96 protein-coding genes, 1 pseudogene and 1 riboswitch (2 of these 98 only partly in view) are annotated in these 115,343 nt (G+C 65.5%); of the genes and pseudogenes, 42 read left to right on the top strand and 55 right to left on the bottom strand.

Annotated elements, in window-relative coordinates; genetic code table 11:
• The 3 genes in view from NLM25_RS16560 to NLM25_RS16550 are tightly spaced (at most 28 nt apart) and all read right to left on the bottom strand, a layout consistent with a single transcriptional unit that may run on beyond the window.
• Positions 1–527, bottom strand: partial view of an N-acyl homoserine lactonase family protein gene (locus NLM25_RS16560; protein ID WP_254137666.1) — the 5' portion only. It extends 283 nt beyond the left edge of the window; only the first 527 of its 810 coding nucleotides appear in the window; it begins with the start codon at positions 525–527; its stop codon lies beyond the left edge, outside the window.
• 13 nt (positions 528–540) lie between these two features.
• Positions 541–930 carry a carboxymuconolactone decarboxylase family protein gene (locus NLM25_RS16555; RefSeq protein ID WP_008557256.1) on the bottom strand — a complete coding sequence of 130 codons (390 nt, stop codon included), beginning with the start codon at positions 928–930 and terminating at the stop codon, positions 541–543.
• A 28-nt stretch (positions 931–958) separates the two neighbouring features.
• Positions 959–2,353: an MmgE/PrpD family protein gene (locus tag NLM25_RS16550; protein ID WP_254137665.1), complete on the bottom strand. Its 1,395-nt coding sequence runs from the start codon at positions 2,351–2,353 to the stop codon at positions 959–961.
• 209 nt (positions 2,354–2,562) lie between these two features.
• Between NLM25_RS16550 and NLM25_RS16545 the strand changes: the two genes are divergently transcribed.
• The 11 genes from NLM25_RS16545 to NLM25_RS16495 all read left to right on the top strand — a co-directional run bounded on the left by NLM25_RS16545 (position 2,563) and on the right by NLM25_RS16495 (position 13,353).
• Positions 2,563–3,456: an NAD(P)-dependent oxidoreductase gene (locus NLM25_RS16545; protein ID WP_254137664.1), complete on the top strand. Its 894-nt coding sequence runs from the start codon at positions 2,563–2,565 to the stop codon at positions 3,454–3,456.
• A 30-nt stretch (positions 3,457–3,486) separates the two neighbouring features.
• Entirely contained in the window at positions 3,487–4,881 is a 1,395-nt protein-coding gene (locus tag NLM25_RS16540) for an MmgE/PrpD family protein (RefSeq protein ID WP_254137663.1), read from the top strand.
• 106 nt (positions 4,882–4,987) lie between these two features.
• Complete coding sequence (locus NLM25_RS16535) at positions 4,988–5,923, top strand: branched-chain amino acid ABC transporter permease (RefSeq protein WP_254117970.1); 936 nt, start codon at positions 4,988–4,990, stop codon at positions 5,921–5,923.
• 2 nt (positions 5,924–5,925) lie between these two features.
• Positions 5,926–7,698, top strand: coding sequence for an ATP-binding cassette domain-containing protein (locus NLM25_RS16530; RefSeq protein WP_254137662.1), 1,773 nt, complete (start codon positions 5,926–5,928; stop codon positions 7,696–7,698).
• Positions 7,685–8,392 carry an ABC transporter ATP-binding protein gene (locus tag NLM25_RS16525; protein WP_254137661.1) on the top strand — a complete coding sequence of 236 codons (708 nt, stop codon included), beginning with the start codon at positions 7,685–7,687 and terminating at the stop codon, positions 8,390–8,392. Before NLM25_RS16530 ends, NLM25_RS16525 begins: the two co-directional genes overlap by 14 nt.
• A gap of 35 nt (positions 8,393–8,427) precedes the next feature.
• Positions 8,428–9,660 carry an ABC transporter substrate-binding protein gene (locus tag NLM25_RS16520; protein WP_254137660.1) on the top strand — a complete coding sequence of 411 codons (1,233 nt, stop codon included), beginning with the start codon at positions 8,428–8,430 and terminating at the stop codon, positions 9,658–9,660.
• A 24-nt stretch (positions 9,661–9,684) separates the two neighbouring features.
• Positions 9,685–10,065 carry a carboxymuconolactone decarboxylase family protein gene (locus tag NLM25_RS16515; RefSeq protein WP_097658866.1) on the top strand — a complete coding sequence of 127 codons (381 nt, stop codon included), beginning with the start codon at positions 9,685–9,687 and terminating at the stop codon, positions 10,063–10,065.
• Between the two features lie 14 nt (positions 10,066–10,079).
• Complete coding sequence (locus NLM25_RS16510; RefSeq protein ID WP_254137659.1) at positions 10,080–10,850, top strand: SDR family oxidoreductase; 771 nt, start codon at positions 10,080–10,082, stop codon at positions 10,848–10,850.
• A 24-nt stretch (positions 10,851–10,874) separates the two neighbouring features.
• Complete coding sequence (locus NLM25_RS16505; RefSeq protein WP_254137658.1) at positions 10,875–11,615, top strand: SDR family oxidoreductase; 741 nt, start codon at positions 10,875–10,877, stop codon at positions 11,613–11,615.
• A gap of 23 nt (positions 11,616–11,638) precedes the next feature.
• Positions 11,639–12,352 (top strand): GntR family transcriptional regulator, encoded by a 714-nt coding sequence (locus NLM25_RS16500; protein ID WP_254117963.1) that lies wholly within the window; start codon positions 11,639–11,641, stop codon positions 12,350–12,352.
• Between the two features lie 26 nt (positions 12,353–12,378).
• The gene (locus NLM25_RS16495; protein ID WP_254137657.1) at positions 12,379–13,353 is read left to right on the top strand and encodes a tripartite tricarboxylate transporter substrate-binding protein; all 975 of its coding nucleotides are present in this window, start codon (positions 12,379–12,381) and stop codon (positions 13,351–13,353) included.
• Positions 13,354–13,385: 32 nt separating this feature from the next.
• Here NLM25_RS16495 and NLM25_RS16490 read toward each other — a convergent pair whose 3' ends face one another.
• Complete coding sequence (locus NLM25_RS16490; protein ID WP_254137656.1) at positions 13,386–16,490, bottom strand: DEAD/DEAH box helicase; 3,105 nt, start codon at positions 16,488–16,490, stop codon at positions 13,386–13,388.
• Here NLM25_RS16490 and NLM25_RS16485 point away from each other — a divergent pair.
• Positions 16,489–16,647, top strand: a complete 159-nt coding sequence (locus NLM25_RS16485) for a hypothetical protein (protein ID WP_254137655.1) — start codon at positions 16,489–16,491, stop codon at positions 16,645–16,647. The two genes, NLM25_RS16490 and NLM25_RS16485, sit on opposite strands and share 2 nt — an antisense overlap.
• Positions 16,648–16,794: 147 nt before the next feature.
• Here the strand turns inward: NLM25_RS16485 and NLM25_RS16480 are convergent, their stop codons facing one another.
• Positions 16,795–17,055: a hypothetical protein gene (locus NLM25_RS16480; RefSeq protein ID WP_254124248.1), complete on the bottom strand. Its 261-nt coding sequence runs from the start codon at positions 17,053–17,055 to the stop codon at positions 16,795–16,797.
• Positions 17,056–17,175: 120 nt separating this feature from the next.
• Here NLM25_RS16480 and NLM25_RS16475 point away from each other — a divergent pair, with 120 nt between their 5' ends.
• Positions 17,176–17,907, top strand: coding sequence for a DUF3750 domain-containing protein (locus tag NLM25_RS16475; protein ID WP_254141196.1), 732 nt, complete (start codon positions 17,176–17,178; stop codon positions 17,905–17,907).
• Between the two features lie 302 nt (positions 17,908–18,209).
• On the opposite strand, the gene NLM25_RS16470 is transcribed toward NLM25_RS16475, so the two are convergent.
• Positions 18,210–19,265: a LacI family DNA-binding transcriptional regulator gene (locus NLM25_RS16470; RefSeq protein ID WP_254117958.1), complete on the bottom strand. Its 1,056-nt coding sequence runs from the start codon at positions 19,263–19,265 to the stop codon at positions 18,210–18,212.
• Between the two features lie 136 nt (positions 19,266–19,401).
• On the opposite strand from NLM25_RS16470, the gene NLM25_RS16465 reads away from it, so the two are divergent.
• The 6 genes from NLM25_RS16465 (at position 19,402) to NLM25_RS16440 (ending at position 26,906) form a co-directional block, all read left to right on the top strand.
• Positions 19,402–20,418, top strand: a complete 1,017-nt coding sequence (locus NLM25_RS16465) for a TRAP transporter substrate-binding protein (protein ID WP_254137654.1) — start codon at positions 19,402–19,404, stop codon at positions 20,416–20,418.
• A gap of 26 nt (positions 20,419–20,444) precedes the next feature.
• Complete coding sequence (locus NLM25_RS16460) at positions 20,445–22,334, top strand: TRAP transporter large permease subunit (RefSeq protein WP_254137653.1); 1,890 nt, start codon at positions 20,445–20,447, stop codon at positions 22,332–22,334.
• Positions 22,335–22,353: 19 nt separating this feature from the next.
• Positions 22,354–22,893, top strand: a complete 540-nt coding sequence (locus NLM25_RS16455; RefSeq protein ID WP_254117955.1) for a VOC family protein — start codon at positions 22,354–22,356, stop codon at positions 22,891–22,893.
• A 15-nt stretch (positions 22,894–22,908) separates the two neighbouring features.
• The gene (locus NLM25_RS16450; protein ID WP_254137652.1) at positions 22,909–24,114 is read left to right on the top strand and encodes a ribulose-bisphosphate carboxylase large subunit family protein; all 1,206 of its coding nucleotides are present in this window, start codon (positions 22,909–22,911) and stop codon (positions 24,112–24,114) included.
• Positions 24,111–25,475 carry a four-carbon acid sugar kinase family protein gene (locus NLM25_RS16445; protein ID WP_254137651.1) on the top strand — a complete coding sequence of 455 codons (1,365 nt, stop codon included), beginning with the start codon at positions 24,111–24,113 and terminating at the stop codon, positions 25,473–25,475. The genes NLM25_RS16450 and NLM25_RS16445 overlap by 4 nt, the downstream gene beginning before the upstream one ends.
• Before the next feature lie 294 nt (positions 25,476–25,769).
• The gene (locus NLM25_RS16440; RefSeq protein ID WP_254137650.1) at positions 25,770–26,906 is read left to right on the top strand and encodes a GNAT family N-acetyltransferase; all 1,137 of its coding nucleotides are present in this window, start codon (positions 25,770–25,772) and stop codon (positions 26,904–26,906) included.
• 28 nt (positions 26,907–26,934) lie between these two features.
• Here NLM25_RS16440 and NLM25_RS16435 read toward each other — a convergent pair whose 3' ends face one another.
• Entirely contained in the window at positions 26,935–28,152 is a 1,218-nt protein-coding gene (locus NLM25_RS16435) for an NAD(P)/FAD-dependent oxidoreductase (RefSeq protein ID WP_254137649.1), read from the bottom strand.
• A gap of 484 nt (positions 28,153–28,636) precedes the next feature.
• On the opposite strand from NLM25_RS16435, the gene NLM25_RS16430 reads away from it, so the two are divergent.
• The 3 genes from NLM25_RS16430 (at position 28,637) to NLM25_RS16420 (ending at position 32,949) form a co-directional block, all read left to right on the top strand.
• A complete protein-coding gene (locus NLM25_RS16430) occupies positions 28,637–29,983 on the top strand; it encodes a lipopolysaccharide biosynthesis protein (protein ID WP_254137648.1) in 1,347 nt (448 codons plus the stop codon).
• Between the two features lie 231 nt (positions 29,984–30,214).
• Positions 30,215–31,390, top strand: a complete 1,176-nt coding sequence (locus NLM25_RS16425) for a glycosyltransferase family 4 protein (protein WP_254137647.1) — start codon at positions 30,215–30,217, stop codon at positions 31,388–31,390.
• Positions 31,391–31,419: 29 nt separating this feature from the next.
• Entirely contained in the window at positions 31,420–32,949 is a 1,530-nt protein-coding gene (locus tag NLM25_RS16420; protein WP_254137646.1) for a hypothetical protein, read from the top strand.
• Here NLM25_RS16420 and mdlC read toward each other — a convergent pair.
• The 10 genes from mdlC to NLM25_RS16370 all read right to left on the bottom strand — a co-directional run bounded on the left by mdlC (position 32,946) and on the right by NLM25_RS16370 (position 45,934).
• A complete protein-coding gene (gene mdlC / locus NLM25_RS16415; protein WP_254117947.1) occupies positions 32,946–34,553 on the bottom strand; it encodes a benzoylformate decarboxylase in 1,608 nt (535 codons plus the stop codon). The genes NLM25_RS16420 and mdlC overlap by 4 nt on opposite strands.
• 36 nt (positions 34,554–34,589) lie before the next feature.
• A complete protein-coding gene (locus NLM25_RS16410) occupies positions 34,590–36,038 on the bottom strand; it encodes an aldehyde dehydrogenase (RefSeq protein ID WP_254117946.1) in 1,449 nt (482 codons plus the stop codon).
• Between the two features lie 28 nt (positions 36,039–36,066).
• Positions 36,067–37,392 carry an MFS transporter gene (locus NLM25_RS16405; protein ID WP_254117945.1) on the bottom strand — a complete coding sequence of 442 codons (1,326 nt, stop codon included), beginning with the start codon at positions 37,390–37,392 and terminating at the stop codon, positions 36,067–36,069.
• Between the two features lie 71 nt (positions 37,393–37,463).
• Positions 37,464–39,173 carry an FAD-dependent oxidoreductase gene (locus NLM25_RS16400; RefSeq protein WP_254137645.1) on the bottom strand — a complete coding sequence of 570 codons (1,710 nt, stop codon included), beginning with the start codon at positions 39,171–39,173 and terminating at the stop codon, positions 37,464–37,466.
• A gap of 46 nt (positions 39,174–39,219) precedes the next feature.
• Positions 39,220–39,687 (bottom strand): MarR family winged helix-turn-helix transcriptional regulator, encoded by a 468-nt coding sequence (locus tag NLM25_RS16395; RefSeq protein WP_254137644.1) that lies wholly within the window; start codon positions 39,685–39,687, stop codon positions 39,220–39,222.
• Between the two features lie 129 nt (positions 39,688–39,816).
• Positions 39,817–40,764, bottom strand: a complete 948-nt coding sequence (locus NLM25_RS16390; RefSeq protein WP_254117942.1) for an ABC transporter substrate-binding protein — start codon at positions 40,762–40,764, stop codon at positions 39,817–39,819.
• A gap of 103 nt (positions 40,765–40,867) precedes the next feature.
• A complete protein-coding gene (locus NLM25_RS16385) occupies positions 40,868–41,905 on the bottom strand; it encodes a ribose ABC transporter permease (RefSeq protein WP_254137643.1) in 1,038 nt (345 codons plus the stop codon).
• Positions 41,898–43,421 carry a sugar ABC transporter ATP-binding protein gene (locus NLM25_RS16380; protein ID WP_254137642.1) on the bottom strand — a complete coding sequence of 508 codons (1,524 nt, stop codon included), beginning with the start codon at positions 43,419–43,421 and terminating at the stop codon, positions 41,898–41,900. Before NLM25_RS16380 ends, NLM25_RS16385 begins: the two co-directional genes overlap by 8 nt.
• Positions 43,422–43,551: 130 nt before the next feature.
• A complete protein-coding gene (gene xylB, locus NLM25_RS16375; protein WP_254137641.1) occupies positions 43,552–44,997 on the bottom strand; it encodes a xylulokinase in 1,446 nt (481 codons plus the stop codon).
• Between the two features lie 13 nt (positions 44,998–45,010).
• Positions 45,011–45,934, bottom strand: coding sequence for a LysR family transcriptional regulator (locus tag NLM25_RS16370; protein ID WP_254137640.1), 924 nt, complete (start codon positions 45,932–45,934; stop codon positions 45,011–45,013).
• Positions 45,935–46,042: 108 nt separating this feature from the next.
• Between NLM25_RS16370 and NLM25_RS16365 the strand changes: the two genes are divergently transcribed.
• From NLM25_RS16365 to NLM25_RS16305, 13 genes are all read left to right on the top strand, one after another.
• Positions 46,043–46,366 (top strand): Dabb family protein, encoded by a 324-nt coding sequence (locus NLM25_RS16365; RefSeq protein ID WP_254117937.1) that lies wholly within the window; start codon positions 46,043–46,045, stop codon positions 46,364–46,366.
• Positions 46,363–47,442 carry a maleylacetate reductase gene (locus NLM25_RS16360; RefSeq protein ID WP_254137639.1) on the top strand — a complete coding sequence of 360 codons (1,080 nt, stop codon included), beginning with the start codon at positions 46,363–46,365 and terminating at the stop codon, positions 47,440–47,442. Before NLM25_RS16365 ends, NLM25_RS16360 begins: the two co-directional genes overlap by 4 nt.
• A 4-nt stretch (positions 47,443–47,446) precedes the next feature.
• Positions 47,447–48,820, top strand: a complete 1,374-nt coding sequence (locus NLM25_RS16355; RefSeq protein WP_254137638.1) for an amidohydrolase family protein — start codon at positions 47,447–47,449, stop codon at positions 48,818–48,820.
• Between the two features lie 20 nt (positions 48,821–48,840).
• Entirely contained in the window at positions 48,841–49,743 is a 903-nt protein-coding gene (locus NLM25_RS16350; RefSeq protein ID WP_254137637.1) for an NAD(P)-dependent oxidoreductase, read from the top strand.
• Positions 49,744–49,758: 15 nt separating this feature from the next.
• On the top strand, positions 49,759–50,643 hold the full coding sequence (locus NLM25_RS16345) for an intradiol ring-cleavage dioxygenase (protein ID WP_254137636.1): 885 nt from the start codon (positions 49,759–49,761) through the stop codon (positions 50,641–50,643).
• 58 nt (positions 50,644–50,701) lie between these two features.
• Positions 50,702–52,096 (top strand): FAD-linked oxidase C-terminal domain-containing protein, encoded by a 1,395-nt coding sequence (locus tag NLM25_RS16340; protein WP_254137635.1) that lies wholly within the window; start codon positions 50,702–50,704, stop codon positions 52,094–52,096.
• A complete protein-coding gene (locus tag NLM25_RS16335) occupies positions 52,093–53,619 on the top strand; it encodes a sugar ABC transporter ATP-binding protein (RefSeq protein WP_254117931.1) in 1,527 nt (508 codons plus the stop codon). The genes NLM25_RS16340 and NLM25_RS16335 overlap by 4 nt, the downstream gene beginning before the upstream one ends.
• Positions 53,612–54,562, top strand: a complete 951-nt coding sequence (locus tag NLM25_RS16330; protein ID WP_254117930.1) for an ABC transporter permease — start codon at positions 53,612–53,614, stop codon at positions 54,560–54,562. Before NLM25_RS16335 ends, NLM25_RS16330 begins: the two co-directional genes overlap by 8 nt.
• Positions 54,559–55,536 carry an ABC transporter permease gene (locus NLM25_RS16325; RefSeq protein ID WP_254137634.1) on the top strand — a complete coding sequence of 326 codons (978 nt, stop codon included), beginning with the start codon at positions 54,559–54,561 and terminating at the stop codon, positions 55,534–55,536. Before NLM25_RS16330 ends, NLM25_RS16325 begins: the two co-directional genes overlap by 4 nt.
• 42 nt (positions 55,537–55,578) lie before the next feature.
• The gene (locus NLM25_RS16320; protein WP_254117928.1) at positions 55,579–56,553 is read left to right on the top strand and encodes a sugar ABC transporter substrate-binding protein; all 975 of its coding nucleotides are present in this window, start codon (positions 55,579–55,581) and stop codon (positions 56,551–56,553) included.
• Positions 56,554–56,629: 76 nt separating this feature from the next.
• On the top strand, positions 56,630–56,917 hold the full coding sequence (locus tag NLM25_RS16315) for a YciI family protein (RefSeq protein WP_254137633.1): 288 nt from the start codon (positions 56,630–56,632) through the stop codon (positions 56,915–56,917).
• 437 nt (positions 56,918–57,354) lie between these two features.
• On the top strand, positions 57,355–59,094 hold the full coding sequence (locus tag NLM25_RS16310) for a class I adenylate-forming enzyme family protein (RefSeq protein WP_254137632.1): 1,740 nt from the start codon (positions 57,355–57,357) through the stop codon (positions 59,092–59,094).
• A 33-nt stretch (positions 59,095–59,127) separates the two neighbouring features.
• The gene (locus tag NLM25_RS16305; protein ID WP_254137631.1) at positions 59,128–60,336 is read left to right on the top strand and encodes an ABC transporter substrate-binding protein; all 1,209 of its coding nucleotides are present in this window, start codon (positions 59,128–59,130) and stop codon (positions 60,334–60,336) included.
• Positions 60,337–60,363: 27 nt separating this feature from the next.
• Here NLM25_RS16305 and NLM25_RS16300 read toward each other — a convergent pair whose 3' ends face one another.
• The 13 genes from NLM25_RS16300 to hydA (NLM25_RS16240) all read right to left on the bottom strand — a co-directional run bounded on the left by NLM25_RS16300 (position 60,364) and on the right by hydA (NLM25_RS16240) (position 75,928).
• Positions 60,364–61,353, bottom strand: coding sequence for an ABC transporter ATP-binding protein (locus NLM25_RS16300; protein ID WP_254137630.1), 990 nt, complete (start codon positions 61,351–61,353; stop codon positions 60,364–60,366).
• A complete protein-coding gene (locus NLM25_RS16295) occupies positions 61,350–62,339 on the bottom strand; it encodes an ABC transporter ATP-binding protein (protein ID WP_254137629.1) in 990 nt (329 codons plus the stop codon). Before NLM25_RS16295 ends, NLM25_RS16300 begins: the two co-directional genes overlap by 4 nt.
• Positions 62,340–62,358: 19 nt before the next feature.
• Positions 62,359–63,282, bottom strand: coding sequence for an ABC transporter permease (locus NLM25_RS16290; protein WP_254137628.1), 924 nt, complete (start codon positions 63,280–63,282; stop codon positions 62,359–62,361).
• Complete coding sequence (locus tag NLM25_RS16285) at positions 63,279–64,220, bottom strand: ABC transporter permease (protein WP_254117921.1); 942 nt, start codon at positions 64,218–64,220, stop codon at positions 63,279–63,281. Before NLM25_RS16285 ends, NLM25_RS16290 begins: the two co-directional genes overlap by 4 nt.
• A gap of 17 nt (positions 64,221–64,237) precedes the next feature.
• Positions 64,238–65,839: an ABC transporter substrate-binding protein gene (locus NLM25_RS16280; protein WP_254137627.1), complete on the bottom strand. Its 1,602-nt coding sequence runs from the start codon at positions 65,837–65,839 to the stop codon at positions 64,238–64,240.
• A gap of 141 nt (positions 65,840–65,980) precedes the next feature.
• Positions 65,981–67,651 carry an ABC transporter ATP-binding protein gene (nikE, locus tag NLM25_RS16275; protein WP_254137626.1) on the bottom strand — a complete coding sequence of 557 codons (1,671 nt, stop codon included), beginning with the start codon at positions 67,649–67,651 and terminating at the stop codon, positions 65,981–65,983.
• Positions 67,648–68,496: an ABC transporter permease gene (locus NLM25_RS16270; protein ID WP_254137625.1), complete on the bottom strand. Its 849-nt coding sequence runs from the start codon at positions 68,494–68,496 to the stop codon at positions 67,648–67,650. The genes nikE and NLM25_RS16270 overlap by 4 nt, the downstream gene beginning before the upstream one ends.
• Positions 68,493–69,527 carry an ABC transporter permease gene (locus tag NLM25_RS16265; protein WP_254137624.1) on the bottom strand — a complete coding sequence of 345 codons (1,035 nt, stop codon included), beginning with the start codon at positions 69,525–69,527 and terminating at the stop codon, positions 68,493–68,495. The genes NLM25_RS16270 and NLM25_RS16265 overlap by 4 nt, the downstream gene beginning before the upstream one ends.
• A 28-nt stretch (positions 69,528–69,555) precedes the next feature.
• Positions 69,556–71,175 carry an ABC transporter substrate-binding protein gene (locus NLM25_RS16260; RefSeq protein ID WP_254137623.1) on the bottom strand — a complete coding sequence of 540 codons (1,620 nt, stop codon included), beginning with the start codon at positions 71,173–71,175 and terminating at the stop codon, positions 69,556–69,558.
• Between the two features lie 108 nt (positions 71,176–71,283).
• Positions 71,284–72,720, bottom strand: a complete 1,437-nt coding sequence (locus NLM25_RS16255) for an NAD(P)-binding domain-containing protein (protein ID WP_254137622.1) — start codon at positions 72,718–72,720, stop codon at positions 71,284–71,286.
• The gene (locus tag NLM25_RS16250) at positions 72,717–73,466 is read right to left on the bottom strand and encodes an SDR family oxidoreductase (protein ID WP_254137621.1); all 750 of its coding nucleotides are present in this window, start codon (positions 73,464–73,466) and stop codon (positions 72,717–72,719) included. Before NLM25_RS16250 ends, NLM25_RS16255 begins: the two co-directional genes overlap by 4 nt.
• A 1-nt stretch (position 73,467) precedes the next feature.
• Positions 73,468–74,442: an NAD(P)-dependent oxidoreductase gene (locus NLM25_RS16245; protein ID WP_254137620.1), complete on the bottom strand. Its 975-nt coding sequence runs from the start codon at positions 74,440–74,442 to the stop codon at positions 73,468–73,470.
• 16 nt (positions 74,443–74,458) lie between these two features.
• The gene (hydA, locus tag NLM25_RS16240; protein WP_254137619.1) at positions 74,459–75,928 is read right to left on the bottom strand and encodes a dihydropyrimidinase; all 1,470 of its coding nucleotides are present in this window, start codon (positions 75,926–75,928) and stop codon (positions 74,459–74,461) included.
• Positions 75,929–75,984: 56 nt separating this feature from the next.
• Here hydA (NLM25_RS16240) and NLM25_RS16235 point away from each other — a divergent pair, with 56 nt between their 5' ends.
• On the top strand, positions 75,985–76,647 hold the full coding sequence (locus tag NLM25_RS16235; RefSeq protein ID WP_254137618.1) for an aspartate/glutamate racemase family protein: 663 nt from the start codon (positions 75,985–75,987) through the stop codon (positions 76,645–76,647).
• Here the strand turns inward: NLM25_RS16235 and NLM25_RS16230 are convergent.
• The 19 genes and pseudogenes from NLM25_RS16230 to NLM25_RS16140 all read right to left on the bottom strand — a co-directional run bounded on the left by NLM25_RS16230 (position 76,644) and on the right by NLM25_RS16140 (position 101,620).
• Positions 76,644–77,297, bottom strand: coding sequence for a flavin reductase family protein (locus NLM25_RS16230; RefSeq protein WP_254117911.1), 654 nt, complete (start codon positions 77,295–77,297; stop codon positions 76,644–76,646). The genes NLM25_RS16235 and NLM25_RS16230 overlap by 4 nt on opposite strands.
• Positions 77,298–77,302: 5 nt before the next feature.
• Entirely contained in the window at positions 77,303–78,235 is a 933-nt protein-coding gene (locus NLM25_RS16225; protein WP_254137617.1) for an N-carbamoyl-D-amino-acid hydrolase, read from the bottom strand.
• 106 nt (positions 78,236–78,341) lie between these two features.
• Positions 78,342–78,659 carry a hypothetical protein gene (locus NLM25_RS16220; protein WP_256570949.1) on the bottom strand — a complete coding sequence of 106 codons (318 nt, stop codon included), beginning with the start codon at positions 78,657–78,659 and terminating at the stop codon, positions 78,342–78,344.
• Positions 78,660–78,794: 135 nt separating this feature from the next.
• Positions 78,795–80,024, bottom strand: a pseudogene (locus tag NLM25_RS16215) (AMP-binding protein); the annotation flags it as partial.
• Positions 80,021–81,316, bottom strand: coding sequence for an aminotransferase class III-fold pyridoxal phosphate-dependent enzyme (locus NLM25_RS16210; RefSeq protein ID WP_254137616.1), 1,296 nt, complete (start codon positions 81,314–81,316; stop codon positions 80,021–80,023). The pseudogene NLM25_RS16215 and the gene NLM25_RS16210, both read right to left, overlap by 4 nt.
• A gap of 11 nt (positions 81,317–81,327) precedes the next feature.
• A complete protein-coding gene (locus NLM25_RS16205) occupies positions 81,328–82,908 on the bottom strand; it encodes a hydantoinase B/oxoprolinase family protein (RefSeq protein ID WP_254137615.1) in 1,581 nt (526 codons plus the stop codon).
• Positions 82,905–84,914 (bottom strand): hydantoinase/oxoprolinase family protein, encoded by a 2,010-nt coding sequence (locus tag NLM25_RS16200; protein WP_254137614.1) that lies wholly within the window; start codon positions 84,912–84,914, stop codon positions 82,905–82,907. Before NLM25_RS16200 ends, NLM25_RS16205 begins: the two co-directional genes overlap by 4 nt.
• A 426-nt stretch (positions 84,915–85,340) precedes the next feature.
• The gene (locus NLM25_RS16195) at positions 85,341–86,819 is read right to left on the bottom strand and encodes a PLP-dependent aminotransferase family protein (protein WP_254137613.1); all 1,479 of its coding nucleotides are present in this window, start codon (positions 86,817–86,819) and stop codon (positions 85,341–85,343) included.
• A 217-nt stretch (positions 86,820–87,036) separates the two neighbouring features.
• Entirely contained in the window at positions 87,037–88,470 is a 1,434-nt protein-coding gene (locus NLM25_RS16190; RefSeq protein ID WP_254137612.1) for an NAD-dependent succinate-semialdehyde dehydrogenase, read from the bottom strand.
• A 98-nt stretch (positions 88,471–88,568) separates the two neighbouring features.
• On the bottom strand, positions 88,569–90,266 hold the full coding sequence (locus NLM25_RS16185; protein ID WP_254137611.1) for a GMC family oxidoreductase: 1,698 nt from the start codon (positions 90,264–90,266) through the stop codon (positions 88,569–88,571).
• 60 nt (positions 90,267–90,326) lie between these two features.
• Positions 90,327–91,658 (bottom strand): MFS transporter, encoded by a 1,332-nt coding sequence (locus NLM25_RS16180; RefSeq protein ID WP_254137610.1) that lies wholly within the window; start codon positions 91,656–91,658, stop codon positions 90,327–90,329.
• 72 nt (positions 91,659–91,730) lie between these two features.
• The gene (locus tag NLM25_RS16175; protein WP_254117901.1) at positions 91,731–92,537 is read right to left on the bottom strand and encodes an enoyl-CoA hydratase/isomerase family protein; all 807 of its coding nucleotides are present in this window, start codon (positions 92,535–92,537) and stop codon (positions 91,731–91,733) included.
• Positions 92,538–92,575: 38 nt separating this feature from the next.
• Positions 92,576–94,120 (bottom strand): AMP-binding protein, encoded by a 1,545-nt coding sequence (locus NLM25_RS16170; RefSeq protein ID WP_254137609.1) that lies wholly within the window; start codon positions 94,118–94,120, stop codon positions 92,576–92,578.
• Complete coding sequence (locus NLM25_RS16165) at positions 94,113–94,631, bottom strand: (2Fe-2S)-binding protein (protein WP_254137608.1); 519 nt, start codon at positions 94,629–94,631, stop codon at positions 94,113–94,115. The genes NLM25_RS16170 and NLM25_RS16165 overlap by 8 nt, the downstream gene beginning before the upstream one ends.
• Positions 94,628–95,443, bottom strand: a complete 816-nt coding sequence (locus tag NLM25_RS16160; protein WP_254137607.1) for a xanthine dehydrogenase family protein subunit M — start codon at positions 95,441–95,443, stop codon at positions 94,628–94,630. The genes NLM25_RS16165 and NLM25_RS16160 overlap by 4 nt, the downstream gene beginning before the upstream one ends.
• Positions 95,440–98,442 carry a molybdopterin cofactor-binding domain-containing protein gene (locus NLM25_RS16155; RefSeq protein WP_254137606.1) on the bottom strand — a complete coding sequence of 1,001 codons (3,003 nt, stop codon included), beginning with the start codon at positions 98,440–98,442 and terminating at the stop codon, positions 95,440–95,442. Before NLM25_RS16155 ends, NLM25_RS16160 begins: the two co-directional genes overlap by 4 nt.
• Before the next feature lie 143 nt (positions 98,443–98,585).
• On the bottom strand, positions 98,586–99,425 hold the full coding sequence (locus tag NLM25_RS16150; RefSeq protein WP_254117896.1) for a helix-turn-helix transcriptional regulator: 840 nt from the start codon (positions 99,423–99,425) through the stop codon (positions 98,586–98,588).
• A 124-nt stretch (positions 99,426–99,549) separates the two neighbouring features.
• Positions 99,550–100,971: a UbiD family decarboxylase gene (locus tag NLM25_RS16145; protein WP_254137605.1), complete on the bottom strand. Its 1,422-nt coding sequence runs from the start codon at positions 100,969–100,971 to the stop codon at positions 99,550–99,552.
• A gap of 28 nt (positions 100,972–100,999) precedes the next feature.
• Positions 101,000–101,620: a UbiX family flavin prenyltransferase gene (locus tag NLM25_RS16140; protein WP_254137604.1), complete on the bottom strand. Its 621-nt coding sequence runs from the start codon at positions 101,618–101,620 to the stop codon at positions 101,000–101,002.
• Positions 101,621–101,783: 163 nt separating this feature from the next.
• Here NLM25_RS16140 and NLM25_RS16135 point away from each other — a divergent pair, with 163 nt between their 5' ends.
• From NLM25_RS16135 to NLM25_RS16115, 5 genes are all read left to right on the top strand, one after another.
• Positions 101,784–102,752 (top strand): LysR family transcriptional regulator, encoded by a 969-nt coding sequence (locus NLM25_RS16135; protein WP_254137603.1) that lies wholly within the window; start codon positions 101,784–101,786, stop codon positions 102,750–102,752.
• 98 nt (positions 102,753–102,850) lie between these two features.
• Positions 102,851–103,669, top strand: a complete 819-nt coding sequence (locus NLM25_RS16130; protein ID WP_254137602.1) for a helix-turn-helix domain-containing protein — start codon at positions 102,851–102,853, stop codon at positions 103,667–103,669.
• A 105-nt stretch (positions 103,670–103,774) separates the two neighbouring features.
• Positions 103,775–104,464, top strand: a complete 690-nt coding sequence (locus NLM25_RS16125; RefSeq protein WP_254141194.1) for an O-methyltransferase — start codon at positions 103,775–103,777, stop codon at positions 104,462–104,464.
• A gap of 39 nt (positions 104,465–104,503) precedes the next feature.
• A complete protein-coding gene (locus tag NLM25_RS16120) occupies positions 104,504–105,259 on the top strand; it encodes a siderophore-interacting protein (protein ID WP_254137601.1) in 756 nt (251 codons plus the stop codon).
• 209 nt (positions 105,260–105,468) lie between these two features.
• Positions 105,469–106,509, top strand: a complete 1,041-nt coding sequence (locus NLM25_RS16115) for a tripartite tricarboxylate transporter substrate binding protein (protein WP_254137600.1) — start codon at positions 105,469–105,471, stop codon at positions 106,507–106,509.
• A gap of 26 nt (positions 106,510–106,535) precedes the next feature.
• Here the strand turns inward: NLM25_RS16115 and hydA (NLM25_RS16110) are convergent, their stop codons facing one another.
• The 4 genes from hydA (NLM25_RS16110) to NLM25_RS16095 all read right to left on the bottom strand — a co-directional run bounded on the left by hydA (NLM25_RS16110) (position 106,536) and on the right by NLM25_RS16095 (position 112,621).
• Positions 106,536–107,945, bottom strand: coding sequence for a dihydropyrimidinase (gene hydA, locus NLM25_RS16110; protein ID WP_254137599.1), 1,410 nt, complete (start codon positions 107,943–107,945; stop codon positions 106,536–106,538).
• An 11-nt stretch (positions 107,946–107,956) separates the two neighbouring features.
• Positions 107,957–108,697 carry an aspartate/glutamate racemase family protein gene (locus NLM25_RS16105; protein WP_254137598.1) on the bottom strand — a complete coding sequence of 247 codons (741 nt, stop codon included), beginning with the start codon at positions 108,695–108,697 and terminating at the stop codon, positions 107,957–107,959.
• 120 nt (positions 108,698–108,817) lie between these two features.
• On the bottom strand, positions 108,818–110,251 hold the full coding sequence (locus NLM25_RS16100) for a PepSY domain-containing protein (RefSeq protein ID WP_254137597.1): 1,434 nt from the start codon (positions 110,249–110,251) through the stop codon (positions 108,818–108,820).
• Positions 110,252–110,263: 12 nt separating this feature from the next.
• On the bottom strand, positions 110,264–112,621 hold the full coding sequence (locus NLM25_RS16095) for a TonB-dependent receptor domain-containing protein (protein ID WP_254137596.1): 2,358 nt from the start codon (positions 112,619–112,621) through the stop codon (positions 110,264–110,266).
• Between the two features lie 116 nt (positions 112,622–112,737).
• A riboswitch (cobalamin riboswitch) is annotated at positions 112,738–112,940 on the bottom strand.
• A 72-nt stretch (positions 112,941–113,012) separates the two neighbouring features.
• On the opposite strand from NLM25_RS16095, the gene NLM25_RS16090 reads away from it, so the two are divergent.
• A complete protein-coding gene (locus NLM25_RS16090) occupies positions 113,013–113,585 on the top strand; it encodes a histidine phosphatase family protein (protein ID WP_254137595.1) in 573 nt (190 codons plus the stop codon).
• Positions 113,586–113,591: 6 nt separating this feature from the next.
• Here the strand turns inward: NLM25_RS16090 and cobT are convergent, their stop codons facing one another.
• On the bottom strand, positions 113,592–114,644 hold the full coding sequence (gene cobT / locus NLM25_RS16085) for a nicotinate-nucleotide--dimethylbenzimidazole phosphoribosyltransferase (RefSeq protein ID WP_254137594.1): 1,053 nt from the start codon (positions 114,642–114,644) through the stop codon (positions 113,592–113,594).
• A gap of 10 nt (positions 114,645–114,654) precedes the next feature.
• Positions 114,655–115,343, bottom strand: partial view of a precorrin-6A synthase (deacetylating) gene (gene cobF / locus NLM25_RS16080; RefSeq protein WP_254137593.1) — the 3' portion only. The gene runs 61 nt beyond the window's last position; the window shows 689 of its 750 coding nt (coding positions 62–750); its start codon lies beyond the right edge, outside the window; its stop codon occupies positions 114,655–114,657.

The following is a 115,343-nucleotide window of genomic DNA, read 5'->3' as shown; positions in this document are numbered from 1 at the left end:
AGACCGGCGGAATGCCCACCTGCCGCATGCACCGTCAGTCCGGGCGCAATCTCGGCGTCGCCGTCGTAGAACAGCACCCGGCGCGCATAGTTCAGCCGCACGATCCCGCAGACGTCCTCGACTTCGAACGAATGCGACAGTCTCGGATATTGCATGTAGCGCCCGGTGGCGTAGGCGAGCTCGCGCTCCTGGAGATGAAACCGCGCATTCGGAAACCGGTCGAAATTGCCGGCGTGGTCGTAGTGCAGATGCGTGAGGATCACATCCTTGATATCAGCGACGTCGACATCGAACGCGCGGAGCGTCTCCACCGGGCAGCGCAGGAATGTCCGCCTGCGCTGCTTTGCGATGTCGGCATTGAACCCGGTGTCGATGACAAAGGTGCGCCCGCCTCCCCTCGCCAGCCACATGAAATAATCCATCGGCATCGGCCCGTCATGCGGGTCGCCGCCGATGAAGTGCTCGCTCCGCTGCGCATCCCGCGTGGCGTAGCGGATGGCAAAGAGCTCGTATTCCGGGGCAGCCATCGGACACTCGCGCTCAAGAACCGGCCGCATCGACCTCGTTGAAAGCCTCGCGCGCATTGCGGAAGGCGTCGATGCCGGCGGGAACGCCGCAATAGACGGCGACCTGAAGCAGGATCTCCTTGATCTCCTCCTTGGTCAGCCCGTTCTTCAGGGCGCCCTTCACGTGCAGCTTCAGCTCGTGCGGCCGATTCAGCGCGCCGAGCATCGCCAGATTGACGATCGAGCGCGTGCGCCGGTCGACGCCGGGCCGCGTCCACAAGGCACCCCAGCAGAACTCCGTGGACCACTCCGCCATCGTGCGCGTGAACTCGTCGGCGCCGGCAATCGACTTGTTGACGTAATCCTCGCCGAGCACCTCCTTGCGAACCTTGAGGCCCTTTTCGAACAGTTCGGTCTTGCTCATGATCGTCCCTTTCCGGTCTTGAGAGATTCTAGTTGGAAGTTGTTCGGTGCGATGTCAGCGGGGGCCGCAGCGATTGCAGGAGACGGCCGACGTCATCCGCCGCATCGATGCGCCAGACTGTGTCGATGACACGGTCCGCATCCCAGTCGCTTCGACCGGTCCGCACGCCCTCGCGCAGCTTTTCCTCGAGGTCGCGGTCTCCGAGCGGCGCAGCCTGGCTGCCGCGCGGAGACATCACGGTCTCGGTGAGGACCTCGCCGGACGACAGGCGCAAGGTGACGCGCGCAGCACCATCCGGCATCTGGGCATCAAGCTCTGCTCTCACCTTCTGCCGCACCTTCGCGATATCGGGCCGGACCACGGTCTCTTGCGCGAACTCGGTCACGCCGGCCGCACCGAGCAGCAGCCCGCAGGCCACGCAATGATGGATGCTGACGCGCGCATCGCGCTCGTTGTTGACGGGGCGATCGCCGCGCGCAAGCAGCAGCGCCGAGCCCTGCACGGTCACCGACTCGATCTGATCGGTTCGCCGGCCAATCCGTTCGCGCAACAGCAGGCAGGCATCGATGACCGAATGGAACACGATGCCGGCGGGATAGGGCTTGTAGGTGTTCTTCGCGATCTCCCAGCTCTTGCCGAGACCGACGAACAGACGGGTAAGATCGGGCTCGTCGCCCATGGTGCGCGCCCAGCCGAGCGGCCCCTCGATGGCGCCCGGCGCCGCCTCGTAGCCCTGTTGCGCAAGCAGCGCGGCGAACAAGCCGTTGCGCGCCGCGTTGCCCACGCTGACATTCTTGGCGGCGCTCGGCAGGTTCTCGACATTGCCGGCCGACTGGCTCGCCGCGATCCCGATGGCGTTCGCTATCCCTTCCGCCGGCAGCTCCAATAGCTTCGCGCACGCCGCTGCCGCGCCAAAGATTCCGCAGGTCGAGGTGACGTGCCAGCCACGCGCGTAATGGCGCGGCGAGACCGCGTTGCCGATCCGGCATTCGACATCGACGCCGAGGATGAATGCCGTCAGCACCTCCCGCCCCGACAGCTTGCGCGCCTCCGCGAGCGCCAATATCGACGCAGCGACCGGCGCTGCGGGATGAATGATCGTCTCGGGATGCGTATCGTCGAAGTCGAGCAGATTGGCCGAGATCGCATTGAGAAACGAGGCGCACAGCGCATCCATCGGCTCCGCATGGCCGATGATTGTCGATGTCGCGGCGCCGCTGAACGGCGACAAGGTGCGCATCGCAGCCATGACCACTGGATCGCGTGCGGAGCCGAGCGCGGTCGCGAAGAAATTGAGGATCGATCGCCGCGCCTCGTGGCTCTGCGCCTCCACGTCCGCCCATGACGAGGACGCGACGAAATCAGCGAGCGTCTTGCTCACACTCGGAATTGGGGCTTGCGGCACGCGGGGCGTCTTCCTCATTTTCCCGGACCATATGACGATCCGCGGCAAACTGTCGACCCTAAATGTTATGCTTGACAGCTTGTCTGACAATCATAACAATCCCGGCCGTTGGCGCGGGATCCCGCTGCCACGACGACGGCGGCCGACGTGGCCGGCCGGCGAAAGCGTTTGACCAACGAGATCAAGAAGGCGCGCCCGTCACGGGATCGCGCGACAGGGAGTAGACGATGGCGGGAGAGATCCTCGGCGTAATCGGCACGGGCCGCATGGGCGGCCCCATGGCGGGGCGATTGATCGACGCGGGCTATTCGCTCGTCGTCTATGACACGCAGGCGGAGGCCACACAGCCGCTGGTCAAGCGCGGCGCGGAAGCCGGCAAATCGCCGGCCGACGTCGCCTCGCGCGCCGACATCGTGCTCGCGAGCCTGCCGACGCCCGACATCGTCAAGGCCGTCGCGCTCGGCCAGGACGGCATCAGCAGCGGCAACCGCGCCAAGATCGTGATTGATCTGTCGACCTCAGGCCCCGGCGCGGCGAAGCTCGTTGCGGAAGGCCTGAAGGCCAAGGGCATGACGCTGGTCGATGCGCCCGTCAGCGGCGGCATCAAGGGCGCCGTCAACGGCACGCTGGCGGTGATGGTGTCCTGTCCGCAGGCGACCTACGAGACCGTCCAGCCGATCCTGAAGAACTTCGGCAAGCTGTTTTACACCGGCGACAAGCCCGGCGTGGCGCAGACCGCCAAGCTCGCCAACAATCTGATGGCGGCAGCAGCGCTTGTCATCACCTCGGAAGCCGTCGCGATGGGCGTCAAGGGCGGCGTCAACGCAAAAGTGCTGATCGACATCATCAACGCCAGCAGCGGCCGCAACAGCGCCTCCGAAGACAAATTCCCCCGCGCGGTGCTGCCCGGCACGTTCGATTTCGGCTTCGCCACCGGCCTCTCCTACAAGGACGTCCGCCTCTGCGTGGACGAAGCCGAAGCGATGGGCGTGCCGATGGTCTGCGGCGCCGTGGTGCGGCAGATGCTCGCAATCACCAACGCCAAATACGGCGCAGCGTCCGACTTCACCTCGATCGCCAAAGTGCTCGAGGAGTGGGCCGGGGTCGAGATGCGCGGCTGATCGCGCACACCTTCAGGGAGAGCGATTGCGATGACGATCGGCCCGACCGGATCCGGCAAGCTATCGCTCGCGCGCCAGATGGCGCGGAGCGTGCTTGCGCTGGATCTCGGAGACTTCGGGCCCGACGTCGTCGCCAAGGCAAAACTCTGCCTGCTCGACTTCCTCTCCTGCGCGTTCGAGGCCGGTCATCATCCCTGGAGCCGCCAGGCGGTTGCGATCGCGCAAACCGGCGGCAGCACGACGATCATCGGGACATCGCAGCTCTCCTCGCCGGCCGATGCCGCCTTTGCGAATGCCGTGATGGGGCACGGCCTCGTCCGCGAAGACATGCATGCGGCCAGCATCGCACACCATGGCGTCGTGATCTGGCCCACTCTCCTCGCGCTATCGGAGCAGACGCCGCTGCACGGCGCGAGGCTGCTCACTTCTGCCGTCATTGGCTACGAGACCGGCGCGCGGATCGGCCGCGCGCTGCTGACCTCCGACCTTGCGCGGCTCTACCGCCCGACGGGTCTGGTGGCGCCGCCAGGCGCAGCGCTCGCGGGAAGCTTCGCGCTCGGCCTGTCCGAAGATGCCGCGACCAGTGCCATCGCGATCGCGGCCAATACGTCCAGCGGCCTCAACGAGTGGCCGCATGCCGGCGGCTCCGACATGTATTTCCATCCGGGCTTCGCCGCCAGCAACGCCATCAAGGCCATCGGTCTTGCGGCGGCCGGCGCCTTCGGCTCCGAAACGATCCTCGAGGGCGAAGCCGGCCTGTTCGCCGCCTATCGGCGCCAGGCTGCGCCCGACAGCATCGCGCTGTTCCCCGATGGCGAATGCGAGATCATGGCGGTCTACAACAAGCCGGTCCCCGCCTGCAATTTCGCGCAGACCGCGGTACAGGCCGCGCTCCGAGTCTCGCACGAGCTCGCCGGTGCCGACGACATCGAGCGCGTCGTCATTCGCGCGCCGGATGCCGCTGTTCGCTATCCGGGTTGCGATTCAGCAGGGCCCTATCGCAACGCCCTCCAGGCCAAGATGAGCATCCCGTTCAGTGTCGCGGCCACCCTGGTGTGCGGCGAGATCGAGGAAGAGAATTATGCCGAGCTCGATGATGCCGACATTATCCGCCTGGTTTCGGTGACGGACCTTCAAGCCGATGCCGGCTTTACCGCCGCCTTCCCGGCTAAGCAGGGCGCGGATGTGACCGTGCATCTGCGGGGCGGACGGACGATCCGGCACGCTTTGCCCGACGTCATCGCCGCGACGCCCTCAGACGTTCGCACGCGCTTCCGCGCCGCCGCCGGCCGCGTCCTCGGCGAGGACCGCGCGCGTCGGCTCGAGCAACTCATCGACGATTGCGAACAGCACGGCGATGCCGCTGTCATCGCAGCACAATGCCGTCTGGACGCGCCGGAACGAGCTTTACGATCGGCATCATAAGAAATGCCAAAGTGTACGGGGGAAACATGGTCGACCGGGAGACCAGCCTAGCAGCGCCACCGGCGCATGATCGTCGGCAAGCCAGCGCCATGCGGAGGCAGGGCTGATGGAAGGATTCTTTCAAGCGCTCGCCGCGGGCCTGCTGATCGGCGCCGTCTACGGCCTGATGTGCGTCGGGCTCGGCCTGATCTTCGGCGTCATGCGCGTCATCAACTTCGCCCATGGCGATTTCATGATGCTCGGCATGTACACCGCCTTCTATCTCTTCACCGCCGCCGGCATCCAGGCGCTGTTCGGCAATACAGTCGGGCCATTCGTCGCCATCCTGCTGGCCGGGCCCGTGCTCGCCGTGTTCGGCTATTTCGTCCATCTCGCGCTGATCTCGCACGTATCAGGGACGCGCACCGCCTCGCTCGAGGGCGAAGGCCATTACGCCCAGCTCATCCTCACGCTCGGCATCGCGCTGATCCTGCAGAACGGCGGCCTCATCGTGTTCGGCTCGGTGCTGGCCTCGATCCGCACGCCGCTGTCGAGCTCGGCCTGGGAGCTGGGTCCCTTCTTCGACATGAGCGTGTTCCTCAACAAGGCGCGCAGCATCGATGCGGTCGTTTCGCTGGCGATCATGATTCTCCTCGCGCTGCTGATCACGCGGACGCGGATCGGCAAGTCGCTGCGCGCCGCCGCCGACAATCCGACCGCGGCAACCTATATGGGCATCGACGTCGACCGCGCGCACCGCACCGCCTTCGCGCTCGGCTGCGGCATCACCGCGATCGCCGGCGGCCTGCTCGCCACCAATTATCCGTTCCATCCGTTCGTCGGCCTCGAATACGTCATCGTCATGTATGCCGGCGTCGTGCTCGGCGGCATGGGCAGCATCATCGGCGCGTTCTGGGGCGGCATGACGATCGGCCTCGTCCAGCAGATGTCGACGCTGATCCTGCCGACGCAGTTGCAGAACGCCGCGATCTTCGCGGTCTTCCTCCTCATCATCTTCTTCCGCCCGCAAGGCTTCTTCGGGCGCATGGTCGAGAGGACGTGACCATGCTCCGGATGCGATCCTTTCTTCCTCCCCTGCTCTTCACGCTCGCCTACGCCGGGATCTCGCTCGGCGTCACCAACTCCTACTACCAGCTGATCCTGACGCTGGTGCCGGTGTGGGCGGTGTTCGGCCTGTCCTGGAATCTGCTCAGCGGCTACACTGGCCTGATCTCGTTCGGCCACGCCGCTTTCTTCGGCATCGGCGCCTATGCGACCGCGCTCGGGCAGATCTATTTCAACATTTCGCCCTGGCTGTTGATCCCGGTCGCCGCCCTGCTCGGCGGTATCGCCGGCCTCTTGATCGGATTTCCGACCTTTCGCCTGCAGGGCCACTACTTTGCCCTCGCGATGCTCGCCTACCCGCTCGCCATTCTCTACGTGTTCGAGTGGCTCGGCTTTCAGGAGGTGACGCTCCCGATCAAGCGCGACGCGCCGATCGCCTTCATGCAGTTCTCCGATCCCCACATCTATACGCTGCTGGGGCTCGCCATCATGCTGGCCACCATCGTGCTGACGCAATTGATCGAGCGCTCGCGCTTCGGCATGGCGCTGCTCGCGATCAAGCAGAACGAGGCCGCGGCTGAAGCGGCCGGGATCAACACGCTGGCCTGGAAGCTGCGCGCGATCACGCTGAGCGGGGCAATCGCCGCCGCCATCGGCGGGTTCTACGCGCAGGTGCTGCTGGTCGTGACCCCGGCATCGGTGTTCGGCATGCTGGTCTCGGCGCAGGCGCTGACGGTTGCGATGTTCGGCGGCGTCGGCACCGTCTGGGGCCCGGTCATCGGCTCGGTGATCCTGATTCCGCTCGCCGAGATCCTGCACGCCGAAGCCGGCGCGCGCATCCCCGGCATCCAGGGCGTCATCTTCGGCCTTGCCATCGTCTGCGTCATCCTGTTGGCGCCCGAAGGTCTGTTCTGGAAATTGCGCGATCTTATGCGCAAACGGCTCGCGCCGAAGTCGGTCGACGGCGGCGTCCCCGAAGCATCGACCGCCAACGTCACGGCGCTGAAGCCCGCCGCGCGACAACGTGCAGCCACCGGCGACGTCGTGCTCGAGGTCCGCAACCTCTCGCGCTCCTTCGGCGGCCTCAAGGCCGTGCAGGACGTCAGCTTCAAGCTGCACAAGAACGAGATCCTCGGCATCATCGGCCCCAACGGCGCGGGCAAGACCACGCTGTTCAACCTGCTCAACGGCTTCCTGAAGCCGAGCCAGGGCGAGGTTCTGATCGACGGCCGCAACATGTCCGGGCAGCGGCCGCACGTGATCTGCGAGGCCGGCATTGGCCGCACCTTCCAGGTCATGCGTCCGTTCCTGCGCATGTCGATCCTCGACAACGTCGTGGTCGGCGCCTATGTCCGCGCCCGCTCCGACGAGGAGGCGCGCAAGCTGGCCGCCGACGCGGTCGCTCGTGTCGGGCTCTCCGCGGTGGCGGATCGTGTCGCCGGCGAGCTCTCGACCAAGGAATTGCGCCTGATGGAGCTGGCGCGCGCGATCGCCGGCCAACCGCGCATCCTGCTGCTTGACGAGACGCTCGCGGGCCTCGGCCACGGAGAGGCCGACGAGGTCGTCGCCGTGATCCAGCAGCTCGCACGCGACGGCATGACCATCGCCATCATCGAGCACACCATGCAGGCGATGGTCCGGCTGGTCGACAGCTTCCTCGTGCTCGACCACGGCGCCGTCATCACCGAGGGCCTGCCGGAGGTCGTGACGCGCGACAGCCGTGTGATCGAGGCCTATCTCGGCAAGAAGTGGGTGGGCCATGCTGCGAATTGAGGGATTGAGCGCGGGCTATTCGGCCAAGCCCGTCCTGAACGACGTGTCGATCAATGTAGGCGCGGGCCAGTTCGTTGCGATCGTCGGGCCCAATGGCGCCGGCAAGACCACGCTGTTCAAGACGATCTCCGGCATCGTGAAGCCGAGCGGCGGAGGAATTACGTTCGACGGCGTCGATCTCCTCGCGGTGCCGCCGCCACAGCGCGCGCATCTGGGCATCGCCCACGTCCCCGAGGGCCGCCAGGTCTTCCCGTCGCTGACCGTGATGGAGAATCTGGAAATGGGCGCGATGACCGAAAGCGGCCGGCGCGACTGGCAGGCCAATATCGAGCGCATCTTCGAATGGCTGCCGGTGCTGAAGGAGCGCCGCAATCAATTCGCCGGCACGATGTCCGGCGGCCAGCAACAGATGCTCGCGATCGGCCGCGGCCTCGCCTCCTCGCCCAAACTGCTGATGCTGGACGAGCCATCGATGGGGCTCGCGCCCTCGACCGCGGATTTCATCTTCGAGCGCCTGATCGAGATCCGCCGCCAGTCCGGCCTGACCATGCTGCTGGTCGAGCAGCGCGTCGCGGAAGCGCTGGAATCCGCCGACCACGGCTACGTCCTCGAAGCCGGACACGTCGTGCTCGAAGGCAACAACGACACGCTGCGCGCCGACGACCGCGTGCGCAAGGCCTATCTCGGCATGTGACGAACAGAAAAAACAAAGACCAGGGAGAGAACAAAATGAACAAGACATCGAAGGGGCTGACGCGCCGGACCGTGCTGTCCGGCGCCGCCGCCGTGGGCCTTGCCGGCGTGGCCCGCGCACAGGCCCCGGCCGAGATCAAGGTCGGGCTGATCGTCCCGCTGTCGGGCATCTACACGCGTCCGGGCCAGGTGATGAAGATGGGCGCCGAGATGGGCATCGAGCATATCAACGCGCAAGGCGGCATCAAGGCGCTCGGCGGCGCCAAGCTGAAGCTGGTCGTGATCGACTGCGGCGATACCACTGAGAAGGCCAAGAACGCGGCGCAGCGCATGGTGGCGCAGGAGCCCGATTTGGTCGCCGCCACCGGCTCCTATCTCTCCTCCTTCACCCTCGCCGTTACCGAGGTGACCGAGCGCGCCAACCTGCCCATGCTCACCCTCTCCTACTCCGACCTCATCACCGAGCGCGGATTCAAGTACGTGTTCCAGACCGCGGCCACCGCGGGCTCGCAGGCGAAGCAGGCGTTGCCCCAACTCATCAAGCTGGCGGAGACGGCCTCCGGCAAGCGGCCGAAGACGGTCGCGATCCTGACCGATAACACGGGTGCCTCGATCGCTTCCGCAAAAGCGATGCGCGAGGGCCTGCTGGCGGAGAACCAGCTGCAGCTGATCGTCGACGAAACGTTCACGCCGCCGCTGGCGGACGCGACATCGCTGGTGCAGAAGATCCGTTCGGCAAAGCCCGACCTGCTCTTCTTCCTGCCGACGGTGATCTCGGACGCAAAACTGCTGCTCGAGAAGATGAACGAGTTCGGCCTCGGCCAGGGCAAGGTCCCGACCATCTCGTTCGGCATCGCGATCGCCGAGCCGGACATGCTGCAGACCGTCAGCCCCGAGCTGCTCCAGGGCGTGCTGACCTGCGTCGCAAGCTGGGGCGCCAAGGGACACGAGGCCCTGATCGCCGAATTGAAGACCCGCTACAAGGAGCCGTGGATGACGCAGAACGCGATCTCCACCTATGGGGACATGTGGGTGATCAAGGACGCGCTGGAGAAGGCCGGCAAGGCCGACCGTGTCGCCGTGGGCGAAGCGCTGCGCACCATGGATGCCGGCCCCTCGAAATACTATCCGCTGGGCGAGATCAAGTTCGACGAGAAAGGCCGCCGCGTCGGCGCCGGCATGACCATCGTGCAATGGCAATCCGGCGTGCCGGTGACGGTGTTCCCACCGCAGCTCGCGCTGGCACAGCCGTTCTGGCCGAAGAATTGACGCCCGCAAATAAAGGAAGACAGCATGGACAAGGCAACCTACGATCGCGGTCTCGAAATCCGCAAAAGCGTGCTCGGCAACGAGTTCGTGGACAAGGCGATCGCATCCGCGGACGAATTCAATCGCCCGATGCAGGACCTCACGACGGAATATTGCTGGGGCTACGTCTGGGGCCGCGAAGGCCTGACACGCAAGACCCGCAGCTTCCTCAATCTGGCGATGCTCTGCGCACTCAACCGGCCGCACGAATTGAAGACGCATGTCCGCGGCGCGCTCGCCAACGGCGCGACCCGCGAGGAGATCCGCGAGGTCTTCATGCAAGTCGCGATCTATTGCGGCGTGCCGGCGGGCGTCGATGCCTTCCGGAATGCGAAGGAAGTCTTCGCCGAGCTCGACAAGACATAGCGGAGCGCCTGGCGATGAAGGGCAAATGGGCACTCGTGACCGGCGCGACCGCAGGCCTTGGCTTTGCCGTCGCGGAAGGGCTCGCCGGCGCGGGCGCCAACATTGTCCTTCACGATCTCGTCGCGCCGAAGCAGGCCGCGGATGATCTTCGCGCCCGCTTCGGCGTGGAGGTTATCGCGGCCGGTACCGATCTCGCCCAGCGCGAGGCGATCGAGACCATGATCGCCGACCTGCTCGACCGCTGCGGTGCCATCGACATTCTCGTCAACAACGCCGTTGTCCGGCATTTTTCGCCGATCGAGCAGTTTCCGCCCGATCGCTGGGAGGAGGCGCTGGCCATCAATCTTTCCGCGCCGTTCCACCTGATCCGCCTGGCGCTGCCGGCCATGAAGCAGAGCGGCTGGGGCCGCATCATCAACATGGGCTCGATCTATTCGAGCCGCGCCGTCGAGGACCGCATCGACTACGTCACCACAAAGACGGCAATCCTCGGGATCACTCGTGCGGTGGCCATCGAGACGGCACGCAGCGGCATTACCTGCAACACGCTTTGCCCCGGTACTCTGCCGACGCCCGCCATCCTGAACAAGATCGCGACGATCGCATCGAACAGCGGCCGTCCGGCCGATGACGTGACCCGCGAGTATCTCGGCGAGCGCCAGCCGACGCAGCGCTTCGTCGAAATGGATGCCGTCGCCGCCCTGGTCGTCTTTCTCTGTGGCCCCGCCGCGAACGACATCACCGGAGCCAGCCTGCCGATCGACGGCGGCTGGTCGGTCGCATGAGAGCAATGGAATGGGAGTGCTGCGATGACTGAACAATCGGGCCAGACCGTCGTGCTGACGGGCGCCGCCGGCGGCATGGGACGCGCCATCACCAAGGCGTTGCTGGAGAGCGGCCGCCGCGTCGTGCTGGTCGATCGCGACGCCAAAGCCCTCCAGGAGTTGGCCGCAACGGCGGGCGCCGCAGTGTTTCCGATTCAGCTCGACATCAGCGACGCCTCGGCTGTGGATGGTCTGCCGGATGCAATTCCAGGTCATTTCAAACCGGTCGACATTCTCATCAACAATGCCGGACACGATATTGGCGGACGGACCCGCTTCGACCTTGGTTCCGCGGACGACTGGTCCAACATCATCCAGACCAATCTGATCGGCCTGATGCGCGTCACCCGCGCGATCCTGCCCGGCATGGTCCAGCGCAACTCCGGCCATGTCGTCAACATCAGCTCCATCAACGCGGTCCGTATTGTCCCGGATATGGCGGCCTACAGCACCAGCAAGGCGGGCGTGCACATGTTCACGGAGACCCTCCGCGGTGAGCTCGCGGACACCGCGATCCGGGTGACCGAGCTCCAGCCCGGCCTGACCCGGACCAACATCATCCTGACCCGCTACCGCGGCGATACGCAGAAGGAAAAGGACTATTTCGACCAGTTCAGGATGGCGCTCGAGCCGGCCGATATCGCTCGCTCGATCGTCTTCGCCCTTGACCAGCCCCCGCACGTTCAAATTGCCGAAATGATGATTCTGCCTGTAAACCGGTACTGACTTTTCCCAACCAGGGCCCGGACATGGAAAGACGTAGCGAATTGCAGTCGACACTCCGCATCGAGGACGTCCCGACCGTCCGGGCGATGGTCGCGCAAAAGCTGCGCGAGGCTATCATGTCCGGAACGCTGAAGCCGGGCCAACGCCTCGTCGAGCGCGAGCTCTGCGAGATGATGGGCGTCAGCCGCCCCTCGATCCGTGAAGCACTGCGTGCCCTCGAAGCCGACGGCCTCGTCAACATCGTCCCGCACCGCGGCCCGGTGGTCTCCACGATCAGCCTGGAGGAAGCCCGGCAGCTCTATGCGGCACGCGCGGTCCTCGAAGGCTTCGCTGGCCGCGAGTGCGCCAGGCTCCACGACCCGGAAGTGGCCCGGCGGATCGGGGAAGCCCTGACGCGGCTGAAGGCGGCCGCGGCCAAGCAGGATCTCGTCGGCAGCCTCGAAGCCAAGACCGACTTCTACGCCGCGCTGATCGGCGGCTGCCGCAACGCCTTCATCGAGCGCATGCTCAAGCCGCTGCACGACCGCATTCAGCTGCTGCGGATCACGTCGATGTCGCAGCCGAAACGGATCAACAAGAGCCTGCGCGAGGTCACCGCGATCTGGCGTGCGATCCAGAACGGCGATCCAGACCTCGCCGAGCGCTGCTGCGTCGATCACATCAACGCGGCTGCGGTGGCCGCGCTCGACATGATTGAACGAAACGCCGCCAAGGAGGCGACGCCCTCCGACGACTAGAAAAACAAGAATTCAGGGAGTGTTCGATGTTGTCTCTCGTACGATCGCTGATCCTGTGTCTCCTGCTCTCGCCCTGTGGCGCGGCTCTCGCAGACGACTACCCTGCCCGCCCGGTCACGCTGATCGTGCCCTTCTCCGCCGGCGGTCCCGGCGACGTCATCGCGCGTATTCTCGGCAACGCCATGAGCGCGACGCTGAAGCAGTCCATCGTCATCGAGAATGTGGTCGGTGCCGGCGGCACGCTCGGTACCAACCGCGTCGCCAAGGCCGCGCCTGATGGCTACACTCTCCTCCTGATGCATGTCGGCCAGGCCACGGCGCCCGCGCTCTACGCCAAGCTGCCGTTCGACCCCGTCGGCGACTTCGCCATGATCGGGCTCGTGACGGACGTTCCGATGATCCTCGTGGCGCGGCCGAATTTTCCGGCCAGGGATCTCGGCGAGATGATCGCGCGCATCCGCAGCGAGGGCGACAAGATGACTTTTGGCAACGTCGGTCTCGGCTCGGCCTCGCAGCTCTGCGGCCTGATGTTCATGAGCGCGACCGACACCAAGCTCACGCCGATCTACTACAAGGGCGGCGGGCCGGCGCTGAACGACGTCATCGCCGGCCATATCGACGTCTACTGCGATCCCGCGACCGGGCCGACGCCCTACATCCAGTCCAACACGATCAAGGGCTACGCGATCACCAGCAAGAAGCGCGTGGCGACGCTACCCAATGTGCCGACCTCGGCCGAGGCCGGCGTTCCCGCATTCGATGTCACGACCTGGTACGGCCTCTACGCGCCGCGCGGCACGCCGAAGCCGGTGGTCGACCAGCTCGTCGGTGCGCTGCAGACAGCCCTGAAGGATCCCGCCCTGATCAGCCGCTTCGCCGAGCTCAGCATGGCTCCGGTCGAAGCCGAGCGCGCGACCCCGGAAGCCCTCGAAGCCTTCCTGAAGGCTGAGATCGGCAAGTGGGGGCGGATTATCAAAGCGGCTGGAATCGAGCCGCAATAGAGGTCGGCGCCAGGGCGCAGCGAGCTTGGCTGTCATTCGTCCAGCAGCTCAAAAAACTCCTCGATCCGGTCAAACGGGTCATCGTGGCCGCGGGCGGCGTAGACGACGCGATCGCCGTCGCGTTGCAGTGATCGCGCCTTGGATTTCCGCAAGCGACCGGGGAGGAATGTCGCGGCGGCAGCCTCCGGCCCGACATCGAGCCTGACGATGCCGCGCCGCTTGCAATCGATCCTGAGTCTGGCGGCTGCGAAGAAATCGCGCGCCTCCGGCGGGAGCTTGCCGAAACGCCGCGAGGTCTCCTCCTCCAGATCTTCCAGATCGTCGTCGCTCCGGCATCTGGCGGCGCGGCCATAGATCTCGAGCCGCACCGCGTCCGATTGCACGTAGCCTTCGGGCAGCATATCGCCGACCGGCAGGTTCAGATCGGGCACCCACAGGAAGGCGCCGGAATCGTTGATCCGTTCCGAGGCGAGCTTCAGCAGATGACTGTAGAGCACCGGGCCGAACACCTGCACGTGCCCCGACTGCTGCTCGGAGAACAGATCGCCAGCGCCCCTAAGATCCAGGTCGCGCTCGCTGATGGCGAAGCCGGCGCCGGGCTTGCTGAACTCCTCGAGCACGGCCAGACGTTTCTCGGACTGCGCCGAGGCCGACTCCGTCAGCAGATAGGCGAAGGCGCGCGTTCCGCCGCGTCCTACCCGCCCCCTGAGCTGATGGAGCTGAGCGAGACCGAATTTTTCGGGCCAGCACACAACGATGGTGTTCGCGCGCGGAATGTCGAGACCGCTTTCCACGATGTTGGTCGCCAGCAGCACGTCCGCCTCGCCGTCGACGAAGCTCATCATGCGGTCGTCGAGCTCGTCGACAGGCATCTTGCCGTGAAGACAGACGATACGGAGATCGGGAGCGAGCGCCTGCACGCGCGCCAGCATCGGCTCCAGATCCTGGATGCGCGGGCAGATCAGAAAACTCTGGCCGTGCCGCCGCCGCTCGCGCAGCAATGCGCCGGCAATGGCCGCATCCGAAAGCGGCGCGATCTTGGTCACGATCGGAAGCCGGTGAACCGGCGGCGTTGCGATCACGCTGAGATCGCGGAAGCCCGCAAGCCCCGCCGCGAGCGTCCGCGGGATCGGCGTCGCGCTCATCCAGAGCGTATGGGCATTCTTTGCCAAGCCTGAAAGCTTCGCTTTCTCTGCCGCTCCAAAATGCTGTTCCTCGTCGATGATGACGAGGCCGAGATCGGCGAACTTCACGTCCTTTGCAGAAAGCGCCTGCGTGCCGACCACGACTTTCATCCGGCCGCTTCGCAAGCCCTCTTTGGTCTCTCGCGTCTCCGGACCCGAGGTGGCCCGCGACAGGCTTCCGACTTCGATCCCGAGAGGTCCGAAGCGTTTGCGGAAGGTTTCGACATGCTGCCGCGCCAGCACGGTTGTCGGCACCGCAATCGCCACCTGTTTTCCAGATAGCGCCACGGCCGCCGCCGCACGCAACGCCACCTCGGTCTTGCCAAACCCCACATCGCCGCAGACGACTCTATCCATGGGATGACCTGCCCCGAGATCATCGAGCACGTCCTGAATGGCCTTGGCCTGGTCGACCGTCGTGAAATAGGGGAAGCGCGCGACGAACCTTTCATAGAGCGGACCTGGCGCGACCAGCTTGGGTGCGCGGCGGCGGTGGCGCTGGCTGATGTGTTTTGCGAGCGCCTTGGCGGCGGTTTGAATTTCAGCCTCGGCCTCGGTTCGCCGCGCCCACCACGTGCTGCCATCCGCCTTGTCGCGCGCCAGCTTGCCGGGCTCGGCCGCATACGGCCATATCAAGGCAAGATCGGCCGGAGGCACGAGAACGGCGTTGTCGCCGGCGAATGCCAGCCTGACCATCTCGCGCCGCACCCCCTTCCCCATGGCGAAGGTCTGCAAGCCGTCGAGCAAAGCGAGCCCGCGCTGCAAATGAACCACCGCAGCGCCACGCTCCGGCACGTCAGGATGATCGAACGCAGCGGTCCAGCTCCGCGCCATCGGCTGCGGATGATGGGCCCTGCTGCCGAGCACGTCGGACGCGGTCACGATGACCAGAGGCTTGCGGCCCGTTCCGACGAAGCCGGCATCGAAGTCGGCCAGGAACGCCGTCTCGCGATCCCGTCCCTCCGTTGCCTCGCTCCAATCGGCGCAGCGCTCCGCCTTGATCCCGCTCATCCGCTCCATCGCGCGTAGGTCGTCCTCGATGGCCGCGACGAACAAAAGCCGCGATCCGGCGCGTTGCATATCGTCAATAAATGCGCGCAGGATCTTTCTTGGCGAAGCGGCCTTGGAGAAATCCGGTGTCTGCGTAAAGGCCGATTTCTGCGGCAACACGGTCATGCGCTTCTTCAGCCGCTTCCACTCGTCCCGGCCGAGATACTCGCGCTCTGCATCCCTGCGGCCGGCCGCCTCCTCGATGGTGCCCAGCCAGCTATCGGCATGGCCGAGCACGCCGGCATCCACAATCCACCGCGCGCGATCGCAATAGTCCGGCAGGGTCGCCCGCTGCCCGCGTTTGCCCCCGAGCGCAATCTGTTCGGACATCGGATCGATCAGCAGCTCCTTCGTCTCGAACACGACCTCATGCTCGATCGGATCGACGGCGACGATTTTGCGGATAGTCCCATCGGAATGCTCGATCCTGAACGGACTGAGTGCGCCGGCGGGAAACACCTCGAACGTCTTGCCGTGGAACAGGACGCCGCCGGGATATTCCGCCTCTTCGTCGAGGTCGTAGCCGAGCGCTTCCAGACGGCCCTCCAGTTCGGCTTCCGAAAAGGCTCCGCCCACCTTCAGGCTGAGGCTGGTCTTCGACCAGCTCGCCGGCAGCGGCAGCCGCTCCATGATGGCTTCTGCTGTCGACACGAGGAAGACCGGCTTCTTCGTCCTGGCAAGCCGCCGGAGCACCGAGCTGCGTCGCCCAGCGATCTCGCGCGACGGCTCAAGCCCATCGAACGGCAGATTGTTCAGCCGCGGGAACACCAGCACGTCGACCGACGGGTCGAGCGCGTGGATCACGCCGCCCAGCCGCTCCGCCCTGTTCTCGTCGTCGCAGAGGAAGACAAGGCCGTCGCGGCCAGACTTCTCCCACTGCTCGCGCAGATGCAGCGCAAGCATGCCGAGCGGCGATGCGGACGAGACCGTGGAACGCGATGAGCTCTTGCTTTTTACGCTCTTGCTTTTCGAGCTCTTGCTCTTTGTCTTTTTCGCGCCGGTCGTGGCCCGGGCTTTCCTGGTGGGCGCCAATGTGTATCCAACTTTGTTTCGCAAATAGAGGCGCGCGTCGACGAGCCCTCCCGTAGAGCTCGGTCGATAACGCAAATCGGGCCTAGGCGCCCAAGGACGTCATTACAATTTTGCGATTGCGTTGAAAAGCAGGGACACGGGCCCAAACGACCGGCGTGCACGCCCAAATTAAGGCCTATTGCAGGACCTTCGGCAGCACCACGACCACGTCGACGCTCTGCCCGAGGACCTGCGTCGCAACCACTGCGAGGTGATGCGAGAACTCATCCTCGATCTCGGCCGCGCAATCTTCATCCCTGGCAATCGCGAACAGCAGATTGCCGTCGACTTCGTCGAATCGGATGCCGGCGAAGATGCGATCGAACGTCTCGGCGCCCGCGATGAACGCGATTCGCGCCTGGATGGCCTGGTCTTCGATGAGGGAGAGCTTCATCATAAACGGGAACATGGGGGTGCCCCCGCCAAATACAAGAGCGGACGCGCGCTGGCGCGGCCTGCGGGGCGAACTATATTCACAGTATCCTCCCGCCTGACACGCACGCCCTTGAGGAAGTTTTTGTATCTCTTTCTGCTGCTGATCCTCGTGCCGATCGGGCTGTCGGCCGGGCGCTATTATGTGTTTGGCGACGGCCGCGGCAATTGGCAGACGGCGGATCGCTCGAGCGCCGGCCTGCTGCCGCCGGCGTCCGCCAATCCGGAGGCGCTGATCCGGGTCTTTGCCGCGCGCACGGTGCGGTGGCGCAGCATTTTCGCGGTCCACACCTGGATCGTCGTCAAGGAGAAAGGTGCCGACACCTATAGCCGATACGACTACACGGCGTGGGGCGACCCGATCCGCAGCAACGGATTTGCGCCCGACGGCCGCTGGTTCGGCGCCATGCCCGAGACCGTCGTGGCGGTCGACGGCGCCACGGCTGAAGAGCTGATCCCAAAAATCCGCCGCGTCATCGAGACCTACAAGTTCCGCGCCTATGGCGATTACAGCGCCTGGCCCGGACCGAATTCCAACACCTTCGTGCAGGCGACGCTGGACGCCGTTCCCGAGCTTCGCGCCGTTCTGCCACCCACAGCGGTCGGCAAGGACTATCCGTACAGCGGTCGCTGGGCCGGCATCACGCCTTCGGGCACCGGCCTCTACGCCTCGCTGTCGGGATACCTCGGCATGACGGTGGGCTGGGTCGAAGGGATCGAGATCAATTTCCTCGGCGCCGTGCTCGGCGTCGACATCCGTCGGCCGGCGCTCAAGCTCCCCGGCATCGGCCGCCTCGGCGTTGCGGCAGGCCTATAGAGCGGCCGGCAAGAACCTCGCCAAACAAAAATCTGGAAAACAACCCCATGCACAGTAGAACCGCTCCTCGCCGGTTGCTGGCGGTGGCGCGGCTTAAGTCGATCTGAGGTTTAGCTAAATCGTTCGGCAGGCGCAGAGCGCGAGTCCCCTCCCCCGGCGACGCAATTTCGGCCGTCCAACGCGGCTGATTTGCTCAGGCTCCGGCCGGTTTGACCTGTCGGGCAAAACACTGGCAGAATTGCATCATAGCGGTCATGCCAGCCAACCTGATCCCGGAGCGATCATGACTGGCTGACGCGCGCCTAGCTCCCCAGCGCCGGAATGTTCTCGCGAAAGATGATCTCGCTGCGCGGTGCCTCGATGCCGTGCATGGCGCTGCGGCCCGCGCGCAGGTTGTCGAAGATCCCGACACAGCTCATCATCGTGTTGAGCTGACTTTGGGTGATGACGGCATCCATGGTGCCATCGAGCAGAAAGCTGCGCGTGTCCGAGGTCAGGCCATGACCGATGAAGACCACGTCGCGCTCCCGGTTCGCTTCCTTCAGGGCCCGGGCGACACCGTCGGCGGCGCCGCCGATGTTGTAGATTCCGGCAAGATCGGGATGCTGGCTGAGCAGCATGCGTGTCTGGCGATAGTTGCGGTCGGCATCATCGTGGCCTTCGCGCAGGCCCACGACCTTGATCGAAGGGAACAGTTCTTCGAAGACGTGCAGGAAGCCCATTTCGCGCTCTTCATGCGCGCGATAGCTGCGGCTGCCCGCGATCATCGCGACCTTGGCCGCACGCTCGCCCAGAAAGCGCGCGATCAGATAGCCCGCGGTGCGCCCGATCGAGCGATTGTCCAGTCCGATATAGGCCGCGCGGCGCGCGTTCAGGATATCCGAGATCAGCGTCACCGTCGGCACGCCATGCTCCGCCAGCCTGTCGACGGTTTCCCTCACGACCGGATGTTCGAGCGCCATGAAGGCGATGCCGTCGGCCTTGTCGCGGGAGCGCCAGAGCTGGCGTGCCAGCAGATCGGGATTGAAGCTCTTGATGGTGTCGACCTGGCAATGGACGTTGAAGGGAGCGAGCCGGCCGTCGGAATGCGCGATCAACTGCCCCAGCGTGGACAGGAAGCGGTTGGTGCCCGCAGGCAGCAGGAACAGCAGCCGCATCGGCTTGGGCCGCATCGCCGCCAGCAGATTCTCGGCCGGCATGTAGTCGAGCTCGGACGCCGCGGCGAGCACGCGCTGCTGCGTCATCGCCCGCACACCGGGCCTGCGATTCAGAACGCGGTCAACCGTCGCCGTGGAGACGCCGGCACGGCGCGCCACGTCGACGATGCGGCTCAGCGAAGGGGTGACCGGTTTGTCCATCTCAGCGACCAAACGTCAGATACATCAAAAACCATCATCATTATCGTTTGACACCGTAGCGCGAAGCCGCAATTTTCGCACCAACATTGTCTCAGAAACATCAAATAACATCAAATCGTCATTGGAGGAGAAGCCCATGCCCCTGACCCGCCGGCGCGCCCTGCAAGCCCTGTCCGCCCTTTCCGCGGCGGGTCTTATCGGCGGCCTCTCCCGCCCGGCCCGGGCGGCCGAGTTTTCGCTGAAATACGGCAACAACCTGCCGCTGACGCATCCCCTCAACATCCGCGCCCAGGAAGCCGCCGACCGCATCGCCAAGGAAAGCAATGGCCGGGTCGAGATCGTCATCTTCCCCAACAACCAGCTCGGCGGCGACACCGACATGCTCGCCCAGGTGCGCAGCGGCGCGCTGAACTTCTTCACGCCCTCCGCGCTCGTGGTCGCGACCCTGGTGCCCGTCGCCGCGATCAACGCGGTCGGCTTTGCATTTGCCGATTACGATCAGGTCTGGAAAGCGTTGGACGGCGGGCTTGGCGCGCATGTCCGTGCCGCCATGGCCAAGGTCGGCCTCCATACGTTCGAGAAGATGTGGGACAACGGCTTCCGCCAGATCACCAGCGGCGCCAAGCCGATCGAGAGCGCCAAGGACATGGACGGGCTCAAGATCCGCGTGCCCGTGAGCCCGCTCAGCATCTCCATGTTCAAGGCGCTGTCGTCCTCGCCGACCAGCCTGCAATTCAGCGAGGTCTATTCGTCGCTCCAGACCCGTATTGTGGACGCGCAGGAAAATCCGCTGCCGATCATCCAGGTGGCGAAGCTCTACGAGGTGCAGAAATACTGCGCCATCAGTAACCACATCTGGGACGGCTTCTGGTTCATCGCCAACGCCCGCGCCTTCAACGCCCTTCCCGCCGATCTCAGGACCATCGTCAGCAACGCCATCAACGACGCCGGCGTGAAGCAGCGCGAGGACATCAAGGCGTTCAATGCGACGGTGCAAGCCGATCTCCAGAGCAAGGGAATGAACTTCACAAAGCCTTCGCCCGACTCGTTCCGCGCAAAGCTGCGCGACGGCGGCTTCTACGGCGAATGGAAGGGCCGCTTCGGCGACGAGACCTGGGCGCTGCTCGAAGGCGCCGTCGGCAAGCTGGCCTGAGCGCGATGACAATCGCCGAACATCAGATGACGGACTATCTGGAGGCGGCCGCGCACCCTGCCTCCAATGCGGGCTCCCGTAGGTCAGCGAGCGCCTTCGGCACCGTCGACCGCTGGCTCGGTGCGGTGGTCGAGACCGTCGCGGCCGGCCTCGTGCTGGCCGAAATCGGCATCATGCTCGCCGGCGTCGTCATGCGCTACGTCTTCCACAACCCGCTGATCTGGTCGGACGAGCTGGCCTCGATCCTGTTTCTCTGGCTCTCGATGCTGGGCGCGGTGATCGCGCTGCGCCGGGGCGAGCATATGCGCATGACCGGGCTCGTCAGCCATGTCGGCCCGGGCGTGCGCGCCTTTCTCGACGCGATCGCAGCCGTGGCGCCGCTGGCCTTGCTGGCGCTGATCCTGCATCCCGCCTTCGACTATGCGAGCGAGGAGCAAATCATCGTCACCCCGGCGCTGGAGATCAGCAATGCCTGGCGCGCAGCCGCAATTCCCGTCGGGATGACGCTGATGACCGTCGTCGCCGCGATCCGGCTCGCGACGCATCACCGCCCCGCGCTGATCGCCGCGGCTTTCATCACCGCCGCGATCCTGATTGCCGCATTCTGGCTTGCCGGACCGCTTCTCGCCCCGCTCGGACGCTACAACCTCATCATCTTCTTCGTCGGCGTCGTCGCAGCCAACGTGTTCGCCGGCGTGCCGATCGCCTTCTCCTTTGCGCTCGCGACCTTCGGCTACCTGGCGCTGACCACGAGCGTTCCGATGATGGTGATGGTCGGCCGTCTCGATGAAGGGATGTCGCATTTGATCCTGCTCGCGGTGCCGCTGTTCATTTTCCTCGGCGCACTGATCGAGATGACCGGCATGGCGCGGGCCATGATCCAGTTCCTGGCGAGCCTGCTCGGGCATGTCAGGGGCGGGCTGTCCTATGTGCTGATCGGCGCCATGTACCTGGTCTCCGGTATCTCCGGCTCGAAGATCGCCGACATGGCTGCGATCGCCCCGGTGCTGCTGCCGGAGATGCAGCGACGCGGCGCCAAGCCCGGCGACCTCGTCGCGCTGCTGTCGGCCACCGGCGCGCAGACCGAGACCATTCCGCCGAGCATCGTGCTGATCACCATCGGCTCCGTGACAGGTGTCTCGATTGCCGCGCTGTTCACGGGCGGGCTGCTGCCGGCCCTGGTCGTCGGCACGGCGCTCTGCGTGGTCGTCTGGCATCGCTACCGGCACGAGGATCTGAGCCACGTGCGGCGCGCCTCGAAGCGCGAGATCGCAAAACTCATGATGGTCGCCCTGCCCGCCATCCTGCTGCCCTTCGTGATCCGCACGGCGGTGGTCGAAGGTGTTGCCACCGCCACGGAGGTTTCGACCATCGGCATCGCCTACGCGGTGCTGATGGGCCTTCTGGTCTACCGCCAGTTTCCCTGGCGGCGGCTGAAAGCCATGCTGGTCGAGACGGCGTCCCTGACGGGCGCGATCATCTTCATCATCGGCTGCGCCACGGCGATGGCCTGGGGCCTGACGCAATCCGGCTTCTCGCAGCAACTGGCGAAGGCGATGGCAGCGATCCCGGGCGGCTCCTACGGCTTCCTCGCGATTTCCATCGTTGCTTTCGTCGTGCTCGGCAGCGTGCTCGAAGGCATTCCGGCCATCGTGTTGTTCGGCCCATTGCTGTTTCCGATCGCCAAGCAGGCCGGCGTGCATGAAGTGCACTATGCGATGGTCGTGATCCTGGCGATGGGCATCGGCCTGTTCGCGCCGCCCTTCGGCGTCGGCTATTACGGCGCCTGCGCCATCAGCAAGATATCACCGGACGAAGGCCTCAAGCACATCTGGGGCTATGTCGCCGCGCTCTTTATCGGCCTCGCCATCGTCGCAGCCGTTCCGTGGCTGTCGATCGGCTTCCTCAAATTCTGAAGACAATGGGAATCATGCAATGAGCCGTTTTTTTGGCGAGATCCGGCAAGCCGGTTACGTCGTTGACGACATCGAAAAGGCCATGGACTATTGGAGCCGCGAACTCGGCATCGGGCCGTGGTTCTACAATCCGCGCGTTCCGATCGTGAACTACCATTACCGCGGCAAGGCCTACGAGCCGCACAATTCGGTGGCATTGGCGAATTCGGGACCGCTGCAAATGGAGCTGATCCAGATCCGCAACGACGTGCCGTCGATGTACGCCGATTTCCTGAAAGCGGGAAACAAGGGCTTGCAACACGTCGCTTACTGGACCGAAGATTACGACGCCGATCTCTCCCGCCTCGAGGCCGAGGGTTTCAAGCCGGTCATGAGCGGCGAAGTCGGCGCGCGCGGGCGTTTCGTCTATTTCGATACGGAATATCATCCGGGAACGGTGATCGAATTGTCTGAAGTCGCGGGGCCCAAGGGCAAGATGTTCGACCTGATCCGCGCAGCCGCCAAGGACTGGGACGGGCGCGACCCCGTGCGGCCCTTCCCCGATCTCACCAAGCTCTAGATTGTCGGCGATCCCGTGACGGCAAATCCTGTTCGCATCGAAGCCGACTATCTGATCGAAACGCCTGATGATCCGCGGCATGCCGCGGAAACCATGGCGGGCGAGCAGTCGAGCGGAACGTTCGTCGCCGTGCCCGGCGAGACGCCGGAGCTGAAGGCGCGTGCGGCTGCCCGCGTCGAGAGCCTCGAGCTGCTCGACCCAGTAACGGTGCAGTCACTCCCGGTCGCTCGTCCGATCAACCCTGACGGTCCGTGGCAGCGCGCGCGCGTCACCCTGTCGTGGCCGCTCGACAATATCGGCGCATCGCTGCCCAATCTCGTCACGGCGATCGCCGGCAATCTCTGGGAATTGCGCCAGCTGACCGGCCTGCGGCTGCTCGACCTGCGGCTGCCGCTCGCATACGCAGCCGCCTATCCCGGACCGAAATTCGGCGTTGCCGGGACGCGCGAGCTCACCAGTGTCACCGGACGTCCGCTGATCGGCACCATCATCAAGCCGAGCATCGGGCTCAGCCCGGCCGAGACGGCCAATCTGGTCGCCACGCTGTGCGAGGCCGGCATCGACTTCATCAAGGATGACGAGCTGCAATCGGACGGCGCCTATTGTCCGTTCGACGAGCGCGTGCGCGCGGTGATGCGCGTCGTCAACGACCACGCCGACCGAACCGGCAAGAAAGTCATGATCGCCTTCAACCTGACCGGCGAGATCGACCAGATGCGCCGACGCCACGATCTGGTGCTCAGCGAGGGCGGCACCTGCGTGATGGCGAGCATCAACTCGGTCGGACTCACCGGCATGGTCGAGCTCGGCCGCCACACGCAACTCCCCATTCATGCGCATCGCAACGGCTGGGGCGCGCTCAACCGTCATCCCGCGCTCGGCTGGGACTACACGGCGTGGCACAAGATCTGGCGGCTGGCCGGCGCCGACCACATGCATGTCAACGGCATCGGCAACAAGTTCAGCGAGACCGATGACAGCGTGGTCGCGTCCGCCAAGGCCGCTCTGACGCCGATGTTCGCGCACAAGCCTTGCATCGCGATGCCGGTGTTCTCGTCGGGCCAGACGCCGGCACAGGCCCTACCTACCTGGCGGGCGCTCGGCTCGACCGATCTCATCTTCGCAGCCGGCGGCGGCATTCTCGCCCATCCCGATGGACCTGCCGCAGGCGTCGCCGATTTGCGCGCAGCGTGGGACGCCGCGATCGCAGGCACGCCATGAGCGGCGCCTCCGTCCTGCCTGACGGTCCACTCGTTGCCTTCTACGGCGACGATTACACCGGCTCGTCCGCGGCGATGGAGGCCCTCACCTTCGCGGGCCTGCCGACCATCCTGTTCCTCGAGCCTCCGACGCCCGAACGCCTCGCGTCCGCCAGCCACTTCCGTGGCATCGGCATTGCCGGAACGGCACGCGCGAAGGATCCTGCCTGGATGGAGCAACACCTTCCGCCGGCCTTCGACGTGCTCGCCGGCATCGGCGCGCCGATCGCGCATTACAAGGTGTGCTCGACCTTCGACTCCGCGCCGCATGTCGGCTCGATCGGGCGTGCGATCGATCTCGCGGTGCCGCGGCTCGGTGGCAGCTGGCATCCGCTCCTCGTGGGATCGCCGGCCATGGGCCGCTACCAGATGTTCGGCCATTTGTTCGCGACCGTGAACGGCGTCGGCCGTCGCCTCGACCGGCACCCGACCATGTCGCGTCATCCGGTGACGCCGATGGACGAATCCGATCTCGGCCGGCATCTCGCAAAGCAGACCGCACGATCGATCGGGCTGATCGACTTCGTCACCATGGGCAATGGCGGTGCAGATCAGGCGCTCGCGCGCGCGAAGGCCGCCGGCACCGAGATCATCTCGCTCGACGTGCTCGACCAGCCTTCGCTGATCGAAGCCGGCCGCCTGATCTGGGAACATCGCGGCGAACGGCTGTTTGTCGCGGGCTCTCAAGGAGTCGAGCAGGCCCTGGTCGCCTATTGGCGTTCAACAGGCCTGATCCCCGACAGCAAGTGCGATCTACGTCTTGCAGGCGTCGAACGGATTGCTTGCGTCTCTGGCTCCTGCTCACCCGTCACCGCCGCGCAGATCGCTTATGCCGCGAACAACGGCTTCGATGTCGAGCGGCTCGATGCGACGCGCGCCGTCGACGCGGCGGAATGGGCTCAGGAAATCGGCCGTGCCGTCGAGCGTGCGCTCGCCGCGCTTTCGTCGGGACGCGATGCATTGCTGGTCACCGCAAGCGGCCCCGACGATCCCGCGATCGATGCCCTCAACGCGGCCATCAAGGCGAGCGGCGCAACCGCAGGCGAAGTGAACGAGCGCATCGGCGCCGGGCTCGGCCAGGCACTGGACGCCATTCTGGACACCGCGCGGCTCCCGCGCGCCGTGGTCGCGGGCGGCGACACATCCGGCCATGCGTTGCAGGCGATGGGCATCTACGCGCTGACGGCGATAGCTCCCCTCGCGGAAGGCGCGCCGCTCAACCGCGCGTCCTCGGATCGCGCGCATGCGAACATCGAGATCGCGCTGAAGGGCGGACAGGTGGGCGGCGTTGATCTATTCTGCCGTGCGCGAGACGGCGGATAACACAGGCAGCCTCGCAAAGGCCAACGGCCGGTCTCGCGCCCGCAGGCTCAATCCGGATCAAGCTTGCGTTATCGTCCCCGAGCCCCATCCGCGTTAATCATTTGAAAGCGCGGATTGGGGCCCCGGGACCGAACGATCGCCGCGTTTAACAATTCGGTAACGATACAAATCTGCTTCAATCGCGTTAATGCAAATTGCACCCAGCCGGTGCGTTGGCCGTCACGACCCTGCTATAAAAGCGCGAGATCCGGCTCGACCGACTTTTTCCGGGTTATCTGGTTTCCCTGGTCACGCATGAACAAGCCAAGCGACACATTCGATATCGCCATCGAGCAGGATTTCGACTTTCTGTCTCCGGAGTACGCGGAGCTGTTCGACAGCTCTGCCGCGACTGCGTTTCAGCACCCGCTCTGGCTGGATAGTCTCTACGCCAAGCTCGCCTCCCATGCCGGCGCCAGGCCGCTGGTCGTCGTGGTCCGGCACCGCGCGAGCGGTGCGCTGGCGATGGTGCTGCCCCTGCTCCGGATCCGGCGCGGCCCGATCCGCACCATCGAATTCGCCGATCTGCGTGTATCCGACTATCTTGCGCCGATCTGTAGCCCCGAGGTGTTTTCCAGCCTGCTGGAGGACGAACGCGCCTGCGGCGAGATCCGGCGCCTCGTCCGTCCGTTCGATCTGCTCCGCATGACCAAGCTGCCCGACGGACGGCTTCCGATCGAAAGCCTCCTGGGCGCGCCGCGCCGGGTGTCGATGGATACGAACGCCTACGCGACCGTTCTCGTCGCCCCGTTCGAGCAATGGCGTGCCAGCGCGCTGGATCGCTCCTATCAGAAGGAGCTCGCCAAGAAATCTCGTCAGCTCCAGAAGAAGGGAGCATTGAGCTTCTTCTGCTGCGACGACAGCGCCTCCATCTCCGAGGCGATGGACGCGATGAAGCAATATCGCGGCCCGCGGTTTCAGGCCCAGGGCGATGGCGATCTGCTCCAGCGCCCCGAGTATTACGGCTTCTATTCCGACGTGGCGATGCGCGGTCTCGGGTCGTTTGTCCGGCTCTATGCCATGAAGATGGACGGCAACGTGATCGCGGCCGTGCTGGGCCTCAGCCATCGCGGCAGCTTCCTCGTCATCATGAGCGCCTTCGACATTGCCGGGTACAAGAGCCAGTCCCTGGGCTCGCTGATGTTCGAGCAGGTCGCAAAGGACTGCATCGAGCGCGGCGATCGCATGCTCGACTTCACCATTGGCGACGAACCGTACAAGAAACTGTTCGGCGGACAGCCGTCGCCGATGTGGATGGTGACGCAGGCCGGCAGCACTGCGGGCGCCGTCAGCCTGTTCGCACTGAAGCAGGCCCCCTGGCTCAAGCAGGCGGTCAAGCGGCTCTCGGATTTCAGGCTGCTGCCCGCGCGCACTCCGACGCCTACGCGCTGATCGATGCGCAGGCGATGGGACGCAGAATTCAGGCGCGCAGCGCGCCGCGGACGCGCCCGAGCCAGCCTGGATGCATCTGATCGAGGCGATGCGTGAGACTGCGCCGCAGGAAGTGCAGGCGGCGCCGCACGTCCCATCCGATATCGTTGCGCGAGGTCAGGGCCTGACGGAAGCGCGCCATTTTCAGCGAGCGCTGGTCTGCCGCGAGCTTTTCGGGATCGGAATAGAACTGCGCTATCTTCTCGGTGCCCATGCCCGCAGTCGCAAGCCAGCGCGGCGCGTGCTCGGTGCAGAGACGATCGACGTCCACCAGCAGGCGGGCGACGCCCGTGCCGGCCGCAGGACAGTTGGTCTGGAACGCATCGCCGATCAGCACGATTCCGGGTTGCAGATGTCCTTCCACCACGGTCAGGTCCATCACCCAGTTCTGCACCTTGTCGGTGACGTGGAAGTCGCCGAGGTAGGGCCGCAATCCCGGCAGCAGGCGCAACACCGTCGCCTCCGGTTCGCGGCGCAGTTCGCGCATGATCGGATCGGTCGGGTCGCGGAACATGAAGAGGTTTGCCCGCATGCCTGCATGCACGGGAAACAGGCTGAGATAGTCGATACCGTCAGCCGTGCGCTCGCCGTAGCAGGTCAACGCCTCGAAATCGAACGGTGCGCCGTCCTTGCGGGCGATCGTGAAGCCGAACGACACCGAGTGGCGTTCGGCCAACACGCGCCGCTTGATGCCGAGCTTGTAGCTGAGAGCGCCCGCCATGCCGGTGGCGAGAACGACGAGGCGCGCGTCGAGGCGCCGTCCGGAGGCAAGCTCGATATGCTGGATATCGTCGCTGGGGCTGATTGCCGTGACTTCGTCGACGATCAGATTGGAGGGGTCTGGCAGCTGGCCGCGCGCCATGGCAACGAGATTGGCGTAGGAAAATCCGTAAGACTGGCCGACGCTGACATCGACCACCTTGCCTTCCCGGATATTGAGCACCCGATCATACCGGCAGGCGACGTTCTCGAGCGCGTTGAGAAAGCCCAGCTTGCGGAACATCTCGAGCTGCTGGCCGCCGAGTTTCTCGACACGGAATTCGTCCGGATGCACCGCGCGTTTGTCGACAAGCGCGACGCGATGCCCTGCCCGCGCAAGCACGGCTGCAGCAAGCGATCCCGCAAGGCCTCCGCCGACGATCGCGATGTCTACAGCCGCAGTCCCGGCGGTATCGATCGGCTCGGTCACGGTGCTATCCGTCGTCATGGTTTCTGGGCTCCCACGGTTAACGGTGGTTCCATCTGCAATTCCCTCGCCTGATGTCGTATCGCAGGGCCAAACGCGATCGATTCCGGCGATTGAGGTTAATGACGGGAGCCTTGATTGGCCGGACGACATCCCGGCACGCGCCTTGCTCTGGAATGAGCTCGAAATTCAGCTCTCTCGTCAGATCGACAGTTCAAATTCATTCCTGAGAAGCCATTCCGATGCTCGAACAGCCGCCAGCCGGCTGGCTCCGCCTCTTATCGCGTGCCAGCGCGACATCACGCCGCTTTTCGACCGAGCCGACGTTTGCTCAATCCGGGACACCGGGGACGCAGCTGTTCCGCCGTGAAGCAGCGGCGTACGACCTTCGTCGACCATGGACGGCGGAATCCCGAGACCGCGCATTAACACTCGCGATTTTCCGGCATGCTAGGCTCCCGCCGCCATTGCAACGCGTATCTTCGGGGAACGCCCCGTATCGTCGATGATCGATTCCATTGTTCAGCTTCTGCGGCGTGACGTCACGCGCGGCGTCGTCGGGACCATCCTCCTCAAGGTTGGCAGCGGCGCGCTCGCGTTTGCGTTGTTCTCGCTGGCGGCTCGGACGATGTCGCCCGATGGATTCGGCATCTTCGCGACCTGGCTTTCGGTTGCCCAGATCGCAGCAGTCGTGGGACTGGTCGGCCAGGAAGCGCTGCTGGTGCGATTCCTGAACGAGTATCAGGTCGACGACAGGCCGGACCTCACCAAGGGTGTCCTTCTCTCGAGCTTCAAGATCAGCTCCGTCGCGATGCTGATCGCGATCGCAGCGGTCGCGCTGGTCGCTCACTTCAGGGGCGATTGGTGGCTGCTGATCCTCGCGGTCTCGGCCTACACGGCCGTGAGCGCCGGACTGATGCTCGGCAGCCAGATCGCACGCTCGCTGGTCAGCATTCTCATGGGCGAAGGCAATCGCGAGTTCTTCTGGCGGGTCATCGTCGTCCTGTTTCTGCTCGCCATGTTGTTCGGTCACAGGCAGCTCGACCCAGCCGAGTTGATCGCCGCGATGACGATCGCGATGTCGGTGGGCCTGATCGCGCAGGTCATTGCGATTGCGCGGGCGCTGCCGGATTTGCGCGCGACGGCGGCGCGCTCCGAAACGTCACGCTGGCGATCCAGCGCGCTTCATTTCTGGCTCGCATCCATCCTCGAAGTCGCGAACCAGTATTTCGACGTCATTCTGGTCTACTGGATGCTGGATCCGACGACCGCCGGAATCTACTTTGCCGCCTCGCGCCTCGCCAACATCTTCGCCATGCTGTCCGCCGCGCTGTACACGTTCGCGGCGCGGCGGCTTCCTGCGCTGTACTTCAGCAAGAACCACCGGGAATTCGAGCGGACATTGCAGCTCATGGCGGAAGTGACCGCGCTGAGCGTGGTCGCCGGGCTCGCCCTGATCTGGATTGGCGGCCCCTATCTTCTCAACCTGTTCGGACCTCATTTCACCGCGCAGCACTCGGTCCTGATCGTGCTGGCGATCGGAACGGCCATCCAGGCCGCGGGCGGTCCATCGGCGGCGATCCTCCAGCTGACCGGCCATGAACGCATCTATGTCCCCGTCGTTGCCGCGAACGTCGCGCTGCGGCTGGTCGGCTTCCTCGTCCTGATCCCCTGGCTCGGCGTGCTTGGTGCTGCGATTGCGGCCACCGTGTCGCTGGCGCTCACGACCATCGCGCTCAATATTTTGTGCCGCCGGCGAACTGGGGTCGATCCTTCGGTTCTCGTGCTCTTGCGTTTCTCGGCGTGGAAGCGCGGCAGCTATGCGGTCCGCGGCGCTGACTCGGCCGAATAGACGTCCATCGCGTCGTCCGCCTGGTCTCATCCGCGTCTTTTGCGCGTGTGCCTGTTGGTTAACGCGCTCGCTGCGCACCCTCCAGGAACCCGCGGAATTCGGTGCGAACGATGCTGATCCGCGGGTCTCGCATTAACTCCGTTTGTTTCTAGTCGATGTCTGCCCGACGCCTGCATGATAGGTACGGGATCAAGAAGGTGAAGATTTCGTTTCTTTAGCGGGTCGGGATCCGTGCTGCACTACCAGCCGAACAGGGAATTGGGCGAGACCACCGCGGCAGCACTCGTGCGCCCGGACGGCAGCGGACGAAAGCTGCACGTGCTTCTCGTCCAAACCCAGGCCGAGAACGCGGGCGCGCAGGAAATATCCAGGCTGCTCGGCACCGGCCTGACCGCCCGCGGCCATCGCGTCTCCAACCTGTTCTTCTTCCGCAAATCCGACTCGTTCGACGAGCCGCCTGAGACGTTCTACTGCGCCTCCAGCCGGCCGGGAAATCCAGTGGCGCTGCTGCGGATGCTGTGGACGCTCGGCGGTCATATCAGGACCACCAGGCCCGATGCGGTCCTGACATTCCAGCATTTCGGCAACGTCATCGGCGCGGGCGTATCGCGCCTCGTCACCCGCGCGCCCGTCGTCGCCAATCAGGTGTCATCCGCGCTGTCGATGAGCTGGCCGGTTCGCACGGCCGACATCGTCATGGGCAGCCTCGGCTTCTTCGACCGCATCACGCTCAACTCGCAGGACATGGAGCGCGAGTATTCGGGCTACCCCCGGGCCTATCGATCGCGCATGGTGCATGTCCCGCACGGCTTCGAAGACAAGGCACTCATCCTGCCGAAGAGCGCCGCACGACAGAAGTTCGACCTGCCGCCGGACCGCGTCCTGCTCGGCTGCGCGGCGCGGCTGCACCCGCACAAGCGGCTCGATGCGGCGATACGCCTCCTGCCGGATGAGCCATCCTGGCACCTTGCACTCGCCGGCCAGGGCGCCGACGAGGCGCGGCTGAGGCTGCTCGCCGACGAGCTGAAGGTTTCGGACCGATTGCATCTGCTCGGCGAAATCGCCCCGCGGCAGATCGCGGACTTTCTCGCCTGTCTCGATATTTTCGTGTTTCCGACGCAGGCCGAAACCTTTGGCCTCGCCGCCGTCGAAGCCGCCAACGCCGGCGTCCCCTCCGTCGTCACGGATCTTCCCGTGCTGCGCGAGGTGCTGTCCTTCGAAGGAAAGCCCACCGCCCTCTTTGTCGATGCTTCGGACCAGGCGAAGCTGTCGGCGGCCGTCTCCAGGCTCCTGACCGACCAGACACTGAGCGACGAACTGCAACGGAACGCCAAAGGCCTGAGGTTGCGCTATTCGGTCGATGCGATGGTTGAGGAATACGTTCAAATCCTCAACCAGGTCATCTGACCCGATGCGCCGGAATAGGGTGGCTCGACATGATCATCGAGTTTCGCTGCGAACGTGACTATGCGCGGCGGTGGATGCACCGCCAGACGCTGTCGATCGACGGCCGCGACGTTCCGGTCCAAATCGCATGGACCGCAGCGACGGAGCCGCGGCCCGCAGGTCTCGACGCGCTGTTCGGGCTCGAGCACGTGGTGCTGCACAAGGGCAAACCCAGCGGCGCCGACAGGCTGAAGATCATCCCGGAATCGGCGCACATCGGGACCGCCGACGTGATCGTCGATTTTACCGGCGCCGCGCGCGATCCGAACTGTTCGGCCCAGCTGTATCTCCGCCCGTTGTTCAACGGTGTCGCAGGGGAAAACGCCGTACTCGCCGCAGTTCTCGCCGGCGACCTGCCCGTGATCGAGATCGTCAACGAGGTCGACGGCACAGTGCTCGATCGCGGCCACCCCTCAAGCGAAATCGCAGCCGGCTTGAGCGGCGGGCTCGATACGGTCATGGCGCGAACCCTGACCATGGTGGCGGCCATCCTGTCGGGACGGCCGCGCATCGTGCCGCAGCTGGCGCGTCCCGCCCGCACCGGCAACGGCAAGCAGCCGGCGGCCTATGCCGTGCGCGGCCTCGCGGTGTCGATAGCCAAGGAGATCTACCGCCTCTGCTGCTATGCCCCGCATTGGCATGTCGGATGGCGCTTCAATGATGGCGCGGGCGTGTGGCAGACCGGCGATCTCTCCGGGCCCAACTGGAACGTCCTCGGCGATCCCGGAAACCACTTCTATGCCGACCCTTTCCCGATCACATGGCGGGGACGCACATTCCTCTTCTTCGAAGATCTCGATCACCGGGTTGGAAAAGGCATCATCTCGGCGGTCGAGTTCGGCGACGCCGGCCCGGTCGGCGACGTCGTGCCCGTGCTGGAGGAGCCCTGGCACCTGTCCTATCCGTTCCTGATCGAGGACGATGGCGAGCTGTGGATGATCCCGGAGAGCTCACTCAATGGAGACGTCGCCCTCTACAAATGCGTTCGCTTTCCGGACAAATGGGAGCGGCACGCGACGCTGCTGTCAGGCCTCGAGCTCGCCGATGCGACGATCACGCGGCACAACGGTCTGAACTATCTGTTCGGAGCCTGGCGAGACGGAACCGGCGGCTATTCGGATTCGCTGGCGATCTATTACGCCGAGCACCTGCTCGGCCCCTGGTTACCTCATGCCAGCAACCCGGTGCTGATCGATCGCGCGAGCACGCGACCGGCGGGGAATTTCGTCACCATCAATGGCAAATTGTGGCGGCCGGTGCAGGATTGCGCCAACGGATATGGCGCTGCGCTCGGCCTCGCTGAGGTGGTCGAACTGTCTCCGACGACGTTCAAGCAGGTCGTCCGCCACTCCCTGAAGCCCGGACCGGCATGGTCCGGCAGGAAGCTGCACACCTTGAACCGCTGTGGCCGGCTCGAGGTGATTGACGGATCGCGTGTTCAACCCAAGACCAGCGTCTTCGCAAGCAGGCTGCCATCAGTCGTCTTGTCCCCGCGAACCAGTCCCCGCACCGCGTGCTAACGCGGATGACTGAACAGGTCCGTCGTGGCGTCGTCGACTGCGATATCGACCAGCGCAGGACCGCGTGAATCCAACGCTTCGCTCAGGATGCGGTCGACATCGCCGGCGTCGGTGACCCGCCGCCCCGGGCACCCCATCCCCCTGGCGAGCGCGACGAAGTCGAGCCCGGGCAGATCGATTCCGGGCGGGCGGTGCGCCTGCATGAGCTGGCTGAAGGCGCGCATCGCGCCGTAGCCCGAATTGTTCATGATCACGAAGGTGATCGGCAGACCGCGTTGCGCCGCGGTCCAGATCGCCTGGATGCAGTACATCGCCGATCCGTCCCCGATCAGCGCGACGATACGGCGGCCGGGCCGTGCCAGGGCCACGCCGATTGCGGCTGGCAGGCTGTAACCAAGCCCGCCACTCGCCATCGTGTAGAAACTGTCGGCGCCCGGCCGCGGCAGGAATTGCTGAATGGCCGGACGATGCGACGGCGCCTCCTCGACCACGATCGCATCGCGCGGCATCAGCGCCGACAACCGGCTCAGTGCAAACGCCGGCGGAATCGGATTTTGCGCGGCAGGAGCCGCAGGCCGGGCGCGCGCGGCCGGCACCTCGCGCTCCGCGACGTCAGGCAGCGCCGACTGCAGCGCAGCCAGCGCTTTGGGGAGCGTGCCGATGATGGTGTCGCCGACAGAAGCGGAGGCGGCTTCGGTCGGATCGTCGGTGATCTGCCAGACCGGCGTTCCGTCGTCGAGCAACTCGCATTGTCCTTCGACATGGAAGGTGAACACGGGCGCGCCGACCACGACGATCAGGTCGGCGCCGCGCAGCGCGCGGGCGAGCCCTGCCGGCGCGGCCGGAAGGAAGCCTGAGAATTGCGGATGCAATTCGGGAAAGCTCGAACGGCTCGACATCGGGCTTGCCCAGACGGCTGCCCTCACCCGTTCAGCCACCGCGACCATGGCGTCGACGCTGCCGTTGCGATCAACCTCGGGCCCGACAACGAAAACAGGTCTTTTGGCCGCTCCAATCGCCGCGCCGAGTCGAACGATTGCCGCCGGATCCGGTGCAAACTCGGTCGCGATGTGGCGGACCGGCGCAGCGACGGCCGGCCGCGCCCAATCATCCGACGGCACCGACACGAATGTCGGGCCGCGCGGATGCTGCATGGCGGTGAGGAAAGCCTGCGCGATCGCCGCAGGGACATCCTCGGCGCGCGCCGGTTCCGCGCTCCATTTCACATAGGGCTTTGGAAACTGTGCGGCATCCTCGGCGAAGAGATAGGGCCGCATCCGCAACAGGCTGCGCGCCTGCTGCCCCGCCGTCACGACCATCGGCGTCTTGTTGCGGAACGCCGTGAAGAGATTGCCGAGCGCATGACCGAGCCCGGCCGCCGAGTGCAGATTGACAAAGGCCGGCCGGCCGGTCGCCTGCGCATAGCCGTCCGCCATGCCGACGACGCAGGCTTCCTGCAAACCGAGCACATAGTCGATGTCATCGGGCCAGTCGCCCAGGAAGGCAAGCTCGGTCGAGCCGGGATTGCCGAAGACGCGATCGACGCCGAAGGAGCGAAGCACACCGAGGGTCGCTTCCCGAACCGTCAGGATCTTTGAGTTCATTGGCCGCTGTCCTTGAATGCTTCGCTTCGAGCGCAATCAGAAGGGATAGTGCTGAGGCTGCGTCTCGATGGTGATCCAGCGCAGATCGGTGAACTCGGCGATCCCGGCCTGACCACCGAAGCGGCCGTAGCCCGATCCCTTCACGCCGCCGAACGGCATCTGCGCCTCGTCATGCACGGTCGGGCCGTTGACGTGGCAGATGCCGCTTTCGATACGCTGCGCCACCGTCAGCGCACGCGCGACGTCGCGGCCGAACACGGCGGCCGAGAGGCCGTACTCGGTGTCGTTGGCGAGCCGGACCGCGTCGTCCACGCCGCGGGCGCGGATCACCGAAACAACAGGACCAAAGCTCTCCTCGGTGTAGATGCGCATGCCTGATACAACGCGGTCGAGCACGGTTGCCGGGACGACCGTGCCGGCACGCTCGCCGCCTGCGAGCTTGACGGCGCCCTTACCGACAGCGTCGTCGATCAACGCGACGACATGCTTCGCCGGCGCCTCGTCGATCATCGAGCCGACGACCACCGGGCCGGAGCGCGGATCGCCGGCCGGAAGCGCGCCCGCCTTCTTCGCAAGCTTCTCGACAAAGGACGCGGCCACCGCCTCGTCGACGATCACCCGCTCGGTCGACATGCAGACCTGGCCCTGGTTGATGAAGGCGCCGAACGCCACGGCCGCGACCGCGGCGTCGAGGTCGGCATCGTCGAGCACGACCAGCGGCGCCTTTCCGCCAAGCTCAAGCAGCACCGGCTTGAGATGGCGTCCGGCGAGCTCGGCAATGACGCGGCCGACGCGGGTCGAGCCGGTGAAATTGATCCGCCGCACGGCGGGGTGGGCGATGAGACGCTCAACCAAAGCGGGCGCATCGGTCGGCGCATTGGTCACGACGTTCACGACGCCGGGCGGAAAGCCTGCGTCCTTGAACACCTCTCCGATCAGCCGGTGCGTTCCCGGGCAGATCTCCGATGCCTTCAGCACCACCGTGTTGCCGCAGGCAAGCGGCGTCGCCACCGCGCGGACGCCGAGAATGATCGGCGCGTTCCACGGCGCGATTCCGAGGCACACGCCGGCCGGTTGGCGGACCGACATGGCGATGCATCCCGGCTTGTCTGACGGGATCACCTCGCCCGCGACCTGCGTCGTCAGCGATGCCGCCTCGCGCAGCATGCCGGCCGCGAGCTTGACGTTGAAGGCCGACCAGACCTCTGTGGTGCCGATCTCGGCCATCATGATCCTGATGAAGGCATCGCGCTTGGCGTCGAGCGCATCGGCGGCCTTCAGGAGCAAAGCGCGCCTCGCATTCGGGCCGAGCCCCGACCATCCGGCAAGCGCGGCGGACGCCGCCGCCACCGCGGCGTCGGCGTCGGAGACCGTCGCGGCGGCTGCGCGGCTCGCGACCTCCTGCGACAGCGGATTGCGCCGCTCGAACACCTGGCCGGTCGAAGCGGCCTGATCCTGCCCGTTGATGAGAAGACCGACGTCCATGAGACTCTCCCTGATGTTGCGGCCAAGCTCAGCCGAGCAGGCGCGATTTGCTGGTTTCACGCGCGAAGCCGAGCGCGATCATCGCCGCGAGTGCGAGCACGACGTAGTATCCTGTGATCGCGTAGGTGGATCCCGTCTGCGCAAACAGGCTGGTGGCGACGAGCGGCGCGATGCCGCCGCCGAGCACCGTGCCGAGCTGCTTTCCAATCGAGACGCCGGTGAAGCGAATGCGGGTCGGAAACAGCTCCGGGAAATAGCTGCCTTCGCTGCCGAACATCAGGGGATGGATCACCCCCGCGGCGAGGATCACCGCGCCCGTCACCAGCAAGGTGTCGCGGGTCGCGACCACACCGTAGAACGCGAACATCGAGATGGCTGCGAGCACGACGCCGGCCAGAAACAGGCGCTTGCGTCCGATCCGGTCGGACCAGGCGCCGATTAGCGGCATGGCAACGAGGCCGACGAGGTTGGCGAACAGCACGGCCTGCGTGATGACGTCCTTCTGGACGCCGAGCTGGCGCGTCGCAAAGGAGATGGTGAAGATGGCCGTCAGATAGAAATAGGATGTCTGCGCCATCTCGGCGAAGAAGACGATGAGGATCGGCCGCCAGTGCTCCCTCACGGCTTCGACCGCCGGCGCGGCATCAGTCACCTCCGCCTCGCGGAATGTTGCGCTCTCCTCGATACGCAGGCGCATGTAGACGCCGAGCGCGACCAGCACGGCGCTGATCAGGAACGGAACGCGCCAGCCCCATGACAGCAGGTCCGCCTCCGGCAGCCGCGAGATCGCCAGCGCCGCAAACGATGCAAGCACGACGCCGACGGGCCCTGCGGCCTGGATCACGGCGGCCGAGAAGCCGCGCCGGTGGCCGGGCGCCGTCTCGATCGCCATGAGGATCGCCGCGGTCGATTCGCCGCCGAGCGCAAAGCCCTGCAGGAAGCGCAGCACGACGAGCGCGATGGTCGCGGCCACGCCCGCACTGGCATAGGTCGGCAACAGGCCGATCGACATGGTCGCAAGGCCCATCATCAGCAGCGTGCACAGGAGGACGGATTTACGGCCGAGGCGGTCGCCGAAATGACCGAACACGAGCCCACCGAGCGGACGCGCCAGAAATCCGACCGCGAACGTCGCGAACACCGCAATGGTCGCCGTGAGCTGGTCGAACTTCGGAAAGAACAGCTGATCGAACACCAGCGGCGCGATCAGGCCGTAGATGAAGAAGTCGTACCATTCGATCGCGGTGCCGATGGTGCCGGCGATCAGGATGCGCCGGCGGCTGCTCGCGGTCTGCTCGGCAGTGGCGGCGATGGCGGCATGATCGTCGTAGTCCTCCAGTGTTCTCGTCGTCACGTTTCCTCCTCCGGTGTCATTGTCGTCTTGTTGTGATTGGCCGCCCCGCGCCAAAGGCGGCGGGAAATCGATCAGCTTGCCAGCCGCGCGCCGTCGCTCGCGCCGTGCCCAAGCGCGCGGGCCAGGACGCGCCCGATCGTTCCGGCCTGTGATGCGCTGCCGCGCCAGGCCACGATCTGGTCGGGACGTATCAAGGCGAGGTCCGCCTCATAGAGATCGCGCAAGGATTTTGGCAGGGTGACGAGTTTCAATTCGACCCCGAACATGCGAACGGCATCAGCGACCGCGGCGTGAGCCGACGCGACCTCGCCGAACTGGAGCAGAGTCCACTCGAACCCGAACAGGTCGTACAAGGACGCGCCGTCTTCCAGCCACGCGTGCGGTGCGCGACCGCCGGGACAGGCGCTCGGCACATAGACGTTCGCGGCATCGGGCGGCGGCTGGCTGCCGTCGGAGACGATGATCGGCGAGCCGTCGTAACGTCCGCCGAAGGTGACGCCGGGGATGTTGAATTCGGCACGCGCGTGCTGTTCGAGATAGGCGCCCGCAGCCCGCCGCGCCTCGCTGCCTGCGTCCGTTGCGTCCTCGATCTCCGGCGCGGGCGCGAAGAGACCAAGGGAGTCGGCGAAGCGCCGCGCATAGTCGGTGTTGCGGAGCGCTACCGGACGCCGCTCGACCTCGTAGCTGTCGAGCAGCCGAGCCGGGCTCGCGCCCTTGACGACGCTTGCGAGCTTCCAGCCGAGATTGACCGCATCCTCGATCGCGGTGTTGTAGCCGAGCCCGCCGGTCGGCGTGAACAGATGCGCCGCATCGCCGCCGAGGAACACCCTGCCCCTTTGCATCCCATTCGCAACCAGCGCGTGACCGGCGGTCCAGGTCAGGAACGACAGCACCTCGCACGCGATCGGCGCGCCGCAGGCACGCTGGAACGCGGCCTTGGCCGCGCTGATCGTGATCGCATTCTCGTCTTCGCCCGGCCGGAGTTGCGTGTGGAACGCGAATTCGTCGCGCCCGTTCACGGATGCCATGAAGGCGCGGCGGTCGCCGTTGAAGCAATTGTACATCCACGCCTTGGCATGCGGGATGCTCGCGTAGAAGCCGGGCGAACGGAGATACACCGCCAGCATGCGGCCGCCCATGAAGTCGCGTTGCGCTCCGGTCTCGCCGCCGTAGACGATCCCGAGCGACTGCCGGACCATCGAGCGCGGCCCGTCGGCGCCGACGAGAAGGTCGGCGCGAACCTCAAAGCGGCGACCATTGTCGAGACATTCGATTTCGCCGACGACGCCGTCATCGCTTTCGACGTAACGGACCAGCCTGTGACCATAGTTGAGCTGAATTCCGGGAAGCCGTTCGGCATGACGGCGCAGCACAGCCTCAACATATTTCTGCGAGACCCGATGCGGTAGCTCGGCCGCGCTCCAGGAGCCGGACATGCCCCTGACAAGCTCGCCCGCACGCGACGACGACGGCAGCTGAAACCGCGCCAGCTCGTAGCCGGCATAGCGGGTGAAATATGCGACGTCGGTCGGATAATCGGCAGGCAAACCCTCGCGTCTGATCTCGTCCGCGAATCCCAGCCGCCGATAGTGCTCCATCGAGCGCGCCTGCGTCGCATTGGCTTGCGGATTGAATGCGGTGCCCGGCTTTTCGTCGACCAGCACCGCGGGTACGCCGCGGCGGCCGAGCTCGTTGGCCAGCATCAGCCCGCATGGCCCCCCGCCCACGATGAGCACCGAGGCCGTCAGTCGTGTCTCCAAGACGCTTCTCCCTACCAGCATTATCCTGCATGGTAAGGTAGCCTGACGATATCGTCAAGTAGCCTGACTAATTGTCCTCGTCGAGCGTATCGAACTTCGCGCCGTAGACGGCCAATCCCTTCAGGATCGCATCCATCGCGGCCTTGCCGAGCTCGGCGCGCATCTCCTGCTCGGCGACGTCGACCGCATCGCGGAACGCATCGAGCCATTTGCGCCCGGCCGGCGTGAACATGACGATGCGGGCGCGCCGGTCGGTCGGATCGGCGATGCGATCGACGAGGCCGAGCTCGGCGCATTGATCGACCAGCTCGCCCATCGCCTGCTTGCTCATGGACGCGCGGCGGGCGAGCTCCGTCAGCCTGGTCCCCTCCACGTCGAGATTGCGCGTGAGGCCGACATGCGCGATCCGCGTCTCGTCGTGCCCCTTCTCGCTCATCAGCTCGAGCACACGGCCTTCGAAGCGCCGCACCGCGTTGTTGAGCAGGCGACCGATATTGGCATGCCGCCATGCGGTGCCGGATGTCCTGGCTTTCACGAGATCTGTTTCCGAATCGACCCGATCGAGATCATGCAAAGCTAGCACAAGGGGCCGCCCGGGGCGGCGTGGATCACAACGCCGCCCGTCATCTCGTAATTCGAGCTCCCCCGCAGGGGGGGCAGCGTTCTATTGAGAACGATCCGAGGTCCAGCCCTTGTACTCGGCGACGTTGTCTCTGGTCACGAGCTTCGACGGCAGGAGCTCGACGGTCGAGGCCGGCTTCTGGCCATTGAGAATGCCGACGCCCACCTGCACCGCGCGCCGCGCCATGAAGAACGGGTCCTGCGAAGCGGAAGCCTGGATCTGCGCCGCCGAGGGATCCTTGAGCGCGGCCTCGATGTCGGGCGCGCCATCGACCGCGGTGATGACAATGCCGCTGCGGCTTTGCTGGCGCGCCGCAAGATCGGTGCCGATCGCCTGCGGATCGTTGATGGCGAAGATGGCGTCGATCTTGGGAAAGCGGGTCAGATAGCCCTGCGCAACCGTGAGACCGCCTTCACGCGAGCCTTTGCCGTCCTGGTCGCTCGACAACACCTTGATGCCGGGATTCTTCGAGAAGACGTTCTTGCAGCCGACGACGCGGTCGATCACGGCCGAGACCTGCGGCCCGTTCTCGATGACGACGTCGCCCTTGCCCCCCAATTTGTCGACGATGTACTGGCATGAAATCTCGCCGGCCTGCACGTTGTTCGTGGTCACGGTGGCATCGGCGCCTTCGGCCGCGGTGTCGACCGCGACGACCACGATGCCCGCCGCCTGCGCCTTCTTGATCGCCGGCCCGATCGCCTTGGGATCGCCGGGATTCAACAGGATCAGGTCGACGCCGGCGGCAATGAAGTTGTCGATCTGGGTGACCTGCTTGCCGAGGTCGTATTCGAAGCCGACCGTCGTGATCTTCACATTGGGATTGGTCTTCCTGGCCTCGAACTCGGCGCCCTTCGACAGCGCGACGAAGAACGGGTTGCCCATCGAGCCGAGCGAGACACCGATCGACTTGAGCTCCTTGGCGAAGGACGGCGCGGTGCTTAGGGCAAGCGCCGTCGCGGCGCCGGCAAGCGTGATCGTCTTCAACATTGGCTTCCTCCCTGGTCTGTCTTCATCCCCGGCACGGCAGACCAGTTGCCGCAGCGGAATCTCGTAGCTACGCGCCGAACCTCACAGGTTCTGGCGGAGCCCTTCAAGTTCTGGCGGAGCCTTGCAGCCGGTAGCGATCCAGCGCCACGGCGCCGATGATCACCAGGCCCTTGATCACATATTGCCAGATGTCCGAGACGCCGACGAGGATCAGGCCGTTCGACAAAACGGCGATGATCAAGGCGCCGACCAGCGTACCCCAGATCGAGCCGATGCCGCCGACGAACGAGGTGCCGCCCAGGATCACGGCGGTGATCGCATCGAGTTCATAGGACTGGCCGAGCTGGAGGCCGTTGGCCGCATAGAGTCGCGCCGCCTGCATAGCGCCGCCGAGCCCGGCGAAAAGCCCTGAAACACCGTAGACGAAGATCAGCACGGCCCAGACCTTGATGCCGGCAAGCCGTGCCGCGCTTTCATTGCCGCCCACCGCATAGATGTGCACGCCGAGTACGGTCCGGCGCAGCACCAGCCACGAGACGAGGATGACGAGCAAGGCGATCACGGAGAGCCATGGAATCGACGCCACGCCTGGAATGAGCGTCAGCGAACCGTTGCCGATGAAGGCATAGGGAATGGAAGGATTGAAGACGGTGGTGTCGGCCCCGAGCAGTCGCGCCAGGCCGCGTACGGCGGTGAGAGAGCCGAGCGTGACGATGAAGGGCGGCAGGCGGAGGAGCGCAATCAGCGCGCCGTTGATGACGCCGAAGCCGAGACCCGTGAGCAGCGCCGCCGGCAGCCACAGCATTCCGAGCTCCGGCAGCTTGGAGAGCGTCAACCCGGCCATCGCGGAGGCCGCCAGGATCGAGCCGACCGAGAGGTCGATGCCGCCGGTGAGGATGACGAAGGTCATGCCTGCAGCGAGCACGGTGTTCACGGCGGCCTGCTGCAACACGATGCCGAGATTTTGTCCGGTGAAGAAGCGGCCCTCCGACAGAAAATGGAAGCCGCCGCACAGGATCAACAGCACCGGCAACATGCCGGCGGCGCGGATCAGAAGCCTTATGCGCTGACGCTTCGTCTCCTGCGCGGCCGCGAGGCTCGCAGCGGCGGCGGTGTCTGCCTTCGGAGGGCCGTCATGCATCGAGTTGCTCCATCCCCGTGGCGAGCGCCATGATGTCTTCCTGGTTCAGGGGCGATGTCGCGCCACGCTCGATTTCACCGGCGATGTGCCCTGCCCGCATGACGACGACGCGGTCGCAGATGCCGATGATCTCGGGCAGATCGGACGAGATGACGAGGATCGCAGTGCCGGATTTGGCAAGATTGTCGATGATCGAATAGATCTCGGACTTGGCGCCGACATCCACGCCACGCGTCGGCTCATCGAGGATCAGGACCTTTGGCGTGGTCGCGAGCAGGCGCGACAGCAGCACCTTCTGCTGGTTGCCGCCGGACAGGGCACCGACGGTGACGCCGATATTGGCGGCACGAATGCCGAGCGCCGCGAACGCCCTCCTGGCACGGTCGCGGGCCTTGTCGCGGTCGAGGATGTAGCCGATCCGGGCATCGCGGCCGAGCACCGCGAGGTTGATGTTGTCCTGGCAGGACATGTCCAGGAACAGGCCGAGCGCCTTGCGGTCCTCGGTCAGATAGGCGATCCCGGCGTCGAGCGCCTCACCCGGCGTGCTGATATCGACCGGGCGTCCTTCCAGCTCGAGACGGCCGGAGGTTCTGGGCGCCGCGCCGATGATGAGATGCGCAAGCTCGGTGCGACCCGCGCCGATCAGGCCGGCAAGGCCGACCACCTCGCCCGCATGCACGGTCAGCGAGCAGCCCTTGACGCGCTGGCCATCGGCCATGTCGATCGCTGCGAGCACGGGATGCCCCCGCCCCGCTTCCGGATCATGATCCTTCTTGTAGAACGAGGAGACGTCACGCCCGACCATCAGCCGAACGATGGTGTCGGCGCGGATGTCCTGCTTGTCGAGCGACCCGACCAGCCGGCCGTCGCGCAGCACGGTGACGCGGTCGCCGAGCGCGTAGACCTCGTCCATGCGATGCGAGATGTAGATGATGGCGAGCCCCTCCGAGCGGAGCTGGCGGATCAGCGCGAACAGCCGCGCGCTCTCGCCGGCCGACAACGCGGTGGTCGGCTCGTCCATGATCAGGATTTTTGATCTCGCGTGCAGCGCACGCGCGATCTCGACCAGCTGCCGCTGGCCCATGGAGAGATGCGCCACCAGCGTCGACGGCAGGAAGTCTGCGCCCAGCCGTTTCAGGATCGGACCGACGCCCTCGCGCATGGCGCCGCGCGCCAGCAAACCTGCACGCGACATCTCCCGTCCCAGATAGATATTCTCGGCAACGCTGAGATTGGGAGCCAGCGACAGCTCCTGGTAGATGATGGAGATGCCCGCCGTGCGGCCGCCGAGCGGACCTTCGATCCGTACCGGGTTTCCATCGATGCGGATTTCGCCGCCGGGATCAGGCCTGTAGGCGCCCGACAGGATCTTCATCAGCGTCGACTTTCCGGCGCCGTTCTCCCCCATCAGGGCATGAATTTCGCCGGCATAGACGGTGAGATCGACGGAACGCAGCGCCTTGATGCCGAAGAAGGATTTCGAGACCCCACGCATCTCGAGGATCGGATCGTTCATCGTGCCTCCCGACGCACAATGCGTTTCCTACCCGCGTCTCAATCTTTTCGTCAGCGCGGTTCACGCATTAAACAAAAGGCCGCCGCACGGAGCAATAGCGAACACAGGGGAATGCGACATCGGGGCGACGCTAGTTGCGCGGCCGATACAGTTCACGCCACGCGGGAAGCCGTTCGGCATAAGCATCGACCAGTCCCGCGTCGGGTTCGAACGTCTCGATGCGCTGCGGCGGCGTGCACACGGCGGCGATCGCCTCACCGGTGACAGCAAGCCGCCCCAATCTCGCCGCACCGAACGCCGCGCCGGTTTCACCGCCGGCAAAGCGGTGGATCGGAACATTCAGCACGTTTGCCAGCACCGAGAGCCAGAACCGCGACCGTGAACCACCGCCAATGGCGTCGGCTTCCGCAATCGAAATTCCGGCATCCGCGAGCGCGTCGCGGCAATCGGCAAGCGCGAAGGCGACGCCCTCGAGCACTGCCTGCACGATCGTCCCGCGATCGGTGCCATGGCTCAAGCCATCCAGCATGCCGCGTACGGCGGGGTCGTCATGCGGCGTCCGCTCACCCGCCAGATAAGGCAGGAAGCTCACGGGCGACGGCGCCTGCGGGTGCAATCCAAGCGGCGCCAGCAATTCGGCCTCGGTGACGCCGAACAGGCGCGCGATCCAGGCCAGGCAGGAGGCCGCCGAGAGGATCGCGCCGGCCTGAATCCACATTGCGGGAATGGCGTGGCAGAATGTGTGCACCGCGCGGTCCGGGTTGGCGGCGATCCTGCTGGTCGGGGCCAGCAAGGCCCCCGAGGTTCCCAGAGACACGAACGCGGTTCCCGGCCGGATCGCACCGATGCCGACGGCGCCTGCCGGATTGTCACCGGCACCGCCCGCGATCACCGGCTGTCTGGTCATCCCCCAGCGCCGTGCCAGCTCGCCGCGCAATGTCGTTGCGGGCGCGCATCCCTCGACCAGACGCGGCATGTGATCGCGCGACAGGCCGGTCGCCGCCAGTGCTGCGTCCGACCAGTCCCGGCGCGCAACGTCGAGCCACAGCGATCCCGATGCATCAGAGACGTCCTCGATCGCCTCGCCGCTCAGCACCAGGCGCAAATAGGCCTTTGGCAGCAGAACGAGCCGCGTCGCCGCAAAAATTTCAGGCTCGTGGGCCGCGATCCAGAGCAGCTTCGGCGCGGTAAATCCCGGCATCGCCTTGTTGCCTGACGTCGCACGCAAGGCGGGCCAGCGTCGTTCGAGGAGACGGCACTCGGCGGCCGAGCGCCCGTCGTTCCAGAGGATGCAAGGCCGCAACGGTCTCGCGCTCGCATCGAGCAGCGTGGCGCCATGCATCTGGCCGGACAGTCCAATGCCATCGACTGCCGCCAGCTCGGCGGCATGCGTCGCCTTCAAGGCGTCCAGCGTGGCGAAGGTTGCATCGATCCACTGCGCGGGGTCCTGCTCGAAATAGCCTGATTGCGGCGAGGCGATCGCGAGCGGCCGGCTCTCGCTGGTAATCACGCGCTGGGCACCGTCGACGAGAACGGTCTTGACCGCCGAGGTGCCGAGATCGATGCCGAGATACATGGATGCTACTTGCTCACTTCGTCGCGTCCATCCAGATCCCCGGCTCCGAATGCTCGCGGATGTGGGTAACCAGGAAGTCGGAAAAGGCCCTGATCTTGGCGGGCAGCCCGGCGCGGTTCTGGTATGCGATGTTCATGGTGAGCAGTGGCAGCTCCCAATCCACCAGGACCGGGACGAGACGGCCCGCCGCGATGTCGCTTTGAACGATGTAGAGCGGCTGGATCAGGATGCCGAGGCCTGCCAGCGCCGCGCCGCGGATGACCTGGCCGTCATTGCTGTCGAGCGTCGGCGTGATGCGGATCGTCTGCGCGCCGTGGCCTTTGCGCAGGCGCAGCGAAAAGGGATCGTTCGCGAGATTGTAGACCAGCATGTTGTGGCGCGCGAGATCGGCGGGCTGCTCCGGCGCGCCAGCGCTTGCGAGATAGGAGGGCGCGGCCGCGAGCACGCGTCGCATCTGGCCGATGCGGCGGACCACGATGTTCGAATCCGGCTCCTGCTCGCGCGTCCGGATCGCCACGTCGATGCCGGCCTCGATGAAATCGGGATACCGGTTGGCGGTCGTGATCTGCATGTTGAGCTTCGGATAGCGCGCGCGGAAGGCCGGCAGCATCGGCGCCAGATAGATCACGGCAAAGGACAGCGAGCTCGTCACCCGCAGCGTGCCCTGCGGCGAGAGCGCTCGATCGCTGACGATGTCCTCGGCTTCCGCCAGCTCGCTCAGCACCCGGCTGGAGCGCTCCAGCAGCTCCTGCCCCGCCTCGGTCAGCCACAGCCGGCGGGTGTTGCGCTCGATCAGCCTGACCGCAAGACGCTCCTCGAGCGCGCTGAGATGGCGGCTCGCCGCCGCATTCGACATGCGCAAGGCCTCGGCGGCCTTGGACAGGCTGCCGAGCTCGGCCGTCTTGGAGAACACCTCCAATTGCAGCAAACGATCCATTTTTCCATTTTTAGAAAAAGAGACTTACAATTATTGGCCTTTATTTCCGTATCCCGCAAGTCAAAATGGCCAGAACACAAGCAAGATAGCAGGCGAGGAAATCAGGAAATGTCGGGCCCGATCAGGCACATCGTGATGTGGCGGCTGCGCGGGGAGACGCCCGCGGAGCGCTCCGCGGCCCGGGTGAAGGTCAAGACCCTGTTCGAGGGGCTGCGCGGCCGGATCGACGGCCTCACCCATATCGAAGTCGGTATGGACGTCAGCGATGTCGATTACGCCTGCGACGTGGTGCTGTTCTCCGAGTTCACCGACCACGCCGCCCTCGCGGCCTATGCCACCCACCCGGAGCATCTGCGCGTGCGCGAGGCGCTGGGCGACTTGCGGATCGGACGCTTCCAGGTCGATTATCCCATCAAAGAGACCGGCGCATGATCGGTTCGTTCACCTTTGAAAACCTGCCCTGCCGCGTCGTGTTCGGCAGCGGAACGCTTGGCTCGGCCAGGGCCGAGGTCGAGCGGCTCGGCGGCAAGCGCGCGCTGGTGCTGACGACGCCGCAGCAGGAGGCGCAAGGCAAGAGCCTGGGGGCTACGCTCGGCCCGCTCTATGCCGGCATCTTTCCCGGCGCGACCATGCATACGCCGGTCGACGTTACGGAGCGCGCGCTCACCGCGATGAGGGCATGCGAGGCCGACTGCGTCGTCTCGCTCGGCGGCGGCTCGACCACCGGCCTTGGCAAGGCGCTGGCCTTGCGCACCGGCGTCAACCAGCTCTGCATCCCCACCACCTATGCCGGCTCGGAAATGACGCCGATCGTCGGCCAGACCGAGAACGGCCTCAAGACCACGGTGCGCGATGCGGCCGTGCTGCCGGAGACCGTGATCTACGATGTCGACCTCACCCTGACGCTGCCGGCGAGCTTAGCTGCAACATCAGGCATCAATGCGATCGCGCATGCGGTCGAGGCGCTCTACGCACGCGACACCAACCCTGTCACGTCGCTGATGGCGGAAGAAGGCATCCGCGCGCTGGCTCGCGCCCTGCCCGCCATTGCGGCGAAAAGCGACGACCGTGAGGCCCGCACCGAGGCGCTCTACGGCGCCTGGCTGTGCGGCGTCTGCCTCGGCACCGTCGGCATGGCGCTGCATCACAAGCTCTGCCACACGCTCGGCGGCACCTTCGACCTGCCGCACGCGGAGACCCACACCATCGTGCTGCCGCATGCGCTGGCCTACAACGCTCCGGCGGTGCCCGAAGCAATGACGCGCCTCTCGCGCGCGATCGGCGCGGCCGATGCGTCGCAGGGGCTCTACGACCTCGCCAAGCGGCTGGGTGCGAAGCTGGCGTTGCGCGACATTGGAATGCCCGAGAGCGGCATCGACAAGGCCGCCGATCTCGCCGTCACCAACGCCTACTGGAATCCGCGGCCGCTCGAGCGGGGCGCCATCCGCGGCCTCATTGCGCGCGCCTGGGCCGGTGAGCCGCCCGGCACCATCAAAACGGCGGCATGAAGCGATGCGGCGTACGCTGATCAAATCGGCCACCGTCATCAGCATGGATGACGCAATCGGCGATCTCGGCACCGGCGATGTGCTGGTCGAGGGCAGCCGCATCGTCGATGTGCGTCCATCGATCGACCTCGGCAGCGGCGCGGCCGAGACCGAGATCGTCGACGGCAAGGGGCGCATCGTCATCCCCGGCCTGATCAACGCCCATATGCACACCTGGCAGACGGGGCTGCGCGGTTATGCCGCGAACTGGACGCTGCTCGAATATTTCCGCCGCATGCATGCGGGCCTCGCGACCGTGTTCCGGCCCGAGGACATCCATATCGCGACGCTGGTCGGTGCGCTGAACCAGATCAATTGCGGCACCACCACCCTCGTCGACTGGTGCCACAACAACCCGACGCCCGATCATACCGACGCTGCCGTGCGCGGCCTGATCGAAAGCGGCATCCGCGCCGCCTTCTTCCATGGTTCGCCGAAGCCTGAGCCCAAACCGGGCGAGCCGCACTTCTCGGAAGTGCCGCATCCGCGCCGCGAGGTCGAGCGGCTGCTCGCAGGCCTCCTCGCCGACCGCGACGGTCTCGTCACGCTTGGGCTCGCCATTCTCGGCCCGCATTATTCGACGCTCGACGTCGCCATGCAGGATTTCCGGCTGGCGCGTGAGTTCGACCTGATCGCATCGATGCATCAGGGCGGCGGTCCGGCCAAGACGCCCGGCGGCTGGGACAAGCTGGTCGAGGCCGGTCTCGTCGGTCCCGGCATCAACATCGTCCACGGCAACGATCTGCCGGACGATCTTCTGGACCGGATGGTCGATCTCGGCGTGTCGTTCTCGGTGACGCCCGAGAACGAGATGATCCAGGGCCATGGCTTTCCGATCACCGGAAGGCTGTTGAAACGTGGCGTGCGACCCACCATCGGGATCGATCTCGAATCCATTCTGGCCGGCGATCTCTTCTCCGCCGCCCGCGTCGCATTGTCGATGCAGCGGGCGCTGGATAACGCCGAATCGCGCAAGGCCAGCGGCACTATTCCGGCGACGACGACAATTCCCGTGCGCGAGGCGCTGCGCTGGATCACGACGGAAGGCGCGCGCATGCTCGGCCGCGAGGATCAGATCGGCTCGCTGACACCGGGAAAATTCGCCGACCTCGTCATCATCAACGCCTCCGACCTCAACCTCTTTCCAGTGCACGATCCCGTCGCCACCGTGGTGATGCAGACGAGCCTTGCCAACATCGAGGCCGTCATGATCGGCGGCGCCTGGAAGAAGCAGAACGGCCGGCTGCTGGTCGAGGGGCTGGAGACGAAGAAAGAACTGCTGGCGCAATCCGGCCGGCGGCTGGTGCAGGACATTGAACGACAGGGACACGCCACCTGAGCGTTCCAAGGACAAGACCAATGACAGACACTTCAAAAAGCGTCGCTTTCATCGGCATCGGCAAGATGGGCCTGCCGATGTCGGCGCTCGTCGCCAAGGCCGGCTACGCCGTGACCGCATTCGACCAGAGCGCAGCGCGGATCAGCGAGGCGCGTGCGCAAGGCATTTCGATTGCCGCCTCGCCGGCCGAGGCCGTAAGCGGCAAGGCCACCGTCATCACATCCCTGCCCGACGATGCTGCCTTGCGCGGCGCGTTGCTGGGCCCCGCCGGACTGATTGTCGCGATGGCGCCCGGTGCCGTCCTGATCGAAACCAGCACCGTGAGCGTCGAGGCCTCCACCGAAGTTGCGGCCGCGGCGCAAGCCCGCGGCATTGCCTATCTGCGTTCGCCGGTCTCCGGCAATGCCAGCATCGTTCACACCGGTGCACTGACCTGCTTCGTCTCGGGGCCGAAGGACGCCTTCGATAATGCAAAGCCGTTGTTCGCAGCCTTCACCCGCGCCCAGACCTATCTCGGGCCGGCCGAGGAAGCGCGCTATGCAAAACTCTCGGTCAATCTGATGATCGCGGTGTCGGCGGCGATGATGGCCGAGAGCCTGGCGCTGGCGCGCAAAGGCGGCATCGCCTGGCAGGACATTCTGAAGGTGCTGGACGACAGCGCGGTGGCCTCGCCGATGGTGAAGTACAAGACCGCGCCGCTGCGCAACCGAGACTTCGAGTCGACCTTCTCCTGCAAGCAGATGGCCAAGGACCTCGATCTCATCCTTGGCGCCGGTCATGCCGTCGGCGTGCCGCTGCAGCTCGCCGCGCAAGTGCGCGAGACCTATGGCTCGCTGGTCGCGCAGGGCGATGGCGACACCGACTTCATCGCGACCGTCAAGCATCTCGAACGGCTGTCCGGCCTCGGCGAACCAAAGCTCTGATCAACGGAGGCACCCATGCGCAACTTCAACGAAAACACCATCACGGATGCGGTGCTGGAGCGGATCGCGGACGCAACCGATCCGCGCATCAAGGAGGTCAGCGAGGCGCTGGTCCGGCACCTTCATGCCTTCGTTCGTGAGATCCGGCCGACCCAGAAGGAATGGGAATACGGCATCGACTTCCTGACCCGCACCGGCCACATGTGCGACGACAAGCGCCAGGAATTCATCCTGCTGTCGGACACGCTCGGCGTCTCCATGCTGGTCGATGCGATCAACCATCCGGTGCCGGAAGGCGCGACCGAGACCACGGTGCTCGGCCCGTTCTTCGTCCAGGCCGCGCCGGAGAAGGACAGCGGCGCGGATATCTCCGGCCCGATGGAGGGCGACCCGATGCTGGTCACCGGCTCGGTCTCGACGGTGGATGGGCAACCGCTGGCAGGCGCCATTGTCGACGTCTGGCACTCCGACGATGACGGCTATTACGACGTGCAGCAGCTCGACGACATCGGCGATCTCGCGATGCGGGCGCGCTTCCACACCGACGCCAACGGCCGCTTCCATTTCTGGTCGATCAAGCCGGCGGCCTATCCGATCCCGCATGACGGGCCGGTCGGCGAAATGCTGGAGGTGCAGGGCCGCCATCCCTGGCGCCCCGCGCATGTGCATTTCATGATCTCGGCGCCCGGCTTCGAGCAACTGGTGACCCACGTGTTCGTTGCCGGCGACAAATACCTCGACTCTGACGTGGTGTTCGGCGTCAAGGACAGCCTGATCCGCGAGTTCGCCCACCATCCCGCCGGCCGTGCGCCGGATGGTCGCATGGTGGAGCGCGACTATTTTCATCTCAACTATGATTTCGGCCTGAAGCAGGTCGCGAGCAACGCAAGAGCCGCCTAGACTGGGTGGCCGCGGACCAACAAGAGTCCGGCAACAGGGAGCAGACGGGAGCTTAAGGATGGGACCGCGGGTCAGCACGAGCATCTTGGCCGATCGCCTCACCGGCATGATCGGCCCGCGCGCGAGCGTTGCGTGCGGCGTGCTCGATCAGCACGGGCAGAGCGAATCGCACTATCAGAGCCTGCCGCCCGATATCGTCGTCTTCCCCGAGACGACGCAGGAGGTCGCGGAGATCGTCAAGCTCTGCGCGAGCGCGGGCATGCCGATCGTGCCTTTCGGCGCCGGCACCTCGCTCGAAGGCAATGCGGCCGCGGTCGCCGGCGGGGTCTGCTTCGACTTCGCGCGCATGAACAAGGTGCTCCACGTGCACGACAGCGACATGGATGTGGTCGTGCAGCCCGGCATTACCCGAAAGCAGCTCAATGCGGAGCTGCGCAATACAGGCCTGTTCTTCCCGATCGACCCCGGCGCGGACGCCTCGATCGGCGGCATGACGTCGACGCGCGCCTCCGGCACCATGGCGGTGCGCTACGGCACCATGAAGGACAACGTCATGGCGCTGGAAGTGGTGCTGCCCGACGGCCGCATCATCCGCACCGCCAAACGCGCGCGGAAATCAGCCGCGGGCTATGATCTAACCCGCATGTTCGTCGGCGCGGAAGGCACGCTCGGCATCATCACCGAGATCACGCTGAAGGTGCACCCGGTCCCGCAGGCGATCTCGGCCGCGGTCTGCAGTTTCGACACCCTGCACGATGCCGTGGACACCGCGATCTCCGTGATCCAGTCCGCGATCCCCGTGGCGCGCATCGAGCTGCTCGACGACGTCATGATGCGCGGCATCAACGCCTACGCCAAGCTCGGCTATCGCGAGGCGCCCACCCTGTTCTTCGAATTCCATGGTTCCGAGACGTCAGTCGCCGAGCAGGCCGAAGCCGCGCAGGCGATCGCCGCCGACCATGGCGGCCACGGCTTTGCCTGGGCGAAAGCACCGGAGGACCGCAGCCGGCTCTGGCACGCCCGCGACAACACGCTTTATGCCGGCCTGGGCCTCCGGCCCGGCGCACGCGCCGTGATCACCGATGTCTGCGTGCCGATCTCGCGGCTGGCGGAATGCCTGACCGAGACGCGGCGCGATGCGGACGAGCACGGTTTTACCGCACCCATCGTCGGCCATGTCGGCGACGGCAATTTCCACATGCTGATCCTGATCGATCCGGCAAAGCCGGACGAAGCCGAAGGCGCGAAGGCGCTGCAGGCCCGCATGGTCGCCCGCGCCATCGCCATGGACGGCACCTGCACCGGCGAGCACGGCATCGGGCTCGGCAAGATCGACTATCTCACCGACGAGCTCGGCGAGGCCGTCGATGTGATGAGATCCATCAAGACCGCACTCGACCCGAATGGTCTGATGAACCCCGGAAAGATCTTTGCGAGCGGAGCGCGCGCATGAGCAACGCCGCATTGGCCATTCAGCCCTCCGAGCCCACGCCGCTGCTGGAACTGCGCGGCATCAGCAAGGAGTTTCCCGGCGTCAAGGCGCTGGATGACGTGTCCTTCGCGGTCTATCCGGGCGAAGTTCATATGCTGCTCGGTGAAAACGGCGCCGGCAAGTCGAGCCTGATGAAGGTGCTTTGCGGCGCCTACCGCGCCGATGCCGGCGAGTTCTATTACAAGGGCGACAAGGTCGCGATCTCTTCGACCGCGGATGCGCAGAAGCTCGGCATTGCCGTGATCTTCCAGGAATTCTCGCTGGTCCCCTATCTCGATATCGCCCAGAACATCTTCCTTGGCCGCGAGCCGAAGGGCCGCATTCCCGGCACCCTCGACCGCCGCAAGATTCTGGCCGATGCGAAGCGCGTGCTTGATACGATCGGATTCGACATCGATCCCTCCACCACCGTCGACAAGCTCGGTGTCGCACAGCAGCAGATGGTCGAGATCGCCAAGGCGATCAGCCAGAACGCCCGAATCCTCGTGATGGACGAACCGACAGCCGCGCTGTCGGACCGAGAGACTGAGCTGCTGTTTGCGCTGATCGCGCGGCTGAAGGCCGACGGCGTGTCCATCGTCTACATTTCCCACCGAATGGCCGAAGTGTTCGCGCTCGGCGACCGCATCACGGTGCTGCGCGACGGGCGGCGCATCGACGGCGTGCGCCCTGCCGACGTCACGCCGGACCAGCTCGTCCGCATGATGGTCGGCCGCAACGTCGACATGACCTATCCGCGCACTTTTGCCGACAAGCCCGGCGAGCTGCTGCTTGAGGTCAAGGGCCTGAGCGCGTCCACCGGCATCTCCGACATCAATATCGAGGTGCGCCGGGGCGAGATCGTCGGCTTGTGCGGTCTGGTCGGCTCCGGCCGCAGCGAGGTCGCCCGCGCCATCTTCGGCGCCGATCCCGTCAGCTCCGGCGAGATCATCTTCGACGGCAAGAGCATGTCCGGCGAGCCCGACCTCGCCGCCCGCCGCGGCATCGCGCTGATCCCGGAGAGCCGCAAGAGCGAAGGTCTCGCGCTGCTGCGCTCGGTGAGCGACAATCTCGTGGTGTCGGCGCTGCGCAAACTGTTCCCAAGCGGCCTGTTCGACCAGCGCGGCGCGCAACGCACCTCCGACGGCCTGATCCGGCAGCTGCGCATTGCCACACCAAGTGCACGCCAGACCGTCGGCCTGCTCTCGGGCGGCAATCAGCAGAAGGTCGTCATCGGCAAGTGGCTGGCGGCCGGCTCAAAGCTCTTCATCTTCGACGAGCCGACGCGGGGCATCGACATCGGCGCCAAATCGGAGATCTTTGCCCTGATCGACCGTCTCGTCGCGGAAGGCGCGGCGGCGCTGATGATCTCGTCCGAGCAGGTCGAGATCTGCCACGTCTGCGACCGCGCCTATGTGATGCGCGAGGGCCGCATCGCCGGACACCTGACCCGCAACGAGCTGACCGAGGAGAACATCGTGCGACTGGGGATGCATCATGCGTGAAGCCGCGGTCGTCTCAGAGCCCAATCCGCTGCAACGCATTCCCGGCGTTGCCATCGTGCTGGTGCTGCTGATCGCGCTGTTCAGCGCGATCGCGCCCGGCTTCCTGTCGGTTGCCAACCTCTCCAACGTGCTGGTGCAGTCGACCATCCTGACCATGCTCGCGCTGCCGATGACCCTGATCATCATGACCGAGGGGCTGGACCTGTCGATGGGCGCGGTGCTGACGCTGACCTCGCTCTGCGTCGCCATCGTGTCGCTCGCGACCAAGTCGATGCTGCTGGGGCTCGGCGCCGGCCTGCTGGTCGGCGCAGCCTTCGGCGTCGCCAATGGCTGGCTGGTCGCGATCCTGGGCATCCCGCCCTTCGTCGCGACACTCGGCACGCTCGGCATGGCGCAGGGCCTGTCGCTGATCGTCAGCGACGGCCAGAGCGTGGTCGGTATCCCCCACAGCGTGCGCGACATCTACTCGGCGACGCTTCTGGGCGTGCCGGTTCCGATCGTGATGGCGCTGGTAACTTACGCGGCCTTCCACGGCCTGCTCTACCACACCCGCTTCGGCACCTACATCTTCGCGCTCGGTGGCAACCGTGAGGCGCTGCGCTATGCCGGTCTTTCGCCGAACCGACTGCTGATCGCGGTCTACGCGATCGGGGGCGCCATGGCCGGCATTGCGGGCCTGCTGATGACCGCCCGCATGAATTCCGGTCATCCCACCGCAGGCCTCGGGCTCGAGTTCGATGCCATCGCGGCTGTCGCCGTCGGCGGCACCTCGTTCGAGCGCGGTAATGGCTGGCTGCTCGGTACCCTGCTCGGCGTGATCGCCGTCGGCGTGTTGCGCAATGGGCTCAACCTGATCTCGATGCCCTCTTCGGTGCAGGTCGCAAGCGTCGGCGTCCTCGTCATCGTTGCCCTGTTCCTCGACGGCCTCAGGAGCCGCGCATGACCGACATCTCCAAAGAGGCGATGATGCCGCCCCGCTCGTTCCTGTCGCAGGATGCCGTCCAGGTGTTCTATCGCCTGCTCGCGGCGCTGCTGATCTGCGCCGTGCTCGCCGTGCTCAGCGATTCCTTCCTGAGCCTCGGCAACATCCTCAATGTGCTGAGACAAGCAAGCCTGACCTTCTTCATCGCCTCCGGCCTGACGCTGGTGGTGCTGACCGCGGGCCTCGACCTTTCCGTCGGCGCCAATGTCGCGCTGTCGGCCTGCATCGCCGGCACCGTGATCCACAAGACGGGATCGCCGGCGCTCGGCATCCTCACCGGGCTTGCCTGCGGCGGCCTCGTCGGCCTCCTCAACGGCATCATGGTCACCGCGCTGCGCATCCCCTCCTTCATCGCCACCTACGGCATGCTCTGGGTGCTGAACGGCCTCACCTATTGGTACATGGCGGGCGAGACGCTGCACGGCTTCCCGGCAGGCTTCCGCCAGATCGGCAGCGGCTATCTGTTCGGGCTGCCCATCCCGGTCTATCTGCTGCTGGTGTTCCTCGGGATCGGGACGTTGTTTGCGCAGCGAACGATCTGGGGCCAGGAGATCTATGCGATCGGCGCCAATCCGGTCGCGGCCCGACTCTCCGGCATTCCGGTCGCGCGGCGCCTGCTGCTGGTCTACGCGGTATCAGGCACCATGGCGGGCCTTGCCTCGATCATCTTCCTGTCGCGGCTCAATTCGGCCGAGGCCGACATCGGCGAAAGCCTGACACTGCCCGCGATCGCGGCCGTGCTGATCGGCGGCACCTCGCTGTTCGGCGGTGTCGGCACCGTGTTCGGCACCTTCATCGGCGCGCTGATCCTGACGCTGGTGCTGAACGGCATGAACCTCTTGTCGGTCAGCGCCAACTGGCAGCCGCTCGTCACCGGCATCATCGTCATTCTCGCGGTCTGGCTCGACATGAAGACCCGCCGCCGCGCGCAATGAGTTTCTAGAGTTCCAACAAGCAAAATGAGGGATGGAGGCAACATGACACGGAAACTGGGCTATCTGGCGCTGCCGCTGCTGATGGCGGCTACGCTCACCACGGAGGCGCGCGCCGACGGCGAAACCATCGCCGTCTTCACCAAAAACCAGACCAACCCGTTCTTCCAGACGGTGCGGGTCGGCGCCGACAACATGGCGAAGACGCTGAACGCGAAGACGCTTCAGTACATCCCGACCAAGCCGGACTCGATCCCCGAGCAGCTCAGCCAGATCGAGGATGTCGTGGTGAAGAAGCCGAGCGCCATCGTGTTCACGCCGGTGGACTACAAGGCGATGGTGCCCGGTGTCGAGAAGATCAACGAAGCCAAGATCCCGGTCGTCAACATCACCGACCGCTCGGCGGGCGGCAAATTCCTCTCCTTCGTCGGCGCCGACGACTACAGCCTCGGGCTCGAGACGGCGCGCTTCCTGCTCAAGACGCTGGGCGGCAAGGGCAACATCGTCATCATCGAGGGCGTCAAGGGTTCGCTGACCAATGTCGACCGCGTCCGCGGCTTCAACGACGCGCTGAAGGAAACGCCCGGCGCAAAACTGCTGGCCTCGCAGCCCGGCAACTACCAGCGGCTGCAGGCGCTCCAGGTGATGGAAAACCTGATGCAGTCGAATTCGCAGATCGACGGCGTGCTCGCCGCCAACGACGCCATGGCAGTCGGCGCAATCGAGGCACTCGACGGCGCCAACCGCAAGGCCCAGGTGATCGGCATCAACGGCACCAAGGAGGCGATCGACGCGATCAAGTCCGGCAAGCTGCTCGCAAGCGGCGACTACAACGGATTTGCGCAGGGATGCCTCGGCACCATGATGGCGATCCGCTCCCTGCGCAACCAGCCGGTCATCAACGAGATCGTGCTGAAACCGACCGTCATCACCAAGGACAATTACCAGCCGTTCGACGTGCCGCTGGAACAGCGGACCTGCCCGACCTTCGAGGACGCCGGCAAGCTCGGCGCCAAGTAAGTCGGCCGATCACGACATATCCGGACGGCCGCGCTCGCGGCCGTCCCAAGAACCGAACCAAGAAAACGGAGACACCATGCTGTTCGCCATTCACGCCCTCGACCGCAGCGGCGCGTTGCCGACGCGGCTCGCCAACTACGACGCTCACAAGGCTTTCCTGAGCGACACCTCGCGCTTCGGCGTCAAGATCGTGATGTCGGGGCCGCTCGTCTCCGACGACGGCGAGAGCATGATCGGCAGCCTGTTCCTGATCGAGGCTCCCGGCCGCACCGAAATCGAAGCCTTCAACCGCGCCGATCCGTTTGCGGCGGCCGGCATCTGGGAGAAAGTCACGATAACAGGTTTCTTGCGCCGTCAGGGCTGATTGGTCGGAAAAGAACTGAGCGCTCAAAACAAGAAGCTCGAAAACAACCCCATGCACAGTAGAGATGGCGTTGTTTTGACTTACGAATTTTCACGGACAAACGGATTTGACCCGTCGGGCAAAACACGGGGATAATGGCATCGTCGCAGGATGGCCGTCCTGCGCGTCTCGATCCAGACCTGATGCAATCCAAACGCACCGCGGCTGACCGCGACGGCGCGCTTTCGCGTCGACCAGCCGCCGGCTGCATATCACCCCTCCCGCTTTGGTGAGGGCTCGCCAGCAAGTCAGCGCAAGTCAGACTCTTCCGCATCACCCAAGCTCTTGACGCGCTTCGAGGATTGCGTCGCGCCAACAACGCTCGGTGCTCGACAAGCCGTGTTCAGCGGAGGGAAGCGCATGCCGTCACTCGTGGCCTCGCCTCGCAGATTGCTCTCATGACAAGCGAGCGACGCGAATGGCCGGCGGTCTCGCTCGACGAAACCTATCGCATCCTCACCGCTCCCGGCGCACCGTTCGAGATGGAGACGATCACCGTCGCGGGGCGCCCCATTCGCGCCTACAAGAAGGCCCACCGCGATCTCCGTGCGATCTTCGAGGCCAGCAAGGCGTGGGGCGACCGCACCTTCATCGTCTTCGAGGACGAACGTCTCACCTTTGCCGAACATTATCGCGCGGCATCCGCGCTGGCGTGGTGGCTTGCCGATGATTTCGACGTGAAGAAGGGCGACCGCGTGGCCATCGCCATGCGGAACTTCCCGGAATGGCCGATCGCATTCTGGGCAGCGACGATCATCGGCGCGATCGCAGTGCCGCTCAATGCCTGGGGAACCGGGGACGATCTCGCTTATGGTCTGCGCGATTCCGGCGCGAACGTGGCCATCGTTGACGGCGAGCGGCTGGCGCGCCTCAAATCGCTCACGGCCGATCACGCTGCCGCTCTGATCGCGGTGCGAGCTGCGCCCGAGACCCGGGGCGAAACGACCGCGCTGGAGGATCTGATCGGGCCGCCGTCGCGATACGGCGCCCTGCTAGACCGCGCGCCGCCCGATCGGAACGTCCATCCCGACGACGACGCGACCATCCTCTACACGTCGGGCACCACAGGTCGCTCCAAGGGCGCGCTGGGCACGCATCGCAACATCATGTGCAACCTCGTGAACATCGCGTTTTCGGGCGCGCGTGCGGCGATCCGGCGCGGCGATCCCCTGCCCGCGCCGCCGAACGTGCAGAAAGCGGTGTTGCTTCCGGTCCCGTTCTTCCATGTCACGGGATGCCACTCGATCATGATCCCGGCGCTGGCGAACGGCTCCAAGATCGTGCTGATGTACAAGTGGAACGCGGAAGCAGCGCTTGAGCTGATCGAGCGCGAGCGCATCAACGGCATGTCCGGCGTACCGTCGATGACGTGGCAGTTGCTGGAATCGCCGGATTTCGAACGGCGCGACGTGTCGAGCCTCGAAGGTCTCTCCTACGGCGGTGCCGCCGCATCGCCGGAGTTGACCCGCAAGGTCGCAGCGCTGTTCCCCGGCAGGTTCGGCGGCACCGGCTATGGCGCCACCGAGACCTCCTCGGTCTCGACGTCGAACGGGGCGGAGGACTATCTCGCGCACCCGGATTCCGTCGGGCCCGCCGTTCCCGGATGCGACTTGCGCGTCATCGACGACGCCGGAAACGTTCTGCCCGTGGGCGCCATCGGCGAGCTCGAAATCTACGGCGGCAACGTCGTGAAGGGCTATTGGAACAATCCGCAGGCGACCACAGCCGCGTTCCGCGACGGCTGGTACCGCACCGGCGACATCGTCCGGATGGACGCGGAAGGTTTCGTCTATCTGCTCGACCGCGCCAAGGACATGCTGATCCGCGGCGGCGAGAACGTCTATTGCGTCGAGATCGAGGACGCCCTGCTCGCGCACCCCGACATCTTCGAGGCCGCCATCGTCGGCATCCCCGATCGCGTGCTCGGCGAGCTCGTCGGCGCCGTCGTGCGCGCCAAGGCCGGATCACGTCTGACTGCGGACCAGGTGATCGAGCACCTGCGCCCGAGGCTCGCCGCCTTCAAGCTGCCCGTCCACATCGACATCCGCACCGAGGAGCTGCCGCGCACGGCGAGCGGCAAGATCGTCAAGCGGCAGCTCCGCGAAGAACTCGCCGCAAAGGCAAGTGCACCCGGATGAGGGTGAATAACAAAACACGATCGGGAGGATGAAATGAAGAGATTGTTGTCGGCGATGGCGGTCTTATCCGCCGGGCTCCTCTTCGTCACAGGCGCGAATGCCGCCGAGAAGAAATACGACGAAGGCGCCTCGGATACCGAGGTGAAGCTCGGCCAGACCATGCCCTATAGCGGCCCGCTGTCGGTCCACGGCATCCAGGGCCGCACCGAGGTCGCCTATTTCAAGATGCTCAACGAGGAGAAGGGCGGCATCAACGGCCGCAAGATCAATCTGATCTCGCTCGACGATGCCTTCTCGCCGCCCAAGACCGTCGAACAGACCCGCAAGCTGGTCGAAAGCGACGGCGTGCTCGCACTGTTCGGCTCGTCCGGGACCGCAGCGCAGTCCTCCGTGCAGAAATATCTCAACAGCAAGGGCGTTCCGCAGCTGCTGGTCTCGACCGGCGCCAACAAGTGGAACCAGCCGAAGGCGTTCAAATGGTCGACGCCGGCATTCCATCTTTACGGCACCGAGGGCGAGATCCTCGCAAAGTACCTGCTGTCGGTGAAGCCGGACGCGAAGGTCGCGATCCTCATGCAGAACGACGATTTCGGCCGCGACTACGTCTCCGGCTTCAAGAAAGGACTCGGCGACAAGGCTTCGACCATAATCGTCAAGGAGGTCACCTACGAGCTGACCGATCCCACGATGGACTCGCAGGTCGCACAGCTCAAATCGTCAGGCGCCGACGTGTTCTTCAACGTCTCGCTCGGCAAGGCCGCCTCGCAGTCGATGAAGAAGGCCTTCGAGCTCGACTGGAAGCCGCTGCAGCTCGTCGTCAGCCCGTCGGTCGGCCGGCAATTCCTAGAGGCCGCAGGCTTCGATTCCGTCACCGGTATCATCGCGGCAACGCCCTACAAGCAGGTGTCGAGCCCGAAATGGGCGGAGGATCCTGATGTCGTCGCCTATCAGGCCTTCATGAAGAAGTATCTTCCCAACGAAGACCCCAAGAACGAGATCGGTTTTGCCGTCTATTCCTTCGCCTACATCATGGGGAAAATCATCGAGGCCTGCGGGGACAATCTGACGCGCGAGAACCTGCTGTACCAGGCGACGCATCTGAACAACGTCCCGGCGCCCTCACTGCTGCCTGGCACCACCTACAGCACGACGCCGGACAATTATGTCCCGTTCAAGCGGCTGGTGGTGCAGAAGTTCGACGGCAACGACTGGGTCCAGGTCACGGCTGTCACGGTCGAGTAGGTCGGGATCGGCGCGCGGCGGCGGCTATCAAGCCGTCGCCGGCGCACCGTCTTCGAGGTGACACGCCACCCACTGCTCGGGTCCGATCGCACGCAGCGTCGGCTCCTCCGTGCGGCAGCGGTCGAACACCAGCGGGCAGCGGGTGTGGAAGCGGCATCCCCGCGGAGGATTGATCGGGCTTGGCACGTCGCCCTTGAGGATGATCGGATTCCGCTGGGCGCCGGGCTCGGGCAGCGGCACCGCGGAGAGCAGCGCCTGCGTGTAGGGATGCTTCGGCGCTGCGAATATCTCGCGGCGCGGCGCCACTTCGACAATCTTGCCGAGATACATCACCGCGACGCGGTGGGTCATGTGCTCGACGATTGCGAGGTCATGGCTGATGAACAGCAGTGCGAGGCCGAACTCGCGCTGGAGATCCTGCAAGAGATTGACGATCTGCGCCTTGACCGAGACGTCGAGCGCGGAGACGGCCTCGTCGCAGACGATCAGCTCAGGCTCGGCCGCGAGCGCCCGCGCGATGCCGATGCGCTGGCGCTGGCCGCCGGAGAACTCGTGCGGCCTGCGGTTCAGCGCCTCACGCGGCAGGCGCACGGTGTCCATCAGCGCCGTCACGCGCGTTTCGAGATCGGTCGCGGACTTCGCCAGGCCGAAATTCCGGATCGGCTCGGCCAGGATGTCGCGCACGCGCATGCGGGGGTTGAGGCTCGAGAACGGATCCTGGAACACCACCTGCATGCGGCGGCGCATCTGGCGCATCGTGCTCGGATGTGCGTCGTCGATACGCTGGCCGTCGAGGATCACCTGCCCTGCGGTGATGTCGAACAGGCGCAAGATGGCGCGGCCGACCGTGGATTTGCCGCAACCGGATTCGCCGACCAGCGACAGCGTCTCGCCCTTCGCGATCTCGAAGGAGACACCGTCGACGGCATAGACCCATTCGGTTTGTCGCCCGAACAGGCCCTTGTTGACCGGAAAATGTTTCTTGAGGTCGTTGACCTGGAGCAGCGGAGGACTCATGCCGCGACCGCTCCCTTGGCGGCGTAGTGGCAGGCGGCGATGTGACGAGGACCCTTCTCTTCGAGTCCCGGCGCATATTGCCGGCACAGATCGGTCGCGAGCGCACAACGCCCGGCGAAGACGCAGCCGGTGATCGGCTTTCTGAGATCGGGCACCTGCCCGGGAATCTCGGCAAGGCGCGTCGTGGTGCCGGCCAGCGACGAACCGAGCTTCGGCACTGCGCCGAGGAGGCCTTGCGTATAGGGATGACGCGGCGAACGGAACAGCTCGGCCACCGGCGCCTCCTCGACCTTGCGGCCGGCATACATCACCATGACGCGCTCGGCGATCTCGGCGACGACGCCGAGATCGTGGGTGATCAGGATGATCGCCGCACCGACCCGGCGCTTGAGGTCCAGCATCAGCTTGAGAATCTGCGCCTGAATGGTCACATCGAGCGCGGTGGTCGGCTCGTCCGCGATCAGGAGCTTTGGATTGCAGGCCAGCGCGATCGCGATCATCACGCGCTGGCGCATGCCGCCGGAGAGCTGATGAGGATATTCGCGCACGCGCCGCTTCGGTTCGGGAATACCGACCAGCGTCAGCATCTCGATCGCATGCGCCTCCGCGGCCTGCTTGTCGAGACCCTGATGGATCATCAGCGTCTCGCGGATCTGACGGCCGACGGTGAGGACCGGGTTGAGGCTCGTCATCGGCTCCTGGAAGATCATCGAGATATCGTTGCCGCGGATCGCACGCATCTCGCGGTCGGACAGTTGCAGCAGGTCCCGGCCCGCGAAGCGGATCGCGCCGGCGATCCTGCCCGGCGGCTCCGGGATCAGCCGCATCAAGGACATCGAGGTCACCGACTTGCCGCAGCCGGACTCGCCGACGATGGCGAGCGTCTCGCCCTCGTTGACATGAAAGGAGACACCGTCGACCGCACGGTTGATACCGCCCGGCGTGCGAAAGTGGGTCTGGAGGTTCTCGACTTCGAGCAAAGCCATCGCGATCAACCCCTCGACATCACAGGCTCTTGGCCATGCGCGGATCGAGCGCATCGCGAAGGCCGTCGCCGAGCAGGTTCACGGCGAGCACGGTGACGGAGAGGAACGCCGCCGGAAAGAACACGATGTAGGGCTTGACCTGCCACAGCGCGCGGCCCTCGGCCATGATGTTGCCCCAGGACGGGATGGTGGGCGGCGTACCGGCACCGATAAAGGAGAGGATCGCCTCCGTGATCATGGCGCTGGCGCAGATATAAGTTGCCTGGACCAGCATCGGCGCCAGCGTGTTGGGCAGAATATGGCGCAGGATGATCATCGGCGTGCGCGTGCCGCAGGCGATCGCCGCGTCCACATAGGGCTGCTCGCGCAGCGATAGCACGACGCTGCGCACGAGGCGCGAGACGCGCGGGATCTCGGCGATGGTGATGGCCAGGATGACGTTGCCGACGCTGCCGCGCGTCAGCGCCATCAGCGCGATCGCGAGCAGGATCGGCGGGATCGACATCAGGCCGTCCATGAAGCGCATCAGGATGCCGTCGGCCCAGCGAACGAAGCCGGAGACGATGCCGATGGCAAGCCCCGCCGCGGACGCGAGGATCGCAACAGACAGGCCAACCGTGAGCGAGACCCGCGCGCCGAACATCACGCGCGAATAGATATCGCGGCCCAACACGTCGGTGCCGAACCAGTAAAGCGCCGACGGCGCGCGTGTGCGCTTGGCGGGCGCGAGTGCCGTCGGATCGACCGTCCAGAGATACGGCGCAAAGACCGCGATCAGAACCAGCGTCAACAGCAGCGCGCCACCGATCGCGACCGTGGGATGGCCGCGGAGCAACCCGATGAAGCCCCGCCGGATCCTGACCGGCCGCTGGATTTCAGGCAGTTGCGGCGCGAGAACGAAGCCGGCCGGCAGCGATTGCGGATTGAGGGTCGTATCGGTCAATAGCGGATCCTCGGGTCAACGAGCGTATAGGTGACGTCGATCATCAGGTTGACGAGGACGTAGACGAAGCTGAACAGCAGCACGATGCCCTGGATGACGGGATAGTCTCGGCGCAGGATCGCGTCGATCGTGAGCCGGCCGAGGCCGGGGATCGCGAACACGCTTTCGGTGACGACCGCGCCGCCGATCAGCAGCGCGATGCCGATCCCGATCACGGTCACGATCGGCACCGCCGCGTTCTTGAGCGCGTGGATGAACAGGATGCCGCCCTGCCCGAGGCCTTTTGCGCGCGCGGTGCGGATATAATCCTGCTGCAGCACTTCGAGCATGGTCGCACGGGTGATGCGCGCGACCAGCGCGATGTAGACACAGCCGAGCGCGATCGCGGGGAGGATCAGGTTTTGCAGCCACGGCCAAAACCCCTCGCTCAGCGGCGTATAGCCCTGCACGGGAAGCCATTCGAGCTCGAGCGCGAAGATATACGCAAGCATGTAGCCGACGACGAAGACCGGCAGCGAAAAGCCGAACACGGCGAAGGCCATGATCGCGCGGTCGATCAGGCTGCCGGCCTTCCACGCCGCCACCACGCCGAGCGGCACGGCGACGACGATGGTCAGCAGCAGCGTGATGATCATCAGCGACAGCGTCGGCCCCAACCGCTGCCCGATCATGGTCGAGACCGGCAGGTTGGTGAAGATCGAGGTGCCGAGATCGCCATGCAGGATGCGCCAGACCCAGCTTCCGAACTGGATCAGGAAGGGCCGGTCGAGGCCGAGGCTCTGGCGGATGCGCTCCACATCCTCCGGGCTTGCCTGGTCGCCTGCGATCACCACGGCGGGATCACCCGGCGCGATATAGAGCAGGCTGAACACGAACAACGCAACGATCGCCATCACTGGCAGGGTCGCGACGATGCGACGGAGGATGTAGGAGAGCATCTGGCCTCAACGCACGATCATGCGGACTTCGACACGCCCCAGAAGAACGGCAGCGGCCCTTTCGTGATGCCGGAGACGTTCTTGCGCCATGCCGTGTAGGTCAGGAAGAAGCCGGTCGGGGCATAGACGACGTCATCGAGCGCCGACTTGTTGACCCGCCCGATCGCCGCTTTCTCTTCCTCGAGATTCTTGGCGTCGAACCAGGTCACGATCTCCTTCTCGGTGTTCGGGCTGTTGGGCCAGCCGAACCAGGCCTTCTCGCCATTGGCGCGGATGGCGGTGTAGGCGGCGGGCGTGATGCAGTCGGCGCCGGCGTGCCAGCTGTGGAACATGTTCCAGCCGCCCTGTCCCGGCGGCGTCTTCGCCGCGCGACGCGAGCCGACCGTGCCCCAATCGGTGGCGACGAAGTCGACATTCATGCCGAGCTTCTTGAGGAGGTCGGCGGTGACGTCGCCCTGCGCCTTGGTGATCGGCTGGTCCTGCGCGACGAGGCACGTCACCGGCTGGCCGGAATAGCCGCTCTCGGCGAGCAGCTTCTTGGCGGCGTCGAAATCACGCTTGCCCTTGAGGATCTCGCCACCAAGCTCGCTGTAGAGCGGCGTATTCGGCGTGAAGAAGCCCGGCAGCGACTTCCACAGCGCATCGTCGTCACCGACGATCGCGCGCATGTAGTCTTCCTGGCTCAGCGCCATCAGCACCGCGCGCCGCGCCCGCACGTCGTTGAACGGCGCGAACATATGATTCATGCGGAACGAGCCGATATTGCCGAGGGGATCGCCGATATCGACGCTGATGTTCTTGTTCTTCTTCAGCACGGGCACAAGATCGGCGATCGGGTTCTCCCACCAGTCGACCTCCCCGTTCTGCAAGGCGGCGGCCGCAGTGGCCGGATCCGGCATCACCAGCCACTCGACGCGATCGACCAGGATCTGCTTGCCGCCGGCGAGCCACGATGCTTTCTCCTGCCGCGGCACGTAATCGGCGAACTTCTCGAACACCGACTTGGCACCGGGGACCCATTCGCTCTTGGCGAACTTCATCGGTCCCGAGCCGACATATTCGGTGATCTGCTTGAACGGGTCGGTCTTCGCGATGCGCTCGGGCATGATGAAGGAGCACGGTGCGTTGTTCTTGGCGAGCGCATAGAGCATCTTCGGGAAGGGCTGCTTCAAAACCCATTTGAAGGTGCGGTCATCGACGGCGGTCAATTCCTGTTGGATCGCAAGGATCATCAGGCCCATCGGGTCGCGCGCGGCCCAGCGCGACAGGCTGGCGACGACGTCCTTGCTCAGCACCGGTTCGCCGTCATGGAATTTGAGACCTGGACGCAGCTTGAACGTCCAGGTCCTGCCGTCGTCGGAGGTCTCCTCGGACTCGACCATCTGACGCTGCGGCTGAAGCTGCGCGTCGATGCCGTAAAGCGTGTCCCAGACCAGCGCCGCCGCGTTGCGCACGACATATTGCGTGCCCCAGATCGGATCGAAATTGGCGAGATTGGCCTGCGGCACGAAGCGGAGGGTGCGGGCCGATGCGCCTTGTGCGATCGCCGGGGCCGAGATGCCGGTCAATGCCAGACCGCCCGCGCCAGCCAGTCCCTTCAATACGGTCCTGCGATCCATGAAGTCCTCCCAGTAATGCCGTGATGCCGGCCATCGTTGGCCAAAGGCAGGTGAAACCAGAGCCCATTGGCGTGCAAATGGTATGCCACTAACCGGACCTTCGCCAGCGGGATCTCACCACCATTTTGGCTCGCCCAGGCGTCAAAGAGCAGCCGCCAGCGCCGGCCCGGTCTCGATATGCGGAATCGCCTCGACCAACTTGCGCGTGTAGTCCGTCTTCGGATTATCGAACAGTGCCCGACTCTCCCCCTGCTCCACGATGCCGCCATTGCGCAGCACGATGGTGCGGTCGCAGAGCATGCGGACGACGTTGAGATCGTGGCTGACGAACAGCAGCGCGATGTCGTTCTCGCGCCGCAACCGGTCGAGCAGTTGCAGCACCACCGCCTGCACCGAGACGTCGAGCGCGGCGGTCGGCTCGTCCAGCACCAGGAGCCGCGGCCGGCAGGCGATGGCGCGGGCGATCCCGACGCGCGCCTTCTGGCCGCCGGAAAGCTGGTGCGGAAAGCGCGGCAACAGATCGAGCGGCAGACCCACGCGCTCCGCACATTCTTCCACCCGCTTGCGCAGCGCGTCGCCCGCGCGCATGCCGTCGAGCCGCATCAGGGGATGGGCGATGCAGTCAAAAGCCGTGAAGCGCGGGTTGAGGCTCTCGTTCGGGTCCTGGAAGACCATCTGGATGTCTTTGCGGAGCGGAGAGCGGTGGAAATCGCGCGCCGCGACGTGGCCGATCGACTGCCCGTCGAACACGATATCGCCTTCGCTGGGGTCGATCAGCCGGCAGATCATCCGCGAGGTCGTGCTCTTGCCGGAGCCGGACTCGCCGACGAGCCCGACGCTCTCGCCGCCGGCCATGGTCATCGAGAAGTCCGCCACCGCCGCAGCGCCCTGGTCGAAACGTTTTGCCAGCTTGCGCACCTCCAGCAGCGGCGGCGTGCCATGCGCGAGCTCCTGCCTCGGCCTGCTGACGACGGTCGCATGGCGCTCCCGCTCCTCCTCCGTCACGAGGTCCTCGATCCGGGATGTCGCGGTCGGCGATGCCGCCACCAGCCGCCTGGTATAGGCATGCTGCGGCGCGGTGAAGAGCGTTCTGGGGCTCGCTTCCTCGACGATGCGTCCGCGCTCCATGACGGCGATGCGGCGGCAATAGCGAGCGGCAAGCCCGAGATCATGCGTGATCAGGATCGTCGCCATGCCGCGCGCCGCGGCGATGTCCGCGAGCAGGTCCATCACCACCTTCTGCGTGGTGACGTCGAGGCCGGTGGTCGGCTCGTCCGCTATCAGGAGCGCCGGATTACAGGAGATCGCGATCGCGATCATGACGCGCTGGCACATGCCGCCGGAGAGCTCGTGCGGATAGGCGTTCATCCGCGTCTCGGGATCGCGGATCTGGACCGCGCGCAGCAAATCCAGCGCTTCGGCGCGCGCGGCCTCCTTCGAGATGCGCTTGTGGGTGAGGATCGCATCCGCGATCTGCAGGCCGATCGTCCGGATCGGGTTCAGCGCCGCCCGCGGATTCTGGAAGATCATGGACATCGCGGCGCCCTGGAGATGACGGAGGTCGTCGCCCCTGAGCTTCGTCACGTCCTGGCCGCGAAACAGGATTTTTCCGCCGGTGACGCGCCCGGCCGCATCCAGCAGCCGTGTGGTCGCAAAGCCCGTGACCGACTTGCCCGAGCCGCTCTCGCCGACGAGGCCGAGCATCTCGCCCTTTTCGACCGAGAGCGTCACCCCGCGCACGGCCTCGACCATGCCACGCCGCGTCGAGAACGCGACGTGGAGGTCGTCGATCCCCAGCAGCTGCTCGCTCATGTGCGCATCCGGGGATCGAGAATATCCCGCATTCCGTCACCGAGGAGATTGAAGCACAGCACGGCCATCATCAGCGCAAGGCCCGGAAAGGCCACCAGCCACCACCGCCCGGTCGAGATGAAGCGCGCGCCCTCCGCGACCATGATGCCCCATTCCGGCGTCGGCGGCTTGACGCCAAGGCCGATGAAGGACAGGCCGGCAGCATTGAGAATGGCCCAACCGAGATTGAGCGAAATCTGCACCGCCATCGCCGGCAGGATATTTGGCAGCAGGAAGCGTAACACCACGGAGAAATGGCTCTCGCCGCAGGCGCGCGCGGCCTCCACCCAGCCGACATTGCGGCGGACGTTGACCTCGGCGCGCGCGAAGCGGATGTAGAACGGAAGATTGATGATCGCGGTCGCGATCACGATGTTCTCAATGCGGTTGCCAAGCGCCGCAACCATCGCCATCGCCAGCACGAACAGCGGAAAGGCCATCATCACGTCGACGAAGCGGCCGACGCCGCGATCGAGCCTACCGCCGGCATAGCCGCAGAACGCGCCGACGACCGCGCCGATCACGAAGGAGATGCCGACCGCCGAGACCGCAATCGCGAGATCGAGCCGTGCCGCGATGACGAGGCGGCTGAACACGTCGCGGCCGAGCTGATCCGTACCGGCGATGTGCGCCGCGCTCGGCGGCTGCAAGGCCTCCGAGACATTGGAGACCACGGGATCATAGGGCACGATCCACGGCCCGAAGATCGCAAGCAGGACGAACAGCGCAACGCCGGCTGCGGCGACGCCGGTGAGCGGATTGCCGCGCAGGATCCAGACCGAATGGCGGAGAGTTGCACTGGTCATTCGATCGACACCCTGGGATCGGCGATGCCGTAGCAGATGTCGACCACCAGATTGACCAGCACAAACAGGCTGGCCATCAGCAGCACAAAACCCTGCACCGGCGCATAATCGGAGGACAGCAGCGCATCGAGCGCGTAGGAGGCAACGCCCGGCCAGGAGAACACCTTCTCCACCAGGACATTCGCGCCCAGCATGGTCGAGAACACGATGCCGGCGATGGTGATGACGGGCAGGATCGCGTTCCGAAGCGCATAGGTGACGACCACCTTGTGCCACGACAACCCGACCGAGCGCGCAGTGCGCACGAAATCACTGCCGAGCGACACCAGCATCGAGGCCCGCGTGATCCGCGCCAGCGGCGCGATCACGAACAGCGCCATGCTCACCGCCGGCAGGATCAGTTGCTTGCAGGCCGCCCACCAGCCCTCGACATCACCGGCGAGCAGGAAATCGATCGACAGGAAGCCGGTTCGCTGCGGCGGCAGCGAGGTGAAGACGTCGATCCGTCCGGTCGGATCAGGCGCGAGCCCGAGCAGATAGTAGAAGACATAGATCAGCAGCAGGCCCGAGACGAAGGTCGGCACGCAGACGCCGAGCGCGCAAAACAGCCGCACGCCGTGATCGACGATCGATCCCGGCCTGAGCGCCGCGAGCACGCCGAGCGGCACCGCCGCGATCAGCGCGATCAGGAGCGCCGTGAAGGTGAGCTCGAGCGAAGCCGGCAGCCGTTCGCGCAGATCCTTCAGCACCGGCTGCCCGGTCATCATGGAGCGCCCGAGATTGCCGTGGCCGATGTCGGACAGATAGAACACGAGCTGCTCCGGCACCGGCCTGTTGAGCCCCATCTGCTTGCGGATCTGCTCGATCTCCTCCTTGCCCGCGTTGGGCCCCGAGGCGAAGAACACCGCGGGATCCCCCGGCAGGACGCGCATCAGCAGAAAGGTGAAGACCAGCACACCGAACAGCGCCGGCAGCGACGACAAAAGCCGCCTGCCCGCCCGTAGCAATGTTGCACGAAGACCGGTCGTCACCTGTCAGAGCTCCCTTCGCTTGACGCTATCACTTGCGGCTGACGTCGCGATAGTCGACCTGGCGGTGGAACTCGTAGGTGTAGCCCTCGACCGACGCCGCCATTACCGCATCCTGGTTCGGCTGCCACAGCATGATCTGCGGCATCAGATCGGCGTGCATCGCGTTGAGCTTGCGGCCGGCCTCCTCGTACTTGGCCTTATCCGGCTCGAAGCGAGCTTCCTGCGCGATCGCAGCCAGATCGGGATTGTTGATCGAGCTGTAGTTCCAGCGCTGATTGCCGGTGTAGAAGTTGCGGTAGAAGTAGTCGGTCGAGGGCAGCCAGGCGACGATGCCTTCGGTGTAAAAGGGCAGCTTCTTCTCGTTGATCTGCGTCGACATCTGCGCATCCGGCAGCTTCTGGATGTCGACCTTGATCCCGATCTTGCCGAGAGACTCCTTGACCAGCGCCGCCATCGGCTCCGCCGTCGAGGACTGGCCGACGTTGAAGCTGAAGGTGGTCGAGAAGCCCTCGGGAAGCCCGGCGGCCTTGAGATATTCCCTCGCCTTGTCGAGGTCGAGCTTCACCGGCTGCTGGAACGGATAGATGCCGTTCAGCGGCTTGCCGTCCGGCCAGGTCGCACCGAACAGCGGCGCACCGCGGCCGAACAGAGCGGCCTTGAACATGTCGTCATAGGGTAGCGCGTAAGCGATGGCGCGGCGCACATTGACGTTGTCGAACGGCGGCATCTGGTTGTTCATCGAGACATAGGTGATCGCATTGTATTGCGGCGTCGAGACCACCTTGAGCTTGCCCTTGGCCTCGAGCGACTGCACGTCGCTGGCCTGGAGGTCGACCACGAGGTCGGCGTCGCCGCGCTCGACCAGATTGGCACGGGTCGCCGGCTCCGGCACGGACTGCACGATCACGCGCTTGAAGAACGCCGGCTTGTTGGCTGAGCCGCGATTCCAGGCCTCGTCGCGCTTGAGGATGACCTGCTCGCCCGGCTTGAAGGTTTCGACCACATAGGCGCCGCTGCCGGCGGTGTGCTCCTTCAGCCATGCGGTGGCCCAGGGATCATCCGCCGCCGCATGGGATTTGGCGACCTTCGAGTTGATGATCATGGGATAGACGGTGGCAAGATTAGGCAGCGCGAGCTTGTCGGGCTTGGGCAGCGTCACTTCGATGGTGAGAGGATCGATCACCTTGAACTGGTCGGCCGAGGTCAGGGAGCCCGTGAGCAGCTGCGCCTTGCCGAGGATCGGCGCGGTCACGCAGCGATCGAGCGACCATTTGACGTCTTCCGCCGTGACCGGCGAGCCGTCCTGGAATTTTGCGTCCTTGCGCAGGCGGAAGGTGAGCTTCAGGCCATCGGGGCTGACGTCGTAGGATTCGGCGAGCTCGCCCGTGATCGTGTCGAGATCGAACACCCATTTGCCGTTGAGCTGCTTGCGGCCGAACGCCACCAGCCGATCGTACGTGCTCATGCTCAGCGCGAAGGATTCGCGCGTCGAACCGGGGATGTTGGGATCGAGCGTATTGACCGCCGAGCCCGTGACGTAGCGCAACGTCTCCGCCCTGGTTTGTGCCTGCGAAGGCGCGGTGGCGATGAGCAACAGCGCGGTGGCGGCGAGGACTGAGGTCGCGGGCCTGAAAGACACAAAACGCATTCGATTTCCCCAAGATGTCGACAAGAAACGCCAGCAAGGCAGGTTAAGAAAGAAGCAAGTTGCGCGCCACTCCTGCGAGGGCACTTCGTCGCGGCGGCGCATGGATGATCATCGCGATTGCTCCAATGTTCGCGCCGACCGCGTGACCACGGCCTGCGGCACGTCATAGGCGCTGAGCGAGGCCCAGTGCCGTTCGACATCGGCGCGGAACAGGCCGCGCGTCAGGCCGTTCACCAGCTTCGGCACCGCCGTCGTCATCGCGTTGATCGATGATCCCGATGCACCAAAGCTCATGGTGGAGGCGATGGCGAAGAGGTGGATGTCGGAGATCCACGGCGTCTTGCCCGGCTGGCGCTCGGTGAAGGCGTAGTCGTCGGCGAGATAAGGGAAACGGCCGAGCCGTTCATTGCGCTCGTCTTCCGGCGGCTGGTAGCGGTCGGCCCAGGTCGCGATATTGCCGGCAAATGCCCGCAGTTCGCCGCGGTCAGCAAAGTTCATGTCGATACCGGTGCCGCAGATGACGAAATCCGCCATGATCGCACCGCGCGGCGTCTCCAGTTCAACGCCGGCAACCGTCTGGCGCGCAGCCTCGATCGGCGCGCCCTCGTGCAATGTGAAATTGGCATGACGCGCGCAACGGTCGAAAGTCGGTTGCGGAAATCCTTCGCGCATTTCGAGGATCTTGCGCATGAAGCGCCAGCGCCAGGCATCGTCGAGATCGCTGAGATGGCGCAGGAAGCCGCGGAAGGTGAGCCAGCGATAAGGCTGGATCAACTGGATCTCCGCGCGGCGGCACAGCAGATGCACCTCGGCCGCGCCCGCCTCCAGGGCCGTTGCCGCGTTGTCGAAGGCGGATGCGCCGGCGCCGATCACGGCAACGCGCTTGCCGCAGAGCATTTCGAAGTCGATATCTTCGGCGACGGTTGCGACTGAACCCGCCGGCAGATCGCGCAACTGGTCAGGGATCATCCAGTCGCCCATGCCCTCCTGCCCCGTCGCGAGGACGATCTTGCGCGCATAGAGCGTCTCGATGCCCTCAGCGTGTTTCACGCGCGCGGCGAGCAAACCGTCCGCCGCAGGGGCAATCTCCAGAAGCTCGCAGGCATTGCATACCGGTAAGCCGATCATGCGCCGCAGCCAGAGCAGATACTCAGCCCAATGTTCCCGCAGAATCAGGCCAAGCTGCTGCCAGCTTACCTTGCCGAAACGAGCTTCGTGCCAGGACTGGTAGGTCAGGCTCGGAATATCGAGATCCGGCCCCGTATAGTCCTTCGGGCTGCGCAGCGTCGGCATGCGGGCATAGGTGAGCCAGGGGCCCTCCTTCCCTTCCTCGGCCTTGTCGAGCAGCAGGATGTTGCTGACGCGGGAGCGCATCAGGCCGAAGCCGATGGCGATGCCGGACTGGCCGGCGCCGACGATGAGGACGTCCAGCGCAGCGTTGCCATCCGGCCCGATCTTCGGTTCGAGCCATGCCGCGCCGGGATGCGCGATCCTGGCAAGATCAGCGCGAACGTCGGCTTCAAGCTCGGTCAGGGCCTCACTCATGCCGCGAGCCAGCCTCCGTCGACCACCATCACCGTGCCGGTCGTGAAGGAGGATGCGTCGCTGGCGAGATGCAGCGCGGCTTGCGCGATCTCCTCCGCCTCGCCGAACCGCTTCATGGCATGGCGGTAGCGGGAGGCTTCGCGCACCTCTTCCGAATTGGCGTGCCGGGCAAAGCTGCGACGAAGCATCGGCGTGTCGATCGCGCCGGGCGCGATCGCGTTGACCCGGATGCCATCGGCCGCGAAATCCACCGCCATGGTCCGCGTCAGGCTGACGATCGCGCCCTTGGCGGCGATGTAGGCGCTGTTGCTCTTGCCGCCGGCAATCGCAAGCTGCGATGCCAGCGTGATGATCGAGCCGCGCTTCTGCCGCTGCATCTGTGGCACCGCAGCCCGCGCCCACAGCCAGGTGCCGCCGACATTGGTACGGAACACCGCGTCCCAGTCGTCCGGGCTCGTCGTCAGCACCGTGCCGCCGCAGGAAAAGCCCGCCGCGGTCATCAGGACGTCGAGATGCCCGTGCCTCGCGACGACGTCGCCGACGACAGTCTCGGCGAACCCGGCGTCGCCGACGTCGCCCACATGCGTCGTTGCGCCGCCCACAAGGCTCAGCGTCTCCTGAAGTCCTGCGGCATCGCGATCGACCAGGGCGAGACGTGCCCCCTCCTCCGCGAACAGCTTCGCGCTGGCACGGCCGATGCCCGACCCCGCTCCGGTGATGACGGCCGTACGCCCTTGCAGCCGCATGTCAGACGCTCTCCCGGTGCTGCATCCACCAATTGCTCATCGCCGCCGCAGACTCGGCACAGCCGAACCGCGCGCGCCAGCCGAATTCGTCCGCCATCCGCGTGACCGAGAGCGGCGCACGATCCGCCCCGTGCAGCTTGATGACGGTGCTTTCTCCAGGCACCGCCAGCCGGCACTGCAGCCCGGGACGCAACGCCGCAAATGCCTCGCCCCATTGCAGCGCGGACCACGTCGCGCCGCAGGAGATGTTGTAGAGCCGATGGCGCGGCCGCTCGGCTTCGAGCAGGATGGCAACAGCCTCGGCAGCGTCCGGGGCGTAAGTCCAGTCCTTCATCCCAGGCCCCGGCATGATCGCCGGCTCGCCGCGCGCGAACGCGGCCAGGATCTGACACTGGAGGCTTGGCGTGTCGCGCACCGAACTGGCCCGCTCCCACGGACCGAACACGGCGCTCAACCGCACGTTCAGGAAATCGCCGCCAAAGAGCTCGGCGTGGCGCGCCACCGACCGCTCCGAAGTGAATTTGCTGATCGCGTAGAACGAGATGGGATCGCAGGGCGTATCCTCATCCAGCACCGGATAACGGCCCCCGGCGGCGCCGTAGGCTGATGCTGACGAGAGATTGACGACGCGGCGAACGCCATGACGGATCGCGGAGAGCAGGATCGGGATCTGCGCCATCACGTTGACCTCGAGAACACGCGCGGTCGAGGCACGCTCGAGATCTTCGCCAGCTGTGATGGCTGCACCGAGCACAATCGCATCGCAGCCCTTGGCGATGAGCGCATCGATGCCTTCCGCATCAGTGATGTCGCCCTGCACCGCCGTGAGCTTCGTGCCATGATCGGCCAGCGCCCGGCGCGCGGATGGCGGCAACTCTGCGCGGTCATACAGCGTCACGTCATGGCCGCGCGCGAGCAGCACCTCCGCAAGGTTGAGGCCGACGAAGCCGGTGCCGCCGAAGATCAGAACCTTCATCGCGCGCGATCCACCATCACAGCAGCTTTGCTCCAAAATTCCGCTCCGGATCCATGTCGGCGACGAGCCGGCCGGTGGGCTTTGCCGCCTCACCACCGCTGCGCGCCAGGAATTGGCCACTGCCGGCGCTCGCAAGGCACTTGTTGCCCTCGATGATCACCCGGCCGCGCGACAGCACCGACACCGGCCAGCCCTTCAGCTTGCGGCCCGCGAAGGGCGTATAGCCGGCGAGGTCGTGCATCATCTCGTCGGCGATCACGGTCTCGCGGTTGGGATCCCAGATCGCGATATCGGCATCGGCACCGACCGCGATCGAGCCCTTGCGCGGATGCAGATTGTAGATCTTTGCCGGCGCTGTCGACGTCAGCTCGACGAATTTCTCCAGACCCAGCCGGCCCTTCGAGACCATCGCGTCGAACAACAGCGGCAGCCGCAGTTCGAGCCCGGGCAAGCCGTTGGCGACCTGCTTGAAGTTCGGATTGGGCCCGGCGCGCAGCTTGCCGGTCTCGTCGTAGCGATACGGCGCGTGGTCCGACGAGATGGTCTGGAGATCGCCGAGCGACAGGGCCTGCCACAGCGCTTCCTGATCCGCATGCGTGCGCGGCGGCGGACTGCACATCCACTTGGCGCCCTCGGAGCCGGGTTTGTCGAGATCGTTTGCGGTGAGAAACAGATATTGCGGACAGGTCTCGGCAAAGACTTTGAGCCCCTGCCCGCGCGAGTCGCGGATCACCTTGGCGCCTTCGGCGGTCGAGACGTGGAAGATCATGATGGGCTGGTCGATCAGCGCCGCCATGCCGATCAGGCGGGTGAAGGCTTCCGCCTCCGACACGCGCGCATGGCTGACGGCGTGGTACTTTGGCATGGTGTAGCCGCGCGCGAGCAGACGCTTCACCATCCACGCGATGATGCCGTGATTTTCGGCATGGGCGCACAACATCGCGCCGGACTGACGCGCAGCGAGCAGGATGTCGAGCAGCGGCTCGTCGTCGACCTTGAGCCGGTCATAGGTCATGAAGATCTTGATCGAGGCGTGGCCCTGCTTCACCAGCGCCGGAATGTGTTCCTCGACCGTCTCCTTGGTTGCATCCGCGATGATCATGTGAAACGCGTAGTCGATGACGGCGCCCTTCTTCGCGAGGCCATGATAGTCCTCCACCACCTGCGGCAGCTTCATGCCGACATGCTGCGCGGCAAACGGGATCACGGTGGTGGTGCCGCCGAAAGCGGCAGAGACGGTCGCGCTCTCGAAGGTGTCGGCATTCATGATGCCGGCCGCGGACAGCTGCTCGATATGGGCGTGGCTGTCGACACCGCCGGGCAGCACCAGCTTGCCGCGCGCGTCGATCTCGCGCTTGGCGGGCGGAAGGCCCTTGCCAATCGCCGCGATGGTCTCGCCGGAGATCGCGACATCGGCTTCGAACACGTCGGTCGTGGTGGCGACGCGGCCGCCGCGAATGATCAGGTCGTAGGTGGGTTCAGTCATGAGGCACTCCATGATATGCCTGAGCCAGATGATCGCCATTTCGAGGGAAGACCAACATGGCCCGGCCGCGCATTCTCGTCATCAATCCGAACTCCAATCCCGCGGTCACGCAAGGGCTGGAGGAAGCGTTGAAGCCGCTCGGCTTCGAGGGCGGCCCCGAACTGGTCTGCCAGTCGCTCGCCGAGGGGCCGTTCGGCATCGAGAGCCAGGCCGATGTCGACAGCGTCGCCATGCCGCTGCGAAAACTGGTCGAAGGCGACAACAGCTCGGCCGCCTTCGTCATCGCGTGCTACAGCGATCCCGGGCTTCAGGTCTGCCGCGAAGGCACCGATCGTCCGGTGTTCGGCATCGCCGAGTGCGGCGTGCTGACGGCGCTGGCGCGGGCCGAAACCTTCGGTGTCATTGCGATCGCCCAGCGCTCGATCCCGCGCCACATGCGCTATCTCAGGCAGATGGGATTGACCGAGCGCCTCGCCGGCGAGCGCCCCCTCAACATGAGCGTTGCCGAAACCGCCTCGGGCGAAGGCACGCTGGCGAAGATGATCGAGGTCGGCCGCGCGCTGCGTGACGAGGACGGCGCCCGCGCCATCGTGATGGGCTGCGCCGGCATGGCGCGCCACCGCCGTCCGCTGGAAGACGCGCTTGGCATTGCCGTGATCGACCCGACACAGGCGGCCGTCACCATGGCGCTCGGAACGGTGCAGTTCTCGGCTCACTAGGCGTCCTTCAGCTCTTTTGTGCGCGCGAGCCATTGTGCATGGCTCTCGCGCGACAGCGCAAACGTGTCCCGCTGGGTCGTGTAGAGATTGCCGAACATGCGGCCGATCGGCCGGTAGGCGTCGAGATCGACATACATGTTGGCCTCGTCGACCAGACCGTCGCGGGCATGAACCCTGAGCACCTCGCCGACCAGCAGCTCGCGATCCGGCGAGAAGGTCAGCACGACATGACGCCGGCATTCGAGCGCAAAGGGCGCAGCGGCAAGGCGCGGCACCTTCACGTCCACGGAGGGAAGCGTGGCCAACCCCGTGGCCGCGACCTCGCTGTCGCCGGACGGGAAATCGACCGCGCAATCGTTCATCGCGGCAGACAGCGCTTCGTCCACCATGTGAACCACGAATTCGCCGTCGCGATGGATGTTGCGGGTCGTGTCTTTCGGGCTGTGATCCGGCTTGTGCTGGAGCCCGAGCACGATCAGCGCGGGGCTCTCCGAGAATACATTGAAGAAGCTGAAGGGCGCGGCGTTGACCGCTCCGTTCTCGTCCAGCGTCGTCACCAGCGCGATCGGCCGCGGCACGACCACGCCGCAGAGCAGCTTGTAGCGATCGCGCGGATCCAATTCACGCAGCGATATGCCATTATCCGCCATCGGCGTCACTTCTCCGGCGGCGGCACTGCGCCGGTCTGGCTGGTGATCAGGCCGTAATGCTCGATGCGGCGATGCCGGGCGAAATCGAAGATCGTGGTCTTGCCGAAGGCGGTCGCATCGAGATCGCAGGGATGCACCAGAACCTCGTCGTCGTCGGTCTTCGCTTCCGCAACGATCTCGCCGTTGGGATCGACGATCAGGCTGCCGCCGAACAGCGGATGGCCATCCTCGTTGCCGGCCTTGGCCACGGCGACCACCCAGGTCGCGTTCTGATAGGCGCCGGCCTGCACGGACAAACGATTGTGGAACAGGCGCTTCTCGACGCCCTCCTCGCTCTTCTCCGCGTTCACCGATGGCGTGTTATAGCCGATCAGCACCATCTCGACGCCTTGCAGGCCCATGACGCGATAGGTCTCGGGCCAGCGCCGGTCGTTGCAGATGGCCATGCCGATGATGCCGCCCAGCTCGCGCCAGACGTTGAAGCCGAGATCGCCCGGCTCGAAATAGCGCTTCTCCAGATGCTGGTGCGAACGCTTGGTGTCGTATTCGACATGGCCCGGCAGATGGACCTTGCGATATTTGCCGACGATCTTGCCGGACTTGTCGGTCAGGATCGCGGTGTTGAAGTGATGACCATCCGGCGTCAGCTCGGCATAACCAAAGTTCATCGCCATCTGATGCTGCGCCGCACGCTCGAACAGCGGCTTCGTCGCCGCATTCGGCATCTCGCGCTCGAACCAGATGTCGGCCTCGGCCCGGTCTTCCGAATACCAGCGCGGGAAGAACGTCGTCAGCGCCAGCTCCGGATAGACGATCAGGTCGGCGCCTTTTGCTTTCGCCTCGTCCATCAGCGCGATCATGCGCTTGACGACGGCCTCGCGGCTGTCGGCCTTCTGGATCGGGCCCATCTGGGCGGCGGCAACAGTGACGATACGCATCAGCGAGTTCCTGATTGATTGGCGAGGCTGGGGGTTGCAGCTTCAAAGACGTGCCGGCGGGCGCAGCATAACGCAGCCCTGCGCCACATTTCCAGCCAAGCAGCTTTCATGCCGTCCGTCCCCACTCGGCGTCCTGCAAAAGCCGCCAGTTGATCTTGTTGCTTGCGGTACGAGGCAGCTCATCGACGAAGACGACGGCGCGCGGCGCCTTGTAGCTGGCCATCGCGCCGCGCGCCCAGCTCACGACATCCTCCGGCGAAATGGTTGCGCGCGCGGCGTCATCCAGCACGACCAGCGCCTTGACGGTTTCGCCGCGGTAATTGTCGGGCGATGAGACGATGCAGCACTCCCGGATGGCGCGGTTCTGGTACATCGCGGCCTCGACTTCGGCAGGCCACACCTTGAAGCCGCTGACATTGATCATCCGCTTCAGGCGGTCGACCGCGAAGAAATAGCCGTCGGCGTCGCGATAGCCGAGATCGCCCGTGCGCAGGAACCGCTTGCTCGAGATCTCGACGAAGGATTCAGCGTTGGCCTGCGGCCTGTTCCAATAGCCCTGCAGCACCTGCGGCCCGTGCACGACGATCTCGCCGACGACATTGTCGCCGAGCTCGATCAGGCTTTCGGGATCGACCACCCTCGCATCGGTCTCGTGCACGGCAATGCCGAGACACTGCCGCTTCGGCGCGGCCATCGGATTGAGATGGGTCGGCGACATCGTCTCGGTCATGCCGTAGCCCTCGACGAAATCGAGTCCGAAGCGGCCCTTCAGCCGTTCGGCCACCGCGGTCGGCATGGCAGCGCCGCCGCCGGTCAGCACCTTGAGTTTTGCAAAACAGCGATCGCGGAACCGGGCGCTGGCGAGCACGTCGACGATCATGGTCGGCGCCGCGTTCCAGAACGACACGCCATAGGTTTCGAACAGATCCGGCAGCAGGTCCCTGTCCCAGCGCGCCATCAAGAGCAGCGTCGCGCCCGCCACCATCGCCGCATTCATCGAGCCCTGCATGCCCGCGACATGGAACAGCGGCATGAAGCCGGTCATCACATCGTCGGCGCCCATGCCATATCAGCGCGCCTGCAGCACAGCCGTGAACAGCGCGCTGCGATGCGTATGCATGCAGGCCTTGGGTTTTCCCGTCGTCCCCGAGGTGTAGGGCAGGATCATGAGGTCATCCGCCCCCGCGCTCATCGCATTGGGTTGCAAGCCTTGCGCAATCGCGGACGACCAGGGGTGCCAGCCGGGCGATGACGGTACCTCCGACGGCGCTTCGGTCACGCACGATGGCAACGTATAGGGCGTGGCGGCCGGAACCTCGTCGCGATATTGCGCGACGATCGCATGCGCGATTGTCCCGCCCACCAGCGGAGCAAACACCTCATTCAACTCGCTGCCGATGATCGCTACCCTGGCGCCGCTGTCCTCCGCGAGGTACGCGATTTCGGCGGTCTTGTTCATGGGGTTGACGGGCACGATCACGGCGTCCGCCCGCATCACCGCGTAGTAGGCGATGACATATTGCGGCGAGTTCTGCAGGGCGATCATGACGCGGTCGCCACGCGCTACACCGCAGGCGTTTTGCAGGAAGCCGGCCAGAGCGTCGACGCGCTCGCGCAACTCGGCATAGCTCAGGCTCGCGCCGTAAAATACCGTCGCTGGATGCGAGGGCCGCTGTTGTGCGGCTCGTACCAGCGCGTCGTACAGCGTCCCCTCCGGCAGCGCGAGATGCCAGGGTTCTTCCGCCGGCCAGGCCGGCGATCGATGCGGCGCTGTGGGGTCCGTGTTCACCCGTGCTCCTGGTCTGCGATGTCGAGGCCATGATCGAGCGCGTCGAGCAGCCACTCGGCTTCATGCTCGGAGATCACCAGCGGCGGCGCCAAGAACAGCGAGGTCTGCTCGCCGCTGGTTCCGATCACCGCGCCGGCCTCCAGCGCCCGCTCCGCCACGCGCGAGGCGATGGGAACTTCGGTCGTGTCGGCGTGCCAGGAGCGCCAATCCGGGCCGTGCAGCTCCACCGTCCAGTGCAGCCCCTGTCCCGCCACGCGCTGCACGCTCGGATGCTTCTGCGCGATCGCGAGCAGGCGGCGGGTGAACAGCTTTTCCAGGCTCTTCACGTGCTCGATGATCTTCTCCTCGCTGACGACTTTCAGATAGGCGCTGACGGCGGCCATGCTGATCGGATGGCCGCGCAGCGTGCCGTAATTCTGCCAGCTCGAGCCCTTGAGCCGCTCGACGATGCCCTTCGACACGACGACCGCAGCGACCGCGGCCGCACCGCCGCCAAGCGACTTGCCGAGCGTCACGATGTCGGGGCGGCTCTGGGCGCCTTGAAACGCGAACCAGCGCCCAGCGCGACCGGCGCCGGTGACGACTTCGTCCGCGACCCAGTACGAGCCCGCCTGCCGCGCGCAGCGCGCGACCTCATCCTGATAGGCGCCGTCGTAGTAGATGCCGCCCTGCGTGTAGTCGATGATCGTCGCCGCGGTGTCCGACAGCAGACGCGTGGCATCCGCCAGATATTCGCTGGGCGGGGTGTTGTTCGCGGGTCCGCCATAGATCGCGCCATCCGGCGCCGGCAGAATCCGCACCGGTGCCATCGGCGCCGGCAGCTTCGAGCCACCCGAATGCACCGCGAGACCGCCGTGCCATTGCGGCTGCACCGTCATGCTGCGCGACAGGCCGGTGATGCCGTGATAGGCGCGCTCGCGCGTCGCCAATGCAGATCGCTGCGTCAGCGCCTGGCAGAGCGACAGTGCCATGTCGTTGGCCTCGCTGCCGCTGATGCAGAAACGGACAGCCCCGACCCAATCTTCTTCGCCCTTGAACGCCGTGGTCATCAGATCGTCGGCGGCCTGTTCGCGGCCGACCCAGGTCCAGCCCTCGTTGACGACAGGTGTATCGGCCGCGCTGCGGATCGCCTCCACCATCGCGGGGTGACGGTGACCGAGACCGCCGCCGGTGTTGCTGCCGTCGATCAGCCTGCGGCCATCCGACAGATGGAAGTAGACGCCCTCGCCACCGACCACGGCCATCGGCGCGGCCTCGCCTGCATTCAATCCGGTTCGCAACAATCTGCTCATCGCGGGTCCCCTCACTCCACAGCCGCAGCGCCGTAGCCGCCGCCGCCGCACATCTCGATCGTGACGAGATCGTCTTGCTGCAACACCAGGTTCGACTTGCCGTCGATCGCGACATTCGCGCCCTGCCGGACCAGCGAGATGCGGCAGGCCTTGCCGGGCAAGCCGCCCTGCATGCCCCAGGGCGCGATCACCATGCGCTCGATGCAGGTGGTCAGATGCATCGAGGGCGCAAGGATGCGATAGGTGCGGACGGAGCCATCACCGCCGCGATGGGTGCCCGCGCCGCCGGACTGCCGGCGAATGGCCTGCTGCTCGAGGCGGATCGCGTAGTTCGCCTCGATCACTTCGACCGGGGTGTTTGACGTGTTGGACAGATGCACCCGGGTCGCGGAGCTGCCGGCCCGATCATGCCGCGCGCCCTCGCCGCCACCGTGAACCTCGTAGAGCATCTTCCACGACCCATTCTGCCGCGGTTCGGCGAAGAACAGCACGCCCGCGGTTGTCGCGCCGCCGGCCGACAGGCGCTCGGGAATGGTGTCCTGCATTGCGCGGAAAATCGCATCGACGATGCGCATGGAGGTTTCGTGGTTGCCGGCGGCTACCGACGCAGTCCAGCCCGGCTCCAGGATCGAGCCCGGGCGGGTGACGATGGTCAGAGGCCGCAGCGCGCCGGCATTCTGGTGCATGTCGCGCCCGCTCATGATGCGCGCGGCATAGGCGACGGCCGAGCGCGCCATGAACGGCGTCGTGTTGCAGAAATTGGAGACGCGGTCGCAGCTGCCGGAGAGGTCGAAGGTTGCCTCGTCGCCGCGAATGGTGATCTTGACGTGGATGCGCGCCGGCGCGTTGTTTTCGCTCCCGTCGTCGAGATAATCCTCGCCCTCGTAGACGCCGTCAGGCAGCGCGCGCAGCGCCTCGCGCATCTCGATCTCGGAGAGATCGTGCAGGCGCGACTGCGTCGCCGTGAAAACCGCCTTGCCGTGCTCGCGGCAGAGTTCGAGAATGCGCTTCTCACCTGCCTTGGTGGCCGCGATCTGCGCGAGCAGGTCGCCCTCGCCGGATTCAGCATCCCGGACGTTGGCCTTCAGCATCTGGACGATCGCTGTATTGAGGCCGGCTGAGGTTGCGATCAGCACCGGCGGAATCCGCATCGCCTCCTGGAAGGTGTCGATCGCCTTCGCAAAATAGCTGCCCGGCCAGGTACCACCGATGTCGGGCCAGTGCGCGAGGCTGATCGCAAAAGCGACGATCTCGCCCTCGAAGAAAACGGGCCGCACGACCTTGACGTCGTTGAGATGATTGCCGCCGAGCGCGCCGACATTGTAGATCACCACGTCGCCGTCGTTCAGGCTGTCGCGCGGCATCACCTTCAATAGCTCGGGAATGGTGTAGGCCATCGCGCCGAGATGGATCGGGATGTCGCGACCCTGCCCGACCAGACCGCCGTGGCCATCCGTAATCGCCGATGACAGGTCGCCGGCCTCGCGCAGCAAGGGCGAGCGCGCCGAGCGCGTCATCACCAGGCTCATTTCCTCCGCGGCGGCGGAAAGCCCGTGCCTGATGACCTCGACGACAAACGGATCGAGCTTCATGCCGCCCTCCGCGTCAGGAACAGGTTGCCGGCGGCATCCGGTCTGGCTTGCCAGCCGGGCGGCACCACCACTGTGGACCATGCGTCCTCGATGATCGCCGGACCGCTGACGATATCGGTCAGCGAGGCGCGGTCGATGATCGCAGTCTCGATCTCATGCAGCCCGTCGAACGAGCAGATGCGCTTGCCCGTGGACACTGCCCGCACCGCCGTCGCGGGGCGGCTCACGACGGTCGTCGACGGACGGCGCGCCTGCACCCGCACGGATTCGATGACGCAGGGCTCGCTGGTCGCATAGCCGAACAGCTCGTGATGCCGCGTCAGAAAGTCCTTCTTGAGCCTGGCCGCATCCAGCGGCAGCACGAACGGCACCGGAATGGCGTCATTCTGCGCCGCATAGCGCATCAAGGCCACGAGCTCGACCTGGATGTCCGCCTTGGCAACTCCGTTCGCGATCAGCGGCGCCGAGGCATCGTCAATGAGCGTCCCGATCCGTTCCGACACGCGGGCAAGATCGATGCCGTCGAGGGCGGCGCGCAGCGTCTGCTGCTGCAAGAAGCTGAAATCTGCGGTGAGGCAGCCCAGCGCCGAGAACGCACTCGACGCGCTGGGCACGACCACCTCTGCAATTCCGTAGAGATCGGCGAGTCCGGCCGCATGCATCGGGCCGCCGCCGCCGAAAGCAAGCAGCGTGCAGTCGCGCCCATCGATGCCGCGCTCGACCGTGACGCGGCGAAGCGCGCGGGCCATGGTCGCGTTCGCGACCTTGATGATGCCGAGTGCGGTTTCGGTCAGGCTGAGGCCGAGTGCACGCGCGATCGGATCGACGACGCGCTTCGCTTCCTCGATGTCGATTCCGATCCGGTCACCAAGTTTCGTCTCGGGATTGAGATAGCCGAGCACTGCATTGGCGTCGGTGATGGTCGGCTCAAGGCCGCCGCGGCCGTAGCAGGCCGGCCCCGGCTCGGAGCCCGCGCTCTCGGGTCCAACGGTCAAGCCACCCGGACCGTTGCGCACGATCGACCCGCCGCCCGCTCCGATCGAATGAACCGCAAGCATCGGCTGGCGCAGCGGCTTGTCGCCGAGCATGCGGCCGTCGGCCATCTCGGCCTGGCCGTTGACGATCAGGCACACGTCCGTCGTGGTGCCGCCCATGTCGAACGTCAGCATCCGCGACGTGCCGAGCTGGCGCGCGATGCTGACGGAGGCAGAGACGCCGGCCGCCGGGCCCGACATCGCCATCACCAGCGGCCGCCGCTTCACGGCCGAGATCGGGATCATGGCGCCGGCCGAATGAAACACCTGCAGGCCGGGGCCGATCGGCAGCCGCTGCTCCAGCTCGCTGAGATATTCGACCGCGATCGGCATCGCGGCGGCGTTGAACACGGTTGCCGATGTCCGCTCATACTCGCGAGCCTCGGGATTGACCTCGTGCGACAGCGAGACGTGGGCGACGACAGCCCTGAGACGCTCGCCCAGCATCTTTTCATGGACGGGATTGGCATAGGCGTGAAGCAGCGCGACCGCGACGCTCTGCACGCCGGTCTGTTGCAACCACGCCACCAGCCGCTCGATCTCCGCTTCATCAAGCGCCTTCAGCACCCGCCCTTCGTGATCGAGCCGCTCGGCAAGCCCAAAGCATCGCTCGGGCGGTACCAGCGGCGGTGATTTCGGGGGAATGTCGAGACGGTAGAGATCGCGGCGGCGATAGCGCGCGATCTCCAGCACGTCGGCAAATCCTTCCGTCGCAACCAGCGCCACCTTCGGCAGCCGGTTCTCGACGATGGCGTTGGTGACGCGCGTGGTGCCGTGGACGAAGCGCTTGACCTCGCTCTTGCGCAAGCCCACCGCCTCGATCGCCTCCAGCATCGCCTGAACCGGCGCGTCGGGGCGCGACGGCACTTTTGCGATCCGCGCCTCGGCGGAATCGCGCCGGATGGCAATGATGTCGGTGAAGGTGCCACCGATATCGGTGCCGACTTCCCAGTGATTTTCGGAAGCGCTCATGTGCGGGGATCAGCTGCGCGCAACGTCCGAGCCGGACGCGGGGTCCTTCCCGTCCATCGCAACGTCCAATTCCAAACCGGGAGCACTCATCATTATCCCCTCTCATGCCACCGACCGGGAGCGTGCGACAGAGCTATGGGCTCGGGATAGGGCCAGAGTTGTCGCAATCCGCTAGACCAGCCGATGACCGACATCGCGCGGTACAACATGGGCTGCACGTTTTGGTGCAGCGATGCCTGCGCAGAGTGCAGCCGAAAGCAGGCCGCTCCACGCGAGAAACGTGCAGCGCACCACGGATTTCTCCGCGTAGATCGTGACGCCCGCTGCACTGCAATCGGGGCTCTCAAAATCGTCTGTCTAATTTGCAGGCGATCGAACGGCGTTGCGGGATAGTCGCGTGCCTATGAGCTATGCACAGCGGTCGGCTCAGCTTCCCTTTATTGTACGAACAGTACGCGAGGATGTTGCCGCGCTGGATGGTGCGTTGCGGGAACCGCTGCCGATGCAAGCGGCGATTCTCGCAAGCAGAGGCGCAGCATCCTCGACATGCAGCCGTCCGTAGCCGAACACGAGGCCCTGCCGCGTCGGCTGCTCCAGGAAATTCTGCGACAAGGGCTGCACGTGGATGCCGGCCTGCTTCAGCACGGCGGCGGCCTCGCGATCGTTCATCCGCGCCTGCATCGCGTCGGTGAACAGCGCCACGAGGTGCAGCCCGGTGACGGCGGAGGACACGATCAGATCATCAGGCATTTGCGCGGCGATCGCTGCGATCAGAGCCTCGCGCCTGCCGGCATAGACCCGCCGCATCCCGCGCAGATGCCGCAGCAAATGGCCTTCCCGCATGAACTCCGCCAGCGCGAGCTGGCCGATTCCGGAGGTGTGCACGTCGATGCGGGCGCGGCCTTTGGAGAAGCCGTCGATGAAATGCCGGTTCGCGACCATGTAGCCGAGCCGCAGGTTCGGCATCATGATCTTCGAGAAGGTGCCGAAGTAGATCACCCGCCCCTCGCGATCGAGCGAGCGCAAGGACGCGATCATGCTGTCCTGGTGCCTGAACTCCGAATTGTAATCGTCCTCGATCACCCAGACGTCGTTCTTGTTGGCCCAGTCCAAAAGCTCGAGACGCCGCTCGAGGCCCATGCTGACGCCGAGCGGATATTGATGCGACGGCGTGACCACGATCAGCTTCGCACGCGGCGCGCGCCGGATTCCCTCCGAGACGACGAGGCCCTTGTCGTCGACGGGAATTGGAACGAGCTTCGCGCCGGCCGCCGTGAGCGCCCAGCGCGCCTCGACGAAGCCGGGCTCCTCGACCCAGACCTCGTCGCCGGGATCGAGGATCATCCGGCTGCAGAAATCCAGCGCGCCCGACGTGCCTGAGGTGACGACGACTTCCTCCGGCGAACAGACGAGACCGCGCACCGAGCCGAGAAAGTTTGCAATCTCGCTCCGCAAGCGCGGATGACCTTCCGAGGGAAGATCGAGGCACTCCTGCTCTTTCGGACTCTGCCAGCTCTGGCGCAGCAGGCGCGACCATTCCTTGAACGGGAACGTCGAGATGTCGGGGGCGCCGGGTGCGAACACGGACGGCCAATTGGTCTCGTAATCCAGGCCAAGCAGCGATTGCCAGCGCTTCGACACGTGGGCGGGCGCAGCCGCCGGCGAAGCGACGGATGGCGGCTCCGCATGCGGCGTCGCGACGGACGCCACCATGACGCTGCCGCGTGGTGTCGATTCAAGATACCCCTCGGCGTAGAGCAGGTCCCAGGCGGTCAGCACCACCGTGCGCGAGCAGCCCAATTCGCGCGCGATCTCGCGCGAGCCGAGAAACAGCGTTCCGGCCGGAAATGCGCCGCGCAAAATGCCGTCGCGGATATGGGCCGCGATCTGCAAATGCAGCGGCACCGCCGAATTCCGGTCGATAAGCATCCCGGCAAGGGAGACACGCTTGCTCGGGTGACGGCTGTTGTCCATGTTTTGCCTGTGAGGCAACGCAAGAGATCGTAGCCCATCGCAAATGGCGTAGGGTGGGTTAGCGTAGCGTAACCCACCTCTTTAGTTTCCGCGGAGACGGAAGAGGTGGGTTACGCCTTGCGGCTAACCCACCCTACGAGACTTCGTCTTACGCGCTCGCCTGGGTCACGAACTTCGTGTTCAGATAACCCTCGATCGCCTCGAGACCACCCTCGGAGCCGTAACCGGAATCCTTGATGCCGCCGAACGGCACTTCCGGCAGCGCGAGACCGTGATGATTGATCGACACCATGCCGCTCTCGATGTCGGAGCCGATCGCCTGCATCGTCTTGGTCGAGGTCGTGTAGGCGTAGGCCGCAAGCCCGTAAGGCAGGCGGTTGGCCTCGGCCACCACTTCGTCATAGCTGCGGAACGACGTGATGGGGGCAAGAGGTCCGAACGGCTCCTCGTTCATGATGCGGGCATCGCGCGGCACGTCGGTGATGACGGTCGGCTCGAAGAAGAAGCCTTCATTGCCGATGCGCTTGCCGCCGGCCTGCACCTTGGCGCCGCGCTGGACGGCGTCGGAGACCAGACCTTCCATGGCGTCGACACGGCGCGGGTTCGCCAGCGGGCCCATGCGGGTGTCCTTGTCGAGGCCGTTGCCGACCTTGAGGCCTTTCGCCGCCGCCACGAACTTGTCGACGAAGGGCTGGTAGACGCTTTCGTGCACCAGGAAGCGCGTCGGCGAGACGCAGACCTGGCCGGCGTTGCGGAACTTGTTGGCCGAGAGAATCTTGGCGGCATTGTCGAGATCGGCATCCGCGAACACGATCGCCGGCGCGTGACCGCCGAGCTCCATGGTGACGCGCTTCATGTGCAGGCCCGCGAGCGCGGCCAGATGCTTGCCGACCGCGGTGGAGCCGGTGAAGCTGATCTTGCGGATGATCGGATGCGGAATGAGATATTCCGACACTTCCGACGGCACGCCGAACACCAGCTGGACGACGCCGGGCGGAATGCCGGCGTCAGCGTAAGCGCGGACCAGCTCCATGCAGCTCGCCGGCGTCTCTTCCGGACCCTTGACGATGATCGAGCAGCCTGCGGCGAGCGCGGCCGAGATCTTGCGGACGGCCTGGTTGATCGGGAAATTCCAGGGCGTGAACGCCGCGACCGGGCCGACTGGCTCCTTGGTCACGAGCTGGGAGACGTTGCCCATCCGCGGCGGCACGATGCGGCCATAGGCGCGGCGGGCTTCCTCGGAGAACCAGTCGATGAGGTCGCCGGCCAGCATGGTCTCGCCCTGCGCTTCGACGACCGGCTTGCCCTGCTCCATGGTCATGACGGGGGCGATCTCGGCGGCGCGCGAGCGGATGATGTCGGCGGCCTTGCGCATCAGCTTGTAGCGGTCGAACGGCGAGGTCTTGCGCCAGATTTCGAAGCCGGCCTTGGCGGCCTCCAGCGCACGGTCGAGATCCGCCTTCGAGGCGTGCGGGGTCTTGCCGATCGGCTGGCCGGTGGCGGGATTGAGGATGTCCTCCGACTTGCCGGACGTGCCGTCGGTCCACTCGCCGGCGATGAACATTTGAACTTTCGGGTACATCCCAGGTCTCCTGCATGATTTCCACGGCAGCGGGATCGGCGCCCGCCGCCTAATAAGTGGGCGCAGAGCTACACCGAAAGACGGCCGGCGGAAAGGGATCAATGATGCCGCAGCAAGGCATCGCTGATCTTCTCGGCCGCCATGATCACGGGGATATTGGTATTGGCCGTCGGCAGCCTTGGCATGATCGAGGCGTCCGCCACGAAGATGTTCTCGCTGCCGATCAACCTGCCCTCGGGATCGACCACCGCCAACGGATCGGCCGGATCGCCCATGCGGCATGTCCCCACGGGGTGCCAGACGCCGAACACGCTTTGCCGCACGAAGGCTTCGAGGGCGCGGTCGTCCGCCAGCGTCGCCTGAAACGCCGTACCGTTGAGGAGCACGAGCCGGATCAGGAGTTGCCGGAGGCCGGCGGGCACGTCGAGCATCGGACCGAGGATGGAGGCAACGATGCGGTTGGCTGTGCCGTACCGGCTCAGCCGCTTGATGCGCGGAGAATAGGAGGCTGGAAAGAAATCGCCTGCCTCAGGGTTGAGTGCGGGATGAACGACTAGCCTGGCGAGCAGCCGGACGGAGGCGACCAGCCGTTCGAGATCGCGCGGGTCGGACAAGAGATTGAGATCGACGACGGGATAGGTCCTGGGATCGGGCGTCGCCAGCGTGAGCGAGCCGCTCGAATACGGCCGGTTGCACCAGAGGAAATAGAGCCCGAGCCGTGTGCCCAGCGCGTGCCAGCCGCCGCGGGCCGAAGCCGTGATGTACATGTCGGAGGCGTCGCAGCCCTGCTGTCCCGACGAGAAGCGCATGGCCGCAAAATTGGGGCGGCGCCGGGCCAGCGGCAGCCGCAGCCGGCGCGGCAGATACTGGCAGAAGGTCAGCGCCGGATGGTCGCGCAGATTGCTGCCGACGCCCGGGAGATCGATCGCCACGGGAATGCCGAGCGCTTGCAATGCTGCGCCCGGACCGATGCCTGCCCGCATCAGGATCGCAGGCGATTGCAGTGCGCCGGCCGTGAGGATCACGCGGCCGGCGCTGACTATGATCTTGCGCCCGCCACGCGCGACCACCACGCCGGTCGCGCGGCGGCCTTCGATCTGAAGCTGCTCCACCTCGCTGTCCGCCCAGATCGCTAGGTTCGGCCGCGCCCGCGTTGCCGCGTCGAGATAGCCGGCGGCCGTGGACACGCGCCGGTCGTTGCGATTGGAGAACGCCGGCGGAAAAATGCCGTCGTCGAATTCGGCGTTCTGATCCTTGCGCAACGGCAGGCCTGTCACCGACAGCGCCTCGCCGACAGCGCGGCCAAACTGCGGCATCGCTTCGCGCGCGATACGGCGGATCGGGATCGGCCCGTGCCTGCCGTGCAGCGGGCCGTCGAAATCGACATCGGTCTCGAGCTTGAGGAAATATGGCAGGACATCCGCCCAGCCCCAGCCGCGCGCACCGAGATCGCGCCATTCATCGTAATCGCGCGGCAGGCCGCGATTGGCCGACTGCACGTTGATGCTGGAGCCGCCGCCCATCACCCGGCCCTGCTCATAGGCCCGGATAACAGGCTTGCCCTCAACATTGCGACCGGCCGCCGCCGACAGGCCGGGCCAGATGTATTTGTCGCCGAAGAACAGCGTCATCGGATAGCTGTCGAGGATTTCGGGCGGCGTCGCTTCCGGCGGGGTATCCATCCCGGCTTCAATCAGAAGCACGCGCCGTTGCCCGTCAGCAGAAAGCCGGTTGGCGAGCACGCAGCCCGCCGACCCGCCGCCGACGATCACGTCGTCGAAATGCAGCTCATCCATTCCCGTCTCGTCGTGCAATTCGATGGATCGGCGCGGCCTTTGCGGCCGCGCCGATTTGGCTCAGCGGAAGTTGCCCTTGGTCTCGGGGATCACGACCGCGCCGATCAGGTAGATCACGAACACGCCGACCGCGAAGTAGGCCAGCGACATCGGAATCTCCGCGGGGCTTCCGCTCACCAGCGAGACGAAGGTCGGCATCATGCCGCCCAGCGCAAAGCCGATGTTCCACGACAGGCCCGTGCCGCTCGCGCGCAGCGCGGTCGGGAAACGTTCGTTCAGGAAGATCAGCACCGGCGCGTAGCCGGCATTGCCGATGAAGGCGATGGCGAGCGCGTAGAGCGTGATCTGTGTGGTGTCCTTGGTGGCCGCGAGGTTGAGATAGCACAGCGGCAACAGCACCGCCGCGAGGACACCGATCAGGAGGAACGTCTTCTTGCGGCCGATGCGGTCGCTCAGCGCGCCGACCAGTACCGCGGAGAAGAACGCCGAGACGCTCGCGCCCATCAGGATCAGCGACGAGGTCTGGTTCGGAACCGCGTTGATGACCTTCAGGAAGCTCGGCAGATAGCCCGAGGTCAGATAGTAGCCCGCGCCGCCGCCGAAGGTGATGAGCAGGTTGACCAGCAGCACGCCGCGATACTCGCCGGAGAACACGTCCTTGACCGGCGCCTTCGAGACCTTCACCTGCTTGTTGCCCTGCTGGCGCTTGAGCTCCTTGAAGTACGGGGACTCCTCGAGGTTGCGGAAGATGAACCAGCCGAGCAGCGAGCTCAGCAGCCCCGAGAAGAACATGAAGCGCCAGCCCCACACCGCGAAGGCATCGCCGGGGAAGACCGACGACGTGATCAGGAAGATGAAGGACGCCAGCAGCGCGCCGATACCGGCGCCGCCACCGCCGACCAGGCCCGACATCGCGCCGCGCCAATTCGCCGGCACCGATTCCGTGCCGATCGTATGGGTGGACGCCACGACGCCGCCGACGAAGATGCCCTGCACCAGACGCAGCACCAGGAAGATGATCGGCGCGATCACGCCGACCTGCGCAATGGTCGGCAGCAGGCCGAACGCCGCCGTGCTGAGGCCGACGCCGACGATGGCAATCAGCATGGCCTGCTTGCGGCCGTGCACGTCGGCGTAATGACCAAACACCGCCGAGCCGAGCGGACGCATCAGCAGCGTGACGGCGAACGAGCCGTAGACCGCGGCCAGCGACAGCGCCGCATTGCTCGACGGAAAGAACAGCGCGCCGACGACCGGCGCCACGTAGAGCAGAATGAACAAATCGAACAGATCGAGTGCCCATCCGAGCACCGATGCGATGATCGCATTGACCATCTGCTTGTTATCCGCCGATGCTTGCGCACCCGCGACCGGCATATCCATCTCAGCCATGTTGTTTTACCTCCCCCGTTTGAATAGGGCCGCGGTCCGCGCCATTGCGAACCGCGGCAGTTTTGTCGCGTATCAGCGCCCGGTGAACTTCGGCGGACGCTTGGCGTTGAAGGCCTCGACGCCCTCCTTGAAGTCTTCCGACTGGCGCAGGCGGCTGTAGCAATGGCCTTCGAGCTCGATGGCGATGGCGAGCGTCGAATCCTCGGTGTCGTTGAGCAGCTTCTTGGCGGTGCGCTGGGCCAGCGGCGAGAAGGTGCGGAGCTCGTCGACGAGCTTGTCGGTCGCCTTCTCCAGCTCGGCATCCGGCACGCATTCGGTCGCAATGCCCCACTCGTAGGCCTGCTTGGCCGAGATGCGCTTGGAGCGCATCACGATGTCCTTGGTGCGGGTGATGCCGACCATCTTCTGCAGGCGCGCCGAGCCGCCCGAGCCCGGGATCTGGCCGAGCTTCTGCTCCGGCAGCGCGTATTGCGTCGTCTCCGAGGCGATGCGGAAATCGCAGGCCAGCGACAGCTCGAAGCCGACGCCAAAGCAATAGCCGCGGTTGGCGACGATGACGGGCTTGGCGCAACGCGCGGGCGCGGCGATGTTCCAGGCGAGCTTGGACACATGCTCGGGGCTCGCTTCCATGAAGCCGCCGATATTGCCGCCGCTGGAGAAATGCTCCCCCTCGCCGCGCACGACGATCACGCGGACGCGCGGATCCTCGTCCAGCGTCTCGAAGGTCAGGCGCAGCTGGTCGCGCTGCGGCATCGCCACGACGTTGTAGGGCGGACGGCCCAGGATGATGTCGGCGCGCTCATGCGCCTCGTCGATCTCGACCTTGAACCCGTCGAGCTTGGCGAGCCGAGGGTCAGTGAATGTATAGGGTGACGGCATGTTGTCTTCCTTCTGTTGATTGTTGATGGCTGTGATGATCAGGCGGCGTCCGATGGCGGCAGGCGCTCGGCCTCGTATTCTCCGGCGACGAGCAGGCGCCGCAGCAGCTTGCCGACCGGCGATTTGGGAATCGCGTCGACGAAGACGTAGCGGCGCGGCCGCTTGAAATTGGCAAGGCCCGATGTGCGGCAGAACTGCTCCAGCTCGACCTCGGAAACGGCACGGTTGCGCTTGACGAAGGCGGCGACGACCTTGCCCCACTTCTCGTCGGCGACACCGACCACAGCGACCTCGTCGACCGCCGGATGCAGCGACAGGCAGCTCTCGATCTCGACCGGCGAGACATTCTCGCCGCCAGTGATGATCATGTCGTCGACACGCCCGGTGACGAAGAGATCGCCGTCGGAATCAATGAGGCCGGTATCCCCCGTAAAGTACCATCCCTCGCGCAGCGACTTGGCGTCGGCTTCGGGCCGGCGCCAGTAGCCTTCGAAGGCCTCGTCGCCGGCGAGCGTTGCGATGATCTCGCCCTCCTCGCCGACCGCGGCAAGCTCCGCGATCGACTTCGCGCCGATGCGTACGACCTTGACGTGCTGGTTCAGCCCCGCCTTGCCGGCCGAGCCGGGCTTTGCCGCCGCGTTCTGATCGATCGTAAAGGTGTAGATCTCGGAGCTGCCGTAGTGATTGACGAACAGCTCCGGCTTGAACGCCTCGTTCAGCTTCTTCAGCAGGCCATCGGTCATCGACGCACCGGCGAAGCCGAGCTTGCGCACGCTGGAGACGTCGGTCTTCGCGAAGGCCTCGTGATGGACGAGGTCGTGGTAGAGCGTCGGCACCAGATAGAGGTTGGTGATCTCCTCCTTCTCGATCAGCGCCAGCGCCTGGCGGCTGTCGTAGCGCGGCAGACAGATGAAAGTACCGCCGATCAGCGACATAGCCAGCAGCGAGCGGACGCCCATGGTGTGATAGAGCGGCATCACGCCGAGCGTGCGCTCGCCGCGGCCGTAGAGATTTTGCGCGACATGGGCGATCGCGGCCGCGCGTTCGGCACGGTGCCGGCGCGGCACGCCCTTCGGGCGCGAGGTCGTACCCGACGTGTAGAGCATGATCGACCAGGCATCGGCGCCGACGCGCGGCTCGGCATCCGGCGCGCTGTCCTTGACCAGATCGGCGAAGCTGGTCGCCTCGCCTGTTCCGGGATCGACGAATATACGCAGCAGCTTGCCCGATAGCGCGGAGCCCTGCACCGCCTCGGCGGAGACGTCCTGATAGACGATCGCGCAGGCTTCGGCGTTCTCGATGCAATAATCGAGCTCGTCGGCCTTGGCGCGCCAGTTGATCGGCGTGATCACGAGGCCCGCGAACTGGCAGGCCCAGTGCAGCGTCGCGGCCTCCCAGCGGTTCTGCAAGAGCGTGACGACGTGATCGCCGGGCTTGAGGCCGAGGCGCTCGAGCGAGGCCACGAGCGCGGAAATCTTGTCGTACCATTGCCGGTAGGTCAGGCGCAGATCGCCGTCGACCAAGGCAATGGCATGGGGATCGCGCGCGGCGCTGGCCATGAAGCTGCTGGCGAGATCAAGCATCTGACGTCTCTTTTTTGGATGAAGTGAGCTCTGCGGCGGCTTCGAGGGCCGCCTGGATGATCGGGGTGTAGCCGGTGCAGCGGCAGATATGCCCGCTGAGGAGATCGCGGATCTCCGCCTCGGTCGGCGACGGGTTGTTCGCGAGATAATGGTCGAGCGACATCAGGATACCGGCCGTGCAGAAGCCGCACTGGAGCGCGTGGTTGCGGCGGAACGCCTGTTGCAGCACGCCGAGCCGGTCGGCGGAGGGCGCGAGCCCTTCGACCGTCCTGATCTCGCAGCCTTCGACCTGCGCGGCGAGCGTCAGGCAGGACCGCGTCAGCATGCCGTCGACGACGACAGTGCAGGCGCCGCAGACGCCGTGCTCACAGCCGACATGGGTGCCGGTGGCACCCAGCTGGTGCCGCAGGAAATCGGACAGCAACATGCGCGGCTCGGCTTCTCCCTCGACCGGCTTGCCGTTGAGCGAGAAGCGGACGGCATGGCGCTGCTCTGCCTTGAGACATGTCATTGCAGCACCTCGCCGATCAGGTCGCGGCCGATCATGCGTACGAGGTCACGGCGGTAACGCGCGGTGGCGTGGACGTCGTCACGCGCACCAAGCTCGTAGCCAAAGGCATTGAGGGCATCATCGAGCGCAGTCCCTTCGAGCCGCGGCCAGTCCCGCGCGGTGGGTACGTCAGCAACGCCGCCAACGGCGAGCCGCACACCCGTCGGCGTCTTCATGGCGGCGCAGGCGACGATGGCGAAATCGCCATGACGGCGCGCGACCTCACGGAACGCGAAGCGTGATCCCTTGGTGACCGGCAGCGAGATGCCTTCGATCAGTTCGTCGTCGGCACGCGCCGTCAGCATCATGCCGGCGAAGAAGTCTTTTGCAGCGACACGGCGACGCCGTTTGGCGCTGCGCAAAAGCACCTCGCCGCCAAGCGCGACCAGCGTCAGCGGCATCTCGGCGCTGGGATCGGCATGCGCGAGCGAACCGCAGATGGTGCCGCGGCTGCGTGTCTGCATATGCCCGACCCAGGGCAGCGCCAGCGCCACCAGCGGCAGCGCTTCGGCGAGATCAGGCCATGCGAGGAGATCAGCCTGGCGCACGCCGGCGCCGATGACGACGGCGTCGCCCTTCCGCTCGATCTGGCGGAGCTCCTTGAGACGCATGATGTCGATCAGCAGCTTCGGCTTGGCGAGACGCATGTTGAGCATCGCCATCAGCGACTGCCCTCCGGCAAGGACGCGGGCGTCGCCGCCTTGCTGCGCGAGCCCTTCGAGGACTTCACTGATGCTCCCGGCACGGAGATAGTCGAATGCGGGCGGCTTCATCGGCGCCCTCCGAACAGGCTCGAGAGCTTCGCCAGCAGGGCGAACAGCGAGAAGCCGCCGCCCGTCGCGCCACCACCACCGGCCTTGCGGGCCAGCGCGGTGAAGAACTGGCCGATGATCACGCGCGTCGCACCATCGAGCAGACGGCCGCCGATGCTGGCGACCTTGCCCCCGATCGCCGCGTCATAGCTGTAGGTCAGCCTGGTTCCGCCACCGCCGTCTGGCGCCAGCGTGATCCGACCTTCGGCGCTGCCGAAGCCGAGCGCACCGGTGGCGCCGCCGCGCAGAGTGACCGCGCGCGGCGGATCGAGATCGAACAGCTCGACATCGGCGCGATAGCGCCCGGTGACGGGGCCGATGCCGAGCGTGACGTCGGCGCGGAAATGCGTGTCGGAGACCTTGTCGACGCGCTGACAGCCGGGAATGACGGATTGCAGCGTCGCGGGATCGAGCAGCATCGCCCAGACCTGCTCGGGCGCGCCCTTCACCGAGGCCTGCCCCTCGCCCCGCAGCCGGCGATCGCCTTCACGCACGGGCGCGGCCGTCGCGCCGCCTGCGGGAGGCGGCGGCTCGTCGCCGCGCACAAGCTCTGCGAGCCGCGCCGGCACGAGCGGTAGCGTGAGATCGGCGACGCCGAGCGCATCCGCGACTGCATTGGCGAGGCACACCGGCGTCGACATGCAATTGCCCTCGCCGACGCCCTTGGCACCAAGCGGCGTGAACGGCGACGGCGTCTCCATGTGGATGATCTCGGGCTCCGGCACCTCTGTCGTGGTCGGCAGCAGATAGTCGGCGAGCGTCCCCGTCAGGAAACTGCCGTCCTCGGCATAGGCATATTCCTCGTAGAGCGCGGCTCCGAGCGCCTGCGCAAAGCCGCCGCGGATCTGGCCGTTGACCATGCCGGGATGCAAAATGGTGCCGCAATCGTGCATGGTGACGTAGCGATCGATCCGCGTCTCCAGCGTCGTGCGATCGACCTCGACGCCGCAAAAGTCGAAAATAAAGCCGTGGCAGAGCGAGGAATTGATGCGGTCGTCCTCGTCGGGCGGCGTCAGCTCAGGCGGCGTCCAGAACACGGTTTCGCGGATGGTCTGGCCGGCATCATCGGGCAGCGAGCCCGGCGACCAATGGCTGAGCGCGGCAACCCGCGAGAACGCGATCCGGTTCTCCGGATTGTGCTTTGAGGCGACGAAGCCCTTTGCGAACACGATATCGGCGGCTTCGACATTGAGTTGGCTCGCCGCAATGCGCGCGAGACGGCTCGCAACGCGCTCAGCGGCCAGCTTTGCCGTGCCGGCCACGGCGGCTGCGAAACGGCTGGCGTAATTGCCCGATGCGATCGACCAGGCGTCCTTGGCCGTGTCGATCTCGGTGTTGACGCGGATGTCCTTTGGCTGAAGGCCGAAGACGTCGGCGACGACCTGCGACAGCACCGTGCGATGGCCCTGCCCCTGCGGCACCGAGGCGACGTGAACGGTGACGCTTCCGACCGGATCGAGCCCGACCGTCGCGGTCGCCTGCGCACCGTTCTTCGGCCCCGCCTTGCGGCGCTCGGCGGCGGTGAGCACCGTCGTGATGTAGCCCATGTTGGAGACGCTGGGCTCGACCACCGCGGTGAAGCCAATGCCGTAGAGCCGCCCCTGCGCCCGCGCCTCATCGCGGCGCGATTTAAGCTCCGCGAGCCTGCCCTGCTCGACCGCGCGCGCGACGGCTTCCTGGTAATTTCCGGAATCGAGCAAGGCGCCCGTCGCGGTGCGATAGGGAAACGCGCCCGCCTCGATCAGATTGCGCTTGATGACATCGAGCGGATCGAGGCCGAGGCCGATCGCGATCCGCTGCACCAGACGCTCCAGCGCGAAATAGACCTGCGGTCCGCCAAAGCCACGGTTGAGGCCGGTCGGCGTCTTGTTGGTGACGACGACGCGGTTGCGGATGCTGACGTGACGGATGTCGTAGGCACCGGTCATGTTGCCGTGCATGCGATAGAGCGTCGCCGGCTCGGGCGCGCGCAGGTGAGCGCCGCAATCCTCGACCTGGTCCCAATCGAGTGCGAGGATCTTGCCGTCGCTTGCGACCGCCGCCGACAATGTCGTCGCGCGGTTGGTCGCCGACACCGACGCGGTGAGATGTTCGAGCCGATCCTCGATCCACTTGACCGGCCAGCCCGTGACGCGGGCAGCAGCAGCGATCAGCACGATGTAGGGAAACACGCCCTGCTTGACGCCAAAGCTGCCGCCGGAATCCGGCGGCGTGCGCAGCCGCAGCCGGTTGCCCGGCACTTTCAGCGCGCGCGCAATGACTGTGTGGATGCTGAACGGGCCCTGGAAATTTGCGAGCACCTCGTAGGCATCTTCGCCGGCATCGTGCGAGGCGACGACGCCGTAGGTCTCGATCGGCGTGCAGGAATTGCGGGGATAGCGGATGTCGACGGAGAAACGATGCGGCGCATCCGCAAAGGCCTTCTCGGGATCGCCATAGCGGAACGCGCGTTCGCTGGCGAGATTGCCGGGAAAGCCGTCATGCAGCACCGGTGCGCCCGCCGCGATCGCACCAAGCGGCTCGACGACGGCGCCGCGCGGGCGATATTCGACGTTGATGAGCTCGGCCGCGTCTTCCGCGAGGGCGCGGCCGGTCGCAACGACCACCGCCACGGGCTCGCCGACATAGCGCACGCGGTCCATGGCGATGGGCCAGCACTCGACCGGAGCCTTCACGCCGACGACGAGGGTTGTGGTGACGGCCTTGACGTCCTCGCCGGTCAGAACCGCGGCAACGCCCGGCAGGTTCCTCGCGGCTTCAGCATCGATCGAGAGAATGTCGGCATGCGCGTGCGGCGAGCGCAAAATCGTCGCCTGCAGCGTGCCGGGCGCAACGCCGAGATCGTCGATGAAGCGGCCGCGGCCGCTGAGCAGCGCGGCATCCTCGACGCGCTCGATCGAACGCCCGACCCACGGCTCGTCGCCACTTCCCGGATTTGCGGATTTGACCGCCTGCAACATGTCCCGGCATACCTCCCGACGCGTTCTTTGACGCGACGGTGACAGATGTCAGGACGGGGGATGCGGGGGCCATACCGCCCACTCTCACGACTTACCAAATCGTCTCATTCGAGAGCGTGCAGCGCAATATCGGCCCGCAAGACTCAACCTGCAAGACGCGAGACGTTGCGAAACTCGCGCGGGCTGACGCCGGCATGATCGCGGAAGAAGCGCGTGAAATGCGCCGGCTCCGGAAACCCAAACCGCTCGCTGAGCTCGCCGAGCGGCGTATCCTCGCGCATCACGGCATCGAGCGCACGCTCCATGCGAACGACGTTGAGATAGATCTTTGGCGAGACGCCGAGCGAGGTCTCGAACAGGCGGAAGAACTGCGCGCGCGAGAGCCCTGCGCCCTTCACGAACTGATCGACATTGGCATAGGAATCGTTCACCCGCATCGCGTCCATGGCGCGGCGGATGCGCCAGTCGCAGCTCACCGCGCTCATGCCGCGGATCGAGGTGGGGAAACTGCGCCAGGGCGTGAAGCGCTCGATCACCGCGATCATCAGGTCGGACAGCGTCTGCTCGTGCGTGCGCACCGCATCCGGATTCGCCATCATTTCAGCCGCCAGATGCAGCGTGAGCTGACGAATGCGCGGCGACACCTCTCCCGACGGCCGCTCGAAAAAGCCCGGCGCGCCGCTCGCGGCCCAGCCGGGACGGAACTCCTTCAGCCATTCCGGCTCGATGTAGAGCGCCATGATGAGCGTGCGCGGACGATTGGCGTCGTGCACATAGGCATGCGGCTTCCAGCCGTCGACGAGAACGGCGGCGGTATCCGTCAGCGGCGTGACCTGGTCCCCGACCATGAACTGCGTATCGGCGCCCTCGACCTTGAGCAGGACGTGGCAGTGATGATGGGCGTGGCGGACCAGCGAACGGTCCATGTCGAGCAGAGCGACCCTGCCGAAAGCGCCATGAGCGATGCGCAGGGCCGTCGACATCAGTTCCGTCCTCCCGGCATTGCGCCGCAAAATGGTTGGCTTATTCGCGCGGCACTATAGGCAGCACCGGCTTCATATTCCAACCGCGCACAAAGACGCAAGTTGCAGGCGGGCGGTAATCCGCTCATGTTCGCGCCTCCGCAAGAAGGCGCGCGACCGCCGCGCTCGGATCGGCCTGCAAAGCGGCGGCGAGATTCACGTCCTCCTCGCCCTTGACGCGAATGCGCTTGAAGGCGAGCTCGGGTGCGCTGACGGGCGCGGTCGCATCCAGGCCCATTTTGGCACTGATGCCGTTGTCGGTGGTCGGATCGAGTTTTGAGCCGAGCGCGCCCGCGACCACCATGAGGTCGCGGTCGGCCTGGAATCGCGTCGCCACCGCCCATTCGATCTCCTCGGATGAGGAGATGTCGACGTCCTTGTCGACCACGATCACCTGCTTGATGTCGTAGTGCGCGCCGAATGCGCACATCATGACGTTCTTCGGCTCGCCATCATTGGTCTTGTCCATCTTGATCGCGAGATGGTAGCGGCAGGTGCCGCCGCGCGTGAGACGAACATCGAGCACATTGGGGAAGCTGCGACGCAGATGCTGGAGCAGCGTTGCCTCGCGCGGCACGCCGCCGAGGATGAGATGCTCGAAGCCGCCGCCGACGATGGTGTGAAAGATCGGCGCCCTGCGATGCGTGATCGCATCGACCTCGATCACCTCGCGATTGGCGCGTGGGCCGTAATATTGGGGGAATTCGCCGAACGGTCCTTCCGGCTCACGCACGCCTTGCAGAATGCGTCCTTCGATGACGATCTCCGCATGGGCGGGAACGCGTACCGAATTGGTGCGGCACTTCACGACATCGACCGGCGCGCCGAGCAGCGCGCCCGCGATCGCCATCTCGTCCTCGTCCAGCGCGGCGATGGCTTGGGATGCCAGCATCAGCGCCGGATGCGCGCCGATCACGATTGCGATCTCCAGCGCCTGGCCCAGCTCTTCGGCGAGGCGATAGTAAGAAAACGTGTGACGCGGCAGCAGCAGCACGCCGATGCGGTTCTTGCTGGAGATCTGGCAACGGTGGATCGAGACGTTCTGAACGCCGGTCTTCGGATTGCGCGCGATCAGCAGGCCGGCGGTGATGTAGGGACCGCTGTCCCGCTCATTGTGCTTGGGCACCGGGAGTTGGCGGAGCAGATCGACATCCTCATGCACGACCTCCTGCACCGGCCCGCTCACGACCTCATGCGTCGGCAGCGGGTTGCTTGCGGCAGCCAGGAACCGCGGCAGCAGCTGGTCCTCGCTCACGCCGATGGAATCGGCCACCCAGTCGCGGCCGGCAAACAGATTGGCGACGACGGGAATCTCGTGCCCGTCGGGGCGCGGAAACAGCACCGCGCTGTCGCGCTCCAGCCGCTTGGCGATTGCGGCGAGTTCATCGGCCAAACCAATGCCCTCACGGGCGATAGCGAGCTTGCCGCGCTCGGCGAGGTAGGCGAGCCAGGCGCGCAGATCTAACGGCGCCTTCGCGCCCGCCTTGGCCGGAGTTTCCATTTGCATGTAACGGGTCTTTCCTTGCGTCTTCAGGTCAGGGCGCAATCTTGCGCAGCGACGGCGAGCGGCGCTTGAGCGCCTCGTCCTCGCCCCAGCGGCGCACCACGCCGATATCGATGTCGTAGAGGTCGAGCACACGGCCGACGGTGTGCTCGACCATATCTTCGAGATTCTCGGGTTTTGCGTAGAACGCCGGCACGGGCGGCGCGATGATCGCGCCCATCTCCGACAGGGCGGTCATCGTCCTGAGGTGACCGGTATGCAGCGGCGTCTCGCGGACCATCAGCACCAGGCGACGGCGCTCCTTCAGCACGACGTCGGCGGCGCGCGTGAGCAGCGTCGTGGTGACGCCGGAGGCGATCTCGGACATCGAGCGCATCGAGCACGGCGCCACGATCATCCCGGCCGTGCGGAACGAGCCGCTCGATATTGCGGAGGCCATGTCGTCGTTCGCGTGGAAGACATTGGCGAGCTCCCTCACCTCCGCGATCTTCAGGTCGGTCTCGTAGGCGAAAGTCAGCTCGGCGGTCTTCGACATCACCAGATGGGTCTCGACGCCGGCATTGCGCAGAAGCTGCAGCAGGCGCACGCCATAGGTGACGCCCGAGGCGCCGGAAATGCCGATGATCATCCGCTTGGGGCTGGCGTCCTGCATATTTATGATTTTGCTCCCTGGGGGGACCGCGCCCCCTCGAGCGGCAAGACTAGGCAATCCAACCCATCACCACAAATAATGATTGATTATAACATTCATCATCTGAGATGATGGCCCGGAGCAAGATCGGCGAAGAAAGGCCAGGCCCGTGGAACTCAGGCAGATGCAATATTTCCTGTGCCTGGCCGAGGAGAAAAACGTCACCCGTGCCGCGCGCCAGCTCAACATCGTTCAGCCCGCACTGAGCATGCAGATCGCCAAGCTCGAAGCCGAGCTCGGCCAGAAGCTGTTCGATCGCAGCGTGCAGGGCATGACGCTGACCAGCGCCGGCGAAGCTTTGGTGCGTCTGACGGCGCCGATCGTGCGCGACGCCGAATATGCGCGGCAGGAGATGGCGCAGCTCGGCGGGCGCATCTCGGGGCGCGTCTCGGTCGGCCTCATCACCTCGGTGGCACAGAGCACGATGGCGAGTTCGTCCGCGGCCGTCGCCAGCCGCTATCCCGAGATCACGCTGTCGGCCTGCGAGGGCTACACCGAGACGCTGGTCGACTGGGTCAACACCGGCCAGCTCGATTTCGCGCTGATCAACGTGCCACGCCGGAAGACGCCGCTGGCCGCGCATCACATCATGGACGAGGAGATGGTGTTCGCCTGCCGCAAGGACAGCCCGCTCAGGCCGCCGGCAAAACTGCGCTTCGACCACATCGCGAATTTCGACCTGGTGCTGCCCTCCAAGCGCCATGGCCTGCGGCTGATCCTGGACGAGCACGCCGCGGCAATCGGCATCGACCTGCGGCCGCGGCTCGAGCTCGACACCCTGCCCGCGCTCTGCGACGTCATCGCGACCACCGATTTCGCGACGGTGCTGCCGACCATCGCGCTCCGGCAATCGCTGGCAGGCGGGACCATCCGGGCGCATCGCTTCGACGCGCAGCGGATCGTACGCTCGATCGCCTGGGTGCATCATCCGCGGCGCGCGGTGTCGGTCGCGGCCAAGGCCGTGCTGGACGTCATCAGCCACGATCTGGCGCAGGCCGCCGCCGCGGCGAGAGAGTTCGTGGAGCCCTCCTCCAGCGGCAAAGGCGCTTCGTCCCGCAAGGAGCAGCGCAAGCCAAGGAAGCGCGCCGGTTAGAACCGATCGAGATTAAGTCTCCCTGCGTTGAAAGTCGCGATCGCCGGCCAGATATTGCCTGTGCCCACTCCTCGCGTCCGGACCGACCATCGCCCGCCATGCCCTTCTTCCGGCTCAACGACGACCATTTTCTCCCCGACGACCTCGGGGATTTCGACCCTGAAATCGTGCCGCGCACCCTTGCCGCCTTCGGTGGCCGCATGGTCACCAAGGGCATGGAGCTGGCGATGCACGCGCATCGCAAGGACGAGCTGGTCCTGACCTTGCGCGGCATCGTCAGGCTGGAGGCCGGGCACGGCGTCTGGATCGTGCCGCCGCGCTGTGCGGTGTGGATCCCCGGAAATGTCCCGCACAGCGTGAGCGTTATCGGCGATGTCGAGATGCATTGCCTGTTCATCGAGCCGGAGGCTGTGCCGGCGTTGCCGCGACAATGCTGCGCGCTGTCGATCTCGCCTCTGCTGGCGAGCCTGCTGGTCCATGCCACCCACATGCCCGTGATGTACGACGTCGACGGCGCCGACGGACGGATCGCCACGGTGCTGCTCGACCAGCTCGCGGTCGCGCCGACCGAGGAGCTGCGCTTCCCGATGCCTGTCGACATGAGGCTGCGCCGCATCGCGAGCGCGTTGATGGAGCATCCGTCCGATCGCGCCACGATCGACGATTGGGGCCGGCGCATCGCGATTGCTCCCAGAACCCTCACCCGCATCCTGCAACGCGAGACAGGCATGAGCTTTGGCCGCTGGCGCCAGCAGCTCCACATCCTGATCGCGCTTCAACGCCTCGACCAGGGTGCCTCGGTGCAAGCAGTGGCGCTCGATCTCGGCTATGAGGGCGCGAGCGCCTTCGTCACCATGTTCCGCAAGGCGCTCGGCAAGCCGCCCGCGCGATATCTGGCCGAGCGCCGCGCACACTGACCGGAAATCGCAATCGATTGTCCCGTTCGCGGAATGCGGCCAAACGCACGATCTCGTATCCAGGCTCCGAAGCGCGGGTGGCGCATTGCAAGGGAGCCGATCATGATGGATTCACTCAGCACGGGCCTGGTCGCCGACGTCCTCGATCGCCTTCACCAGGAGGCGGAGATCGCCGATGCGCCGCTGATGCAGGCGCTGGTCGATGAAGCCGGCAGCCGTGAGGAGTTGATCAGCCAGGCCATTGCGGCCGAGAGCCGCAATCTCAACGCCGTCTACCAGAACTATGCCAACAATTTCCTGAGCGTCTCGCCGCGGTTCGGACGCTTTCTTTATATGTGCGCCCGCGCCTGCAAGGCGAACCGTATCGTCGAATTCGGCTCCTCGATGGGAATTTCGGCGATCTATATGGCGGCCGCGCTGCGCGACACGGGCGGCGGCCGCCTGATCGGGACCGATCTCGAGCCCGGCAAGATCGAGCGCGCCAGCGCCAATGTCGCCGCCGCCGGGCTCTCCGACTTCGTTGAATTCCGGCTCGGCGATGCCCGCGAAACGCTGGCGTCCGGCCTTGGCGAGATCGACATGGTGATGCTCGACGGCGCCTTCACGCTCTATCTTCCCATTCTCCAATTGCTGGAGCCGCAATTGAAGCCCGGCGCGCTGATCGTCGGCGAGAACGCGTTCGAGGAAGCCTCCGGCTATCTCGACTACGTCAGAGATCCCGGGAACGGCTATCTCTCGCTGTCGCTACCGTTCGACCCCGGCCGCGGCAACGAACTCACGATCAAGACCAGATGATCCGCAGTGCCATGAAACCTGATTAATGGGAGCCAAGCCTTGAACGAGCCCGGCCAAGCGCCGCAAATCTCCGAACCATCGCAGGCACCGCAAGGACGGGTCACGCGAATGCTGCTGCGGTGGCTGATGCGCCCTGCGCGCGCCGCCGCCATCGAGACACTCTCGCCGTGCTTTCGGCTCATCGAGCTCGAAGGCGACGCACTCAAGGACGTTGCCTGGAGCGCCGGCCAGAAGGTCCAGGTCGCGATGGGCTCAGGCCTCAGCGCGCGCACCTATACGCCGATGTCGTGGAACGCAGGCAGCGGCAGGACGCGACTGCTCGCCTTCGCGCATGGCGATGGCCCCGGCAGTCGCTGGGCCAGCGGTTTACGCGAAGGCGATACCTGCCAGTTATTCGGTCCGCGCCGTTCGCTCGATCTTGCCGATCTGGAAGCGCCTGTCATCCTGTTCGGCGATGAGACCTCGTTTGGCCTCGCGGCGGCGTTGCGCGACAATTTGCAAGCCGGCGGTGCGCTCCACATCTTTGAGACCACTGATGTCGTGGAGTCGCGACAAGTGCTGGATGCCGTCAACCTCCGCGAGGCGAGATTGGTCGCTCGCAGCGCTGGCGATGATCATCTCACGACCGTTGAAGCGGAATTGCTGCGCCTCGCTGCAAACGGAGCGCAGTTCGTCCTGACCGGCAAGGCGTCCTCGATCCAGCGAGTCAGCCGCGCGCTGAAGGCCGCGGGCGTTGCATCAGCGCGGATCAAGGCCAAAGCCTATTGGTCACCAGGCAAGACCGGGCTCGATTAAGGCTCATCGCGCTCGGACAAGATGTCGCGCCTCCCGCAAAATGAGACGGGTTGGTAAGTTTTGAGACGAGGCGGCATGACGGTCGCATCGGCCTGCTAACTACGGTCCAGGCGCAGAAAATCGCGACCTGGCGCTCATCCCCGACGTCTCTTGTCCCGGACGATCCCTCGGTTCGCAAAACAAGACACAGTCGGGAGATCCAGTCCGAGATGACACGGTTCGGTCGCAGCAAGATCACAGACGCCGCTCAGCAGCAGAGCGAGGGATTTCGTCCTGACCGGAGGTCGCTGCTCGCGCTTGGCGCAGGCGCGGCTCTCGCCGCCACCGGGCTGCGTCCCGCACACGCGCAAGACTATCCCGCCCGGCCAGTCCAGGTGCTCGTGCCCTTTGCCGGCGGCAGCGCCAGCGACGTCATCACGCGGATCCTGCTCAATCGCATGTCCACGTCGCTCGGACAGGCTTTCGTGGTCGACAACCGCCCCGGCGCCGGCGGCAATATCGGTACCGCGGCCGCGGCGCATGCGGCCCCGGACGGCTACACATTGCTGATGAGCACTTCCGGCCCGCTGGCTGCGAACAAGTCGCTCTACAAGGAGCTGCCCTACGATCCGCTGAAGGATCTCGCCCCGATCGGCCTGTTCGCGACGATGCCGAATGTCGTCGTGATCAATTCGAAGCTGCCGCCGAAATCGCTGGCCGAGCTGATCGAGTACGCCAAGGCGCATCCGCGGGAGCTGAACTACGGCACCGTCGGCGTCGGCTCGTCGCAGCATTTGTCGGCGGCCTATTTCGAGCAGCTCACGGGCACCGAGCTCACGCACGTTCCCTACCGCAACATCGCCGCCTACACGCCGGACTTCATCGCGAGCCAGGTCCCGCTCGGCTTCCAGCTGTTGCCGAACGTCCTCGGCCTGATCAAGAGCGGCGATGCGCGCCCGCTCGCGGTCGCCAGCGACAAGCGCATGACGGCGCTGCCTGACGTGCCGACCGCGTCCGAGGCCGGGCTGAAGAATTACGAGAGCGCGGCCTGGCTTGCGCTGCTTGCGCCGGCGAATACCGACAAGGCCGTCGTCGACAAGCTCTATAAGGCGATGGTCGAAGCCGTGAACGATCCGAAAGTGCGCGCCCTCTTCGTCGAGCAGGGCGCCGAGCCCTTGGTGATGGACCCGCAAGGCCTGACGAACTTCATGACGTCAGAAACCACGAAGTGGGCCGGCATCATCAAGAAGATCGGCATCGAGCCGATGTGACCAGTCACATCGGGTCGATGTGACGCTCACACCAGGCTCGACTTGCCGCGGCTGAGCACTTCGCCCGCACCCTTGTCGCCGACGATCTTGCCCTGCTCGTACACCACGCGGCCCCGCGCGATGGTGGTGACGGGCCAGCCGGTGACGTCAAACCCCTCCCACGGCGTGTAGTCCGCGCCGTGGTGCAGATCGGCCTGTCGGATCGTCTTCTTCAGCTTCGGGTCCCACAGCACGATGTCGGCATCGAAGCCGACGCCGATCGAGCCTTTGCGCGGATAGAGGCCATAGATCCGCGCATGGTTGGTCGCCGTCAGCTCGACGAATTTCTGCAAGCTGATGCGTCCTTTCGAGACGCCCTCCGAGAACAGGATCGGCAGCCGGGTCTCGACGCCGGGAATGCCGTTCGGCACCCAGCGGAACGAGGTGCGTGCATTCGGCGTCAGCTTGCCCTTGGGATCGTCATAGCGGAACGGGCAGTGGTCGGACGAGAAGGTCTGGAACACGCCTGACGTGATGCCCTCCCAGATCGCCTGCTGGCTCTCGGCATCGCGCGGCGGCGGCGAGCAGACATATTTGGCGCCGGTAATATCCATGTTCAGGCCCTTCATGTCGTCGGCCGTCAGGGTGATGTATTGCGGACAGGTCTCGGCGTGTACGGGCAATCCCCGCTGCTGGGCCCAGCGCACCTGCTCCATCGCCTCGCGCCCCGAGACATGCACGATCATGATGGGAACGCCGATCACCTCGGCATGGCTGATGGCGCGGTGCGTCGCCTCGCGCTCGACGGCCTGGGGCCGCGAGGTGCCATGATAATAAGGCGCGATGTGGCCGTCGCGCTCCAGCCTGGTGGTGAGGAAACGGATGGCGTCGTAGCCCTCGCAATGGACCATCACCAGCGCCTCCTCGCGGCGCGCGACCTCGAACACCTCGAGCAGCTGCTTGTCGCTGAGCACGAGGTCGTCATAGGTCATGAACACCTTGAACGAGGTGTAGCCGTCCTTGACGAGGGCCGGCAGCTCCTGCCCGAGCACCACGGCGGTCGGGTCCGAGATGATGAGATGAAAGGCGGTGTCGATGTAGCACTCGCCCTCGGCGAGCTTGCGGTAGTTCTCGACGCAGGTTCGCAGCGACGTGCCCTTCTCCTGGAGCGCGAAGGGCAGCACCATGGTGTTGCCGCCGGCCGCCGCCGCGCGCGTTGCCGAGGCAAAATCGTCGGCCATCACCACGTCAGGACCTTGAGCCTGGGAGATATGGACATGGCTGTCGATCCCGCCCGGCAGCGCCAACAGACCCGTCGCGTCGATCTCGCCGGCCGCGCCCTCGATTCTATCGGCGATGCTGACGATGCGGCCGCCGCGAATGCCGATATCGGCGCGAAACTCGTCGCTGGCCGTCACGATGGTGCCGCCGCGGATGGCGAGATCGAGTTGCGTCACATGCCTCTCCGTCACTTGATGATCGCAGATGTCTGGAAGATCCGGCCCCACCCGGCAAGGGCCCCGATGTCGCCACCGGCAAGCTCCAACGTCCGCCACAGCGTGACCGCAACCGAATCCAGTACGGTGACGTTCAATTCCTGCTCGAGCGAGGATGCGAGTGCGGCGCCGTCGAGATTGGTGCAGAGGACGACCACGGCATCCGCGCCCTCCGCCGCGACGGCGCGGATCATATCCTCGATCGCTGCAGGCGTGACCTCGCCGAAGGAAAAGTTGTCGCGCAGGCCGAGATGCCGCTCGGCATGCGGGACGATCCCCTCCTCGGCCCAGACATCGCCGATACGCCGTTGCACGTCATCCGTATAGGGTGAGACCAGGCCGACACGTCTGGCGCCGATCGCGCGGACGGCATCGATGCAGGCGAGTGTGGAAGTCGTGGCCGGGACACCGGTCCGCGCCGTGATCGCTTCGCAAAGGCTCTTGTCACGGCCGACGCCGAGCCAGCTCGCCGACGTGCCGTTCCAGGCGATGGCGTCGACCCTGGCGTCCGCCAGCAGGTCCGCTGCCAGCAGCATCACCGAGGCATCGAACTGGTTCAGCGCCGCGGCATCGAGCGAAATCTCGGTGACACGGAAGCGCGAGAAATGCGCGGTGACGCCGGCCACGCCATGCAGCATGGAATTTGTGACGGGCTCCAGCACCGAGTTGGACGACGGCGTGATCATGCCGAGCCGCTTGCGCTGAATTGACATCGATCACGATCGTCCCGTTGGCAGAGCGCACCGCTCCGCTCGTCAGACGATCATCGTCGCCTGCCATCGCCCGCGCAACCCGCAATTTGCATGCCGCATATGATTTGTCCGAGACGCAGCTCAGGCCACGAAGGTCAATCGCAGGCGCCGCCAGCCGATGACGATGCCGGTGACGGAGAATACCAGCCCGAGCAGGCAGAGCCCGACGACAAAGGCATCACGCAATCGCGGATGCGCCATGAGAACGGGAAAATCGAGCGTGTGAAGCGCGCTGTAGACCCAGCGATAAGCCCGCCGCGACGAATCCAGCCTTTGCAGCACGCTGCCGTCGGCACTGTCGACGTCGAACCAGACGTCGCCGCAGCGGGCGCGGTAGACGGGGGCACCGGGAACGACGGACTGCGCGGGATAGTCGTCATTGTCGGCGAGAATGGACGGTAAGTCGCAGCCCGCGACAAGGCGTGCCGTCAATCCCTGAACTTCGTCGGTGCTCAAAAATCGCGTTTGTCCCTCGTGGGACGCGTCCCCTGCTCCGATCAATGTCTGGGAACCGAGAGCGGACCGATCGCGGCGGTAGGCATTGCCGTTGAAGGCGAACCATTCGATCTCCCGGGCCGATGACGATATCGGCCGGCGATCAAGCCATGACGCCGCGGCCCAATCCGACGGCGCATTGACCACGCTCGCTTCGGAGGCCGTCAACTGGCCGCGCGAGAACAAGCGCCCATGGTCCATGGAAAGCCAGCCGCTGAAAATCCAGGTCAGCACGAAGACTGTTACCGCGAGGCCAGTGAGGTGATGCAGGGCATGCCAACCGCGATAAGGCGTTGGGAGGCCGCGTCCTCGCATCCTGATCCGCACGATCCCGAGCACCGCGCCCAGCAAGGCTGCAATCAAGGCCAGCAGCGACAGCGTCCAGACGACGCGGTCCCACAGCGCCCAATTGCTGCGCAGGATCGTCGGATAGATCCAGTGCAAGACGCTGCCGGCGAGGTTCCAGCCGCGCTCGCTTCGCGTGCTATCCAGGACGATCTCGCCGGTGAGCGACGAGACATAGAGCTCCGTTCCGGCGGCATCGCCGAGGGTGACGCGAAACAGCGGCCGATGACGGTCAAAGCCGTTCGGCACGCTCCATTGGTCGTAGTCCGAGAGCGCGGCGATCGATGCCCGTGCGGCGTCGAGCCCGCGTTGGCGGGCATGGCCCCGCGCGATACCGAGTACCACGTCCTCGGACATCACCGATGCGTCCCGTCCGTCCGAAGCATGGATCGCGCGGACACGCGCCCGTCCCGACACGACAAAGACCGGTCCGTCGCTTCGCTGGAACAGGCGAACGCGCGTGGCATCGTCGACCCCGCTCGCGGACACGGCATCGGCGACAGCAATCTTCGCGTCTCCGCGATCCACCGGCGCGAGTCCGGAAAACCGCTCCGCCTCCGTCAATGACGGAAACGGAACGAAGTGCATCACGATTCCCGTCGCGAACCACATCGCGAACAGCAGGCAGAACGCGATCCCGAGCCAGCGATGCAGCAGGACGATCGCGCTCATCATGTGGTCAGCGCCCTACCATTTGAACGCGGCCGAGATCTCGTAGGTGCGCGGCGCGCCCAAAAGGATCTGGTCGGGATAGAACGGATCGCCCCAGATGGCGTAGCGCTTGTCGGTGATGTTGCGCACGCGGAAGGCCAGGCGAGCCTGATCGACCGCATTGAACACCGTCTTGGGGATATCGACGAAGGCATAGACGTCGGCGACGGTATACGCCTTCATCGTCACGACGTTGGCATCGGTGTTGTAGCGGTCGCCGATATGGCGGCCGGTGATGCCGAGCTCCACCGGCCAGGGCGTGAAGAACCGGTACGACGCGCCGGCATTGGCAACGATGCGCGGCACGTTCGGCGGCGTGTTGCCGGAGAACGAGCCGCCGGCAAAGTTGTAGTCGGCGTAGCGCGCATCGACATAGGCGATGTTGGCCCACAGACGCAGCGGCTCGATCGGGCGCACGGCCGCAGCAAGCTCCACACCCTTCGACTCCTGCCGTCCCGCAATGTTGAGCGACTGGCCGCCGGCTGCTGCATAGACGTTCTTGCGCAGGATGTCGTAGGCCGAGAACGACCATTCCGCCCTGTTGTCCCAGAACAGATGCTTGACGCCGGTCTCGTAGGTCCGCGCCGTCGTCAGGTCGAGCGGCTGGGTCGGTCCCAGCAGGAAGATGTTGTTGGCGGAGATGTCGGCGCCGGTGGCGTACTGGCTGAAGAAGGTCAGGCCGGGCACGGCTTCCCAAGTGTAGCCGATGCGACCCGTCACCGGTGCCCAATCCGTTGTGAACGGGAAGCCTGCTTTCACAAGGCCGGCGGAGTCGGTCGAATTGCGGTCAAGCCCGATATGCTCGACGCGCAGGCCGCCGATCAGTGCGAAGGTGCGCGTGAGCTTCAGCCGGTCCTCGAACGACAGCGCCTCGTTATCGATGCGGGCGGTCTGCTGCTGGGTCGTGAGCAGGCCGTAGTAGCCGCGGGCGGGATCGACCAGCGAGACGGAGTCGCCGGGGAAGTTCGCGGCACCCGGCCTGACAAAGTCGAGGTAGCTTGACGACAGCGTCGTGACCAGCCGATTATCGAAGCCGGCAATATTCGTGTCCCAGGTCAGGTCGGTGATATTGCCGACCAGTCGCTGACTGTGCGCCACATAGAAGCGCTCGCGATCGACCAGGTTCGTACCGGAATTAAACGCCTCAACTTCGTTGTTGAACCACGTGCGCTCCGCACCGTAGCCATAGGCTTGGCTCTTCAGCGTCAGGTCGGGCGCGAGCTTCAGCTCGAATCCGCCGCGCAGCCACACCTCCTGCGCGACGTTGCGATTGTCGAGGACGTTGTAGTTGGTGTTGAAGGTGCGGTCGTCGATGGTGACCGCGCCGAGATTTGTTTTGTTGTAGTTCGAGATATAATTTCCGGAGACAATCCCCGTCGTCGCATGCGACCCGCTGAAGGCGATCGGCACCAGCGGCGCGCCCCAATAGGCCTTGGAGCGGTCTTCGCGATACTCGATCGCGCCCCAGACCTTGAGGCTGTCGGAGATGCGGTAGTTGAGCTGGCCCGACACATCGAACGTCTTGGTGTTGGTGTCGTCGGCAAAGCCGTTGAGCGAGGAACGGCTGATGTCGAAGCGGTAGTCGAGGCCCTGCACATTGGTGCTGCCGCCGGAGCCGTAGTGCGCACGGAAGGAGTTCAGCGAGTCCCAGGAAAAATCGGCTTCGTTGCGGACCGGTCCCGTATGCGGCGCCTTGGTGACGAAATTGATCGCGCCGCCGGCAGCACCTTCGCCCGACATCACTGAGGCCGGACCTTTCACGAATTCCACGGCTTCGAGATTGGCCGTGTCCGTGATCCGCGATGTCATATTCTGCGGACCGATCTTGATGCCATTGTAGAGCGTGTTGATCTGGCTATTGGTGAAGCCGCGCATCGAGAACGCCGCAGGCTCGGCCGGATTGTCGCCGGACGTCACGCCGACGGCGCCCTGCGCCGTCTCGGACACGGTGCGATAGCCCTGCTCGCGCATGGTTTCCGACGAGATCACTTCAACGGTTGCGGGAATTTCGTGCACGGTCAGGCCGAGCCGCGAGGCGCTTTCGGCAACCACATTGGTATTGAGCGGCGTCTGCGCCGTCGCGGCAGGCACGACAGGCTTGGACGCGGCCGCCGCGGCAGCGGACCTGCGCGTTGGCGCGCGGCGTGCGCTCTGGGCTTCGCGACCCGCTGGCTTCGCTTGCTTGCGGGGTTGGGCGGGCGACACCTCGACCGGCGGCAGGGGTTCACGGGCCTGCTGCGCCAGGGCGGCGGGCATATCAGCGGATACAAACGATGTGAGTGCAGCGGAAGCGAGCAGGAAGCGGCGCAGTCGTACAAGACGGATGGAAGACACGGTTTTGGAACCTCGGTATGACGTCAGTGGCACGTCACAGCGAACCAAGGTCCCATCTTCCGGCTTTCAGCCTTCCGATGAAGCCGAATGTCTGTACTCCCCGACCGACATCTTCGCGTGTGACCACGGCTGACGGCAGGTCTCCTGGCTCGCGGGTCAATACCTTGCGTCGCCTTCCCGGGACCGAGATACCCAGTGGCTCGTGATGCAAGATTCGCCGCTTACAGTTGCGGGGGCAGCCGCGGCATTGGGGACAAAATCCCCGCACCGCATTCCCTTTTCATCCCCTCTCGGGGAAACCGTCGCGAGCATCTAGGATTACGATGCAGACAGAGTCAATGTACAAGCTGCGGCGTTATTGCCACAGCGACCAACTTCCTTGGAGACGAGCATGGAAGGCGAGACCTTCCTCTGGCTGATACGTCATGCGCCCGTCGACGGCATCGCGGGGACCATCCACGCAGCCGACGCGCCGGCCGATCTTGGCGATCGCGCGCAACTGGAGGTCCTGCGGCAGAAGCTGCCGCAGGATGCTGCGTGCTTTGCGAGCCCGGCACGACGCACGGTTGAGACGGCGCGCGCGCTGGGACTCGAACCTGTGCAACTGACCGAATTCAGCGAGCAGGATTTTGGCGACTGGACCGGCCGGCGGCATGACGAGCTCGCCGCCACCGGTGGCGAGACCTATGCGCGGTTCTGGAGCGCGCCGGCGCATGGACGGCCGCCGGGCGGCGAAAGCTTCGAGGATCAGGTCGCGCGCGTCCGGCTGGGTCTGTCACGGATCGGAGCCGGATCAGCAACGCTCGTCGTGCACTCCGGCACGATCCGCGCCGCACTCTGCATCGCACTGGATCTGACACCACAAGCGGCCCTGCGCTTCGTGATCGACCCGCTGTCGCTGACCCGGATCGACCGGCTCGCGACCGGTTGGCGCGTCGTCTTCGTCAATCAGCGCGCGGCTTGAGCCGGATCAGGCCGGGCGATCCGGCACATTGGCCTGCGCGAAGGTCGCCATGCCGTTGTGAAGGCTGCACGCGAGCCGCACCAGCGGCAGCGCGATGGCCGCGCCCGATCCTTCGCCGAGCCTGAGATCGAGGCTGATCAGCGGCTGCACATTCAGCGCACGCAGCACCAGTCGGTGCCCCTGCTCCGCCGATTGATGCGAGGGCAGCAGGAACGGCTGGCACGACGGGTTCAGCCGCGCGGCCGCAAGCGCCGCCACCGATACGATGAAGCCGTCGATCAGCACGGGGATGCGGCGCTGCGCGGCCGCGATGATGGCACCGCAGATCGCCGCAATCTCGAGGCCGCCGACGGCGCACAGGATCTTTTCGGGTGGAGCACTTGCGATGCCATGATGCGCGATCGCGGCATCGATCACGCGCGCCTTGTGCGCGCGGCCGGCCGCGTCGACGCCGGTACCGCTGCCCGCGACCTCGTCGGCACCCATCCCGAGCAGGCTCGCCGCAATCGCCGCCGCCGTCGTGGTGTTGCCGATGCCCATCTCGCCGAAGATCAGAAGATCGGGCTGATGGGCCTCCGCGCGCGCGACGGCGCGCTGGCCGGCTTCGAAGGCGAATGCCAGCTCCGCAGCGGTGAGCGCAGCTTCCACGCTGAAATCGCGCGTGCCGCTGCGCGGCTTGTCGATAACGATTCCCGCCATCGCCTCCCGCGCCAGCGTGCCCGCGTCGACGATTTCCAGGCTGGAGCCGAGCTCACGCGCCAGCACCGAGATCGCGGCGCCGCCAGAGGCAAAGTTCGCCATCATCGCGATGGTCACTTCCTGCGGATAGGCCGACACGCCCTGCGCGACGATGCCGTGGTCGCCGGCGAAAACGATGATCGGGACGCGCGCGGCACGCGGTTCTCCGGTCGCCTGCAGGCCCGCAAGCTCGATCGCGAGCTGCTCGAGCCGGCCGAGCGCGCCGGCCGGCTTTGTCAGTTGCGCCTGCCGCGCGACCGCCGCCTCGCGATGGACCGCGGAGATCTCGGGGCACTTCTTGTAGACCCATTCGGGGAGCATGCTGCCTCGCTTACGGCCTGCGCTTGAGAATGTAGCTGTCCATGATCCAGCCGTGCCGCTCGCGCGCATCCTGTCGCGCAGCGACGATGCGCGGACCGACGTCGGCGAGTGCACCGGACATGACGATCTGATCGGGCATGCCGAGATAGGCGCCCCACCAGATGTGAAGCCCGGCTGGATCGAGCGACTGGAACGCCGTGCCGCCGTCGAGCATCACAACCACGGTATCGACACCCTGTGGCCAGCCGCCCTCGCGCAAACGGCGCCCTGTCGTGACGAGAAAAGGCTCGCCGATGTCGTTGAGCGGCAGCGCATGCGCCGCGCACAGCGCCTGAATCGAGGTGATGCCGGGCACGACCTCGATCTCAGGCAAGGGATTGAGCCGGCGCGCAATGCGCAGCGAGGAATCGTAGAGCGAGGGATCGCCCCAGATCAGCAGCGCAACCTTGCCTTCGCTTCCCAGATGATCCGCGATCGTCTGCGACCAGGCCGCCGCAACGGCATCGTGCCAGTCATCCACGCCCTTGCGGTAGTCCGCATCAGTTGCGTCGCGCACGGGAAGATCGAACTCGGCGATGCGGGTCTTGTCGTTTGCCAGCACATCCGCGCAGATCGTGCGCCTGAGATCGGCGAGATCGGACTTCGCTGTGCCCTTGCGCGGGATCAGGACGAGATCGGCCGCGTTGATGGCACCGATCG

Source organism: Bradyrhizobium sp. CCGB01, assembly GCF_024199795.1.
In the GTDB taxonomy this organism is placed as follows: Bacteria; Pseudomonadota; Alphaproteobacteria; order Rhizobiales; family Xanthobacteraceae; genus Bradyrhizobium.
The sequence above is the reverse complement of the archived record's forward strand: the minus strand, read 5'-3'. Positions and strand labels throughout refer to the sequence as shown.

Excerpts from the sequence above, each read along its gene's own strand:
- NLM25_RS16555 (WP_008557256.1), bottom strand. The coding sequence starts at position 930 with ATGAGCAAGACCGAACTGTTCGAAAAGGGCCTCAAGGTTCGCAAGGAG.
- NLM25_RS16550 (WP_254137665.1), bottom strand. The coding sequence starts at position 2,353 with ATGAGGAAGACGCCCCGCGTGCCGCAAGCCCCAATTCCGAGTGTGAGC.
- NLM25_RS16545 (WP_254137664.1), top strand. The coding sequence starts at position 2,563 with ATGGCGGGAGAGATCCTCGGCGTAATCGGCACGGGCCGCATGGGCGGC.
- NLM25_RS16540 (WP_254137663.1), top strand. The coding sequence starts at position 3,487 with ATGACGATCGGCCCGACCGGATCCGGCAAGCTATCGCTCGCGCGCCAG.
- NLM25_RS16535 (WP_254117970.1), top strand. The coding sequence starts at position 4,988 with ATGGAAGGATTCTTTCAAGCGCTCGCCGCGGGCCTGCTGATCGGCGCC.
- NLM25_RS16530 (WP_254137662.1), top strand. The coding sequence starts at position 5,926 with ATGCTCCGGATGCGATCCTTTCTTCCTCCCCTGCTCTTCACGCTCGCC.
- NLM25_RS16525 (WP_254137661.1), top strand. The coding sequence starts at position 7,685 with ATGCTGCGAATTGAGGGATTGAGCGCGGGCTATTCGGCCAAGCCCGTC.
- NLM25_RS16520 (WP_254137660.1), top strand. The coding sequence starts at position 8,428 with ATGAACAAGACATCGAAGGGGCTGACGCGCCGGACCGTGCTGTCCGGC.
- NLM25_RS16515 (WP_097658866.1), top strand. The coding sequence starts at position 9,685 with ATGGACAAGGCAACCTACGATCGCGGTCTCGAAATCCGCAAAAGCGTG.
- NLM25_RS16510 (WP_254137659.1), top strand. The coding sequence starts at position 10,080 with ATGAAGGGCAAATGGGCACTCGTGACCGGCGCGACCGCAGGCCTTGGC.
- NLM25_RS16505 (WP_254137658.1), top strand. The coding sequence starts at position 10,875 with ATGACTGAACAATCGGGCCAGACCGTCGTGCTGACGGGCGCCGCCGGC.
- NLM25_RS16500 (WP_254117963.1), top strand. The coding sequence starts at position 11,639 with ATGGAAAGACGTAGCGAATTGCAGTCGACACTCCGCATCGAGGACGTC.
- NLM25_RS16495 (WP_254137657.1), top strand. The coding sequence starts at position 12,379 with ATGTTGTCTCTCGTACGATCGCTGATCCTGTGTCTCCTGCTCTCGCCC.
- NLM25_RS16485 (WP_254137655.1), top strand. The coding sequence starts at position 16,489 with ATGCCGAGCGGCGATGCGGACGAGACCGTGGAACGCGATGAGCTCTTG.
- NLM25_RS16490 (WP_254137656.1), bottom strand. The coding sequence starts at position 16,490 with ATGCTTGCGCTGCATCTGCGCGAGCAGTGGGAGAAGTCTGGCCGCGAC.
- NLM25_RS16480 (WP_254124248.1), bottom strand. The coding sequence starts at position 17,055 with ATGATGAAGCTCTCCCTCATCGAAGACCAGGCCATCCAGGCGCGAATC.
- NLM25_RS16470 (WP_254117958.1), bottom strand. The coding sequence starts at position 19,265 with ATGGACAAACCGGTCACCCCTTCGCTGAGCCGCATCGTCGACGTGGCG.
- NLM25_RS16465 (WP_254137654.1), top strand. The coding sequence starts at position 19,402 with ATGCCCCTGACCCGCCGGCGCGCCCTGCAAGCCCTGTCCGCCCTTTCC.
- NLM25_RS16460 (WP_254137653.1), top strand. The coding sequence starts at position 20,445 with ATGACGGACTATCTGGAGGCGGCCGCGCACCCTGCCTCCAATGCGGGC.
- NLM25_RS16455 (WP_254117955.1), top strand. The coding sequence starts at position 22,354 with ATGAGCCGTTTTTTTGGCGAGATCCGGCAAGCCGGTTACGTCGTTGAC.
- NLM25_RS16445 (WP_254137651.1), top strand. The coding sequence starts at position 24,111 with ATGAGCGGCGCCTCCGTCCTGCCTGACGGTCCACTCGTTGCCTTCTAC.
- NLM25_RS16440 (WP_254137650.1), top strand. The coding sequence starts at position 25,770 with ATGAACAAGCCAAGCGACACATTCGATATCGCCATCGAGCAGGATTTC.
- NLM25_RS16435 (WP_254137649.1), bottom strand. The coding sequence starts at position 28,152 with ATGACGACGGATAGCACCGTGACCGAGCCGATCGATACCGCCGGGACT.
- NLM25_RS16430 (WP_254137648.1), top strand. The coding sequence starts at position 28,637 with ATGATCGATTCCATTGTTCAGCTTCTGCGGCGTGACGTCACGCGCGGC.
- NLM25_RS16420 (WP_254137646.1), top strand. The coding sequence starts at position 31,420 with ATGATCATCGAGTTTCGCTGCGAACGTGACTATGCGCGGCGGTGGATG.
- mdlC (WP_254117947.1), bottom strand. The coding sequence starts at position 34,553 with ATGAACTCAAAGATCCTGACGGTTCGGGAAGCGACCCTCGGTGTGCTT.
- NLM25_RS16410 (WP_254117946.1), bottom strand. The coding sequence starts at position 36,038 with ATGGACGTCGGTCTTCTCATCAACGGGCAGGATCAGGCCGCTTCGACC.
- NLM25_RS16400 (WP_254137645.1), bottom strand. The coding sequence starts at position 39,173 with ATGCTGGTAGGGAGAAGCGTCTTGGAGACACGACTGACGGCCTCGGTG.
- NLM25_RS16390 (WP_254117942.1), bottom strand. The coding sequence starts at position 40,764 with ATGTTGAAGACGATCACGCTTGCCGGCGCCGCGACGGCGCTTGCCCTA.
- NLM25_RS16385 (WP_254137643.1), bottom strand. The coding sequence starts at position 41,905 with ATGCATGACGGCCCTCCGAAGGCAGACACCGCCGCCGCTGCGAGCCTC.
- NLM25_RS16380 (WP_254137642.1), bottom strand. The coding sequence starts at position 43,421 with ATGAACGATCCGATCCTCGAGATGCGTGGGGTCTCGAAATCCTTCTTC.
- xylB (WP_254137641.1), bottom strand. The coding sequence starts at position 44,997 with ATGTATCTCGGCATCGATCTCGGCACCTCGGCGGTCAAGACCGTTCTC.
- NLM25_RS16370 (WP_254137640.1), bottom strand. The coding sequence starts at position 45,934 with ATGGATCGTTTGCTGCAATTGGAGGTGTTCTCCAAGACGGCCGAGCTC.
- NLM25_RS16365 (WP_254117937.1), top strand. The coding sequence starts at position 46,043 with ATGTCGGGCCCGATCAGGCACATCGTGATGTGGCGGCTGCGCGGGGAG.
- NLM25_RS16360 (WP_254137639.1), top strand. The coding sequence starts at position 46,363 with ATGATCGGTTCGTTCACCTTTGAAAACCTGCCCTGCCGCGTCGTGTTC.
- NLM25_RS16355 (WP_254137638.1), top strand. The coding sequence starts at position 47,447 with ATGCGGCGTACGCTGATCAAATCGGCCACCGTCATCAGCATGGATGAC.
- NLM25_RS16350 (WP_254137637.1), top strand. The coding sequence starts at position 48,841 with ATGACAGACACTTCAAAAAGCGTCGCTTTCATCGGCATCGGCAAGATG.
- NLM25_RS16345 (WP_254137636.1), top strand. The coding sequence starts at position 49,759 with ATGCGCAACTTCAACGAAAACACCATCACGGATGCGGTGCTGGAGCGG.
- NLM25_RS16340 (WP_254137635.1), top strand. The coding sequence starts at position 50,702 with ATGGGACCGCGGGTCAGCACGAGCATCTTGGCCGATCGCCTCACCGGC.
- NLM25_RS16335 (WP_254117931.1), top strand. The coding sequence starts at position 52,093 with ATGAGCAACGCCGCATTGGCCATTCAGCCCTCCGAGCCCACGCCGCTG.
- NLM25_RS16330 (WP_254117930.1), top strand. The coding sequence starts at position 53,612 with ATGCGTGAAGCCGCGGTCGTCTCAGAGCCCAATCCGCTGCAACGCATT.
- NLM25_RS16325 (WP_254137634.1), top strand. The coding sequence starts at position 54,559 with ATGACCGACATCTCCAAAGAGGCGATGATGCCGCCCCGCTCGTTCCTG.
- NLM25_RS16320 (WP_254117928.1), top strand. The coding sequence starts at position 55,579 with ATGACACGGAAACTGGGCTATCTGGCGCTGCCGCTGCTGATGGCGGCT.
- NLM25_RS16315 (WP_254137633.1), top strand. The coding sequence starts at position 56,630 with ATGCTGTTCGCCATTCACGCCCTCGACCGCAGCGGCGCGTTGCCGACG.
- NLM25_RS16310 (WP_254137632.1), top strand. The coding sequence starts at position 57,355 with ATGACAAGCGAGCGACGCGAATGGCCGGCGGTCTCGCTCGACGAAACC.
- NLM25_RS16305 (WP_254137631.1), top strand. The coding sequence starts at position 59,128 with ATGAAGAGATTGTTGTCGGCGATGGCGGTCTTATCCGCCGGGCTCCTC.
- NLM25_RS16300 (WP_254137630.1), bottom strand. The coding sequence starts at position 61,353 with ATGAGTCCTCCGCTGCTCCAGGTCAACGACCTCAAGAAACATTTTCCG.
- NLM25_RS16295 (WP_254137629.1), bottom strand. The coding sequence starts at position 62,339 with ATGGCTTTGCTCGAAGTCGAGAACCTCCAGACCCACTTTCGCACGCCG.
- NLM25_RS16285 (WP_254117921.1), bottom strand. The coding sequence starts at position 64,220 with ATGCTCTCCTACATCCTCCGTCGCATCGTCGCGACCCTGCCAGTGATG.
- NLM25_RS16280 (WP_254137627.1), bottom strand. The coding sequence starts at position 65,839 with ATGGATCGCAGGACCGTATTGAAGGGACTGGCTGGCGCGGGCGGTCTG.
- nikE (WP_254137626.1), bottom strand. The coding sequence starts at position 67,651 with ATGAGCGAGCAGCTGCTGGGGATCGACGACCTCCACGTCGCGTTCTCG.
- NLM25_RS16270 (WP_254137625.1), bottom strand. The coding sequence starts at position 68,496 with ATGACCAGTGCAACTCTCCGCCATTCGGTCTGGATCCTGCGCGGCAAT.
- NLM25_RS16260 (WP_254137623.1), bottom strand. The coding sequence starts at position 71,175 with ATGCGTTTTGTGTCTTTCAGGCCCGCGACCTCAGTCCTCGCCGCCACC.
- NLM25_RS16255 (WP_254137622.1), bottom strand. The coding sequence starts at position 72,720 with ATGAGTGAGGCCCTGACCGAGCTTGAAGCCGACGTTCGCGCTGATCTT.
- NLM25_RS16250 (WP_254137621.1), bottom strand. The coding sequence starts at position 73,466 with ATGCGGCTGCAAGGGCGTACGGCCGTCATCACCGGAGCGGGGTCGGGC.
- NLM25_RS16245 (WP_254137620.1), bottom strand. The coding sequence starts at position 74,442 with ATGAAGGTTCTGATCTTCGGCGGCACCGGCTTCGTCGGCCTCAACCTT.
- hydA (WP_254137619.1), bottom strand. The coding sequence starts at position 75,928 with ATGACTGAACCCACCTACGACCTGATCATTCGCGGCGGCCGCGTCGCC.
- NLM25_RS16235 (WP_254137618.1), top strand. The coding sequence starts at position 75,985 with ATGGCCCGGCCGCGCATTCTCGTCATCAATCCGAACTCCAATCCCGCG.
- NLM25_RS16230 (WP_254117911.1), bottom strand. The coding sequence starts at position 77,297 with ATGGCGGATAATGGCATATCGCTGCGTGAATTGGATCCGCGCGATCGC.
- NLM25_RS16225 (WP_254137617.1), bottom strand. The coding sequence starts at position 78,235 with ATGCGTATCGTCACTGTTGCCGCCGCCCAGATGGGCCCGATCCAGAAG.
- NLM25_RS16220 (WP_256570949.1), bottom strand. The coding sequence starts at position 78,659 with ATGATCAATGTCAGCGGCTTCAAGGTGTGGCCTGCCGAAGTCGAGGCC.
- NLM25_RS16210 (WP_254137616.1), bottom strand. The coding sequence starts at position 81,316 with ATGAGCAGATTGTTGCGAACCGGATTGAATGCAGGCGAGGCCGCGCCG.
- NLM25_RS16205 (WP_254137615.1), bottom strand. The coding sequence starts at position 82,908 with ATGAAGCTCGATCCGTTTGTCGTCGAGGTCATCAGGCACGGGCTTTCC.
- NLM25_RS16200 (WP_254137614.1), bottom strand. The coding sequence starts at position 84,914 with ATGAGCGCTTCCGAAAATCACTGGGAAGTCGGCACCGATATCGGTGGC.
- NLM25_RS16190 (WP_254137612.1), bottom strand. The coding sequence starts at position 88,470 with ATGTACCCGAAAGTTCAAATGTTCATCGCCGGCGAGTGGACCGACGGC.
- NLM25_RS16185 (WP_254137611.1), bottom strand. The coding sequence starts at position 90,266 with ATGGATGAGCTGCATTTCGACGACGTGATCGTCGGCGGCGGGTCGGCG.
- NLM25_RS16180 (WP_254137610.1), bottom strand. The coding sequence starts at position 91,658 with ATGGCTGAGATGGATATGCCGGTCGCGGGTGCGCAAGCATCGGCGGAT.
- NLM25_RS16175 (WP_254117901.1), bottom strand. The coding sequence starts at position 92,537 with ATGCCGTCACCCTATACATTCACTGACCCTCGGCTCGCCAAGCTCGAC.
- NLM25_RS16170 (WP_254137609.1), bottom strand. The coding sequence starts at position 94,120 with ATGCTTGATCTCGCCAGCAGCTTCATGGCCAGCGCCGCGCGCGATCCC.
- NLM25_RS16165 (WP_254137608.1), bottom strand. The coding sequence starts at position 94,631 with ATGACATGTCTCAAGGCAGAGCAGCGCCATGCCGTCCGCTTCTCGCTC.
- NLM25_RS16160 (WP_254137607.1), bottom strand. The coding sequence starts at position 95,443 with ATGAAGCCGCCCGCATTCGACTATCTCCGTGCCGGGAGCATCAGTGAA.
- NLM25_RS16155 (WP_254137606.1), bottom strand. The coding sequence starts at position 98,442 with ATGTTGCAGGCGGTCAAATCCGCAAATCCGGGAAGTGGCGACGAGCCG.
- NLM25_RS16150 (WP_254117896.1), bottom strand. The coding sequence starts at position 99,425 with ATGTCGACGGCCCTGCGCATCGCTCATGGCGCTTTCGGCAGGGTCGCT.
- NLM25_RS16145 (WP_254137605.1), bottom strand. The coding sequence starts at position 100,971 with ATGCAAATGGAAACTCCGGCCAAGGCGGGCGCGAAGGCGCCGTTAGAT.
- NLM25_RS16140 (WP_254137604.1), bottom strand. The coding sequence starts at position 101,620 with ATGCAGGACGCCAGCCCCAAGCGGATGATCATCGGCATTTCCGGCGCC.
- NLM25_RS16135 (WP_254137603.1), top strand. The coding sequence starts at position 101,784 with ATGCAATATTTCCTGTGCCTGGCCGAGGAGAAAAACGTCACCCGTGCC.
- NLM25_RS16130 (WP_254137602.1), top strand. The coding sequence starts at position 102,851 with ATGCCCTTCTTCCGGCTCAACGACGACCATTTTCTCCCCGACGACCTC.
- NLM25_RS16125 (WP_254141194.1), top strand. The coding sequence starts at position 103,775 with ATGGATTCACTCAGCACGGGCCTGGTCGCCGACGTCCTCGATCGCCTT.
- NLM25_RS16115 (WP_254137600.1), top strand. The coding sequence starts at position 105,469 with ATGACACGGTTCGGTCGCAGCAAGATCACAGACGCCGCTCAGCAGCAG.
- NLM25_RS16105 (WP_254137598.1), bottom strand. The coding sequence starts at position 108,697 with ATGTCAATTCAGCGCAAGCGGCTCGGCATGATCACGCCGTCGTCCAAC.
- NLM25_RS16100 (WP_254137597.1), bottom strand. The coding sequence starts at position 110,251 with ATGATGAGCGCGATCGTCCTGCTGCATCGCTGGCTCGGGATCGCGTTC.
- NLM25_RS16090 (WP_254137595.1), top strand. The coding sequence starts at position 113,013 with ATGGAAGGCGAGACCTTCCTCTGGCTGATACGTCATGCGCCCGTCGAC.
- cobT (WP_254137594.1), bottom strand. The coding sequence starts at position 114,644 with ATGCTCCCCGAATGGGTCTACAAGAAGTGCCCCGAGATCTCCGCGGTC.